At 67.8% G+C, this 115,343-nt stretch carries 93 protein-coding genes, 2 tRNA genes and 1 riboswitch (2 of these 96 only partly in view); of the genes, 25 read left to right on the forward strand and 70 right to left on the reverse strand.

Annotation, left to right across the window (positions count from 1 at the left end; genetic code table 11):
• The 6 genes from BLS52_RS06755 to rpsB all read right to left on the reverse strand — a co-directional run.
• Positions 1–281 carry the start of a DivIVA domain-containing protein gene (locus tag BLS52_RS06755; RefSeq protein ID WP_090585370.1) on the reverse strand. It extends 298 nt beyond the left edge of the window, so only the first 281 of its 579 coding nucleotides appear in the window; the start codon lies at positions 279–281; its stop codon lies off the left edge, out of view.
• 19 nt (positions 282–300) lie between these two features.
• On the reverse strand, positions 301–1,287 hold the full coding sequence (locus BLS52_RS06760; RefSeq protein ID WP_090585372.1) for a phosphatidate cytidylyltransferase: 987 nt from the start codon (positions 1,285–1,287) through the stop codon (positions 301–303).
• Entirely contained in the window at positions 1,287–1,844 is a 558-nt protein-coding gene (gene frr / locus BLS52_RS06765; RefSeq protein WP_026545421.1) for a ribosome recycling factor, read from the reverse strand. The genes BLS52_RS06760 and frr overlap by 1 nt, the downstream gene beginning before the upstream one ends.
• A gap of 109 nt (positions 1,845–1,953) precedes the next feature.
• Positions 1,954–2,691 carry a UMP kinase gene (pyrH, locus tag BLS52_RS06770; protein WP_051470737.1) on the reverse strand — a complete coding sequence of 246 codons (738 nt, stop codon included), beginning with the start codon at positions 2,689–2,691 and terminating at the stop codon, positions 1,954–1,956.
• A 269-nt stretch (positions 2,692–2,960) separates the two neighbouring features.
• Positions 2,961–3,797, reverse strand: a complete 837-nt coding sequence (gene tsf, locus BLS52_RS06775; protein ID WP_026545419.1) for a translation elongation factor Ts — start codon at positions 3,795–3,797, stop codon at positions 2,961–2,963.
• A gap of 118 nt (positions 3,798–3,915) precedes the next feature.
• Complete coding sequence (gene rpsB, locus BLS52_RS06780; RefSeq protein WP_026545418.1) at positions 3,916–4,845, reverse strand: 30S ribosomal protein S2; 930 nt, start codon at positions 4,843–4,845, stop codon at positions 3,916–3,918.
• Positions 4,846–5,270: 425 nt separating this feature from the next.
• Between rpsB and BLS52_RS06785 the strand changes: the two genes are divergently transcribed.
• The gene (locus tag BLS52_RS06785; RefSeq protein ID WP_090585374.1) at positions 5,271–5,819 is read left to right on the forward strand and encodes a M23 family metallopeptidase; all 549 of its coding nucleotides are present in this window, start codon (positions 5,271–5,273) and stop codon (positions 5,817–5,819) included.
• On the opposite strand, the gene BLS52_RS06790 is transcribed toward BLS52_RS06785, so the two are convergent.
• The 7 genes from BLS52_RS06790 to BLS52_RS06820 all read right to left on the reverse strand — a co-directional run bounded on the left by BLS52_RS06790 (position 5,812) and on the right by BLS52_RS06820 (position 12,510).
• Entirely contained in the window at positions 5,812–7,002 is a 1,191-nt protein-coding gene (locus tag BLS52_RS06790) for an acyl-CoA dehydrogenase family protein (protein ID WP_090585375.1), read from the reverse strand. The genes BLS52_RS06785 and BLS52_RS06790 overlap by 8 nt on opposite strands.
• A 174-nt stretch (positions 7,003–7,176) precedes the next feature.
• Positions 7,177–7,250: transfer RNA gene (locus BLS52_RS06795), tRNA-Ile, on the reverse strand.
• A gap of 67 nt (positions 7,251–7,317) precedes the next feature.
• Complete coding sequence (locus tag BLS52_RS06800) at positions 7,318–8,514, reverse strand: glycosyltransferase (protein WP_090585518.1); 1,197 nt, start codon at positions 8,512–8,514, stop codon at positions 7,318–7,320.
• A gap of 43 nt (positions 8,515–8,557) precedes the next feature.
• Positions 8,558–9,448, reverse strand: a complete 891-nt coding sequence (locus BLS52_RS06805; RefSeq protein WP_026545416.1) for a DMT family transporter — start codon at positions 9,446–9,448, stop codon at positions 8,558–8,560.
• A gap of 13 nt (positions 9,449–9,461) precedes the next feature.
• Positions 9,462–10,070 carry a CDP-alcohol phosphatidyltransferase family protein gene (locus BLS52_RS06810; protein WP_084033728.1) on the reverse strand — a complete coding sequence of 203 codons (609 nt, stop codon included), beginning with the start codon at positions 10,068–10,070 and terminating at the stop codon, positions 9,462–9,464.
• 75 nt (positions 10,071–10,145) lie between these two features.
• On the reverse strand, positions 10,146–11,000 hold the full coding sequence (locus BLS52_RS06815) for a phage holin family protein (protein WP_245702733.1): 855 nt from the start codon (positions 10,998–11,000) through the stop codon (positions 10,146–10,148).
• A gap of 67 nt (positions 11,001–11,067) precedes the next feature.
• Positions 11,068–12,510: a sugar porter family MFS transporter gene (locus BLS52_RS06820; RefSeq protein WP_245702734.1), complete on the reverse strand. Its 1,443-nt coding sequence runs from the start codon at positions 12,508–12,510 to the stop codon at positions 11,068–11,070.
• 275 nt (positions 12,511–12,785) lie between these two features.
• Here BLS52_RS06820 and BLS52_RS06825 point away from each other — a divergent pair, with 275 nt between their 5' ends.
• Positions 12,786–14,009 (forward strand): multidrug effflux MFS transporter, encoded by a 1,224-nt coding sequence (locus BLS52_RS06825; protein WP_026545413.1) that lies wholly within the window; start codon positions 12,786–12,788, stop codon positions 14,007–14,009.
• A 26-nt stretch (positions 14,010–14,035) separates the two neighbouring features.
• Here BLS52_RS06825 and BLS52_RS06830 read toward each other — a convergent pair whose 3' ends face one another.
• From BLS52_RS06830 to BLS52_RS06855, 6 genes are all read right to left on the reverse strand, one after another.
• A complete protein-coding gene (locus BLS52_RS06830) occupies positions 14,036–15,514 on the reverse strand; it encodes an SDR family oxidoreductase (RefSeq protein ID WP_090585379.1) in 1,479 nt (492 codons plus the stop codon).
• A 93-nt stretch (positions 15,515–15,607) separates the two neighbouring features.
• A tRNA-Asn gene (locus tag BLS52_RS06835) sits at positions 15,608–15,680 on the reverse strand.
• A 55-nt stretch (positions 15,681–15,735) separates the two neighbouring features.
• Complete coding sequence (dnaG, locus tag BLS52_RS06840) at positions 15,736–17,739, reverse strand: DNA primase (RefSeq protein ID WP_090585382.1); 2,004 nt, start codon at positions 17,737–17,739, stop codon at positions 15,736–15,738.
• A 64-nt stretch (positions 17,740–17,803) separates the two neighbouring features.
• Positions 17,804–19,099: a deoxyguanosinetriphosphate triphosphohydrolase gene (locus BLS52_RS06845; RefSeq protein WP_026545410.1), complete on the reverse strand. Its 1,296-nt coding sequence runs from the start codon at positions 19,097–19,099 to the stop codon at positions 17,804–17,806.
• 13 nt (positions 19,100–19,112) lie between these two features.
• Positions 19,113–20,291: a tRNA dihydrouridine synthase DusB gene (gene dusB / locus BLS52_RS06850; RefSeq protein ID WP_090585384.1), complete on the reverse strand. Its 1,179-nt coding sequence runs from the start codon at positions 20,289–20,291 to the stop codon at positions 19,113–19,115.
• 44 nt (positions 20,292–20,335) lie between these two features.
• A complete protein-coding gene (locus tag BLS52_RS06855) occupies positions 20,336–21,652 on the reverse strand; it encodes a YibE/F family protein (RefSeq protein ID WP_084033724.1) in 1,317 nt (438 codons plus the stop codon).
• Positions 21,653–21,873: 221 nt separating this feature from the next.
• Between BLS52_RS06855 and BLS52_RS06860 the strand changes: the two genes are divergently transcribed.
• A complete protein-coding gene (locus BLS52_RS06860) occupies positions 21,874–22,629 on the forward strand; it encodes an alpha/beta fold hydrolase (RefSeq protein WP_090585386.1) in 756 nt (251 codons plus the stop codon).
• Positions 22,626–23,450 carry a DUF1295 domain-containing protein gene (locus BLS52_RS06865; RefSeq protein ID WP_342707429.1) on the forward strand — a complete coding sequence of 275 codons (825 nt, stop codon included), beginning with the start codon at positions 22,626–22,628 and terminating at the stop codon, positions 23,448–23,450. Before BLS52_RS06860 ends, BLS52_RS06865 begins: the two co-directional genes overlap by 4 nt.
• 11 nt (positions 23,451–23,461) lie before the next feature.
• Here the strand turns inward: BLS52_RS06865 and BLS52_RS06870 are convergent, their stop codons facing one another.
• Together BLS52_RS06870 and BLS52_RS06875 are read right to left on the reverse strand one after the other, a co-directional pair.
• Positions 23,462–24,379, reverse strand: coding sequence for a GNAT family N-acetyltransferase (locus tag BLS52_RS06870; protein ID WP_090585389.1), 918 nt, complete (start codon positions 24,377–24,379; stop codon positions 23,462–23,464).
• Complete coding sequence (locus BLS52_RS06875; protein ID WP_090585391.1) at positions 24,380–25,771, reverse strand: glycine--tRNA ligase; 1,392 nt, start codon at positions 25,769–25,771, stop codon at positions 24,380–24,382.
• Between the two features lie 261 nt (positions 25,772–26,032).
• Here BLS52_RS06875 and BLS52_RS06880 point away from each other — a divergent pair, with 261 nt between their 5' ends.
• Complete coding sequence (locus tag BLS52_RS06880; protein WP_090585393.1) at positions 26,033–26,464, forward strand: universal stress protein; 432 nt, start codon at positions 26,033–26,035, stop codon at positions 26,462–26,464.
• 81 nt (positions 26,465–26,545) lie between these two features.
• On the opposite strand, the gene BLS52_RS18460 is transcribed toward BLS52_RS06880, so the two are convergent.
• Positions 26,546–26,719, reverse strand: a complete 174-nt coding sequence (locus BLS52_RS18460) for a hypothetical protein (RefSeq protein WP_175460104.1) — start codon at positions 26,717–26,719, stop codon at positions 26,546–26,548.
• A 219-nt stretch (positions 26,720–26,938) separates the two neighbouring features.
• Here BLS52_RS18460 and BLS52_RS06885 point away from each other — a divergent pair, with 219 nt between their 5' ends.
• Entirely contained in the window at positions 26,939–28,564 is a 1,626-nt protein-coding gene (locus BLS52_RS06885) for a M28 family peptidase (protein WP_245702735.1), read from the forward strand.
• Between the two features lie 76 nt (positions 28,565–28,640).
• Here BLS52_RS06885 and BLS52_RS06890 read toward each other — a convergent pair whose 3' ends face one another.
• Complete coding sequence (locus BLS52_RS06890; protein ID WP_090585395.1) at positions 28,641–29,609, reverse strand: DMT family transporter; 969 nt, start codon at positions 29,607–29,609, stop codon at positions 28,641–28,643.
• Positions 29,610–29,670: 61 nt separating this feature from the next.
• Between BLS52_RS06890 and BLS52_RS06895 the strand changes: the two genes are divergently transcribed.
• Positions 29,671–29,892 (forward strand): RNA-binding S4 domain-containing protein, encoded by a 222-nt coding sequence (locus BLS52_RS06895; protein ID WP_026545401.1) that lies wholly within the window; start codon positions 29,671–29,673, stop codon positions 29,890–29,892.
• Between the two features lie 16 nt (positions 29,893–29,908).
• Here the strand turns inward: BLS52_RS06895 and BLS52_RS06900 are convergent, their stop codons facing one another.
• The 5 genes from BLS52_RS06900 to metX form a co-directional block, all read right to left on the reverse strand.
• Entirely contained in the window at positions 29,909–30,553 is a 645-nt protein-coding gene (locus BLS52_RS06900) for a class I SAM-dependent methyltransferase (RefSeq protein ID WP_035778933.1), read from the reverse strand.
• A gap of 54 nt (positions 30,554–30,607) precedes the next feature.
• Complete coding sequence (locus BLS52_RS06905) at positions 30,608–31,309, reverse strand: alpha/beta hydrolase (protein WP_090585398.1); 702 nt, start codon at positions 31,307–31,309, stop codon at positions 30,608–30,610.
• 190 nt (positions 31,310–31,499) lie between these two features.
• Positions 31,500–33,170 (reverse strand): HNH endonuclease signature motif containing protein, encoded by a 1,671-nt coding sequence (locus tag BLS52_RS06910; RefSeq protein WP_139186231.1) that lies wholly within the window; start codon positions 33,168–33,170, stop codon positions 31,500–31,502.
• 196 nt (positions 33,171–33,366) lie between these two features.
• Entirely contained in the window at positions 33,367–34,083 is a 717-nt protein-coding gene (locus tag BLS52_RS06915; protein ID WP_090585402.1) for a VOC family protein, read from the reverse strand.
• A 62-nt stretch (positions 34,084–34,145) separates the two neighbouring features.
• Positions 34,146–35,276 (reverse strand): homoserine O-acetyltransferase MetX, encoded by a 1,131-nt coding sequence (metX, locus tag BLS52_RS06920; RefSeq protein ID WP_245702745.1) that lies wholly within the window; start codon positions 35,274–35,276, stop codon positions 34,146–34,148.
• 24 nt (positions 35,277–35,300) lie between these two features.
• Positions 35,301–35,434: riboswitch (SAM riboswitch) on the reverse strand.
• A gap of 460 nt (positions 35,435–35,894) precedes the next feature.
• Here metX and BLS52_RS06925 point away from each other — a divergent pair.
• Both BLS52_RS06925 and BLS52_RS06930 read left to right on the forward strand, forming a co-directional pair.
• A complete protein-coding gene (locus BLS52_RS06925) occupies positions 35,895–36,269 on the forward strand; it encodes a cupin domain-containing protein (RefSeq protein ID WP_090585405.1) in 375 nt (124 codons plus the stop codon).
• A gap of 93 nt (positions 36,270–36,362) precedes the next feature.
• Complete coding sequence (locus tag BLS52_RS06930) at positions 36,363–37,004, forward strand: VOC family protein (RefSeq protein ID WP_090585407.1); 642 nt, start codon at positions 36,363–36,365, stop codon at positions 37,002–37,004.
• A gap of 37 nt (positions 37,005–37,041) precedes the next feature.
• Here BLS52_RS06930 and BLS52_RS06935 read toward each other — a convergent pair whose 3' ends face one another.
• From BLS52_RS06935 to BLS52_RS06950, 4 genes are all read right to left on the reverse strand, one after another.
• Positions 37,042–37,830 (reverse strand): CPBP family intramembrane glutamic endopeptidase, encoded by a 789-nt coding sequence (locus tag BLS52_RS06935; protein ID WP_090585409.1) that lies wholly within the window; start codon positions 37,828–37,830, stop codon positions 37,042–37,044.
• Positions 37,831–37,951: 121 nt separating this feature from the next.
• Positions 37,952–39,286 carry an amidohydrolase family protein gene (locus BLS52_RS06940; RefSeq protein ID WP_090585411.1) on the reverse strand — a complete coding sequence of 445 codons (1,335 nt, stop codon included), beginning with the start codon at positions 39,284–39,286 and terminating at the stop codon, positions 37,952–37,954.
• Positions 39,283–40,644: a formimidoylglutamate deiminase gene (locus tag BLS52_RS06945; RefSeq protein ID WP_245702736.1), complete on the reverse strand. Its 1,362-nt coding sequence runs from the start codon at positions 40,642–40,644 to the stop codon at positions 39,283–39,285. Before BLS52_RS06945 ends, BLS52_RS06940 begins: the two co-directional genes overlap by 4 nt.
• Entirely contained in the window at positions 40,641–41,873 is a 1,233-nt protein-coding gene (locus BLS52_RS06950; RefSeq protein WP_090585413.1) for an allantoate amidohydrolase, read from the reverse strand. The genes BLS52_RS06945 and BLS52_RS06950 overlap by 4 nt, the downstream gene beginning before the upstream one ends.
• 122 nt (positions 41,874–41,995) lie before the next feature.
• Between BLS52_RS06950 and BLS52_RS06955 the strand changes: the two genes are divergently transcribed.
• Entirely contained in the window at positions 41,996–42,373 is a 378-nt protein-coding gene (locus tag BLS52_RS06955; protein ID WP_026545392.1) for a VOC family protein, read from the forward strand.
• 10 nt (positions 42,374–42,383) lie between these two features.
• Here BLS52_RS06955 and hutU read toward each other — a convergent pair whose 3' ends face one another.
• On the reverse strand, positions 42,384–44,066 hold the full coding sequence (hutU, locus tag BLS52_RS06960) for a urocanate hydratase (RefSeq protein ID WP_090585414.1): 1,683 nt from the start codon (positions 44,064–44,066) through the stop codon (positions 42,384–42,386).
• On the reverse strand, positions 44,063–44,752 hold the full coding sequence (locus BLS52_RS06965; protein ID WP_090585416.1) for an IclR family transcriptional regulator: 690 nt from the start codon (positions 44,750–44,752) through the stop codon (positions 44,063–44,065). Before BLS52_RS06965 ends, hutU begins: the two co-directional genes overlap by 4 nt.
• Positions 44,753–44,868: 116 nt before the next feature.
• Here BLS52_RS06965 and hutH point away from each other — a divergent pair, with 116 nt between their 5' ends.
• Positions 44,869–46,446 (forward strand): histidine ammonia-lyase, encoded by a 1,578-nt coding sequence (hutH, locus tag BLS52_RS06970; protein WP_090585418.1) that lies wholly within the window; start codon positions 44,869–44,871, stop codon positions 46,444–46,446.
• Between the two features lie 105 nt (positions 46,447–46,551).
• Here hutH and BLS52_RS06975 read toward each other — a convergent pair whose 3' ends face one another.
• The 30 genes from BLS52_RS06975 to BLS52_RS07120 form a co-directional block, all read right to left on the reverse strand.
• Entirely contained in the window at positions 46,552–47,094 is a 543-nt protein-coding gene (locus BLS52_RS06975) for an AMIN-like domain-containing (lipo)protein (RefSeq protein ID WP_090585420.1), read from the reverse strand.
• A gap of 186 nt (positions 47,095–47,280) precedes the next feature.
• A complete protein-coding gene (locus BLS52_RS06980) occupies positions 47,281–48,459 on the reverse strand; it encodes a cation:proton antiporter (protein ID WP_090585422.1) in 1,179 nt (392 codons plus the stop codon).
• A gap of 7 nt (positions 48,460–48,466) precedes the next feature.
• The gene (locus tag BLS52_RS06985; protein WP_090585424.1) at positions 48,467–48,949 is read right to left on the reverse strand and encodes a cation:proton antiporter regulatory subunit; all 483 of its coding nucleotides are present in this window, start codon (positions 48,947–48,949) and stop codon (positions 48,467–48,469) included.
• Positions 48,950–49,018: 69 nt separating this feature from the next.
• The gene (locus BLS52_RS06990) at positions 49,019–50,134 is read right to left on the reverse strand and encodes an NAD(P)/FAD-dependent oxidoreductase (protein ID WP_090585426.1); all 1,116 of its coding nucleotides are present in this window, start codon (positions 50,132–50,134) and stop codon (positions 49,019–49,021) included.
• Between the two features lie 40 nt (positions 50,135–50,174).
• Positions 50,175–50,921, reverse strand: coding sequence for an NUDIX hydrolase (locus BLS52_RS06995; protein ID WP_090585428.1), 747 nt, complete (start codon positions 50,919–50,921; stop codon positions 50,175–50,177).
• Positions 50,921–51,811 (reverse strand): aminoglycoside phosphotransferase family protein, encoded by an 891-nt coding sequence (locus BLS52_RS07000; RefSeq protein ID WP_090585525.1) that lies wholly within the window; start codon positions 51,809–51,811, stop codon positions 50,921–50,923. The genes BLS52_RS06995 and BLS52_RS07000 overlap by 1 nt, the downstream gene beginning before the upstream one ends.
• Positions 51,812–51,909: 98 nt before the next feature.
• Positions 51,910–53,424, reverse strand: a complete 1,515-nt coding sequence (gene gatB, locus BLS52_RS07005; protein WP_090585430.1) for an Asp-tRNA(Asn)/Glu-tRNA(Gln) amidotransferase subunit GatB — start codon at positions 53,422–53,424, stop codon at positions 51,910–51,912.
• Complete coding sequence (gene gatA, locus BLS52_RS07010; RefSeq protein ID WP_090585432.1) at positions 53,425–54,924, reverse strand: Asp-tRNA(Asn)/Glu-tRNA(Gln) amidotransferase subunit GatA; 1,500 nt, start codon at positions 54,922–54,924, stop codon at positions 53,425–53,427.
• Positions 54,925–54,927: 3 nt separating this feature from the next.
• Positions 54,928–55,224 carry an Asp-tRNA(Asn)/Glu-tRNA(Gln) amidotransferase subunit GatC gene (gene gatC / locus BLS52_RS07015; protein ID WP_026544702.1) on the reverse strand — a complete coding sequence of 99 codons (297 nt, stop codon included), beginning with the start codon at positions 55,222–55,224 and terminating at the stop codon, positions 54,928–54,930.
• Positions 55,225–55,267: 43 nt separating this feature from the next.
• The gene (locus BLS52_RS07020) at positions 55,268–55,816 is read right to left on the reverse strand and encodes a GNAT family N-acetyltransferase (protein ID WP_090585434.1); all 549 of its coding nucleotides are present in this window, start codon (positions 55,814–55,816) and stop codon (positions 55,268–55,270) included.
• Positions 55,817–55,860: 44 nt separating this feature from the next.
• Positions 55,861–56,757, reverse strand: a complete 897-nt coding sequence (locus BLS52_RS07025; protein WP_090585436.1) for an alpha/beta fold hydrolase — start codon at positions 56,755–56,757, stop codon at positions 55,861–55,863.
• 54 nt (positions 56,758–56,811) lie between these two features.
• On the reverse strand, positions 56,812–57,303 hold the full coding sequence (locus BLS52_RS07030) for a GNAT family N-acetyltransferase (protein ID WP_090585438.1): 492 nt from the start codon (positions 57,301–57,303) through the stop codon (positions 56,812–56,814).
• A 113-nt stretch (positions 57,304–57,416) separates the two neighbouring features.
• Entirely contained in the window at positions 57,417–58,253 is an 837-nt protein-coding gene (locus tag BLS52_RS07035; protein WP_090585440.1) for an inositol monophosphatase family protein, read from the reverse strand.
• Complete coding sequence (gene ligA / locus BLS52_RS07040; RefSeq protein WP_245702746.1) at positions 58,250–60,412, reverse strand: NAD-dependent DNA ligase LigA; 2,163 nt, start codon at positions 60,410–60,412, stop codon at positions 58,250–58,252. The genes BLS52_RS07035 and ligA overlap by 4 nt, the downstream gene beginning before the upstream one ends.
• A gap of 223 nt (positions 60,413–60,635) precedes the next feature.
• Positions 60,636–60,905 carry a WXG100 family type VII secretion target gene (locus BLS52_RS07045; protein WP_026544706.1) on the reverse strand — a complete coding sequence of 90 codons (270 nt, stop codon included), beginning with the start codon at positions 60,903–60,905 and terminating at the stop codon, positions 60,636–60,638.
• A 185-nt stretch (positions 60,906–61,090) separates the two neighbouring features.
• The gene (locus BLS52_RS07050; protein ID WP_090585442.1) at positions 61,091–65,530 is read right to left on the reverse strand and encodes a type VII secretion EssC family protein; all 4,440 of its coding nucleotides are present in this window, start codon (positions 65,528–65,530) and stop codon (positions 61,091–61,093) included.
• 59 nt (positions 65,531–65,589) lie between these two features.
• Positions 65,590–66,297 (reverse strand): flagellar basal body rod protein FlgC, encoded by a 708-nt coding sequence (locus BLS52_RS07055; protein WP_026544708.1) that lies wholly within the window; start codon positions 66,295–66,297, stop codon positions 65,590–65,592.
• A gap of 16 nt (positions 66,298–66,313) precedes the next feature.
• Entirely contained in the window at positions 66,314–67,966 is a 1,653-nt protein-coding gene (locus BLS52_RS07060; protein WP_090585443.1) for a serine/threonine protein kinase, read from the reverse strand.
• Positions 67,963–69,576: an FHA domain-containing protein gene (locus BLS52_RS07065; protein WP_090585445.1), complete on the reverse strand. Its 1,614-nt coding sequence runs from the start codon at positions 69,574–69,576 to the stop codon at positions 67,963–67,965. Before BLS52_RS07065 ends, BLS52_RS07060 begins: the two co-directional genes overlap by 4 nt.
• The gene (locus BLS52_RS07070; RefSeq protein ID WP_090585447.1) at positions 69,573–70,415 is read right to left on the reverse strand and encodes a PP2C family protein-serine/threonine phosphatase; all 843 of its coding nucleotides are present in this window, start codon (positions 70,413–70,415) and stop codon (positions 69,573–69,575) included. Before BLS52_RS07070 ends, BLS52_RS07065 begins: the two co-directional genes overlap by 4 nt.
• Complete coding sequence (locus tag BLS52_RS07075; RefSeq protein WP_090585449.1) at positions 70,412–71,494, reverse strand: RDD family protein; 1,083 nt, start codon at positions 71,492–71,494, stop codon at positions 70,412–70,414. Before BLS52_RS07075 ends, BLS52_RS07070 begins: the two co-directional genes overlap by 4 nt.
• 182 nt (positions 71,495–71,676) lie before the next feature.
• Positions 71,677–74,076 (reverse strand): transglutaminase-like domain-containing protein, encoded by a 2,400-nt coding sequence (locus BLS52_RS07080; protein ID WP_245702737.1) that lies wholly within the window; start codon positions 74,074–74,076, stop codon positions 71,677–71,679.
• Complete coding sequence (locus BLS52_RS07085; RefSeq protein WP_090585451.1) at positions 74,073–75,461, reverse strand: DUF58 domain-containing protein; 1,389 nt, start codon at positions 75,459–75,461, stop codon at positions 74,073–74,075. Before BLS52_RS07085 ends, BLS52_RS07080 begins: the two co-directional genes overlap by 4 nt.
• Before the next feature lie 15 nt (positions 75,462–75,476).
• Positions 75,477–76,448: an AAA family ATPase gene (locus BLS52_RS07090; RefSeq protein WP_026544711.1), complete on the reverse strand. Its 972-nt coding sequence runs from the start codon at positions 76,446–76,448 to the stop codon at positions 75,477–75,479.
• A 55-nt stretch (positions 76,449–76,503) separates the two neighbouring features.
• Positions 76,504–82,575: an Ig-like domain-containing protein gene (locus BLS52_RS07095; RefSeq protein WP_090585453.1), complete on the reverse strand. Its 6,072-nt coding sequence runs from the start codon at positions 82,573–82,575 to the stop codon at positions 76,504–76,506.
• Between the two features lie 135 nt (positions 82,576–82,710).
• Complete coding sequence (locus BLS52_RS07100) at positions 82,711–88,836, reverse strand: Ig-like domain-containing protein (protein ID WP_139186232.1); 6,126 nt, start codon at positions 88,834–88,836, stop codon at positions 82,711–82,713.
• A 154-nt stretch (positions 88,837–88,990) separates the two neighbouring features.
• Positions 88,991–90,073, reverse strand: coding sequence for an adenylate/guanylate cyclase domain-containing protein (locus BLS52_RS07105; protein WP_051470584.1), 1,083 nt, complete (start codon positions 90,071–90,073; stop codon positions 88,991–88,993).
• 55 nt (positions 90,074–90,128) lie between these two features.
• Positions 90,129–90,737: a PH domain-containing protein gene (locus tag BLS52_RS07110; RefSeq protein ID WP_090585456.1), complete on the reverse strand. Its 609-nt coding sequence runs from the start codon at positions 90,735–90,737 to the stop codon at positions 90,129–90,131.
• A 41-nt stretch (positions 90,738–90,778) separates the two neighbouring features.
• Positions 90,779–91,663, reverse strand: coding sequence for a biotin--[acetyl-CoA-carboxylase] ligase (locus tag BLS52_RS07115; protein WP_090585458.1), 885 nt, complete (start codon positions 91,661–91,663; stop codon positions 90,779–90,781).
• A 139-nt stretch (positions 91,664–91,802) separates the two neighbouring features.
• Positions 91,803–92,651, reverse strand: coding sequence for an SDR family oxidoreductase (locus BLS52_RS07120; RefSeq protein WP_090585460.1), 849 nt, complete (start codon positions 92,649–92,651; stop codon positions 91,803–91,805).
• Between the two features lie 220 nt (positions 92,652–92,871).
• On the opposite strand from BLS52_RS07120, the gene BLS52_RS07125 reads away from it, so the two are divergent.
• The 9 genes from BLS52_RS07125 to BLS52_RS07160 all read left to right on the forward strand — a co-directional run bounded on the left by BLS52_RS07125 (position 92,872) and on the right by BLS52_RS07160 (position 101,314).
• Positions 92,872–94,506 carry an acyl-CoA carboxylase subunit beta gene (locus BLS52_RS07125; RefSeq protein ID WP_090585462.1) on the forward strand — a complete coding sequence of 545 codons (1,635 nt, stop codon included), beginning with the start codon at positions 92,872–92,874 and terminating at the stop codon, positions 94,504–94,506.
• Positions 94,503–94,733 (forward strand): acyl-CoA carboxylase subunit epsilon, encoded by a 231-nt coding sequence (locus BLS52_RS07130; RefSeq protein WP_245702738.1) that lies wholly within the window; start codon positions 94,503–94,505, stop codon positions 94,731–94,733. Before BLS52_RS07125 ends, BLS52_RS07130 begins: the two co-directional genes overlap by 4 nt.
• A 122-nt stretch (positions 94,734–94,855) precedes the next feature.
• Positions 94,856–95,986, forward strand: a complete 1,131-nt coding sequence (locus BLS52_RS07135) for a GGDEF domain-containing protein (RefSeq protein WP_139186233.1) — start codon at positions 94,856–94,858, stop codon at positions 95,984–95,986.
• Positions 95,987–96,020: 34 nt separating this feature from the next.
• Positions 96,021–96,464, forward strand: coding sequence for a pyridoxamine 5'-phosphate oxidase family protein (locus BLS52_RS07140; RefSeq protein WP_035778268.1), 444 nt, complete (start codon positions 96,021–96,023; stop codon positions 96,462–96,464).
• Positions 96,465–96,477: 13 nt separating this feature from the next.
• A complete protein-coding gene (locus BLS52_RS19035) occupies positions 96,478–96,681 on the forward strand; it encodes a hypothetical protein (protein ID WP_342707430.1) in 204 nt (67 codons plus the stop codon).
• On the forward strand, positions 96,678–96,809 hold the full coding sequence (locus BLS52_RS19040; RefSeq protein WP_342707431.1) for a cupin domain-containing protein: 132 nt from the start codon (positions 96,678–96,680) through the stop codon (positions 96,807–96,809). The genes BLS52_RS19035 and BLS52_RS19040 overlap by 4 nt, the downstream gene beginning before the upstream one ends.
• Positions 96,810–96,927: 118 nt before the next feature.
• A complete protein-coding gene (locus BLS52_RS07150) occupies positions 96,928–98,643 on the forward strand; it encodes a DUF885 domain-containing protein (protein ID WP_245702739.1) in 1,716 nt (571 codons plus the stop codon).
• Positions 98,644–98,755: 112 nt separating this feature from the next.
• Positions 98,756–99,391, forward strand: coding sequence for a Maf family protein (locus BLS52_RS07155; protein ID WP_090585466.1), 636 nt, complete (start codon positions 98,756–98,758; stop codon positions 99,389–99,391).
• Positions 99,392–99,499: 108 nt separating this feature from the next.
• Positions 99,500–101,314: an acetyl/propionyl/methylcrotonyl-CoA carboxylase subunit alpha gene (locus BLS52_RS07160; RefSeq protein WP_245702740.1), complete on the forward strand. Its 1,815-nt coding sequence runs from the start codon at positions 99,500–99,502 to the stop codon at positions 101,312–101,314.
• Here BLS52_RS07160 and BLS52_RS07165 read toward each other — a convergent pair.
• The 4 genes from BLS52_RS07165 to BLS52_RS07180 form a co-directional block, all read right to left on the reverse strand.
• Complete coding sequence (locus tag BLS52_RS07165; RefSeq protein WP_090585468.1) at positions 101,311–102,288, reverse strand: squalene cyclase; 978 nt, start codon at positions 102,286–102,288, stop codon at positions 101,311–101,313. The genes BLS52_RS07160 and BLS52_RS07165 overlap by 4 nt on opposite strands.
• A gap of 81 nt (positions 102,289–102,369) precedes the next feature.
• Positions 102,370–103,107, reverse strand: a complete 738-nt coding sequence (locus tag BLS52_RS07170; RefSeq protein ID WP_090585470.1) for a hypothetical protein — start codon at positions 103,105–103,107, stop codon at positions 102,370–102,372.
• On the reverse strand, positions 103,104–104,405 hold the full coding sequence (locus BLS52_RS07175; protein ID WP_175460105.1) for a serine/threonine-protein kinase: 1,302 nt from the start codon (positions 104,403–104,405) through the stop codon (positions 103,104–103,106). The genes BLS52_RS07170 and BLS52_RS07175 overlap by 4 nt, the downstream gene beginning before the upstream one ends.
• 147 nt (positions 104,406–104,552) lie before the next feature.
• Positions 104,553–105,965 carry an MFS transporter gene (locus BLS52_RS07180; RefSeq protein WP_026544728.1) on the reverse strand — a complete coding sequence of 471 codons (1,413 nt, stop codon included), beginning with the start codon at positions 105,963–105,965 and terminating at the stop codon, positions 104,553–104,555.
• Between the two features lie 318 nt (positions 105,966–106,283).
• Between BLS52_RS07180 and BLS52_RS07185 the strand changes: the two genes are divergently transcribed.
• From BLS52_RS07185 to BLS52_RS07195, 3 genes are read left to right on the forward strand one after another with little or no spacing between them, the layout of a single operon-like run.
• A complete protein-coding gene (locus BLS52_RS07185; protein ID WP_090585474.1) occupies positions 106,284–107,678 on the forward strand; it encodes an MFS transporter in 1,395 nt (464 codons plus the stop codon).
• A gap of 1 nt (position 107,679) precedes the next feature.
• The gene (locus BLS52_RS07190) at positions 107,680–109,821 is read left to right on the forward strand and encodes a molybdopterin oxidoreductase family protein (RefSeq protein WP_090585476.1); all 2,142 of its coding nucleotides are present in this window, start codon (positions 107,680–107,682) and stop codon (positions 109,819–109,821) included.
• The gene (locus BLS52_RS07195) at positions 109,818–111,404 is read left to right on the forward strand and encodes an FAD-dependent oxidoreductase (RefSeq protein ID WP_090585478.1); all 1,587 of its coding nucleotides are present in this window, start codon (positions 109,818–109,820) and stop codon (positions 111,402–111,404) included. The genes BLS52_RS07190 and BLS52_RS07195 overlap by 4 nt, the downstream gene beginning before the upstream one ends.
• Positions 111,405–111,553: 149 nt before the next feature.
• Here the strand turns inward: BLS52_RS07195 and BLS52_RS07200 are convergent, their stop codons facing one another.
• Both BLS52_RS07200 and BLS52_RS07205 read right to left on the reverse strand, forming a co-directional pair.
• The gene (locus tag BLS52_RS07200) at positions 111,554–112,342 is read right to left on the reverse strand and encodes an endonuclease domain-containing protein (RefSeq protein ID WP_175460106.1); all 789 of its coding nucleotides are present in this window, start codon (positions 112,340–112,342) and stop codon (positions 111,554–111,556) included.
• A gap of 260 nt (positions 112,343–112,602) precedes the next feature.
• Positions 112,603–114,000, reverse strand: coding sequence for an NAD(P)H-quinone dehydrogenase (locus tag BLS52_RS07205; RefSeq protein ID WP_090585535.1), 1,398 nt, complete (start codon positions 113,998–114,000; stop codon positions 112,603–112,605).
• A gap of 84 nt (positions 114,001–114,084) precedes the next feature.
• Here BLS52_RS07205 and BLS52_RS07210 point away from each other — a divergent pair, with 84 nt between their 5' ends.
• Both BLS52_RS07210 and BLS52_RS07215 read left to right on the forward strand, forming a co-directional pair.
• Entirely contained in the window at positions 114,085–114,897 is an 813-nt protein-coding gene (locus BLS52_RS07210; protein ID WP_090585482.1) for a purine-nucleoside phosphorylase, read from the forward strand.
• A 2-nt stretch (positions 114,898–114,899) separates the two neighbouring features.
• Positions 114,900–115,343 carry the beginning of a phospho-sugar mutase gene (locus tag BLS52_RS07215; RefSeq protein ID WP_090585484.1) on the forward strand. Its footprint extends 1,260 nt past the window's final position, so 444 of the gene's 1,704 nt are visible here — the first part of the coding sequence; it begins with the start codon at positions 114,900–114,902; its stop codon lies beyond the right edge, outside the window.

The raw sequence follows: 115,343 nt of genomic DNA on the forward strand, positions 1-115,343 counted from the left end.
TCGCCGTTGGACTCGATCAGCGCGTCCCGCTCCCGCTGGGCAAAGACATCCTCCAGACGGTCGAGGGCGGCGTCGACCGCACGCGGCTCGTAACCGCCCCGGGCCGGGTCGAAGGCCATGGTGCGCACGTCGGTGCTGGTGACGGCTTCGCCGTCGGTGCCGTCGGAGTTGTAGAAAGTGCGGGCCCGGGTCAGGAACCGGTCAACCTGCTTCGCGTTGTAGCCGTACTCCCGCCGGCCTACGCGGGCAAACGGCGAGCTGCCGTTGCGTGCTCCATCCATGGGTGTGCGTTTCTCTTTTCTACAGGGTTCCGGGTACCAATGTAACCGACAGCAGGAAAGCAACCGGAGAAGCGAAAACAATCGAATCGAGCCGGTCCATGACGCCGCCGTGGCCGGGCAGGAGGCTGCTCATATCCTTCACGCCGAGCTCGCGCTTGATCATGGATTCTGCAAGGTCTCCGGCGGTGGCCGCCGCAACCACGGCAACGGCCAGGCAGATTCCCACCCACCACGGCCGGTCCAGCAGGAACACCACCGCGAGGACTCCCACCAGCATGGCTCCCCCGATCGAACCGGCGAACCCTTCCCACGACTTCTTGGGGCTGATGCGGGGCGCCATGGCGTGCTTGCCGAAGAAGGCTCCGATCAGGTACCCGAAGGTGTCATTGGAAACCACGAGGAGGAGCAGGGTGGCCACCTTGAGCGCACCGGAGGGTTCCTGCAGGAGCAGCATGGCGAAGCTGAGGAGGAACGGAACCCAGAGCAGCACGAAGGTGCCGGCCATGATGCTCCGTGCCGCATCCGGCGCGGGATCGAGGCTCCGCCAGAGCGCCAGCGCGGTCACCGAGACCACCGTCGCGAAGGCCAGCGCCTCGGGCCCGCCCAGATAGGCGGCGAACGGAAGTGCGACGCCGGCCGCCAGGGCGGGCACGGTGGGCACCTTGATCTGGCGTACTTCGAGCGCCCTGCCGACTTCCCAGACCCCGACGACGCCGATCACGGTGGTCAGCGCGACGAAGGCCAGCGGCAAGAACAGCATTCCCACGAGCAGGGACACGAGCAGCGCCAGCCCGACCACGATGGCAGCCGGAAGGTTGCGCCCTGCCCGCGAGGTTTCGCCGGTCTTCGGGGACCGGGGACGACGCCTGAACAGGATCCCCGGGCCCTGCTTCGCTGCCTCGCGCAAAGCACGCCTGCCCGTAACGACGACGCCGGCCGGCGCCTCGTGTGCAGCGTCAGCAGCAGGCGTGCGGCCAGCCTCTGAAGAAGGCTGGGTTTCGCTCATCAGACCTCGAGCAGCTCGGTTTCCTTGCGCTTGAGCATGTCATCGATGGTGTCCGTATGGGACTTGGTCCGGGCGTCGAGGTCCTTTTCGGCGCGCGCACCTTCGTCCTCGCCGGCGTCTCCGTCCTTCACGGCCTTGTCGATGCCGTCCTTGGCCTTGCGGCGGATGTTCCGGATCTGGATCTTGGCGTCCTCAGCCTTGCCGCGGACCAGCTTGACGTATTCCTTGCGCCGTTCCTCGGTCAGTTCGGGGAGCACCACGCGGATCACGTTGCCGTCATTGGACGGGTTGGCGCCGAGATCGGAATCACGGAGCGCCTTCTCGATCTCGCTCAGTGCGGAGCGGTCAAACGGGGTGATCAGGAGGGTCCGTGCTTCCGGGTTCTGGAAGGACGCCAGCTGCTGCAGCGGCGTGGGCGAGCCGTAGTAGTTGACGATGACCTTCGAGAACAGGGACGGGTTGGCGCGGCCGGTGCGTACGGTCGCGAAGTCTTCCTTTGCTGCCTCGACTGCCTTGTCCATGCGGGCTGTGGCGTCTGACATGGTCTCTTCGATCACGATTTCTCCTTTGGTTCGAAATCCGCTGCTTTCAAGCGTCCGATTCAGTTGATAATCCTAGTTCACAGCCGGGGTTCCGCTGGGACCGTCCAGCCGTTGCGCGCCGCGCTCAGGGGCTGACGATGGTACCGATCCGCTCACCCATGATGGCGCTGGTGACGTTGCCCTCGCCCTCCATGCCGAACACCACCATCGAGAGATTGTTGTCCTTGCACATGGTCATGGCGGTCTGGTCCATCACCCGGATGTCCTGGCGCAGGGCGTCGTCGTAGGACAGCGAGTCAAGCTTGCGCGCGGTCGCGTCCTTGTGCGGATCCGCCGTGTACACCCCGTCCACACCGCTCTTGGCCATCAGCACGACGTCGGCCCGGACTTCCAGCGCACGCTGGGCGGCGACGGTGTCGGTGGAGAAGTAGGGCAGGCCTGCTCCTGCACCGAAGATGACCACCCGGCCCTTTTCCAGGTGCCGGATGGCCCGCCGGGGAATGTAGGCCTCGGCGACCTGCCCCATGGTGATGGCGCTCTGGACACGGGTTTCGACGCCGGCCTGTTCCAGGAAGTCCTGCAGGGCCAGGCAGTTCATCACCGTGCCGAGCATCCCCATGTAGTCCGCACGTGAGCGGTCCATCCCGCTCTGGGACAGTTCGGCGCCGCGGAAGAAGTTCCCGCCGCCGACGACGATGGCGACCTCCACTTCGCCGACCGTCGCGGCGATCTGCTTCGCGATACCCCGCACCATTTCCGGGTCGACTCCGAGCTTGCCGCCGCCGAAGACCTCTCCGGAAAGCTTCAACAGCACCCGCCGGCGCGGGGATCCGCTGTTGCCTGCGTTGATGTGGTTGTCCATGATGCCTCCCGGGCTGTTCTTGCATGAGTGTCGGTTGCGTCCCTGCGCTGATGAGTCAACGCAGCTGGAGTTGCTGTCTGTCCTGCCCCGGCCGCATTGCCGTCCGGCGGGCAGGACCGTGGTCTGGTGGGTCGATCCTGGGTCTGATGGGGTCAGTCTTGCAGGTTTCCGGCGGCTTCCCCACGCCGGACATGGCGGAGGGGCGGCCACCGTGGCGACCGCCCCTCCATCATCTCAAACAATCAGCGACCCGTGAGGATCACGTGTGCTCAGGCACCCACCCGGAAGCGGGCGAACTGCTTGGGCTCAACGCCGGCTTCCTTGAGGACCTGTGCAACGGACTTCTTGGCGTCCTTGGCGAACGCCTGGTCAACCAGCACGCCCTCCTTGAAGAAGCCGGTCAGGCGACCTTCGACGATCTTGGTGAGAGCGGCTTCGGGCTTGCCCTCGGCGCGTGCGGTTTCGTCAGCAATGCGGCGTTCGGTTTCGACAAGCTCTGCCGGGACATCCTCGCGGGTGAGGTAGGTCGGCGAGTAGGCGGCGATGTGAACGGCGACGTCGTGCGCAGCCTCGGCTGCAGCCTCTCCGCTGCCTTCAACGGCGAAGAGGACGCCGACCTGCGCGGGCAGGTCCTTGGAGGTCTTGTGCAGGTACGCGTCAACGATTGCACCCTCGACGCGTGCAACGCGGCGGATGTCCACCTTTTCACCGAGCAGCGCACCGGCTTCGATGACGTGCTCCGAGACAGGCTTGCCGTCAACGGAGTGCGCGAGCAGCGACTCCACGTCGGAGGCACCGGACTCGATGGCCGCAGCGAGTACCTTGTTGGCGAACTCGATGAACGGCCCGGCCTTGGCGACGAAGTCGGTTTCACAGTTGACCTCAACCATGACGCCGACGTTGCCATCGACCCGGGCTGCCACGAGACCTTCAGCGGTTGAACGGCCTTCACGCTTGGTGGCGCCCTTCAGACCCTTGATGCGGATGAGCTCCATGGCCTTGTCGGCATCGCCGTTGGCCTCGTCGAGAGCCTTCTTCACGTCCATCATTCCGGCGCCGGTCCGCTCGCGGAGAGCCTTGATGTCAGCGGCAGTGTAGTTTGCCATTTGAACTCCTCAGATGTGGTTTTCTCGTCAAGCTAATGTGAGTAAAAGTTCTCCGGACCAGATGTCCGGCACAAGCGAAAGGGTGCGGGCTTTGGAGTCCCGCACCCTTTCGATGAAACTACTTGCTCTCGCCGTTCGCGGCTTCCCCGGCAGGTGCTTCCTCAGCAGCAGGTGCTTCGGCAGCGGGAGCCTCTTCGGCTGCCGGTGCTTCCTCGGCTGCAGGTGCCTCTTCAGCAGGTGCGGCGTCGGCTGCCGGGGCCTCTTCGGCTGCAGGAGCGGCGCTGCCTTCAAGCAGTTCGCGCTCCCACTCGGCGAGGGGCTCCTCGGCTGCGGCAGCGTCGTTGCCCGAAGCACGGTTGTTGCGGGCGATGAGGCCTTCAGCAACGGCGTCGGCGACCACGCGGGTCAGCAGGTTGACGGCGCGGATGGCGTCGTCGTTGCCCGGGATCGGGAAGTCGACCTCGTCGGGATCGCAGTTCGTGTCCAGGATGGCAACGACCGGGATGTTGAGCTTCTTGGCCTCGTCGATTGCGAGGTGCTCTTTCTTGGTGTCGACAACCCACACGATGGAGGGAGCCTTGGTGAGGTTGCGGATGCCGCCCAGGTTGTTCTGGAGTTTGGTCAGCTCGCGCTGCAGCAGGAGGAGTTCCTTCTTGGTGTGGCCGGAACCGGCGACATCCTCGAAGTTGATTTCCTCAAGCTCCTTCATGCGCTGGATGCGCTTGGAGACGGTCTGGAAGTTGGTGAGCATGCCACCGAGCCAGCGCTGGTTCACGTACGGCTGGCCTACACGGGTGGCCTGCTCGGCGATTGCTTCCTGGGCCTGCTTCTTGGTGCCGACGAACAGTACGGTTCCGCCGTGGGCAACGGTGGCCTTGATGAACTCGTAGGCGCGGTCGATGTAGGACAGCGACTGCTGGAGGTCAATGATGTAGATTCCGTTGCGCTCCGTGAAAATGAAGCGCTTCATCTTCGGGTTCCAGCGACGGGTCTGGTGGCCGAAGTGGACGCCGCTGTCGAGCAGCTGGCGCATGGTAACGACTGGCATGTCGTTCCTTTCGTTGGGCAGCGCAGGTATTCCTGCAACTCTGCCGGTTTGACGGTTGATGTCCCGCTAGTAACGCGGGGGTCCTGGTGTCCTTCAGCCTGGCGGCCACTGCTCCAACCGGATTCCTCCGGACCGCTGGAGCAGTGTTCCCAGACGTGCGCTCTCTCAATGAAAATCTCCGGAGAACTGCCTGCGAATCGGGACACGCGTAGTCAGTAACCGTTGCCGGGCACGCCAGTGCGAAAGCTTTTATGGCATGACGGCATACGGATAACTGCTTTCCCCAGTGTACTACAGCCCCGCGCCGCTCCTGACGGCCGCCGCAGGGTCCATTCCGTCCTCCACAGCCTGCGGGATCCGCTGGTTTTTTCCACATCAGCGCTCGACGCCGGCCGCCGGGACCGTGGAGCCGGCACTCTCAGGAGATGGCATCCCTGAAGAAACTGCTCCGCCCGCTCACCATTGCGGTGACCGCCTCCGGTGTGCTGCTCTCACAGGGTCCGCCGGTGCCGGCATCCCCGATGCCCGAGTCTCCGGCACCCGCACCAGCCTGGGAGCGGCCGCTTAGCGGCACTCCGCCGGTCCTGCGGCACTTCGACCGGCCGCCGCAACGGTGGATGGCCGGGCACCGGGGAGTCGACCTTGGTGCCGTCGACGGCACAGTCCGCAGCCCGGCTGACGGTGTGGTGGTGTTTGCCGGCACGGTGGTGGACCGCCCCGTGCTGACCATCGACCACGGCGACGGTCTCCTGTCCAGCTTCGAGCCGGTGACGGCCTCGCTCGGGAAGGGCGAGGCCGTCAGGGCCGGGCAGGCCGTCGGGCACATCAGCACCGAACCGCACTGCCCCGGCCTCTGCGTGCACTGGGGAGTCAGAAGAAACGGCGAGTACGTCAACCCGCTCCCCTTCGTCTCTGACCGGCGGCCCTCCGTCCTGCTGCCGCCGGCCACTTCCAGTGAGGGACCCGCTAGATGAAGGCGGCGATTCCCGTGATGGCGCGGCCGGCAACCAGCGAGTTGATCTCATACGTGCCCTCATAGGAGTACACGGCTTCAGCGTCAGCGAAGATCTTGGCCATCTCGTAGTCGGTGACAATGCCGTTGCCGCCCAGAATGCTGCGGCCGAGGGCGACGGTCTCCCGCATCCGGGCAGTAGTGAACGCCTTGGCGAGCGCCGACTGCTCGTCGCGTGCGCCGCCGTCGTCGGCCAGCTGGGCAAGACGGACCATCATGCCCAGCGAACTGACGGTGTTCCCCAGCATCTCCACCAGCTGCTGCTGGATGAGCTGGAAGGAGGCCAGCGGACGGCCGAACTGCTGCCGCTCCACCGCGTACCGGCGGGCAACGTCGAAGGCCGCGAGCTGCTGACCGACAGCCTGCCATGCCACGGAGAGCCGCGTGATGCGCAGCACCTTGTTGGTGTCCTTGAAGCTGTTGGCGCCGGCGAGCCGATAGTCGTCGCTGATCTGCAGTCCCTCAAGCAGGATGTCCGCGTTCTCGACCGTGCGCAGCGCCGTCTTGTTTTCGATCTTCGTGGCCTTATAGCCGGGCAGCGAGGTGTCCACCAGGAAACCCTTGACCTGGTTGTCCGCAACGTCGCGGGCAAAGATGACCACCCAGTCGGAGAAGGTTGCATTCCCGATCCAGCGCTTGGCGCCGTTCAGTACCCATCCGTCCCCGTTGCGCTCTGCGGTTGTCCGGGTGCCGCCCGCGACGTCGGATCCGCCGAGTGGCTCGGTGAGGCCGAAGGCGCCGATCTTCTTCATGGCATAGATGTCCGGGAGCCACTCCGCCTGCTGTTCGGGTGAGGCGAGGGTCTCGATGGAGCCGGTGAACAGACCGTCGTGGACGCCCATGAAGGTGGCGATTGACGTGTCCGCCCGCGTGAACTCCGCGTGCAGCAGACCCGCGAAGAGGTTCGAGTGGCCCAGGCGCTTGACCGGAGAGACGATGTCCAGCTCGGCGATGCGCGGAATGAGCTCCGTGGGGAAGACCCCCGCGTTCCACCAGCGGGCGGCTGAAGGCCGGACTTCCGCCGCCAGCCACTCCCGGACCTCGTGGAGGCGGTTCCGCTCCTGGGGCGTGAGCAGCTGCTCGAAGAAGTAGAAGTCGCCGTCCGCGTAGGGGAGATTATCGGCGTCGAAAGCGGGTGCACCCATGAACGTTCCTCACCATCAGTCAGCCCGCACTCACCGGCACAGGCAGGTCCGCACCCCTGCGGCGCGGATCACCTCGACCTATGTTACCCGCCAGTAACTTTGTGCACCACCCGGCATGGCGGACAGAGAAAACCCCGGTCCAGCCGGACCGGGGTTTTTCTGCGCACCTTCTTGTAGGGCTGGTGGGGCTTGAACCCACGACAAACGGATTATGAGTCCGCTGCTCTAACCAGCTGAGCTACAGCCCCTCGACGCCGACAACTCATCGGCGCACCCCATTCTAGCCAGAACCGGAGGGCGAAGAATCGCGCGTGGCTAGACCGTCTCCTCGGTGTGCAGCCTGCCCACGTAGAGATCCTCGAAGGTAGCCAGCGTAGCGTCGATGCTGTGCTTCTCCACCATGGAACGGCTCATCTTTCCCATCCGCTCGCGTTCAGCCTCGGGCATCGAGATGATCTCCGTGAGGCGCATGGCCAGCTCGTCGCTGTCATGGGGCGTGAAGAGGTAGCCGTTGGCGCCGTCCTCCACGAGGTGCGGCAGCGCCATCGCGTTGGCGAGCAGCACGGGCGTGGAGGCGGACATCGCTTCGAGGGTGACCAGCGACTGCAGCTCTGCGGTGCCGGGCTGGCAGAAGACCGTGGCCCGCAGGTAGGCCAGGCGCAGCTGTTCGTCGTCGATCAGTCCGTGGAAGATCACCCGGTCTCCCAATCCCAGACGCCGGGCCTGGGCCTGCAGGGCGGGTTTGACCTCTCCCCCGCCGACGATCTCCAGGTGCAGGTTCAGCTCGCGCGGGGTCTTTGCGACTGCGTCAATGAGGACGTCCACATGCTTTTCCTCGGCGAGCCGCCCCACGAACAGCACAATGGGATAGTCGGGGCGCTCGATCCGCTCGCCCGGCTTCGGCTCGTACGCCGTTGCGTCGATGCCGTTCGACAGTGGGAGCACCTTGCGCAGGAACGCGTGCTCGTGCATGGCCTTGGCCGCCAGCGGAGTGGGCGTGGTGACGACGTCGGCCTTCCCCATGACGCGGCCCATGTCCCGCCAGGAGTTCTTCGCGACGATGTTCTTGAACCACTGAGGAAAGGGCAGGAACGGGTTCAGGTTTTCGGGCATGAAGTGGTTGGTTGCCACCACGCGGATGCCGCGCTTCACAGCCTCATAGAGCGCGTACTCGCCGACCATGTAGTGGCACTGGACGTGGACGACATCGGGCTGGACCCGGTCGAAGAGCATGCTGATTTCACGCTTGATTTCCCACGGCAGGCAGATACGCCAGTACTCATGGGTCGGAACCGAGTGCGAGCGGAGCCGGTGGACGGACCACTCCCCACCCGGCTCGGTGAAGCTCTTGCCCGAGGTGCTGTTTGCGGCCAGAACGTGGACATCGTGGCCGCGGGCGGTCATTCCCTTGGCGAGCCGGTAGCCGAACTGGGCCGCCCCGTTGACATGCGGCGGGTAGGTGTCTGCGGCGATGAGGATGGTCAGCGGCGCGTCTGCTGCCGGATGGGTCACGAAGTAGTCCTCGGGTTGGCAACGGTGGGCGAAGTCACCGGCGTTACCGCCGTCGTGCTTCTTTCTGGCGCCTGACCACATCGGGGTGGTGGCGCGAGAGTGCTATTACTCCAACAATAGCAACGATGGCGGCCGCACCCATGGCAAGCGCGACGACCGATTCGACATTCGGCTGAAGCTCACCCAGCACCGAGATCCCGACGGCGATTCCCACGATCGGATCCACGACCGTGAGTCCTGCGATCACCAGGTCGGGCGGACCGGTGGCATAGGCGCTCTGGACAAACCAGGAGCCAAGTCCGGCAGCAGCAATGATGGCGATGACACTGTAGACCGGCACGTTGAGCAGGAACCTGCCGTTCGGATCCAGCAGGTGGGTGGCGATGATCTTGGTCAGCACGGCAACGAATCCGAAGAGCACACCGGCACCGAGAATGTAGGTGAAGGCGTTGAGCCGTCGCTTGAAGACCGCGGCGAGGGTCCCGAAGATGGCGACAGCGATGCAGAGCAGCAGGACGGCCGTCAGTTCCTGGTCGGGCAGGACAACGTGGTTCTTCCGGGTGACGTTCAGGGCCAGCAGCACAAACAGTGCGCTTCCGCTCACGCAGGCGGAGATTGCAACGACCGTGGCCCGGTTGATCCGCACGCCCTGGTCCCGGGAGTTGACGATTGTCGTGATCACCAGGGCAATCGCCCCGATGGGCTGGACAACGGTCAGGCTTGCGAGGCTGAGTGCGATGACGTTGCAGATGATCCCGGCAATGAGCAGGATCAGGCCGAGTATCCAGCGGGGGTTGCGCAGAAGCCGCACAAAGCCGGTGGAGTTCAGCGCGAGGCCACCGGTGTTGGAGCGTACGGCGCTACCCTGACGCTGGGCGCCGACAGCGAGGAAACATGCGCCCAGCAGGGCCAGGAAAACCGCTACCCAGGCCATGCGCCCGCTTTCGTCATGCGGAGCGCTCCAGGCGGTACACACGGTGTGCCGCCGTGAAGTAGCCGTAGAACGCGATGAGGTGTCCGATACAGCCGAGAACCAGCAGGGTGGTGGCGGTGATCTCGAGCCAGGGCTGGTCGAACCCCTCGACGCGCTGCAGCAGCAGCAGCGGTGATCCGACCAGCAGCAGCGCGGTGCGGATCTTGCCGATGTTGGTCACCGGCAGGGAAATCGGTCCGTGGAAGAGGATCAGGGCGTTGATGATCAGGATGGCGTCGGGAATCACGATGGTCCACACCAGCCACGCGGGCGCCACGCCGTCGACCACGAAGGTCACGGCAATGACGATCAGCGCCGTCCTGTCGGCAACCGGGTCCAGCCATTTGCCGACCGAGGAAACCTGCCCGAACCTCCGCGCAACGTAGCCGTCCACCCAGTCGGTTGAACCGAGGAGCACAAGGGTGATGACCGCAGCGGCATACTCGCGCTGGACGATGAACATGACGAACAGCGGGACGCCAAGGAACCGGACCACCGTGATGATGTTCGGCACGGTCCAGAAGGTGTCCAATTCGGCAGGGGTCTCCCCCGGCTTTCCCCCTGCGCCAATAAGTCTGATCACTGTCCCTCCGCTCCCATTATCACAGCAGGCCTGCGCGGCAGCGGACAGGCGGGGGGAATGAGCCCTTGCCCCGGCTTATTTGGCGACGAGCCGGCGCACCATCACCGCGATCGCGGCAGCGGAGGCGGCGACCACGCTGAGCGGCTTCCAGCGGTCAGCGAGTGTCTGGGTGTGCCGGGCCGGAGCGTGCGCGGCGTGAGCGTGCGTGGCCGAAGCCGTACCGCTCCGGGTACGCCGGGCATCGCGGGCGTGCACCGCTGAGGACTTCGCCTGGGCAGCGGCCTGACGTGCCCTTGCCGTGGTGCCGCCGAACCGGGACTTGAAATCCAGTCCCCGGCCGAGGTCCTCGCGGGTCTCGGCGATGTGGTCGCGGCGGCGGCCCGACCGGCTGCGGAGCTCAGCGTAGGACGGCGCAGGCGGCTTGGGCTCTCCGGTGTCCTTCTGTTTGGGCTTCTTCTCCTCTTTGGGCTTCTGCACATCGAGGGTTGCCGGATTGAACTTGCGGCCTTCCTTGAGCACTCCGATGTCGTACTTTACTCCGCGGATGGCGTCCTCGGGCAGGAGGGGCAGCGCCTTCTTGAACCGGGACAGGCCCATCAGCCCGGCGATGGCTGCGATGATGAGGAACAGGGCGGCAAAACACAACGCAGCGAGCCAGGGCGGCATGATGGTGCCCAGGCCCATGATGGCCGCGACAATGAGCGCGACCACGAGGAAGGCGACGAAAACCAGCGCCACGGCGAAGAACGCGGCTGCGACGCCTGCGGTGATGCCCTTCTGCTTCAGCTGTTCGCGGGCAAGCGAGACTTCGTCGTTCAGCTGGCGTGGCGTCAGCCGCAGCAGCAATCTGATCAGGCCGATGACCGACGGCGTTCCGCCGGACCGATTCACCCGCGTGCTGGTCGAGCTTTCCATGTGCCGTGCTCCCATTCGTTCATCCTGCGCGTCTGTCCCAAAATTACCACCGACGCATATTTCTCGCGCGCGGGCCACCGGCTCACCTGACGGGAATGAGATCCTCCCTGTCCTCCAGTTCACGGCCTGCGTATTCCTGCAGCCTCGTCTTCACGAACCAGAAGGAGACGACGGCGAATCCGGTAAACACCGCGTACATGATCCAGACACCGAGGTTCTCGCTGACCCAGGGGAAAGCGAGCGTGACGATGAAGTTGAAGATCCAGTTCACCATGGTTGCCACTCCGAGGGCGATGGAACGGATCTTGTTGGGGAACATCTCTCCGAGCGTCACCCACATGACCGGCCCCCAGGTCGCGGCAAAGAAGACCACGAACAGGTTTGCACCGACGAGGGCAACCGGACCCCAGATTCCCGGCAGGGACACGTCGGCGCCGCTGCCTGTTGCCTGCGCGAAGGAGACGGTCGCAGCGAGCAGACCGGCAAACATGCCTGCCGAGCCGACCAGCAGCAGCTTGCGCCGGCCGATCCTGTCGACAAAAAAGATGGCCACGAAGGTCATTGCCACGTTGATGATCGAGGTGATCACCGACGTCGTGAATGAGTCGCTCTCGCTGAAGCCGACCGACTGCCACAGCGTGGTGGAGTAGTAGAAGATTGCGTTGATTCCGACCAGCTGCTGCAGCGCGGCGACGGCCATGCCGACCCAGAGGATGGGCTGCAGCCCCAGCACGGACCCGCGCAGGTCCCGGAGGCTGGTCCTGTCCTCCATCCGGAGGGTGGAGCGGATTTCCGCCAGCTTGGTGGAGGTGTCCCGGATGCCCGTGACCCGGGACAGAACGTGCGCAGCCTCGGCATCCCGGCCGCCGCGGATCAGGTAATGCGGTGATTCGGGAATGGTCAGGGAGAGCACACCGTAGATGATGGCGGGCACGACGCCGACCAGCAGCATCCAGCGCCAGGCTGACAGTCCCCACCACAGCTCGCCGGCAGCTCCGCCGGCGAGATCGGCAAGCCAGGCGTCCGACAGCAGCGCGGCGAAAATTCCGACCGTGATGGCGAGCTGCTGGATGGAGGCGAGACCGCCGCGCCATTTGGCGGGCGCGATCTCTGCGATGTAGCCCGGCGCGATCACCGAGGCCACACCGATTGCCACGCCGCCCACCAACCGCCAGAGCATCAGGTCCCACTCGCTGATGGCAAACCCGGAGCCGACGGAGTTGACCAGGAAGAGCACTGCCGCGCCGAACATCACCCGCTTCCGGCCGAGGCGGTCCGCCAGCTCACCGGCGAACCATGCACCGGCTGCGCACCCGAGGAGGGTAATGGCAACCGTGAAGCCGAGAACCGCCTCACCCAGCCCGAAATCCTCCTGGATGGCGTCCACCGCACCATTGACCACGGCGGTATCGAACCCGAACAGGAGTCCGCCGACGGCGGCAGCAACGCTGACTCCGATGACCTTCCCGAGGTGTGGTTGTACTTCCGGCGACGGCTGGCCGCTCTTCGGATTATTGACGGGCACGTCTGGCGCTCCTGGATCTCGTGACTTCGCTTGCTGCCTGAACCGCATTTCAACCTACCTCAGGGCAAAGCCCGCCGGACAACCGGGGAGTGCCCGTGCCCGGACCGGGTTTCGGTGGGCTGCGGGAGGCCTCTAAGATAGTTATTGATTCGTTGTGGCAACCACCGTTTCCCGTCGCCGGAGGCTACCGGCTGACCGGCTCTCCACCTTTTCTCCGTCTGCAGCGTCGCAGTGCGCCCTCCCCGCGCCCGAACATACGCCCAGTTAGGTATCCGTTGAGCACCATCACTCACCCCGGTGACGCCCTCACCCGTCGGCAGAAGCTGATCTACGTCATCATTCTTGGCACCCTGACGGCGCTCGGTCCGTTCACCATCGATCTGTACCTGCCTGCCTTCCCGGCCCTGCAGGATGATCTCGGCGTCACCGAGGCGGCGGTCCAGCTCACCCTGACCGGGACGATCATCGGTTTTGCAACCGGCCAGCTGCTCGTGGGCCCGCTCAGCGACAAGGTGGGCCGGCGGCTTCCGTTGATCGCCGCCACCACCGTGCATGTGGTGGCTTCTCTCGGCGCGGCGCTGTCGACCGACATCGGCATGCTCATGGTTTTCCGCGTTCTGCAGGGTGTCGGCGCGGCCGGCGGCGGTGTTGTAGCCATGGCAATGATCCGGGATCTTTTCAGCGGGTACCCGCTGGTGCGGATGCTCTCCTATATGGCGCTGGTAAACGGTATGGCGCCCATCTTTGCGCCTGTCATCGGGTCACAGCTGCTGGTGGTCATGCCGTGGCCGGGCATCTTCTGGTTCCTCGCCGCCTACGGCTTCCTGGTGATTCTTGCTGTCTCGGTCTTCATCATCGAGACCCTGCCGGCGGAGCGGAGGAAGGCGTCGTCGTCGACCGCTTTACAGCGGTACCGGGCCGTGCTGACTGACCGTGTCTTCATCGGTGTCCTTCTGGTGGGAGGAATGAACTTCTCCGGACTGTTCTCCTACCTTTCGGCTTCGCCCTTCCTGTTCCAGGATGTCTACGGCCTCGACCCGCAACAGTATGGGCTGCTTTTCGCCGTGAATTCCCTGGGCATCGTCGCGGCGGTCCAGATCAGTGCGCGGGTGGTCCGCAGGGTGGGGCCGCAGTGGATCATCGCCGCTTCCACTGCCGCGATGCTGGTGATGGCGCTCTTGATGATCCTCTTCGACTACCTGGAGTTCGGTTTCTGGGGCACAGCGGTTCCGCTCTGGTTCTACATCTCGGCCGCGGGTTTTACCTTCCCGTGCGTCCAGGTGCTGGCCCTGGCCAACCACGGCGCGCAGGCCGGCACCGCGGCTTCGCTGCTCGGCGCGACCACCTTCGGGCTGGCCGGCGTGATCTCTCCGATTGTCGGGGTGCTCGGGATCGGTTCGGCGACGCCGATGGCAGGCGTGATGGCCGTGTGCATCGCCTTCGGGATTCTTTTCCTGTGGACCATCGTGCGGCCGCGGAGCGTCCCCTCCATTTCCTGAGGGCAGACGTCCTCCCGTGCCGCGCGTCAGCCCTTGGTGACGGCCCTTTCCGCCGTACGGGTGATATTGCGCGCCATCGAGGAGAAGACCACGCCATGGAAGGGCAGGACGCTCAGCCAGTAGAGCCGGCCGGCGAGTCCGCGGGGAAAGAACACCGCGCGCTGGCGGTATTCGCTCGCGCCGCCGTCGGGCACTACCGACAGCTCCAGCCACGCGCGCCCCGGAAGCTTCATTTCGGCCCGCAGCCGCAGCTTTTCACCGCGCACCAGTTCTTCCACGCGCCAGAAGTCGAGCGCCTCGCCCGCCATCAGGTCCGAGGAATGCCGGCGCCCGCGACGCAGGCCCACCCCGCCCGCCAGCTTGTCCAGCCACCCGCGGGCCGCCCAGGCCACCGGCCAGGAATACCAGCCGTTCTCCCCGCCGATGCCCTCGATCACTTTCCAGACTTCGGGCGCCGGTGCGCTTGAGCGGAAGATGCGCTCGTCCTTGTAGACAGTGTGTCCGGCCCACTGCGGGTCGGAGGGCAGCGGGTCCGCGACCGCTTCCCGCAGGGAAGCCCCGGCCCAGCTCGTTTCGACCTCACCGGCACTCATCTTGTTGAGGGCGAGGTCGACGGCGGCGCGGTAGTCGGTCAGGCCGCCCTCCGGCTGTGGCAGGTAGTCATGGATATCCGATTCGGCGGTGACGGCGTCGTGCTGGAGGGATTCGATCAGCGGCATGGCCATGGCGCGCGGGATGGGAGTCACCAGGTTTACCCAGTGTCCGGCCAGGCGCGGGGTGAGGACCGGCAGGGCAAGGACGGTCCGCCGGGGCAGGCCTGCGGCTTCCGCGTAGCGCTTCATCATGTCCGCATAGGTCAGGACGTCACCCGAACCGATGTCGAAGGTGCGGTTGAGCCCCTCGGGGAGGTTCAGGGCGCCGAGCAGGTAGGAGATCACGTCCCGGACGGCGATGGGTTCGATGCGGTTCAGCACCCACTTTGGTGCCGGCATGACGGGGAGGACATCAGCCAGATGCCGGATCATCTCGAACGAGGCGGAGCCGGAACCGATCACAACGCCGGCCTGGAACGCGACGGTGGGCACTCCGGAGGCCAGCAGCGCCTCCCCGACCGCCACGCGGGAGCGCATGTGGGTGGACAGCCTGACTCCCTCCGGGTGGAGGCCTCCGAGGTAGACGATGCGCTTCACCCCGGCGCGGGCCGCGGCGCCGGCAACCGTCTCGACAATCCCGGCCTCGCGCTCCTCGAAGCCGCGCCCTGATCCCATCGAATGGACCAGGTAGTAGAGCGTGGAGACGCCCTCGCAGGCGCGGTCCATGGTGTCGGCGTCCTGGAGGTCGCCCTCGATCACCTCGACCTGTGCCGCCCACGGAACGTCACGCAGCTTCTGCGGAGACCGCACCACCACGCGCACACGGCGGCCGTCCTCCACGAGCCGGGAGACAAGGCGGCCGCCGATGTAACCGGTGGCACCCGTGACGAGGACAAGATCATCTTTCAGCATGGGGCAACAGTAGCGGCACATGCTGGACGCCCGATGGGAGCGATGAAAAGAAAGGCTCCTGACCGGCGTTGATGCAGGTCAGGAGCCTATTTGCTCCCCCGACTGGACTTGAACCAGTAACCCTTCGATTAACAGTCGAATGCTCTGCCAATTGAGCTACGGGGGAAAGCAGCGAGATCAACTTTACATAGGAAAAGCGGTGAAGTGAAATTGATCGGCAGCTAGTCGGAGCGCAGCGCGCGGCGTTCCATTTCGAGCTGCATCAGCTCCCGGTTCAGCTGCTGGAACAGGGACGGATCAGCCGACGGGTCCAGGCGTTGAAGGGCGCCCAGCTTCTCGGCCTTGAGCCGGGTGATACGCAGTTCGGAGAGCCCGTTGAGGATGTCGCGGCAATACATTGCCAGCGCATCCGCGTCCTTTGCGGGCAACGGGGTCACCGCCAGTTCGCTGACGAAGCCCCGCAGCATCTCGGGGACCTCCTGACGCACCCGTTCCACCCAGTTCGACGCCGCCCCCGGCCCGTCAGTGCCGCCCGCTCCGGCTGCCCGGACGGCATCATGCAGGGCGGCATACGCAGGCACCGAGAAACGTGAATCGGCGAACCGTTCCCACTGGCTCTGATCCAGCAGCTGCGGGTACTGCAGGACCACCTCGAGCGCCTCCCGCTCCATCCGTGCCACCGGATCACGCGGGTCGGGACGGCTGAACTGCGGTGACTCGACAGCGGTTCCGTCCTGTTGCCGTCCGTTCTGCTGCCGCCCGTCCTGTTGCCTGCCGTCCTGCTGCCTGCCGTCCTGCTGTCTGCCGAATTCCCCGGGACGACGGCGGTTGTCCGCCGGGGCGCCCTGCCCGCCCCGTGCTTCCTGCGCCGGCTGCGCTGCCCGCTTGGCCGCTGACGCCACGGCTTGCGCCACCTGGTCCTCGCCCACAAACTGCATGCCGAGCCACCGGGACAGTTCCCGGGTGTAGACGGACCTGAGCGACACATCCCGGATGTTTGCGACAATCGGCGCCGCATGACGAAGAGCTTTCATCTGGCCCTCTCCGGTGGAGAGGTCAAACTGGTCGAAGGAAGCCTTGATGGCGAACTCGAACAGCGGGCGCCGTGTGCTGATGAGATCCTGGACGGCCTGGTCTCCCGCGGTCTGCCGGAGCTCGCACGGGTCTGCACCGCCGACGCCGACCGCCACGTAGGTCTGGGCGTTGAACCGCTGGTCTTCCTCGAAGGCCCGCAGTGCGGCCTTCTGCCCTGCCGCATCGCCGTCGAAGGTGAAAATGACTTCTCCCCCGGTGCCGTCGTCGGACAGCAGCCGGCGCGCAATCTTGATGTGATCCGCACCGAAGGCGGTACCGCAGGTCGCGACGGCGGTGCCCACACCGGCCAGATGGCAGGCCATGACGTCGGTGTAGCCCTCCACCACCACGAGCTGCCGGCTCTTGGCGATCTCCCGCTTGGCGAGGTCGATGCCGTACAGCACCTGTGACTTCTTGTAGAGCGTGGTTTCCGGGGTGTTGAGGTATTTGGGACCCTGGTCATCCTCGTACAGCTTGCGCGCGCCGAATCCCACCGTGTCTCCGGTGATGTCCCGGATGGGCCACATGAGGCGTCCGCGGAAACGGTCATAGAACCGGCCGGCGTTGGTGGACGAGGTGCTGAACATCCCGGTCAGTTTCAGCTCATCCAGGGTGAAGCCGCGGCTGGTCAGGTGTTTGAGCAGGCCGTCCCACCCCTGCGGCGCGTAACCTACCCCGAAGTGCTCGGCTGCCGCGCGGTCAAAGCCGCGCTCCTGGAGGAAAGCGCGCGCCGTGGCGGCTTCCTGGGTCAGCAGCTGGTCCCGGTAGAACTCAGCGGCGATCTTGTGCGCATCCAGCAGCCGCTGCCGCCTGCCGGTGTCCTCCCGGCGCGGTCCGGTGCCGCCGTCCTCGTAGCGCAACTCGAACCCGATGCGTGCCGCGAGCTTCTCCACGGTCTCCGCGAAGGAGGTGTGGTCCATCTTCTGGACAAAGGAGATGACGTCGCCGCCCTCACCGCAGCCGAAGCAGTGGTAGGACCCCATCTGGGGGCGCACATGGAACGACGGCGAGCGCTCGTCGTGGAACGGACACAGCCCCTTCCAGGAGCCCACTCCTGCGGATTTGAGGGTGACGTAGCCGTCGACGACTTCCTTGATGTCGGTGCGCTGGCGAACCTCATCGATGTCTTCGCGCTTGATGAGTCCGGCCATGCTCTCCAGTCTAGGCGTGCGGGGTTCCGGCTCACGCCGTGGGTTGAATGCCTGTGGGCAATTCCTACCAGAGCGCGGGAACGGGCCCGACAACCCTCTCGTGCAGGGCAAGCGCTGAAGCATCCGTAAGGGATGCGACCTGGTCGATGACCACGCGGAGGCGGGCGTCGTCGTCGTCGGCTTCGCGCCAGTCAGAGGCGAACATGGGCTCGAGGTAGCGGTCCCCGGACGCGGCCATCTGCTGCACCAGCGAGGTGAGGACCTCGCGTTGCCGCTCATAGACGGGCTGGCGGTGGACGCTGGTCATGACGTAGGTGGTGGCCAGGCCCTTCATGACGGCGATCTCCGTGACGGTGTCCTCGGGAACCACCATTTCGGCCGCGTACCGGGTGAGCGGGTCGGTGCCGTAGATGCCCCGGGTGGTTTCCAGCGCGCTCAGGCAGAAACGCCCGATGAGCTGGCTGGTCATGTTCTTCAGGGCTGCCATGGCCCTGCGGCTGCCGTCAGCCTCGCGCACCCAGACGTCCGTCGCTTCAAGCCGCGCCAGGGCGGCGTCGACGGCGGCGGGATCCGAGTGTGGCAGGTACCACTGCTGGGTGTACCCGACCACCCGTGCGCGCTGGTCCGGATTGTCCATCCACTTGAGCTGGAAGTGACCGGCGACAATGGCGTCCTCGACGTCGTGGACCGAGTAGGAGATGTCATCGGCGAGGTCCATCACCTGGGCCTCAAGGCAGGACCTGCCGGCGGGCGCCCCCTGCCGGAGCCACGTGAAGACCGGGAGATCATCCTCGTAGGCGCCGAACTTGGACGTTCGGTGCCCATGGATGACCGGCGCGTCCGAAGCGGTCCAGGGGTACTTGCAGGCGGCGTCGAGGCTGGCGCGGGTCAGGTTCAGCCCTGCGGGCTCGCCGTCCGCACGGATGACCTTCGGCTCCAGCCGGGTCAGGAGCCGGAGGGTCTGGGCGTTGCCCTCGAACCCGCCGATGGAGTGCGCCAGGTCATTCAGCGTGGCCTCCCCGTTGTGGCCGAACGGCGGATGGCCGAGGTCATGGGACAGGCAGGCGGCGTCGACGATATCGGGATCGCAGCCAAGGGACCGGCCGAGTTCGCGTCCCACCTGAGCCACTTCGAGGCTGTGCGTCAGCCGGGTCCGGACAAAGTCATCAGTGTCCGGTGCGACAACCTGGGTCTTCGCCCCCAGCCTTCGCAGGGCCGAAGAGTGAAGCACTCGGGCGCGGTCCCGCTCGAAGTGGGTGCGGTGGAGGCTTTTGGGCGGCTCGTCCACCCAGCGCTGCATGTCCGCGTCCGTGTAGCCCGGCGTGACCGGCGACTGGTTGGCCGCGGCGGAATCCCGCATGTACTCCCCTGTCCTATCCACCGGATACGTCGACTTCCGCTGCGGCGATGTCCGCCTGCTGGTCGGCGTTGAGCTGGCGTGCCTCGAGCCACCGTTCCGGCAGCGCGGTGCGTTTCGGTGAGCCCGCCCGCCCGCGTGGGCCCTCGGCGTCGGCTCCCGGGTACGGCGAGGTGCGGTCCAGTTGGTCCAGCAGGCCGCGCAGCACCTCAAGGGTGGGAACCGTGGCGAGCGCGGCGCGCAGGTCGCCGCCCACCACGTAACCCTTGAAGTACCAGGCCATGTGCTTGCGGATGTCGCGCAGCGCCATCATCTCGTTGCCGAACGTGTCGACCAGCAGTTCCGCATGCCGGTAGACGGTGTCGGCGACCTGGCCGAGGCCCGGCCGGTGCCGTTCGTCGCTGCCCTCGAAGGCGTTCATCAGGTCTCCGAACAGCCACGGCCGGCCCTGGCACCCGCGGCCGATGACGACGCCGTCGACGCCGGTCTCGCGCACCATCGAGATGGCGTCTTCCGCACTCCAGATATCGCCGTTGCCCAGCACGGGGATGTCCGGGAGGGACTCACGCAACTCCGCGATCGCATTCCAGTCGGCCTTGCCGGAGTAGAACTGGGACGCGGTGCGTCCATGCAGCGCGACGGCGGCCACACCGGCGTCGCGCGCTATCTTTCCGGCCTCACGGAAGGTCAGGTGATCTTCGTCGATACCCTTGCGCATCTTGATGGTCAGCGGGATGTTTCCGCGGGAGGCTTCCCGGACCGCCGTCTGCACGATGGAGGTGAAGAGGTCGATCTTCCACGGCAGCGCCGCTCCCCCGCCCTTCCGTGTGACCTTCGGAACGGGGCAGCCGAAGTTGAGGTCGATGTGGTCGGCGCGGTCTTCCTCCACGAGGATGCGGACCGCGGCACCGACGGTCCTGGGGTCCACACCGTACAGCTGGACGGAACGCACCAATTCATCCTCGTCATGGGAGATGATGCGCAGGGACTCCGGGTTGCGCTCAACCAGGGCGCGGGACGTCACCATCTCGGAGACGTACAGCCCGCCCCCGTACTCGCGGCAGAGCCGCCGGAATGCCGTGTTGGTGATGCCGGCCATGGGAGCAAGAACCACCGGGGTGTTCACGGTGATGCCGCCCAGGCGCAGGGGCGGCAGGTCAAGCCGCGTGGCGGTAGTTGTCGGTGCAGTGCTCACCCGTCCATTGTCGCAAGACGGGGCAAATCGGGGGCGGGTGCGGTTCAGCGCTCCCTCTGTCCGCGCAGCTCCCTGCGGCTGGGCAGCGGATCGGCCGGAACACCGCCGGCGTGCGTGTGGACCGATTCCTCGGCTGCCAGCACGGCGGGAGTGGGTTCATCCGCTGCGTGGCCCGCAGGAGGGTGGTGCACCGCCCTGGCGCCCACGGCCTTGACCACTAGAACGGCGATCAGCGTGGTGACGGGGATGGCGAGCACCAGCCCGATCGACCCGACCAGCGTGCGCACCACCTCCTCGACAAGTTCGCCGCTGGTCAGGGTGCTCACCAGTGAACTGTCCTGCAGGGATACCAGGATCAGCAGGGGCAGGGCAGCGCCGGCGTAGGCGAAGGCAATGGTGTAGACGGTTGAGGCGATGTGGTCGCGGCCGATCCGCATGGCCCCCGCGAACAGGCGGCGCGTGGAGGTCCCCGGCGCCAGTTCGTACAGTTCCCACACGGCCGATGACTGCGTGATGGTCACGTCGTTCAGCACGCCGAGCCCGGAGATGATCAGCCCGCAGAGGATGATTCCGGACAGTGAGACTTCCGGTGCGGCGTTGATCAGTGCGCTGGAGCTGTCGCTGCCGACGCCGGTGAGGTTTGCCGTGTCGGTTGCCCACGCTGCGAGCAGCGCCGTGATCGCCAGCCCGAAGATTGTGCCCAGCAGAGCCGTCGAGGTCCGGGCGGAGAAGCCGTGAGCGAAATACAGCACTCCGAACATGATCACCACCGAGCCCACGAGGCCCACCAGCAGCGGTGGTTTTCCCTCCACCAGTCCGGGCAGCATGAACTGCGCCAGCACGATCAGCGCACCGACCAGCCCGATGATGGCCCGCAGCCCGCGCCAGCGGGCCACGGATACGACGACGACGGCGTACAGCACCGCGAGCGCCGCCACCGGGAGGGTGCGGACGAAGTCCACGAAGATATAGGGCGCGCCGGCCCCGCTGATCACCCCGTCCAGGTTGAGGTAGCGGATTGAATCACCCGCCTCCACCTGCCCGGAGCGGGCAATCTCCGGATTGAGCTCAACCGGCACGAGTGAGCCGCCGGCGTCGGGCTGGGTGTGGGCCACCAGGCACTGCTGGGCCTCGCCGCCCGCGTCCACCGTCGGCTGGGAGGACGGGCAGTCCTCCAGGACCACCCGCTGGACCGTTCCCACGTCCATGGACGTGCCCGGTGCCGTTGCGAGCGGGTCTGCTACCTGGATGCCGGAAGCGTCGCTGCCGGGCCACAGCAGGATCATTCCGAGAAGCGTGATGACGCCGAGCGGAACGAGGATCGCGGACAGGAGGAAATTTGCGCGTCTGCGCGTTCCCATCAGCGCGGCCTTCTGCTCCGAACTGGGAGGAGAAGCGGCCCCGTCCGACGGATGGATATGGCTGTGGCCCACAACTCGCCCTTCAGTGTTGTTGTACCGGTGGCAGGATGGAAACCTTCCCTCCGCCTGCGTAGTCCCCTGAGGATTCTACGCAGGGGGACGGACGGCTCCGGGGAAGCGGCGGGTCGCGGGCCGGGGTGCTGGTGAGAGACGGAGGATGCATGGCGAAGGAACGGTTCAGCGAGGCCGACGAAAAGACGGCCGGCGCGATGGTGCATGCGCCGGAGGTGATGATCCGGCCGGCGTCGGCTGCTGTGCGCGGGGTTGCGCTGGTACTCCATGGCGGGCGCGCCAACAGCTTTGAGCCCGTGCGGTCACGCCATCTGAGCCCGGCGCGGATGATCCCCTTCGCGCGGCTGCTCTCCGTGTGGGGTTCTCCTGCCGGCCTTGAGACCTGGAACCTGCGGAACCGGGTGCGCGGCTGGAACGGCGAGGAGATGTCGCCGCTGCATGACGCGCGGTGGGCGCTGGAGCGGATCCATGACCGGCATCCGGACGTTCCCGTCTACCTGTTGGGCCATTCGATGGGCGGGCTGACTGCTCTGTGTACTGCCGACGATCCGCAGGTGCGCGCCGTCGTCGCCCTCGCTCCATGGGTGGACAGCACTACCCCCGTGCAGCAGGTTGCGGGTCGCCGGGTGCTCATTGTGCACGGTGACCGTGACCGCTGGACCTCCCCGAGACAGTCCCAGCGGTACGCGCAGCGGATCCAGCACATCGCCGACGACGTACGCTACGTGACCATGACCGGTGCGGGGCACTTCATGCTCAGCAAGCTCCCCCTCTGGCATGAGCTCAGTGCGTCCTACCTGCTCGACAGTTTCGCCCGTGACACCGGCGCCCCGGTGAATCCGCGGCACCTGCGCCGCGCCGCCGATGTGCTGGCGCAGCCTTCACCGCTCGGAGGGACGCTGTGACGGGCTTCCCGCTGCCCGCGTTCCCGCTGCCCGCGTTTCTAGCGGGCTTCGGACTGTCGGTGGTGGCCGTCGTCGTACTGCTGGCGGTTGTGTTTGCCGTGGCGGTGGCGCAGAAGCGACACTCCGTGATCGATACGGCCTGGGGGCTCGGCTTCGTGGTGGTTGCGGCGGTGACCTTCCTCGCGTCAGCGAACGACGGCGACGACGGCCGCCGCTGGCTCATGCTCACCCTCACTGCCGCCTGGGGCCTCAGGCTGGCCGTCCACATCGGCTGGCGTGCACGCGACGGCAAGGAGGACCCCCGCTACGAGGACATGCTCGGCGACGCGCCCGGTTCCCGCAACGTGTACGCGATCCGGAGGGTTTACCTGCCCCAGGGTGCCGTGATGCTCTTCGTATCACTCCCCGTCCAGGTGGCCATGTATGCGCAGGGTGCGGTGGGCTGGCTGGGGTGGCTGGGCGCGGCGGTATGGCTGGTGGGCTTCGCGTTCGAAACGATCGGCGACGCCCAACTCACCGCGTTCAAGAGGAATCCGGCCAACCGCGGAACCGTCCTGGACACCGGGCTCTGGCGGTACACCCGGCACCCCAATTATTTCGGGGACGCGGTGGTGTGGACCGGGCTGTTCCTCGTGGCTGCGGATTCGTGGCCGGGCGTGCTGACAATCCTCTCGCCGGCGCTGATGTACTGGGCGCTGGCCAACAAGACCGGCAAGCCGCTGACCGAGGAGCGCATGGGGGCGCGGCCCGGATACCGGGAGTATGTCGCGAATACCAGCGGCTTCTTCCCGCTGCCCCCCAAACCGGGCCGCGGCGCCTGAGTTTTGCGGGGTCAGTCGCTGACGACCCGCGTTTCGGCGACCACCCTGGCGGACCCGGCGGCGATCAGGGGCTCCAGCACCTCGACCAAAGCGGCCATGGAGTCATCCACCTCGACCTGCACGGGGTACTGGTACACGAGCATCGCCAGCAGGGAGGCCACGGCGGCGGACTGTTCACTGGCCCGCAGTGCGGTGTCGTAGCCGATCAGCACGTCGGCCGGTGCGTCCGTGCGGCTCTGCGTATAGCTCAGCGCAAACGCGGCGATTGTCCCGCCGTCCGCCTTCGGCCTGTCCCGCAGCACCACGGCCCCGCCCGCGCCGGCGGTGTCGCCGAGCAGGAACTGCTGCGCCTGCCCGAGCGTCATGTCCGCGGGGTCCCAGGCGTGGACCGCGTTGTACCACCCGGTCACCGCCGTGGTGAGTTCAACGGAACCTGTGGCAGCCTCATCAAGCTGCGGGCCGGCGTCGTCCGCGAAGTTCGGTACAGCGAGCGCGCCGGGAGCCACCTCGATAATCCGGGAGCGCTGGATCTCGCGGAAGCCGGCGGCCTCCGCGAAGGCGGCTCCGGTGGTGCCCGGTACTACCTTTGCCCGCAGCGTGGACACGCCCGACGGCGACTGGCCGGCTTCGTGCCGCAGCATGCCGAGGAGCGTGGCACCGATCCCGGCGCGGCGGTGGTCGCCGGCGACCTCCACGTAAGCCCAGAGCCGCTGGTTGTGCAGCTTCGGTTCGAAGACGTAGCCCGCGGCGACGGGCACGGCGACCCCGCCAACTGCGTCCTCCGCCACGATGCAGCGGAGCCACGGTGAATCCGAGGACGGCCGGAAGAGCCCGCGCGACTGTTCAGCCTGAGGGGTTTCCGGGCCTCCCCACACCTGCAGGAGTTCGAGGTCGTCACCCTCACGCCAGGGCCGGTACCGGACCGCCACTTAGGCGCCCACCAGACGCTGTGCGAGGTAGCCCTCGACCTTGTCGAGGGAGACGCGTTCCTGTGCCATGCTGTCCCGCTCCCGGATGGTCACTGCCTGGTCCTCGAGGGTGTCGAAGTCCACGGTGATGCAGAAGGGTGTGCCGATCTCGTCCTGGCGGCGGTAGCGGCGGCCAATGGCTCCGGCGTCGTCGAAGTCGATGTTCCAGTTCCTGCGCAGCTGCGCGCCGAGGTCCTTCGCCTTGGGTGAGAGGTCCTCGTTGCGGCTGAGCGGAAGCACCGCGGCCTTCACCGGGGCGAGCCGCGGATCGAGCTTGAGTACGGTGCGCTTGTCCACGCCGCCCTTTGCGTTGGGGGCCTCATCTTCGGCGTAGGAGTCCACGAGGAACGCCATGAAGGAACGGGTCAGGCCCGCGGCAGGCTCAATGACGTACGGGGTGTACCGCTCATTGGTGGCCTGGTTGAAGTAGCTCAGTTCCGTGCCCGAGTGCTTCGAGTGGGTGGAGAGGTCAAAGTCGGTGCGGTTGGCGATGCCCTCCAGTTCGCCCCACTCCGAACCGGAGAAGCCGAAGCGGTATTCGATGTCCGTGGTGCCCTTGGAGTAGTGGCTCAGCTTCTCCTGCGGGTGGACGAAGAGGCGCAGGTTGTCCGGGTTGATGCCGAGGCCGGTGTACCAGTCGAAGCGCTCCTTGATCCAGTACTCATGCCATTCGTCGTCGGTTCCGGGCTCAACGAAGAACTCCATCTCCATCTGCTCGAATTCGCGGGTGCGGAAGATGAAGTTTCCGGGCGTGATCTCGTTGCGGAAACTCTTGCCGATCTGGCCGATGCCGAACGGCGGCTTCTTGCGGGAGGTGGTGAGCACGTTGTTGAAGTTCACGAAGATGCCCTGCGCCGTTTCCGGGCGCAGGTAGTGCAGGCCCTCCTCGTTGGCCACCGGCCCGAGGAAGGTCTTGAGGAGGCCGGAGAACTCCTGCGGCTCGGTCCACTCCCCGCGGGTTCCGCAGTTGGCGCAGGCGATGTCCTTCAGCCCGTTTTCCGGTGCGCGGCCCTTCTTTTCCTCGTACTCTTCCTCGAGGTGGTCCGCGCGGTAGCGCTTGTGGCAGGACAGGCATTCCACCAGCGGGTCGGAGAACACCTCGACGTGGCCCGATGCTTCCCAGACCTGACGGGGCAGAATCACCGAGGAATCAAGGCCGACGACGTCCTCCCGCCCGCGGACCATCGACTGCCACCACTGGCGCTTGATGTTTTCCTTCAGCTCGGCGCCGAGGGGCCCATAGTCCCAGGCCGACCGGGATCCGCCGTAGATTTCACCGGCCTGGAAGACGAAGCCGCGCCGCTTGGCGAGGGAGATGATTGGGTCCAGGGCGGAAACCTGCTTGGCCACGATAATGCCATCCTCTGCATGTTTGGACAGGCCGCTGGGTGCGGTCGTCGATGTGCCGCCGGGCGCGCCTGAGCCTACGAGGGCTGGCGCGGGGCCGGACGGGCGAAGCTACCACCCTAGCCTACCGAAACGGCGACGGCGGCGAGCCCGTCCGGACGCGCAGTTCCTGCCTTTGGCGGCAGGGATGGAACATCTGGGGCTAAGGTCAACCTTGCGGGTCCGGCAGCGTAGCCGACCCGCGGTTCTACGATCGAGAGGAACAGCATGGCAGGGAATGTGGTTGTTGGAGTCGATGGAAGCGACACCGCGTATAAGGCCGCGTCACGGGCCGCGACTCTTGCCGGGCAGCTCGGAGCCGAGCTGGTGGTACTGAGCGCGCACATCACGGGCAACACGGAAATCGTCAAGATCGGAAGCGAGACCTGGATCCTTGACGATGCTGAGCGGGCGCTGGAGCTTGCCGAAGATGTTGCGGCCAAGCTGCGGGTGGACCACCCCACGGTGACGGTCCGTCCCGCCGCCGGACGGGGCAAGCCGCAGGATGTCCTGATGGAGGAGGCCGAGCGGACGGGTGCGGAACTCCTGGTGGTCGGCAACGTGGGCGTCAAGGGGCTGGGGCGCGTTCTGGGCAGCGTTGCCTGGAGCGTGGTCCATAACGCACCGTGTGACGTGCTGGTGGTGAAGACCGCCTCATGAAGCCAGCCTGCTGAAGCCCGCGTCCTGGCTCCGGGCATGGAGGCAGGACGCGGGCTTCATGCACTGCAGGGTGTGGCTCCGCTACCGCCGCCTGAGGATTCCGCGGAGGATTCCGCCCACGCCGCCTGATCCGCCACGGCTGACTCCGCCGCGTCCGGTACCCATTCCGCCGGTCCGCGGTGTGCGTCCCGTGGTTCCGCCTGACCTGCCTGTGAAGCGGCCCGCGGCACCCCTGATGGCGTTGCTCAGTCCCATGAGAATCTCCTTAGTCCGGAACGGCCTGCCCACTTGGGACTCCGAACCTTACCCCCCTTCGCGTGGGTTTTCTACCGTTTGCTACTGACTGGTAGCGGCCCCTTGACGGGCCCGGAGAACTGTCCATACATTGAGCAAACCCCCTGTGGCGTGATCCGCGTCACAGGGGGTTCCAGTGCCTGCAACCGCAGGCGCGCCTTTGCGACAGAAGGAACAACGGTGATCCCTCACGCTCTACCTCAGCGCGCCCATTTTGGGCGAGCATCACTCGCATTTCTCGGTGGACTGGCACTCGTTGCCACCGGCGGCCTGGCGGCAACTGCCGGACCGACGTACTCCAACAGCAGCAACAACACCTCTGAAAAGTTGCGTACCGCCGTCTCGGTTGACCGCGTGGCCGCCCACCTCGACGCGCTGGACACCATCGCGCTGGCACACGGCGGGACGAGGGTGTCCGGCACCCAGGGTTACAACGACTCAGTGGACTACGTCGTCGGGAAACTGCAGGCCGCCGGGTACAAACCCGTGGTGCAGCCGTTCACGTTTCCGTTCTTCCAGGAGTTGAGTCCCTCGGTTCTGGCGCAGACCAGCCCCGAGCCGCAGGTGTACCCGGCCGGATCCTTCGCAACGATGACCTATTCGGGGGCTGGGGACGCGACCGGGCCAATCATCACGGTCGACACCACCGGCGCCGTCGGTTCCACCGGTACCAGCGGTTGTGAGGCGGCGGATTTCGCCGGTTTCACTCCCGGATCGATAGCACTGATGCAGCGCGGCAGCTGCTCCTTTGCGCAGAAGGCCAGCAACGCTGAAGCAGCCGGGGCCACTGCCGCTGTCATTTTCAACACCGGGCTGCCGGGCAGCACGGGACCGATCGCGGGCACGCTGAGCGCTCCGGGCATCGGGATTCCCATGCTGGGCGCAAGCTACGAGGTAGGCACCGGCCTGATGGGCGACAACGTCACCGGGCACGTCACCACGGACACCATCTCCGAAAACCGTGAGACCTTCAACGTGCTCGCGGAGACCGCGACCGGCAACGCCGACAATGTGGTGATGGTGGGCGCCCACCTCGACAGCGTCGTCGCCGGCCCCGGCATCAACGACAACGGAACCGGCAGTGCGGCCATCCTTGCCGTCGCCGAGGCAATGCGGAAAGTTGAGACCGTCAACAAGGTCCGCTTCGCCTGGTGGGGTGCGGAAGAGCATGGGCTCCTCGGCGCCCACCACTACGTCAATGACCTTGCGGCGTCGGGAGAACTGGCCAGGGTGGGCCTTTACCTGAACTTCGACATGATCGGTTCAGCGAACTTCGGCCGCTTTGTGTACGACGGCGATAATTCCGCTTTCCCGGTGGGCCCCGGCGCGGCTGCCGGCCCAGCTGGTTCCGGCCAGATCGAGCAGGATTTCCACAACTACTTCGCGGCGGAGGGCCTGCCCTCGGGCGAGACAGCCTTCAGCGGGCGGAGCGACTACGGACCGTTCATTGCCCGGGGAATCCCGGCCGGCGGTCTGTTCACGGGCGCCGAGGGAATCAAGACCGAGGAGCAGGCCAATTTGTTCGGCGGGGTTGCGGGGCAGCCCTATGATTCCTGCTACCACGCGGCCTGTGACGACACCGGCAACGTCAGCGTCGAGTCGCTGGACCAGATGAGCGACGCGATCGCGCACCTGACGCTGACCTACGCGATGAATACCTCAGCGGTGAACGGCGTCGGCGGCAATGAGAAGGGCAACTTCAAGCAGGGTGGCCCCTATGAGGGCAATCCTCTCGGCGGCGGCACGGAAAGCGGCGGCGGACTCCATCCGGAGCACGACCACGACGCCGAACTGGCAGACCACTAACAGTCCGGAATGACAGGCGGGACGGGACCACCACTGCGGTCCCGTCCCGTCCTGCTGTTGCTGGAGCCCAATGGAGTCAGGAGCGCCGCTGCAGGCCCCGGTTCCACGGCAGCGTGGTGAGAATGATTGCCCCCAGGGCCAGAATGGGCCCCGCCACCGTGGCGAAGACGACGACGGTACCCGGCGTGGGAATCACAAGGTCCAGTGCGAGTGAACCCAGCAGCTGGCCTGCGATCATTCCGAGGCCGGTGAGCAGCACGCCGAGGGATCGCACCAGGAGGGCGCCGATACCGATGTAAATGCACCCCATCGGTCCGCCCAGGTAGTACCACCATTGTTCCGGCAGTGGTTCGGGCGGGCCGGCTACCAGCAGCTTCACGAGCCAGGCCAGGAGCAGCACGGAAGATCCGGCAATGAAGTGCATCAGCGTCGCCGTGATGGGGGTGCCGTAGTGCACTGCGGCTGTCCCGTTCATGGCCTGCTGGAAGCTCACCAGAATGCCCGCAGTGATGGGGAGCAGGAGCGGGAGGATGAGCGCCGCCGTCGTACCTGTTCCTTCGAGCCGCGGTGAGACTGCCCAGACCACAGCGGCCACGGTGAGCAGGACGCCGATGACACGCATGGGAGTGATTACACGCCTGCCTCCCGGCCCGATGCCTGCGCGGTCCACCGCAAGTCCGCTGAGCGTCTGGCCCATCACCGCAGCAACGGTGAACAGCGCCACTCCGAGCAGCGAGATGGTGAGCGCCTGGGAAAAGACGAACAGTGCGCCGATGGTTCCGGCAGCAAGGTAGATGCGTGGGAAGCGCCGCTCGCGGACTGCAGGGACCAGTTGCGCCAGGCCGGCACGTCCCCGTGGGAAGAGGAGTGAAATCAGGATCATCAGCACCAGTCCGGTGCCGAAGCTGATCAACGCGGCCGCCAGTCCGTCTCCGAGTGTCTGGCCGAGCGCACCGTTGATCCTGCTCTGGAGCGGGATGGCCACTCCGGAGACCACCGCCAGCGGGAGACCGATTACGGCAGGAAGGTGGCGGGCGTGGGGCACCCGTTAACCCTAGGGCACCGATCTGTGCGATCAGCCCGTTCCCGGCAGGCATGATGTAACTATGAGCAACAACACTGAAGTGGCGATCCGCGATTCGATGATCCGGCTGGGGCAGCTGGTCAAGCTGGCGAACCTTGCCGAGGATGGCGTGGAAGCCAAGGAGCTGATCGAGAACGGCCTGGTCAAGGTCAACGGTGAGATCGAGGACCGCCGCGGACGCCAAATCCACCCCGGCGATACGGTGACCGTCAACGGCGTTACCGTGACGGTGACCGCCGGGTAAACCTGGACCCGGAGGGCTATTCCGCCTGCGGGTTGCCCAGCGGCCGTGTCTCGCTCGGGTCCAGCTCGCACACTGCCACGAGAAAGTCCGACGACGGTGTCCAGACGCGCAGATCCCACGTCGCCAGCCGTACGGCCACGGAGAAACCTGCGGCGGCGGCATCGGTGAAGAACTCGTCTGCGGTGTAGCGGCGTTCCGCGCCGAATCCTACGACCAGGCGCCCGTCGGGACGCAGATGGCGGGACAGTCGGTTAAGTACCTGCGGCGCCGTGCCCGGAGCTACGAACGCCAGGACATTGCCGGTGCACACGATCACGTCGAAGGGCTCCGCGATGCCGTGGGCCGGCAGGTCCAGGACGGTCAGGTCATCCACGAGCCACTCGGAGCCGGGGTGTGCTGCGCGGGCGGCGTCCACGAGCTCCGCGTCAGCATCAACCCCGACGACGGCATGTCCACGCCGGGCGAGTTCACCGCCAACGCGGCCCTGCCCGCACCCGGCGTCCAGGATCCGCGCGTTGCGGGGAGCCAGTGCGTCGATGAAGCGTGCTTCGCCGTGCAGGTCTGCGCCCTGCGCCGCCAACCGCTCGAAATGCCGGATGTAGGCGGCAGACCGGCTGGGGTTGCCGCGCTTTTCCGCTTCCCAGAGGGTTTCCTTTGTCACTGGCTCTTTGCTTTCTGGCCGGTTCTCACTGGCCCGTTGTGCCTGGAAGGCGGGTCAGCGGGATAGTGGGGTCCGGCTGACGCCTGGTACGCAGATCTGCAGGAATTCGCGTACGTGTCCGAGTTCCTGGGCGTTGATGCTGTGGTACATCCCCGCGTAGAGCACTTTGGTCAGCTTGGTGTGGCGGTTCAGCCAGGCGTGGGTGAATTCGATGCGATCTGCGGAGATGACGGGGTCTTCCTGGTCGCGGCCCCAGAAGAACGGCACCCGGTTCTTCTCCAGTTCTTCATCCCGGAAGAACTCGTTGCCTTCTGCGGGGACCACAAAGCCGGAAAGACCGACGACGGCGGCATAGTCGTTCGGTCGGGCACGGAGCATGGAGCTTGCCACTGCCATTCCCATGGAGAAGCCGAGCAGGGTCACGCTCGAGTGTCCGTCCTTGATGGAGTCCACCCAGTCGATGATCTCCTGAACAGCGGAAGTAACTTTGTCGATGGAATAGGCGGCGTCCTGCATCAGCGGAAACCAGGTGAATCCCGGCCCCTGTGCGACCGGGGCGCGGACCGACGCGACCGTGAACTCGTCCGGCAGGAAGTCGAGGATCCCCATCAGGTCTTCCTCGTTGGCCATGTGCCCGTGGAGCAGAACCAGGAGCGGGGTGCCCGAACGCTTCTCTTCGGTATTGGACCAGACAACAACGGGGGCAGTCCCGGAGGCAGACGTGGAGGAGCCAACAGGTGCGGAGAAATTCGTCATTGCTCCATAGTGGCATGTTCAGCGCAGCCGCAATCAGAGGCGGCGTGATGGGGGGCGCGACGGGAGGCAGCCGGGAGGCGGCGCGATCGGGGCGGTGCGACGGAAGGCAGCGCGACGGAAGGCAGCGCGACGGGAGGCAGCGCGACGGGAAGCAGCCTGCGCCTTGCTAGCGCGGCCTCAACCAACCCTGTTAGAAGGGTGGTGGTGGTTCGGGGAGGGTGGTGTAGGTTTTCCCGCCGAGTGAGGTGGTGTGTGGGGTGCCGTGTTGGTCTGTGCCGGCGGGCCAGATTCCTTCGGTTTTCATCATGTGGTGGAGTTTGCATTTGGGTCCGAGGTTTCCCAGGGCGGTGTGTCCGCCGTGGGCCCAGGGGGTGAGGTGGTCGATTTCGCAGGTCCAGGACGACCGGTTACACCCCGGATGCATACAGGTGGGGTGGGTGATCCTGACCCAGTCCTGGAGGTGTTTGGGTGGCCGGTACCGGTCCCGGCCGACGCTGAGCACCGCCCCGGTTTCCGGGTGGACCAGGATCCGGGTGAAGCTCGGGGCATGCGCGGCAAGGCTGCGCGCGGTGTCCGGGTCGATCGGACCGTACCCGTCCAGCAACCCGTTCGCACACCCGGACACGTCCTGAACCCCAGGGCCAGCGTCTGCGGCGGCGCCATCGGCGCCGGTTCCTGCAGCGCCTCTGACGTCCGCCGCTTTCCCGCCGTGACGGTTTCCAGGGCGGCCGGCAACGCTAACGGTGCAGACGCCAGCCCCAGCCCGGCCGTCCAGACCGGCTCCGGTGCCGTGTTCTGTGGTGTCGGTGGTGTCTGTGGTGTCGGTGGTGTCCGTGGGGAGGTTTTGCCAGTCGCTTCGCTTATGTCCCAGGAGGGTCATGACGGGGACGGTGACGAACACGCTGGCACCGATCCCGCGGAACCCGGTGCCTTTCTTCGGGTCTCCTTGACAGGTGTGGGTCAGGACATCGGCGAAGACGTCGGCCCGTAACTGGGACAGCGTCCGGGCCTCTTCCGGGCCTTGGAGGGAGCGGGCGGCGGCGTCGACCCGGTTGAAAATCCCGTGCGCCTGCTCCGCCGGCAGGTACGCACCCAGCCATGCCATCCCGTCCTGCTCCGGCTGAACACTCACGCAACGCTCCTGCACCGCCCGCACCCTCCGGGCGGTGATGGTCTCGGGGTGGAGCTCTTCGCGGACCCGCCGGCACCGGCGTGCCAGTTTCGGGCGGGTCAACCCACCGGCCGTTTCCAGGACGGCCTCTTCAAACCTGGGTAGGGCTTCGACGGGGAGGGAACCGGATTCCTCCACCAGGACCTGCGCCTGCACCGGACTGACCCGGCCCTCCTCCAACGCCTTCCACGTCCCCGGCAACTCCTCCGTCAGACGCACCGCGTCACCGAGCATCCTTTGGGCGGTCCGGCCAGGCACCCGCAACAACGGGGCGATCTCCTGCGCCGCCAGCGTGACAATCAGCTGCGGATCGACGGCTCCGTTTCCCGGCTCGCCCCGACGGGTTCCGCCAAGTGAACGAATCTGGTCAAAGACCTCGGCGAGAAGGAACGCTTGCCGGGAGGCGGCCCAGGAGGACAGCCGGTCCACGGCCCGCAGGAGGTTCAGCGCGTCAGTAATGGTTCGCGACTGCCGGGACTCCGGGGACGGAACGTCCTGCAACCGGGCCACCAGTTCGTAGGCCGATGCTGAGTCCATCGCAGCACGGTCACGTTCGTCGGGGCCCCGGCCGTCGTCGAACTCATCATCCCAGTCCAGGCCCAACGCCTGTCCAAGCGGCATCTCCAGCCACGGCCGGTCGGCCTCAGCGTACGCCTGCTCCAGCTCGGCGTCCGAAACCGACCACGGCACCCCCAACCGCTCACCACCACCACCACTACCAGGAGCACGAGCAGCAGCACCAGCACGACCAGCAGCACCGGGATCAGTTTCAAGACCAGCACCGCCGCCCCTCCCAGGACCGGCACCCCAAACCACGTTCTCCATACAAACCACTCAATCACCCGGGTCCGACATTTTCGGATCCGACCAGAAGCAGCGCCGAAATTTATGACCGCGCGGGCAGCACACACAGCTCGTTGCCGGATGGGTCCGCATAGATTCGCCACGGCAACTCGCCCCAGCCGGGCTGGATTTCATGTCCGCCCCGCTCAGCTATGCCCGCTCCGACTGCATCCGGACGATCCCCCGACTCAAGCCGGATATCGAGGTGAATCCGGTTTTTCGCGGTTCGCTTCGGAGCCGGCTCGGGACACAGCTCAAGAATGGGCCCCCTACGCGATGGGTGGCTCAGGGAACGAAACTCTCCTTGCACTGGAGTCCATCCGGTCAGCCAGGACCAGAACTCCGCGTCACGGTCCGGGTCTGCGGAATCGAGCGGTAGGGCTGCTATCGGGCCGACATCGCCATAGGCTCCCCGATCCTTCAGCACACAGAAGGGGTTGCCCTCCGGATCGGCAAGTACAACCCAGGGGACATCACCCTGGCCGATGTCGAGATGGGACGCTCCCAGTCCGAGCAGCCGGGCAGTCTCCGCGGCCTGATCGGCGCCTCCGCGAAGGTCAAGGTGGAGCCTGGGCTCGGACGAGGAAAGATCGGGGACACGCTGGAAGCACAAATCAAGCACCGGGCCGCCTTCAACGGTCAGCCGGGTCTCATACCCGTCAACTGAATCGGTCAGCCGCTCGCAGCCGAGCGCGGCCTCCCAGAACCGGCCCAACCGTCGCGGCTCGACCGCGTCAAAGACAATGTTCTCCAGATACATGGCACACACGGTAACCAGCGGCCGGTTCCATCTCAAGGACTCCGGGCAACATGGAAAGCAGGCTACCTGCCGTCGTCGTCGTTATAGAAAGCAGCTACCAGCGCCGGCTCCAGCTGTGCGATTTCGGTCAGGAAGGCATCGTGGCCGATCGGTGAGGTGATCGTATGCACCGGGACGTTTCCCGGCAGCGCGGAGGCGAGCTCATGGGACTGGGCAGGCCAGTAGAGCCGGTCGGAGTCGACGGCGGCAATGAAGAAGCGGGCGGTGGTGTCAGCCAGCGCATCGGCAAGGCCGCCCCTGTCGCGGGCGACGTCGTGGCTCATCAGCGCCTCGGTGAGGATCACGTAGCTATTGGCGTCGAACCGGCGAACCAGTTTGTCCGCCTGATGATCAAGGTAGCTTTCCACCTGGTACCGCCCGCGCCCGTCAGGCACTGCAGATCCGAAGGGCTCCTCGATGCCCTGCGCCGCGCGTCCGAACCGGTGGGACAACTCGGCTTCGGAGCGGTAGGTGATGTGTGCGATGCGCCGTGCCAGTCCGAGACCGGCTTCCGGGCCCGGGCTTCCGTAGTAATCGCCCCCCGCGAACTGCGGATCCAGCCGGATGGCCTGCACCTGGGCCTGCGCAAACGCGATCTGCTCGGCGGTGCTCGCAGCACCGCAGGCAATGACCGCACACCGCTGAACGCGCTCCGGGTACGTCACCGCCCACTCGAGCGCGCGGGCGCCGCCCATCGAACCGCCGATGACCGAGTGCCAGGCGGCGATACCGAGCTGGTCTGCGAGCAGTGCCTCGGTCCGGACCGAATCGCGGATGGTGACAAAGGGGAAACGGGATCCCCAGGGACGGCCCTCAGGATCAAGCGAAGCGGGCCCCGTGGAGCCGTAGCAACCGCCGAGCATATTGATGGAGACGACATAGAAGCGGTCCGTGTCGATGGTCTTGCCCGGGCCTACCAGGCTGTCCCACCATCCGTCTTCGCCTGACTCTCCCCGGGCGACGTGGGAACTGCCCGTCAGCGCATGCTCCACGAGCACAGCGTTGGACGCGTCTTCATTGAGCGTGCCCCAGGTCTCGTACGCAAGCACGACGTCGGACAGGTGCCCGCCCGCCTCCAGCGTCACCGGGCCGATCGCACGCCGCTGCACGACGACGCCGTCAACAGACTCCGTCTCGGGTTCCACTGTGGTGATGCCTGCCAAACCTGCCGCCTCCATGATTCGCGCTTGCTCCCGCACGCGACGTGCGGGGCCGGGTCGTCACCCGGGGCACCCCACCGCGGTAGGAGGGTTGCCGGACAGTAAGCCGGGGCTGAAGGCGGGCAAAACCCGCCGCACTGTCACTCGTGACCTCATACAAGAAAACCCGACCGATGCGCCAAACGGCAACTATTGTGACTCGCGGTGAAACATCCGACGCTGAGCGGGGCCGGGTCCGGGAATGCTTGAGTGGGGCCGCTCTGGCGCCTATGGGTGACGCGCGGCCCCACTCAAGGGGGACAGCCCGTGGGCGTCCCGGGCAGGAAGTCCGGCGGTCTCGGAACCGGGCTCCCTGTCCGCCAACTATCCGATGCTGACCTTGGGTTTTACTTGGGTGCTGATGTCTCGCCGTAATGCCGGGGACGGCTGCCGAAGTCACTGACAGCGGCGCATTGACAGCACCTCGGAAGAAGAGCATTCTGACACTCTCGGCCGCTGGTTCAGTCAGCCCTCCATTGCACGTTGTCGCAAGCTTCCAAGCCTGCATTCCCGGAGCACCGGTCATGCTTTCGGAGGAACAGCTTTAACCGCTCCTTGCTGAGGAGACCCGAAATGCCTGCAGTAACCGTCACAACCCTTGAGTCAAAGTCCTTTGATGAACCGGACGAGCAGCGCCGTCCGCCCAGAACAAAAGTCGACGTCATAAAAATTGGCGGAACCGAGCTCGGCAGGTTCACCTTCGAGTCCGGCTGGCGCTGGTCCGAGACCGTCAAAACCGTAGTCCACACCGATAGTTGCCAGAACAACCACCTGGGCTTCTGCACCGCCGGCATCCTCACAGTTCAGTTGGATGACGGAACCCGCCACACAATCCACGCCGGTGAGGCCTACGCCATCCCTCCGGGCCACGATGCCTGGGTTGAGAATGACGAAACGTTTGTGGGGTACGAGATCATGAGTGCGGCGACGTATGCCAAACCCGAGTAGATGACTGCGCTGCGCCTCGACGTTCAAGCCAACCAAGTGTGACTTAGGCAACCCTAAGTCGAGGCGCCGATCACAAAGTGCCAAGATGGGGCCATGCGCTTGGATCATGTGTCATATGCCTGCGAACCCGACGGTCTGATTGCCACTGCGGAACGAATTTCTGACGCTCTGGGAGTCGAATTTGTGAAGGGTGGAGTACACCCACGATTCGGTACCCGGAACATGATTTTCCCTCTGGTCAACGGCCAGTACCTCGAGGTGGTTGAGGTGCTGGACCACCCCGCGTCGGACAAGGCCCCGTTCGGCCAGGCCGTGCGCGCCCGGTCCGAGGCCGGCGGCGGCTGGATGGGCTGGTGTGTCGCTGTTGACGACCTCGCACCGTTCGAGGAACGCCTGGGACGCAGCGCCGTTCCCGGGAACCGCAAGTTCCCGGACGGCCAGGAACTGACCTGGCAGCAGATCGGCATCAAGGGCCTGATCGCAGACCCCCAGGTGCCCTACATGATCCGCTGGGATGACGGCACGGAGTCCCTCCACCCGTCACAGGCACGGCCCGCGTCAGTGCGGCTCAGCGCCCTCACCATCGCAGGCTCCGCCGAGCGCGTCACCGAATGGCTCGGCACCCCGGTCAGCCACCCACTGGACGACGTCGATGTGGAGTGGATTGCGCCGAACGGCACCCCCGGGATCATGTCCGTCACGTTCGAGACCCCGCAGGGCTCAGTCCGCATCTAGTGCTCTGCCCCTCGGTGCGGAGCCTTCGCAGACCCTGCTAGTTCCCGATCCCGATCGCGGGCCCGAAGAGGGCAAAGCCCACAAAGCCGGCAATGTCGAGCAGTGCGTGCGCCACCACCAGCGGCATGACCCGCCTGGTACGCGTGTAGGCATAGCCGAAAATCAGGCCCATGATCACGTTCCCTACGAACGGACCGATGCCCTGATACAGGTGATAGCTCCCCCGCAGCAGCGCTGAGGCCACAATGATGGCGGGCACCGACCAGCCCAGCTCGCGCAGACGCTCGAAAAGGTAGCCCACCACAATCACCTCTTCGAGCACGGCATGGCGGAGCGCCGAGAGCACCAGCACCGGAACGGTCCACCAGTAGGAATCGAGCGCCGTCGGAATGATCGCCGTCGTCACCCCCAGCGCGCGGCCGGCCGCGTAGACACCGAGCGTTCCCACGCCAATGAGCGCCGCCAGCCCGACTCCCAGGCCGAAATCCACCTTGGGATTGCTGAAGGTGAACCCGATCCGCCGGAACGCCGATCTTCCCGGCTCGGTCAGCAGGAAGATCACCAGCACCACCGGGACCAGTGCAAAAAAGATCCCCAGCAGCTGGTACGTGAGATCAAAGTACTGGCGATCATCCAGCACAGGGTTCAGCCGGGTGGTCTGCGCGGACAGCGGCGCGCGGGTCAGCTTGTCGATCAGCTCGACCACCGCGTAGACCCCCGCCTGACCCAGGGACAGGCCGAGGACTATGAGGATTTCTGCTTTGATCCTCTTCCGGCCCGCGGTGGGAGACAACGACGACGACTGGCTGGTTTCCGCGGTTGGCATGCCTTCATGGTGCCGTACCGGCGCCGCCCCCGCCAAAGCCCGCACTCCCCTTCCACCGGAAGTATTTGTCGCCGTTCTGCGCCTAAGACGCAGTCTTAGCAGCAGAACGGCGACAAAAACTTCAACGGAGGCGGCGCCCGCGACGCCACACGGCGTGGGTCAGCTCCATCCCCGGACGGTACGCGAGGTGGGTTGCGGAGGGCGCGTCGAGCAGCTGCAGGTCGGCCCGGTGTCCCACCACAAGGGAACCCACGGCGAGGGCACCCGCAGCAAGCGGACCGCTGGGAGACGCGCCCGCGGCGAGGGCACCCACCGCAGGCGAACCGCCGTCGTCGGTCGACTGCTCCCGGTGGAGGGCAAGTGCTCCACCGTAGGTGGCAGCACGGACTGCCTCGTGAACGGTCAGGCCCATCTGCAGCACGGCCGTCGCCACGCAGAACGCCATCGACGTGGTGTAGGAGGTTCCGGGATTGCAGTTCGAGGCGATCGCAACCGGAACACCCGCGTCCAGCAGCTGCCGCGCCGGTGCGAGGGGCTGCCGGGTCGAGAGGTCGCACGCGGGCAGGCACGTCGCGACGGTGCCACGAAGACCGGTGCCGCGAAGACCGGTGCCACGAGGACCGGTGCCTCGGCTGCCGGAGCCCACGGTTCCGGACCCTCCAGCCCACCCGGACCAGGAACCTGCGAGCGCATCGATGTCAGCGGAGGTGAGGTGGTTGACGTGGTCCACGCTGGCGGCGCCCTCTTCCACGGCGAGCCGCACCCCCTCCCCCGGTCCGAGCTGGTTGCCGTGCACCCGCAGGCCCAGGCCGGCATCCCGACACGCCCGGAGCACCTCGCGGCTCTGGTCGGGAGTGAACGCGCCCGTTTCGCAGAAGACGTCGGCCCAGCCCACCCAGGGGCGGACGGCCTCGAGCATGGGGCCGGTGACCAGCCGCACGTAGTCGTCAGCGGCCCAGCCCTGCGGCACGAGGTGCGCACCCAGGAACGTCACCTCGTCAGCCGTCGCGGCCGCGATCCGGGCATGCCGGGCTTCCTCCGCCACATCGAGCCCGTAGCCCGTCTTCGTTTCGAGGCAGGTGGTGCCCGACGCCGCTGCCTCCGCCGCACGCGCCGCCACCAGCTCACCCAATTCCTCATCAGACGCCCGCCGGGTGGCCTCCACGGTGACGGAGATCCCGCCGGCAGCATAGGACTCCCCCGCCATCCGTGCCTCGAACTCGGCCGTCCGGTCACCGGCGAAAACCAGATGCGTATGGCTGTCCACCCAGCCCGGCAGGCAGGCGCGGCCGCCGGCGTCGTACCGGGAATCGGCGGCAGGGGCGTTCCGGGCCGTGCCGATCCAGGTGATCCGCTCGCCCTCCAGGACAATGGCGGCGTCACGAAGCACCCGGTGCTCGGCGTCCTGCGTCATCAGCTCACCGATGTTGGTGATCAGCGTTGCTGGATCGGTCATGACTCCGCCCTTCGCAGATGTGCTGCCTCATCCAGCCGGGCGATGGCCGCGGCCAGCAGCGTGCCCGGATCCCCCAGCCGCGTATGCCGCCCATTGCGGGCGAGGACTTCCCGGCCGACGACGACGGCGGTGACATCCTGCGCCGTGGCCGTCAGTGGGAGCTGGCCGGGATCCGACCCGGCGGTGCGCGCAGTGGCCGGGTCCAGCGCCACCAGGTCGCAGACCAGGCCCGGCTGCAGCCCCGCTGCTGCGCGGCCCTGCGCCCGGGATCCGCCGGCCGACGCTGCCTGCACCAGGGCAGCGGGCGAAAAACGACCGCGTTCTCCACTGCCGAGCCGCTCGCCGTGTTCCAGTGCCCGCATCTCAAGCCAGGGGTCGACGACGGCGTGCTGGTCGGTGCCCAGCGCCACCACGGCGCCGGCATCCCGGAGCGCGCGGGCCGGGCCGATCCCGTCCGCGAGGTCCGCTTCCGTGGTGGGGCACATGGCGACGGTGACGCCGGCCTGTCCGAGGAGTTCGATGTCCTTCCCGGACAGGTGCGTGGCATGGACTACGGTCAACCGTTCGGAGAGCAGGTTGTGGCGGGCCAGCAGGCCGGTGGGGGTAAGCCCCGTCGCGGCGAGGCAGTCCTGGTTCTCCGCGGGCTGCTCGGAGAGGTGGATGTGCAGCGGAACCTCAGCCGGAAGGTTCTGCGCAATACACGCGAGCCCGGGTTCATCGACCGCGCGCACGGAGTGCACTGCTGCGCCGACCGTGACCTGGGCGGCGCTGAAGTGGGCGCCAACCGCATCGCGCAGGGACTTCCACCGGGTCAGCCAGGCGCCGGCGCCGCCGTCGCTGAAGCGGGCCTGTTCAGGCTGGACGGGCGCGCCGAACCCGGACGAGAGGTAGCAGGTGTCGAGCAGCGTCAGCCGGATGCCGGCGGCCACCGCGGCACGGGCCAGCGCCAGTTCCATGCCATGCGGGGCGTACGGGCCACCCCCCGGCCGGTGGTGGACGTAGTGGAATTCGGCGACGCTGGTCCAGCCTGCCGTCACCATCTCGGTGTAGACCGCGGTGGCGAGCTCCTCATACAGCTCAGGGGTCAGTGTTCCCGCCGCCTGGTACATCGCCTCCCGCCAGGTCCAGAAGGTGCCGGTGCCGGAGTGGGTCCGCCCGCGCAGCGCCCGGTGGAAGGCATGCGAGTGCGCGTTGGCTGCCGCAGGAAACACAACGCCGGGCAGCCGCAGGTCCAGCGGCTCCGCCTGAGTGCCGGGCATCACCGAGCGGACGATGCCGCCGTCGTCGACCTCGGCACGGACGCCGGCGGCAATGGTGCCCGGCTCGAGCCACGCCTGCTCGCACCACAGAGCCTTCACAGCAGCCGCTCCAGGACGTCGGCGAGCGCAGCCGCACCGAGGTCGGCGTCGTCCGGTTCCACGTGCTCCTCCGGAGAGTGGCTGATACCGGTGGGGTTGCGCACGTACAGCATGGCGGAGGGTCCGTGCGCGGCGAGGATGCCGGCGTCGTGCCCTGCTCCGGTGGGCAGTGCGGGGGCGCCGGGGAGGGCGAGCTGCAGCTGGCGCTGGAGTTCGGCGTCGAATGTGACGGTGCCGCTCACGGATTCCTGCGTGAGGGCAGCGGTGCACCCTTCAAAGGCGGCCGCCTTCTGGGCCTGCCCGTGGATGCTTTCCACGAGGGCGGCGGTGGTGGCATCGTCGGGGTGGCGGACGTCAATCCAGAGGTCGACCCGGGAGGCGATGACGTTGGTGCCCCCGGGAACCGGCTGGATACGGCCGACCGTGGCGCGGGCCTCCGGCGTGGCCGCGGCGGTTTTGCGGATGGCCAGGACAACCTGGGCGGCGGCGACCATGGGGTCCGCGCGGTCCTCCATGAGGGTGGTTCCGGCGTGGTTGCCCTGCCCGGTGATGGTCAGCTTCCAGCGACCGTGGCCGATGATCGAGGTCCCGACGGCGATGGGCGCCTTTAGGTCGATCAGGCCGCGGCCCTGCTCGACGTGAAGCTCCACGAAGTCACCGATCCGGCCGAGTGCCTCGTCATCCCTGCCCAGATGCGCCGGGTCCAGCCCGTGCGCGCGGGCCGCTTCGGCGAATGTGACGCCGTCAGCGTCCTTCAGGTTGCGCGCGGCGTCAGCGTCAATGCCGCCGGTCAGCAGCCGCGAGCCCAGGCAGGCCACACCGAAGCGTGAACCTTCCTCTTCGGGGAACACCGCGACGGCGAGCGCCCGGTGCGGTGTCACGCCGCGGGCTTTCAGGAGGTCGACGGCGGCCAGTGCGGAGGCGACGCCGAGCGGACCGTCAAACGCGCCTCCCCCGGGAACGGAGTCGAGGTGGCTGCCGGTGACCAGCGCGCCCCGGCGGCTGTCGCCGTCGTGCGCCTCGTTGCCGCTCCGGGCAGGGTCCCACCAGGCCCAGAGGATCCCGTTCCGGTCAGTTTCCACCTCGAGGCCGCGCCGGCCGGCTTCCTGCTGGAACCAGGAGCGCAGGTCGAGCTCCGCAGTGGAGAAGACCGGGCGGGAGTAGCCTCCCCGGGATGGGTCCCGTCCGACGTCCTCGATCGATCCAAGCAGGCTGCTGACGCTGTCCAAGGGATTTCCTTCCGCTGGCCGGACGTTCTGTGGAGGATGCACTTCTACCCCTATCAACTTCTGGCCGCCGGGCCTAGACTCGCCAGCACACGGCTGAAGACATCAACCTGGAGGAGTTCATTGTGAGCGGACGTGTTGTACATTTCGAGATTCCCTTTGACGACGGCGACCGCGCCCGGGCGTTCTACCGCGAAGCCTTCGGCTGGGAGGTGTCGCAGATGCCCGAGTTCGACTACACCGCCGCGGCCACCGGCCCGGCCGGCGAACAGGGTCCCACCGAACCCGGCTACATCAACGGCGGTATGTTCCGGCGGGACGGCGGTCCATTGTCCGGCCCGATCATCACCCTGGATGTCGAGAACATCGAGGACACTCTGGCGAAGATCGAGTCGCTCGGCGGCTCTGGTGTCGGTGAGAAGCTGCCGGTCGGCGACATGGGGTTCGCCGCGTACTTCCGCGACCCGGAGGGCAACGTGATGGGACTCTGGCAGAACGCCTGAGCCCGGCCGGTCAGCCCTGCATCGGAGTCCGGACCCCGCGTTCACGGGCCACCTCCTGCGCGCGCTCGTACCCGGCGTCGACGTGGCGCATGACGCCGGTCCCCGGATCATTGGTCAGGAGCCGCTCGAGCTTCTCGGCGGCGAGGGCCGTGCCGTCGGCCACTGAAACCTGGCCGGCATGGATGGACCGGCCGATGCCCACTCCGCCGCCGTGGTGGATGGAGACCCAGGTGGCGCCGGAGGCCGTGTTGAGCATGGCGTTCAGGAGCGGCCAGTCGGCGATGGCGTCGGACCCGTCGGCCATGGCCTCGGTTTCCCGGTAGGGCGAGGCCACCGAGCCCGAGTCGAGGTGGTCCCGGCCGATCACGATCGGGGCGGAGACCTTGCCCTCCGCGACGAGGCGGTTGAAGAGCAGGCCGGCCTTCGCGCGGTCGCCGTAACCGAGCCAGCAGATGCGTGCCGGGAGGCCCTCGAACTCCACGAGGTCTCCGGCGGCGTCGAGCCAGCGGTGCAGGTGGTCGTTCTCCGGGAAGAGTTCCTTGAGCGCTGCGTCGGTGACGGCGATGTCTGCCGGATCACCGGAGAGCGCAACCCACCGGAACGGCCCCAGCCCTTCGCAGAAGAGCGGCCGGATGTAGGCGGGAACAAAGCCCGGGAAGTCGAAGGCGCGCCCGTAGCCGCCCTTGCGTGCCTCGTCCCGGATGGAGTTGCCGTAGTCGAAGACCTCGGCTCCTGCGTCCTGGAAGCCCACCATCGCTTCAACGTGCCGCGCCATGGACGTCTGGGCCTTCTTGGTGAATCCGTCCGGGTCTCCGGAGGCCTCCCGCTCCCATTCGTCGACGTCGATCCCCTCGGGGAGGTAACTCAGTGGATCATGGGCGGACGTCTGATCCGTGACGATGTCGATGCTGAACTCGCCGTTCCGCTGCCGTTCCAGCAGCGCCGGCAGGATCTCGGCCGCGTTTCCGACGACGCCGACGGACAGGGCCCGCTTCTCGCGCTTCGCCTCGAGCACCTGCGCGAGGCCGTCCTCCAGGTCCGCGGCGACGACGTCGAGGTAGCGCTTGGCTGCACGCCTGCGCAGGCGGGTCTCATCGACGTCGATGATCAGCACGGCGCCGCCGTTCAGCGTCACGGCGAGCGGCTGGGCGCCCCCCATTCCGCCGCACCCGGCCGTGAGTGTCAGCGTGCCGGCCAGCGTCCCGCCGAAACGGGCGTTGGCCACGGCGGCGAACGTCTCGAAAGTTCCCTGCAGGATGCCCTGGGTGCCGATGTAGATCCAGGACCCGGCGGTCATCTGGCCGTACATCATGAGCCCCTCGGCCTCCAGCCGGCGGAACTCCGGCCAGGTGGCCCAGTCCCCCACCAGGTTGGAGTTCGCGAGGAGCACCCGCGGCGCCCACGGGTTGGTGCGGAAGACGCCCACCGGCTTGCCGGACTGGACCAGCAGCGTCTCATCCTCCTCGAGATCCTGCAGTGTGGCGACGATGGCGTCGTAGGCCTCCCAGCTGCGGGCAGCCCGGCCGGTGCCGCCGTAGACCACGAGGTCCTCCGGCCGCTCCGCCACCTCGGGGTCGAGGTTGTTCATGAGCATGCGCAGCGGTGCTTCCGTCTGCCAGCTTTTCGCTGACAATTCGGTGCCGCGGGGTGCGCGAACGGATCGTGAGGGGTCGTGCTGGGTGAAGGAGGTCATGCCTGTGCTCCTGGGCTCGTGGACTCGTTGGTAGGGGGTGTGTTCGTGGGCGGCGGGGTGAGGATGCCGGCTGCCTCGGCGGCGACCTGGCGGCCGATCCGGCGCGCGCCGTCGTCGGTGATCCGGTAGCTCGGCACCACCACGCTCAGCGCGGCCACCACATGGCCGCCGGAGATCACGGGCGCCGCGATAGCGGTGACGTCCGGTTCGATGCCGTTGCTGACCACCACAAAGCCGTCTTCGGCCGTCCGGCCGCGCAGGACGGCCCCCGCGGCGGAACCCTCCAGCGGGATGCTCCGGCCCACCCAGCTGGTGTGCCGGACGGAGTGGGTACCCTCGCGGACGGATAGGTAGATTCCGTGCCCGTCATGCGAGGGGACGTTGAGGTAGGCGGACTCACCGGTCGAGTCGACCAGCCGTTCCAGCGCCTCCTCCGCGAGTGAGACCAGCGATTCATGTGAGAGGGCCTGTGCACCGAGCTGGACCACGCGCATGCCCGGCCGGTAGCCGTTGTCGTCCCGGCGGACAAAGCCGGTGCCCTCCAGCGTGCGCAGCAGACGCAGCGCGGTGGAGGCCGAGAGACCGGCGTCCCTGGCGGCGTCGGCGAGGGTCACCGACCCGCGGTCGCACACCGTGCCGAGGAGCAGCAGCGCCCGCTCGACGGTGCGGGTAGAGGTATCCGCCACGGTTTCTTCCTTGCGTTCGGGGGAAATTTGTATTTCACTTATTGAAACGCTCATTTCACTGATTGGCAAGGCCGGTTGGGAAGAACGAAGTTGGACATAACGAAAGAGGACAGGTCATGCGAGACGAACCGACCGTGACGATCGGGCTCGGCGCACTCGCGCCGGCGGACGTGGTTGCCGTGGCGCGCTACGGTGCCCGGGTACAGCTCGGCGCGGAGTCCCTGGCCGCGATGAAGGCTAGCCGTGCGGTCATTGACGCCCTCATCGATGACCCCATTCCCCACTACGGCGTCTCCACCGGGTTCGGCGCGCTGGCCACCAAGCACATTCCCGTCCAGGAGCGTACCCACCTCCAGCGCAGCCTCATCCGCAGCCATGCGGCGTCTTCCGGCGCTGAAGTGGACCGCGAGGTGGTGCGCGGACTCATGCTCGGCCGGCTCTCCACCATGGCAACCGGGCGGACAGGCGTGCGTCCCGTCGTCGCGCAGACCTACGCCGACATGCTCAATGCCGGAATCACGCCCGTGATCGGCGAGTACGGTTCGCTGGGCTGCTCCGGGGACCTTGCCCCGCTCTCCCACGTGGCGCTGGCGCTGATGGGCGAGGGCGAGGTAAGGAACGACGACGGCGCGCTGCTGCCTGCCGCCGCGGCGCTGGCTGCCGCCGGCATCCCCCCGGTGGAACTGCGGGAAAAGGAAGGACTTGCCCTCATCAACGGCACCGACGGGATGCTCGGCATGCTGGTCCTGGCCTCCGCGGACCTGCACCGGCTGCTGCGGACCGCGGACCTCGCCGCCGCGATGAGCGTGGAGGGACTGCTGGGCACCGAGAGCGTCTTCGCCGAGGACCTGCACCGGCTCCGGCCGCATCCGGGCCAGCTGGCATCCGCAGCGAACATCCGCCGGATCCTGGCCGGGTCCCGCCTCATCGGCGAGCATGCCTCGGAGGAGCGCAGGGCGCACCGGTTCACCCGGGTGCAGGACGCCTACTCGCTGCGGTGCGCCCCGCAGGTCCACGGTGCGGCGCGGGCCACGCTGGCGCACGTGGAATCGGTCGCAGCGATCGAGCTGGGCTCCGCCATCGACAATCCGGTGGTCACTCCGGACGGTCGGGTGGAATCGAACGGCAATTTCCACGGCGCTCCGATCGGTTACGCGCTGGACTTCCTGGCGATCGCCGTGGCGGACCTCGCCTCCATGAGCGAGCGCCGCACCGACCGCTTCCTCGACAAGAGCCGCAGCCACGGCCTCAACCCGTTCCTGGCGCACGATCCGGGCGTCGACTCAGGGCACATGATCGCCCAGTACACGCAGGCCGGAATCGTCTCCGAGCTCAAGCGTCTGGCCGCTCCGGCGTCCGTCGATTCCATTCCGTCTTCGGCCATGCAGGAAGACCACGTGTCCATGGGCTGGGCCGCCGGGCTGAAGCTGCGGCGTGCGCTGGACGGGCTCACCCGCGTTGTCGCGATCGAGCTGCTGACCGCGGCCCGTGCGCTGGACATGCGCGACGGCGGATTGGCCACCTCCCACAGCTCACCGGCTCTTTCCGCCGCGCGCGCAGTGATCCGCGAGGTGGTCGAAGGTCCGGGAACGGACCGCTACCTCGCACCGGAAATCGAGGCCGTGCGGAAGCTGGTGGAGGCTGGTCTGGTGACTGACGCCGTCGACCGTGTCCTGGAGGAGCCGCTGGAGTAGAGCGTCCGGCGCTGGGTGTACAAGTGCCCGGCGCGTAATAATGGCGCTCCGATCAACTCAGAGCGCCATTATGTGACCACTCACGCTGGAGCGTTGGGACGGAAGTTACCAGCGATGGGCCACGTCGATGACGAGCCGGGATGAGGTTCCCGGACCGTCGAGGGTGAAGACCCGGAACGGGAGACGGGCGCGGACACCGAGGCCGAAGGTTGTGCGGCCCTCGAAACTGTCCACGTAGGCCACCTGGCGGAAGGTTGTGAAGCCCGCCACGTTGACCGCTTCAGACCGGACGGCCGGGCTGTAGGTTGCGTTGTACCGCGAGTCGTGGGCTGGCGCGTTGACGGTCACCTGGATATCGGCACCGCCGCGCAGCGGTGTTGCCAGGCCGGAGGTCCCGACGACGGCGCTGACGTACCGGATGGTGTAGCCGGCGCCCTTGCCCCGCACGTCAACCACGAGCCGGTCGAAGCAGGCATGGCGTCCGGCCCGCGCGTTCACCACGGGAGCGCTGGTGTAGGCCGTGCTGGTCTTCGCCAGCGAGCCCCAGGTGATCCCGCAGTAGGGAGCAGCCGAGGCCGGAGTCGGCGCCACCAGGCCGAATCCGACTATGAGAAGCAGACTCGCCAGCAGCGCACGAAGTGTGTGCATGATGCACCACCTTTCAAGGAAGTAGGTGGGATCATCGTAGGACCGCGCGGGGGAAGAAGATCCGCCCCGGAAGCCATCGGCGCCCAACCGTTACGGGCAGCCTGAAATCGCGGATTTTCCCGGAAGTATGGCGCACGAAACGCAACCATTCAGATGCCGCTTTGTCATCCTGTGCTTCTCGCGGGGTCAGACCGTCTGCGGCGTTTTGCCCTGGATCAGCCGCATGGCGGGCTCGGCAAGCCGGGCGGCAACCGGCCCGAAGATGGCCATCAGAAGCACGTAGGCGGTGGCGAGCGCGGCGAGCTCGTCGGTGACCGCTCCGGAGGCCACCGCCAGGCCCGCGATGACTATCGAGAACTCCCCGCGGGCGATGAGCGCAGCTCCGGCCCGTGCACGGCCCAGGCGTCCCACGCCCTGCCGCTTCGCCGCCCACCATCCGGTAGCCACCTTGGTGATGGAGGTGATCACGGCCAGCAGCAGCGCGTAGCCGAGCACGGGCGGGATGGTCGAGGGGTCGGTGTTGAGCCCGAACACCACAAAGAAGACCGCCGCGAACAGATCCCGCAGGGGTTCGAGGATGCGCGTGGCGTTGGTGGCGGTGGCCCCGGAAATTGCGATCCCGAGCAGGAACGCGCCCACGGCAGCCGAGACCTGCATGGCCGAGGCCACTCCCGCGACCAGCAGCGCCCCGCCGATCAGGGTCAACAGGAACACCTCGCGGTCCTTGGAATCGACGATGGCGGACACCGTTCTCCCGAACCGCAGCGCGATCACCAGCACCACGGTCACCACCATCAGCGAGATCCCGACGGCCCGGAGCCCGCCGGCGAAGCTCACTCCGGCCAGGACTGTGGTCAGGATGGGCAGGTAAATGGCCATTGCGAGGTCTTCGAAGACCAGCAGGGACAGGACCACCGGCGTCTCCCGGTTGCCGAGGCGGCGCAGGTCCGTCAGCACCTTCGCGATAATGCCCGACGACGAAATGTACGTCACTCCCCCGAGAACCAGCGCCCCGACTCCTCCCCATCCCAGCACCAGCGCAATCAGCGCCCCGGGCAGGAAGTTGAGCACGATGTCGAGCACCCCTGCCATCCAGGACTGCTTCAGGCCCGTCACCAGCTCCCCGGCGGTGTACTCCAGGCCGAGCAGCAGGAGCAGGAGGATGACCCCGATTTCACTGGCGATGGCGCTGAATTCCTCGAGCCCCTGCAGTTCCACGAACCCGCCCTGCCCGAAGAACAGCCCACCGATCAGGTAGAGCGGGATGGGCGACAGGCCGATCCGGCCGGCGAGCCGCCCCAGGACGCCGAGGCCGAGGAAGACGGCGCCCAGTTCAATGAGTACCAGCGCGCTGTGACTGCCCACCTGCGGCTCAGCCGCCGCGCAGAATCTCTGCGGCGGCGTCGAGTCCGTCAGCGGTTCCGACGGCGACCAGCAGGTCTCCTGCGGCCAACGTGAAGTCAGGGCCCGGGGAAGCCTGCACCTGGCCGCGCCTCAACAGGGCGACGATGGAGACACTGGTGCGGCTTCGCATCCTGGTGTCACCGAGCTCGCGGCCGTCGAAGGGCGAACCCGCCTCAATGAGAATCTGGCGGGTGCTTACTCCGGCCAGGTCCCGATGCTCCTCCGCCAGCTGGGCCACCAGCGGGTGCGCTCCCAGCAGGTTGCCCAGGGCGAAGGCTTCCTCCGCGGTCAACGGAATCGAGGCGATGCAGGCATCCGGATCATCGGCCCGGGACACAATCAGCTCGGTCTCGCCGTCGCGCTGGATCACCGTCCCGATCCGGCGGCCCGACGCCGTCACAATGTCCTTGCGCACGCCGATCCCGGGGAGAGGCGTTTCTTCAACCTTCATACCTGTAACTCTAGACCCGCCGGAATCGCCCGGTTGTCGCGCTTGCGACGCTTGTCGCGGTTGTCGCGCTCAGGAACGTCCGGCGGCCAGTGCGGCGGCAACCGGGTGACCCGCTCCGTTTCCTGCCCCTGTCCCTGTCCCGGTGATCAGCCCGGCCGCCAGTTCAGCAATGGCCGAGGACGTCTGGAACCCGTAACCGCCCTGGCCTGCCAGCCAGAAAAATCCCTCGGCCTCCGGGTCGAATCCCACCACCGGCAGTCCGTCCGCCGCCTGGGTCCGCAGCCCGGTCCACGCCCGCAGCACCGTTCCGATGTCCAGCGTGGTCAGGCCGTTCAGCCGGGAGATCAGCGACTCAAGATCCTCCGGACGCGGCTGCGCGTCTTCCGGCACACTTGGAACTGATTCGGCCGGGGAAATCAGCAGGCCGTCGTCGTCCCGGCGGAAATAGAAACTGTCATCCGCGGCGGCCACCATGGGCGAGTCCGGGGCGGGGGCCCGGCCCGCTGCCGTGACGGCGGCCGTCCGCCGGTAGGGCCGCAGGCCCTGGGTGGCGACCCCGGACAGGACGGCCAGTTCATCTGCCCACGCACCCGCCGCATTGACGACGACGGCGGCATGCACCGCCTGCGCACCGGCACCGACTTCCCACGCCGTGCGCAGCCGCTGAACCGAGTGGACGCGGGCGCCGGTCAGGATTTGGGTGCCACCCGCCTCCGCCCTTGAGCGGTGGTGGTCCAGCAGCAGGTCGGTGTTGCAGCCGACGGCGGTGGTGTCGAGTCCTGCGGCGTCGTAACCTGCCGCACCCGCTGCCGGCCCGATCTGCGGGCACAGCCGGACCGCGTCATCCCAGGAGATCCGCTCCATGGCTCCGCTCGCCCGGGCGGCGACGTTCTCCTCGGAGCCGACCAGCAGAAAACTGCGGGGCGTCAGCACCGGCGCTGGCAGGTCCTGTTCGGCTTCCCGGATGAGCCGGAGCGTCCGGTCGGTCAGCCGCTGGACCACCTCCGGCCCGTAGCTCGGGATGAGCTGCCTGGCCGAGCGGGAGGAGGTGTGGTAGGCCAGCGAATGTTCGGCCTCGACGAGGATGACCCGCAGTTTCGCCCGGTCATCGGCGGTGAGCGCCGACGCGAGTGAAAGCCCCGCGATGCCGCCGCCCACAATGATCACGTCTGCTGTCTCAGCCATCTGCGTTCCGTCCCCTCACGTTCCGCTGGTGCTCTCTCAGCTAGTGCTCTTCCAGCGCGACACACAGCACGGAGGCGTCATCAGCCGACTCGCCGATCTCCTCCTGCGTGGTCCGCAGGATCAGCATAAGCTCCTGCGCCCCCAACGGCGTCTGCACCGCCTCAAGAAACTCCTCCGGTCCGCTCACCAGCCCGAGGTCGACCGCGCGCCAGGCACCGTCCGAGGCGAGCGCGACCGTGTGCGCCGGCTCGAGGACGGCAAGCCGGGCGTGGTGGGCTGCGGCCGGTTCGCGGCGCGCCACCCACACCCCCTCGGGGGTGTTCCGCGCCAGTCGCGCCTCGCGCAGCCGGTCCGCCGACCACGACGATCCGGCGAGCGCCTCCCCGACGTGCACCACCTCCCCGCTATTGAGGGCCGCAACCACGTGGCAGTCGGCGAGGCTGAGGACGGACAGGGCGCCGCCGTCGCCGGCTGTGACCAGAGAGACCGCGGCGCTTGGGAAACGCTGGGACTCCGGGCCCACCAGCTGGTGTCCCAGCTCGTCCACCGCGGCGAGCGCCGCTGCCAGGACCGCGCGGGGGTCCTCCGGCCCGGCGCTTTCGGCGAGCGCCAGGCCGAGGACCTGGGCGTACCACGAGGGGTTCGACTCGCCGGGGAGATCCAGTTCGTCGAGGAGGGAGGTGGCGCCGTCGATCATCCAGGCAGCGTTGGCCCGGTAACCGCAGGCGTCCTCCATGACGTGATTGTCGCCTTCGGTCGTCACGCGTGAGATGTGCCTGAAGTTCATCAGCGGGGCCCTTCGTCGGTCAGTACGTCGTCCAGGATCCGGAGGCCCATGGACCGGTTGCCGGGGTGATCGTCGGAGGTGGCGGCCATGGCGGCGGCGATGCACAGTGCCCAGCCGCGTGCCCGCTGCCAGGTCGCGGCGTCGGTGGGACATCCGGCCGTCACGGTGTCGATGAAGGTGCGCCGGCCGGCCCGGTCGAAGACCAGCCAGGCGGCGGCGAGGTCGGTGGCCGGGTCTCCCGCGGTCAGGTCGCCGAAGTCGAGCACTGCGGCCAGTCTGCCGCGCGCGTCCAGGAGGAGGTTCGCCGCATGCAGGTCCCCGTGCAGCCAGAGCGGCGGGCCGGTCCACCCGGGCTGGTCCCGCAGCCTCCGCCACAGTCCGAGGAGTTCGGGTGAGAGTCCGGCTGAGGTGATTCGCCGTTCCACGGCCGCGCTCCGGCCGGACAGGAGGACCCCCCGGACCGGATTGTGCGGAGCGTCGGCCGGGGCGGGGCGCTGGAACGCGGTCACGAAGTGCGCGAGGTCAGCCGCCGCGCGGCCACGGTCGCCCGGTTCAATGCCTGCCGCGGGCGTCCCCTCCACCCAGCGCGTGATGGTCCAGTACCAGGGAAAGGACGGCGACGGCGCGCCCGTCCGCAGCGGAACCGGCACCGGCACCGACACCGCAAGCCCGTTCGCCAGCTCGGGCAGCCACCGCTGTTCGTTGCGGATCAGGCCGGCCGCGGCCCGGCGGCGCGGCAGACGGACGGCGAACCCGTTGCCGAGGCGGAAGATGGCGTTGTCCCAGCCGTTGGCGACCGGCGTCAGCGGCAGGTGCGCGAGGTCCGGGTGCTGTTCGGCGAGCAGCCGCCGGACCAGCCCGGCGGTGATGTGCACCTCGGCTGCCGGCATGTTTGCCACGTCTACTCCGCCCGTCAAGGGAGCAACCTGGACTGGCGTGAGCGGAATACTGCCCACCTGTGTCCAGGTTGCTCCCACTCCTGTCCGGTCTAGCCTTCGACTCCGAGGCGTTCCAGGATCAGCTGGCGCACCCGGCCGGCGTCTGCCTGCCCGCGGGTGGCCTTCATGACGCCGCCCACAATCGCGCCGACCGCCTGCAGCTTCCCGCCGCGAATCTTGTCGGCGACATCCGGCTGCGCGGCGAGGGCGCCGTCGATCGCTTCCAGCAGGGCGCCGTCGTCGGAGACGACCTCCAGCCCGCGCTGCGCCACCACTTCGGTGGGCGTGCCTTCCCCGGCGAGGACGCCGTCGAGCACCTCGCGGGAGAGCTTGTCGTTGATCCTGCCCGAGTCGATGAGGCCCTGCAGCTCCACGATCAGCGCCGGGGTGACACCCAGCTCTGCAGGTTCGACGTCGGCGACCTTGGCCCGGCGGGAGATCTCGCCCATCCACCACTTGCGCGCGGTGGCCGGCTTGACGCCCGCGGCGATGGTCTCCTCGATCGAGTCCATGACTCCGGCGTTGACCACGTCGCGGAACTCCGCGTCAGAATAGCCCCAGTCGGCCTGCAGGCGCTTGCGGCGGGCGGCAGGAGGTTCGGGAAGTTCGCTGCGGAGCTTCTCGATCCAGGCGTCATCCGTGACCACAGGCACCAGGTCCGGTTCCGGGAAGTACCGGTAGTCATCGGCGTCGGACTTGGGGCGCCCCGCCGTCGTCGACCGGGTGTCCTCGTGCCAGTGGCGGGTTTCCTGGGTGATGGTGCCGCCGCCGTCGAGCACTGCGGCGTGGCGCTGGATCTCGTAGCGGACCGCGTGTTCGACGGCGCGCAGCGAGTTCACGTTCTTGGTTTCCGTGCGGGTGCCGAACTTCTCCTGGCCCTTGGGCTTCAGGGAGACGTTGGCGTCGCAGCGGACGTTGCCGCGTTCCATGCGGGCATCGGACACCCCGAGGTTCTTCACGATCTCGCGGATGGCCGCGACGTACGCCTTGGCCAGTTCCGGTGCGCGCTCCCCCGCTCCGACGATCGGCTTGGTGACGATCTCCACGAGCGGAACGCCGGCACGGTTGTAGTCCACCAGTGAGAACTCGGCGCCCTGGATCCGGCCGGTGGCCCCGCCCATGTGGGTGAGCTTGCCGGCGTCCTCCTCCATGTGCGCCCGTTCGATCTCCACGGTGAACACGGTGCCGTCGGCGAGCTCGATGTCGATGGAGCCGTCGTAGGCGATCGGCTCGTCATACTGCGAGGTCTGGAAGTTCTTCGGCGTGTCCGGGTAGAAGTAGTTCTTCCGGGCGAAGTGACACCGTTCGGCAATCTTGCAGTTCAGCGCCAGGCCGATCTTGATCGATGACTCCACGGCCACCCGGTTGATCACCGGGAGGACGCCGGGCAGGCCGAGGTCCACGGGGGTCACGTTGGTGTTCGGGGTGTCACCGAAGGCGTTCGGTGCGCTGGAGAACATCTTGGTCCGGGTGTTCAGTTCCACGTGGACCTCGAACCCGAGTACCGGATCGAACTTCTCCATGGCCTCTTCGAAGGACAGGATGTCAGCGGTTGCAGTACTCATTTACTTTCCTCCACCAATCTCGGGTGCCTGTGCCAGCAGCGGGCCGCCCCAGGTGTCTTCGAGCAGCGCTTCCAGTGCGGCGCCGGCCCGGTAAAGCCGTGCGTCCTGGCGTGCGGGGGCCAGGAACTGGATGCCCACCGGCAGGCCGTCGGCCAGGCCGCCCGGCACAGAGATACCCGGGACACCGGCCATGTTCGCCGGGATGGTGGCGACGTCGTTCAGGTACATGGCGAGCGGATCGTCCAGCTTCTCCCCCAGCTTGAAGGCCGTGGTGGGTGCGGTGGGCGAAATCAGGACGTCTGCCTGGGTGAACGCGGCGTCGAAATCACGCTGGATCAGGGTCCGGACCTTCTGCGCGGAACCGTAGTAGGCGTCGTAGTAGCCGGCGCTCAGCGCATAGGTGCCGAGGATGATGCGGCGCTTCACTTCGTCTCCGAAGCCGGCGGCGCGCGTGGCTCCCATGACGCGTTCAATGGTGGGAGCGCCGTCGGGTACCACCCGCAAACCGAACCGGACGCCGTCGTACTTGGCGAGGTTGCTCGACGCCTCGGAAGGCATGATCAGGTAGTAGGCGCCGAGGGCGTACCTGAAGTTGGGGCAGGAAACCTCGACGACGTCGGCACCCGCCTGACGCAGCAGATCCAGCGCTTCCGTGAAGCGCGCCTGGACGCCGTCCTGGTAGCCCTCGCCCTGCAGCTCCTTGATGACGCCGATGCGCAGGCCCTTCACATCGGCATTGCGGGCGGCTTCCACCAGGGCGCCGACCGGGTCGGTCAGGGAGGTGGAATCGTGGGGATCGTGTCCGCCGATGACCTCGTGCAGCAGCGCGGAGTCGAGGACCGTACGCGTGACGGGACCGATCTGGTCCAGGGAGGACGCCATGGCGATGGCGCCGTAACGGGATACCCCGCCATAGGTGGGCTTCACGCCGACGGTGCCGGTGACGGCGCCGGGCTGGCGGATGGATCCGCCGGTGTCCGTGCCGAGGGCCAGCGGCGCCTCGAAGGCGGCGACGGCGGCCGCCGACCCGCCGCCGGAGCCTCCCGGAATCCGGTCAAGGTCCCAGGGGTTCCGGGTGGGACCGTAGGCCGAGTGTTCCGTGGAGGAACCCATGGCGAACTCGTCGAGGTTGGTCTTGCCGAGGATCGGCATCTTCGCGTCGCGCAGGCGCCTGACCACGGTGGCGTCGTACGGGCTGTGCCACCCCTCGAGGATCTTCGAGCCCGCCGTGGTGGGCTGGCCCTTGGTGACGATCAGGTCCTTGACGGCGATGGGTACGCCGGCGAGCGGATGCATGGCGTCGCCGAGCGAACGCTCCTTGTCCACCTCGGACGCGACGAGCAGCGCCTCGTCCGTGTTGACGTGGAGGAAGGCGTTGATGGCCCGGTCCACCTCGCCGATGCGGTCAAGGTGGGCCTGGACGGCTTCGACGGCGGAAACCTCGCGGGAGGTGAGCTTCTCGGCGAGCTGGGCAGCGCTGAGCCTGGTCAGATCTGTCATGGTCTACTCCCCGTCCAGGATGGCGGGGACCTTGAAGCGGCCGTCCGCGTTGTCGGGGGCGCCGCTGAGGGCCTCCTCGTTGGACAGGGTCTCCCCGATGACGTCATCCCGGTACACGTTGCTGAGCGGGATCGGGTGGCTGGTTGCCGGGACGTCGTCTCCGGCCACTTCGCTGACGGTCTTGATGGAGTCGACAATGACGGAGAGCTCGCCGGTCATCCGGTCCAGCTCCTCGGCGCTCATGTCGATGTGGGCGAGCCGGGCAAGATGCGCGACGTCCTCACGGGTGATCTCGGGCATGTTTCTCCAGGATCTTGAAATGGTCTGGGTTTCGGGTTCTAGTCTAAGCGCGGCGTGGAACAGCGCTGTCCGTTCCGGCGCCGGCCCGATCCCGTTCCAGCACCAGCCGGAAGACCCACAGCTCGATGTCCGTGCCGGGTACCCACCAGTCCCGGCTGGGCACCCGTTCGAAGCCGAGCGACTCATAGAGCCGGTGGGCGCGGACCATATCGGTTCCGCTGGTCAGGCTGACAGCGGAAATCCCCTCGAGGCTCCGTGCGTAGTCAATGATCCATTCGACCATCCGCCGTCCGAAGCCGCCCCGCTGAACCGCCGGGTCCACCGCGAGCATCCGGAACTCGAGTTCTCCGGCAATCGCGATGTCCGTATACCGCTGGCCCTCGAACGTGACGGCGAAGGAGCCGACAACGGTTCCGTTTTCCTCCGCGACCCATACCTCCGCGTGCTCGGCCCGGTGTTCCACGTCGGTGAGGATGCGGACGTACGGATGGAGCGGGTCGCTGAAGTAACCGGCATGGAGGTAGGCATCGCGCGTGATGCGGCGGACGTCGTCGTAATCGGCAGCCGTTACCCGGCGGATGGTGAAGCTCATGGCACAGGCCCTACCCTCGAAAAGGAACCCGGGAGGATGTCTCCCTACAGAAAGTTCAGGATCTCATCAAACACGTCGTCGGGCACTTCCTCGGGGAGGTAGTGGCCGGCGTCGAGCGCTTGGCCGGAAACGTTCTTGGCCACTGCGCCCCAGAGGGCCAGCGGATCAAACTGCCTGCCCACCACGCCGTGCCGGCCCCACAGGATGCGCAGCGGGGTTTCGGCCAGCAGCCCAAGGTCCCTGTCCTCGCGGTCATGATCCAGGTCCACGGTGGCCGACGCCCGGTAGTCCTCGCACATGGCGTGCACGGCGCCGGGGCGGGACAGGGCGGCCACGTAGCGGTCGAGGATCTCCGGTGGGAAGGGGGCCAGGCCGGCGTACCGGCTGCCCATCAGGTTCTCGACATAGGCGCGCGGATTCGCCTCGATCAGCGACTCGGGCAGCGGGTGCGGCTGGATCAGGAAGAACCAGTGGAAGTAGGCCTCGGCGAAGGCCCGGTTGGTTGAGGCATACATGTCCAGGGTCGGGGCGATGTCCAGGAGCATTGCGGCCGAGACCAGGGACGGATGATCGGCAATCAGCCGGTGCGCCACGCGGGCGCCCCGGTCGTGGGCGCACACGGCGAACTTCTCAAAACCCCGCTGGGCTCCGAAGTGTTGCATCAGCAGCACCTGATCGCGCGCCATGGTGCGCTTGCTGTAGGCGTGGTGGTCCGGGTCAGCGGCCGGGATCCCCGAGGAGCCGTAACCGCGCAGGTCCGGGATGATCACGGTGTAATGCTCCGCCAGCCGGTCCGCGATCCGGTGCCACATGAGGTGCGATTCCGGGTGCCCGTGGAGGAGCAGGAGCGGCGGCCGGGACTCCCCGGTGTCACGGGAGATCCGGCCTGCGATCCCGACGTCCCCGAGGGGCACGGAGAACTCGTCGAAAGTCTCGAACATGCAGCACTACCCGCGCTTCCTCAATCGTGGTGGATGCCACCACAATATCGGCGTCTAGACCGAAAGCTTGTAGACGTGCAGGGCGAAGGAGTCGGTGAGCATGAAATCCCGGGCAGGGATACGGGTGAAGTTGAGCGACTCGTACAGGGCATGCTGCCCGTTCATCTGCGGTGCGATCGTCAGGACCACTCCGGACAGGTCCGGATCCCGGCGTGCACGCTCGATGACTTCCTCGACCAGCCGGTGCGCGATCCCCTTGTGCTGTTCGCCCGGTTCGACCGCGAGCATCCGGAACTCAAGTTCACCGTCATGGGCCACATCGCTGAAGTCACCGCCCGGGCGGGTCACGAAAACCGAACCCACAATCTTCCCGCCCGATTCAGCGACCAGCAGGGATGAGCCCGCGTGCCCCTCCTCGATTGCCGCCAGGATGTGGTTGAAGGCGTACTCGTCGTCAATGTATCCCGCGTTGGAATAGGCCTCGACGGTGATCCGCCGGATCTCCCCGAAGTCATTCCTGTCCGCAGACCTGACCGTAATGTCCATGAACGCCTCCTCATGCGTCGGGACTGATGATCCGAGTGTGGCAGACCAATGGCACTTTGGCCCCCGGCGAATGCAACGATCAGATTAATTCGCCCGGCTGCTGGTAAACCCGGTCAGGCCCTGGATTCCAGCTGCTTCGCCAGATCGAGGACCGGCTGCGGGCCGGCGGCCGTGAAAGCGGAGAAACGCTCGGCTTCGTCGGGCCCCGCATCCAGCACCGAGGACAGGTCCGGGCGCAGGACGGCAACTCCCGCCTCTTCGGCGATCAGCGCGCCCGCCGCCCAGTCGTGCTCATTCAGGGCCCGCTCCACGTAGGCATCCAGCGTGCCGTCAGCCACCATGCACAGGTCAAGCGCGGCCGAGCCGATCCGCCGCAGGTCGCCGTGACCGGCCAGCAGTTCGCCCAGCTCGCCCAGCTGCTGGGAGCGCTGCGCCGGGTTATAGGTGAATCCGCTGCCCACGATGGTGCCCGCCCGGCCGGCGACCGGACCGTGGAGCTGCCGCACCGTGCCCCGTTCACGGACCCACGCCCCCTGGCCGCGCGATGCCCAGTACACCCGGTCCAGCGCAGGTGCGTGGACGACGCCGGCCAGCCAGTCGCCGTCGTGATCCACCGCTGCCACGGAGGTGCAGTAGTAGACGATGTTCCGGATGAAGTTGGTGGTTCCGTCCAGCGGGTCGATGGACCAGCGGATGCCGGAGGGCTGCCCCTCGGGCACCGTGGTGCCGTATTCCTCGCCGGTGATCGCGTCGTGGGGGCGGGAACGCCAGATGACGTCCCGGACGGCGCGTTCGGCAGCGGTGTCGAAGGCGGTCACCCAGTCGCTGTCCGAGCTTTTGTTTTCGGCCTGGAGCTCGCCCTCGCTGCGGGCCTCGAGCACTGCGGCGCCCGCGGCCGCGGCCTGCAGGGCAACGTGCAGCAGCTCGGCCGGGCTGGCGCTGGGAGTCATACGTTTCCTTCCTCAAGCAGTGTGCGGAATCCGTCCTCATCGAGGATGGTCAGGCCCAGCTGCTCGGCCTTGTCCAGTTTGGTGCCGGCGTTCTCTCCGGCGACCACGTAACTGGTGTTCTTCGACACCGATCCGGAGGCCTTTCCCCCGCGCCGGATGATTGCTTCCTTGGCCTCGTCGCGGCTGAACCCCTCGAGGGATCCGGTGACGACGACGGTGAGTCCCTCGAGCGTGCGCGGCACGGATTCGTCAACCTCGTCTGCCATGCGGACCCCGTCCTCGGCCCACCGGTCGACAATCTCGCAGTGCCAGTCCTCCGCGAACCATTCCTTCAGCGCCGCCGCGATGGTGGGCCCGACGCCGTCAACGTTGGCCAGTTCCTCCTCGCCGGCGCTGCGGATCCGGTCCATGGAGCCGAACGCGGTGGCCAGCGCCCGCGACGCCGTCGGTCCGACGTGCCTGATGGACAGTGCAACGAGCACCCGCCACAGCGGCTGGGACTTCGCCTTCTCCAGTTCGGCGAACAGTTTCCGGGTGTTGGCGGTGGGCTCGGAGGGCTTTTTGGCGGTGCCGCGGGTGTAGAAGTACGGGACCAGTTCCTGGCCGGTGACCACGCCCTTGACCTTCTTGTCGCGAAGGATGCGCACGTCCGCGAGTTTTTCCGGGGTGAGCCTGAACAGGTCCGCTTCCGTGGTCAGCGGCGGCACTGCGGGCTCGGCGGGCTGGGTGAGCGCAATCGCCGCTTCCCAGCCCAGCGCCTCGATGTCGAAGGCGCCGCGCCCGGCGACGTGGAAGACCCGCTCGCGCAGCTGCGACGGACAGGATTTCGCGTTGGGGCAGCGGATATCGACGTCGCCCTCCTTGGCCGGAGCCAGCGGTGTTCCGCAGGACGGACACTCGGTGGGCATGACGAACTCGTAGGGCGGCGGGTCCTGCTGCGAACGGAGCGCAACCACCGGGCCCACGATCTCGGGGATGACGTCTCCGGCCTTGCGGAGCACCACGATGTCGCCGATCAGCACACCCTTGGCCTTCACGACTTCCTGGTTATGCAGGGTGGCCATCTCCACGGTTGAGCCGGCCACCTTGACGGGGACCATCATCCCGTAGGGCGTGACACGGCCGGTGCGGCCCACGTTGACCCGGATGTCGAGGAGCTTGGTGTTCACTTCCTCCGGCGGATACTTGTAGGCCACCGCCCACCGGGGTACCCGGGAGGTGTGTCCGAGGGAGCGCTGCAGGGCGAAACTGTCCACCTTGATAACGATCCCGTCGATTTCATGCAGCAGGTCATGGCGGTGCTCGCCGTAGTGCCGGATGAAACCGAGGACCTCCTCATACGTTTCGAGGACCTTGAAGTAGGGCGAGACGGGCAGCCCCCACTGCCTGAGCAGCCCGTACGTCTCGGACTGGCTTTCCGCCTCCAGGCCCTCGCGCGCGCCGATGCCGTGCACGTACATGTCCAGCGGCCGCTGGGCCGTGAGTGCCGGGTCCTTCTGCCGGAGGGAACCCGCCGCTGCGTTGCGCGGGTTGGCGAAAGGGGCCTTGCCGGCCTCGACCATGGTCTCGTTGAACTGTGCGAACTCCTTCGAGGGGAAGAACACCTCACCCCGGATTTCCACCTCGGCGGGATGGTTGGAGCCGCTGAGCTTCCGCGGGATGGTCTTGATGGTGAGGACGTTGTGCGTGATGTCTTCACCGGTTGTGCCGTCACCGCGGGTTGCGGCGCGGACCAGCTCACCGTTGCGGTATAGCAGGTTGACCGCGAGGCCGTCGATCTTCAGTTCGGTCAGCCAGGACACCGTACTTCCCGGGCGCTGCGACTCGATGCTCGCCTCGGCGCGCCGGACCCAGGCCTCAAGCTCGGCGGTGGAGAAGACATCCTCCAGGCTGTACATGCGCTGCAGGTGCTGTACCGGTGCGAAGGCGGCCGACACATCACCGCCGACCTCCTGGGTGGGTGAATCATTGGAGATCAGCTCCGGGTGCTCCGCTTCGATCTGCTCCAGCAGGCGGAACAGCGCGTCGAACTCGGCGTCCGAGACGATGGGCGCGTTCTCGTTGTAGTAGGCGAAGCGGTGCCGCCGGACCTCTTCGACGAGACGGCCGTACTCCTCCTTCAGCCCGGCATCGGGCTCTGCACCGGCGGGCAGTTCCACCTCGGGACGTGCTCCGGATTGCGTATCGGCATGCTGGTTCACTGTGGCCACGCTTCCTATCTTGCCCCAGACCCCCGACACTTGCCCCGCGCCGGAGTTTTTGTCGCCGTTCTGCGCCCAAGACGCAGTCTTGGCAGCAGAACGGCGACAAAAACTCTCCCTGCACGGTTAACGGAAACGGCCCGCAGCCGAAAGCTGCGGGCCGTTGCCGTAAAAAGGGCGCCTACGCGTTGGAGGTGGCTTCCTGGTCCTGGCGGTTGCGCTGGACGGTGGCGCTGACTTCCTGCAGCTGCGCTGCGATCTGGGTCAGCTGCGCACGGTGGGTTTCCCACTCGCCGCGGAACCGCTCGGAGTCCGGGCCAACCCAGGCGGTGTTGCCGAGCTGCTGGGTCAGCTGGTTGGCGGTCTGGTTCAGTTCTTCGGACTTCTGGGTCAGCAGCTGTGCCAGCTGCCCCATCTGCTCCGGGTTGTTACCGTGCGTAACGTTGCTCATTGTCCCCACCTTTCGTCTGTGGCGGTCCGGCATTTCCGGAACCTCCCTGCCCTGCCGGTGCTCCCGTCTCCGGGGCCCCCGACCGGGCGACTGCTTACAACCTATCCAAGCCCTTCGCCAGGTGTCGATGGGGACCGCTCCCCAAGGAGCGCTACCCATCCCTGCCGCGCCCCGCGCGCCGCAACTCAGTCCAGCCCGCCCATCGTGGTGGCGACCTGGACCCGGTAGGCCTTGCCCCTGCCGATGACGTATCCGCGCCCCGGGATGAAGCGGTTGCCCGCCGTCCTGCCGAGGGAGGTGTTCAGGAGGGTGTCGCCGTCGAGCTCGTTGGGGTTGAGCAGCAGGCCCCGCCTGCCGGCCTTGAACGGCCCGGACAGGTTCCAGGCGCTGGACCACGTTGAGGTCTCGGCCTCGCCGACCACCCACTGCCCGGCCTTCACGGCAGCCTTCACCAGCGTGGACAATCCGAGTTCCGCCGGCGAGTCGGTGAACTCGGTGAGACCCTCGATGAAGAACGCCACGGAGCTTTCCGGCCCGTCCACCAGGGAAGTGAGCCGCGACAGCTCGGGCTGGACCAGTGCCGCGGTGGCATACGCCTCGTCCCACAGCCCGAGGGACGCCACCGTTGAGCGGCGCGAGCCGAGATAGATCCGCCGGACGTGCGGCGAGGACTTCTGCAGCGCCGCCGCCAGCGTCACCAGGGCGACCGTGCGCCCGGACCCGGGCGGCCCGGACACCATGAACGCTCCCGTGGCGGCCACCGCCGCCGGTTCGAGGTTGAAGTCGTCAACCCCGATGACGGCAGAACCGGTTTCACCGGCGGGCAGCACGTCGAGGTCGATTGATTCCGGGAGGCTGAGGACCCCCGGTGCCTGCCGGACCCCCTGGCGCAGCATCGCCTCCCGCATGCGCTCCACCTCGCGGGCCTGCAGCTCGAGGTTGGCGTTCCCGCCGAACACGGCAAGCTGCACTTCCTGCCCGTCCAGCAGGCCGCGCCCAGGCGGTGAGGTGCTCGAGAGCACATCGCGTGGCACCCCGAGGGTCGAGTAGTCGTCCTTTCCCGCCATCCGCAGGATGATCCGCCGGCTGATGGAGGACGCCAACGACGGCGGCAGCGAGTTGGTGCGCTCACCGGTCACGACAATGTGGATGCCCATGGGACGGCCGTCGGTGGCGATCTGCTGGAACAGTTCGAAGTGGCGTTCGCGCCCCTTGAACTCGTAGGTTTCGCGGAAGGTGGTGATGCCGTCCACCAGGAGCAGGATCCGCGGTTCGTCCGGTTTACCGGCGAGCCGCCGGTACTCGGTGATGGTGCCGGCACGCACTTCGGCGAAGCGGTCCGCCCGCTCGTTGATGATCCCGCGCAGGTACCTGAGCAGCCGGCCGATCCGCTCGGAATCCTCACCGTCGAGGACAGCACCGACGTGCGGCAGCTGCGCCAGCATCTGCAGGCCGTTGGACGCACAGTCGATGCCGTAGACCTGCACGGGACCGCCGCGCACCGTCACCGCCGACCCGATCGCCAGCGTCCGCAGCGCCGTCGATTTGCCGGACCCGCCGGAGCCCAGGATAGCGAGGTTCCCGTCGATGTCGGGCTGGTAGGACACGGTGGGCTGCGCCTGGTGTTCCGGGTCATCCACCACGCCCAGCAGCAGCGACTCGTCGGTGCGGGGGTTCGGCAGCTTCGAGAAGTCATAGGCCTCCGCGAGTTCGGCCAGCCATGGTTTACGGGGCGGCCTGATGCCCAGTTCCACCGCCGCCTGCGAGACGTTGGCGACGATGCGGGCGATATCGTTCGCGCCGCCCGGCTCGGCAACGGACTCCCCCGCGGCGGATTCCCACCGTGCCCCGGACCCGAAGTTCATCTCCACCACGTCGATCCGCGGGCGCGCCGGTTCCCGGGTGGTCCAGCCGCCGGCATAACCGGTCTGGAAGCTCTGGATGCGGCCCGGCCCCGTCTTCGCCGCTCCGCGTCCGGGGATGGAGGGGCTGAAGTATGCGGCCATGGGGGTGCCGAGGATGTCCTGCGAATCGTCGGTGTCCGCCATCCGCAGCGCGATCCGCAGGTTGGTGTTGGCCCGCAGGTTGTCCTTGATGACGCCGGAGGGACGCTGAGTGGCGAGGATGAGGTGCAGCCCGAGTGAGCGCCCGCGGGCGGCGATGTCCACCACCCCGTCCACAAACTCGGGAACCTCACGCGCCAGCGCCGCGAACTCGTCCACCACGATGACCAGCGACGGCGGAGTGTCCGGATCCGCCTCCCGCTCCATCGCCAGCAGGTCCTTGGCTTTCTTGCGGTTGAAAAGGTGCTCGCGGTGGTGCAGTTCGGCCCGCAGCGAGGTCAGCGCCCGGCGCACCAGGTGCGGTGAGAGGTCCGTGACCAGTCCGACGGTGTGGGGCAGGTTCACGCAGTCGGCAAACGCCGCGCCGCCCTTGTAGTCGACAAACAGGAAAGTCAGCCGGTCGGGGCTGTAGGCGGCCGCCATCCCGAGTACCCACGACTGCAGGAACTCTGACTTGCCGGCACCGGTGGTCCCGCCGACCAGCGCGTGCGGACCCTCCGTCTTGAGGTCCAGGTACATGGGTTCGACGCCCTTGGACCCGACCAGCGCACGCAGCGATCCCTGGTGCTTCCGGTTGGGCACCGCCCGCGAGGCCACCGAGTTGTTTTCCGTCCAGCGGTCCGCGACCGCCGTCGTCTCCTCCATCAGTTCGTGGCCGGCAAGCGTCACATAGGACACCGCGCGCGGAAGGTCCGAATCATCCTCCACCGGTTTTCCGACGTCGACGACGGGAGTCAGCATCCGTGCCAGCTGGCCGGCCAGCTCAAGGTCCACGCTTTCGCAGCTCACCGGCGTGGAAAGCTCACCCAGGCGCACCTGCCCGCTGACGTTCGCCGCGTCGCCGTCGACGAACAGGAAGTCGCGGCAGGCGGCGGGCAGCGCCGCCACTGTCCCGGCCACCCACAGGACATGGACCCCGACGTCGGCTCCCGCCTCAGCGACGCGGGTCAGCCGGGCGCGGTCCACGGTCACGTCATCCTCGACGATCACCAGGACCGACGGCGTCACGGGCGCCGGCAGATCCAGCTCCCTGGCGGGATCGAGGCGTCCGCGAAGCGCCGCGGAGGTCCGCTCGGCCGAGCGCACCGACACCAGGTCTTCCAGCCGGGACAGCAGCAGCCCGGCCGCGGCGGGACCGGCCGCCAGGTGGTCGCCGCCCAGCGGGCTATGGACGGATCCGGTGTGCGGGAGCCATTGCAGCCACCCCCACCGCTCCTTCGACTGGACGCTGGTCAGCGCGACGACGGCCAGTTCCGCCGGCGAGTGGAGCCCGATGGCCTGGATCACGAGGCCTCGGGCGACGCTGTCCACCACCCCGCGGGCACCCGCGACGCCGAGCGCACCGGACAGGCGCAGGTTCGCGACGATCGGCACATCGTCGATGTAGGCGTACTCCTCGGCCGCGTCGCGGATCTCCTCCGAGTACTCGGGCAGGGTGTCGGACCCCGCGGGTTCCGAGAGCTCTATCCGGGAGTGCGCACGGCCGGTACCGAAGCGCACGGTGAGGAAGAAGTCGTGTTCGGGGCGGTGCGTCCACAGCAGCGGACCGAGTTTGTAGATGGCATCGACCGTGTCCGCGACGGAGGGTGCCTCGGCGTGCCGGACTGCCCGCTCCACCTTGCGGGTCCGGTCGATGTCGCTGCGGAAGAACGCCATGGATGAGTGGAACTGCGCCACTGCTTCGCGGAACGTCCGCTTCGCCGTGATCCGCTGGTCAAGGTAACTGCCCACCAGGATCATCGGCATCATCAGGATGAAGATGAGGCTGAACGGGCTGCGGGTGATGGAGAACATGATGGCGCCCAGCAGGATCGGCGCGATCAGCAGCAGGTAGGGGAACCGCTGGGGGTTCGGCCGCCGCGGGCCCGCCGGAAGCTGCTTCGGTTTCTCCCTGAACGCCGGCACCACCCGGGGCGAGCGGTTGAACTCGACCACCGGATTGGTGGGGTCCGCCGAGTAGGCGCGGGTCAACGGCACCACGGCCACGGTGGTATCGCCCAGGGTGATCTCATCCGCGCTGGTCAGCGACGTGCGCTCTACCCGCGTGCCACCCATCAGCAGCCCGTTGGCCGAGTTGGTGTCGATGATTTCGATGCCGTCCGCGACGTTGATGCGGGCGTGGCGTTTGGACATCATGGGATCGGAAAACCGGATGTCGCAGTTGCGGTCCCGGCCGAGGTAGCTGGCTCCGGCGGGCAGGGAGAATTCCTTGCCGGCGTCGGGTCCGGACAGCACGCGGAGGGTGGCGACGGCGGGGCCGCGGTCCTGGCCCGGCACGTTGAACTGGTCGCTGACGCGGCTGATAGTCACGGTGGAACCGGGACGCAGGCCGGATTCGAAGAGGCTCACCGTGGGATTCAGTGTCCGGCCGCGCATGCCGCCGGCCACGTAGGACTCCTCGACGGTCAGCGAGAGCTCCCCCGGCGGTTCTGCTCCCGCACGTCCCGGGTCGGCGACGTACAGTTCGCGGGCAACGTCGCTGACGGTTGCCAGCCCGTCCACGGTGACGGCGAGATCCTTCGCGGGGTCGGGGTCACGTCGCAGGGTGAGGCGCAGCAACATGTCAGGAACACTCCGGGTGGTTGGGAAGGACGGTCGGGTTGGGACAGCACGCAGACGCGTCAGTCCTCATCCGCTTTGCCCTTCATGGTTTCGAGCAGGTGCAGGTCTTCGGGGGTGACGATGTGGGAGGTCACCGCATGCTCAACCAGCCGCGCCCGCCGGTTGGTGGCAAGCTTGCCGCCGCCGCCGCGCAGGCCCACCACACCGACCCGGTCCAGCTTGTCGCAGACGTTGTCGAGCTTGCGGTTGAACTTGGTCAGCGCCCAGCCCAGGCGCTGCGCCGCCGCGGCCGAGGACGGAATGGAGCTGAAGCCCGTGCCCTCGCGTCGGAGCATCGGTTCGGCGAGGGCCACGATGAGCGCGCGCTGGGAATCGGTGAAGCGCACCGGGCCTATGGTGGTTGTCCCCGAGCCGTCGTCCACCTGGCGCTCCTGGCGGAACGCGGGGGTCTTGAGGTGCACATCGAACTCGTAGGTGGTGGGCCCGGCCGTGAAGACCACGCGGGTCTGCCCGAACACCAGCGGAATCCGCGCCCCCGGGGCCACCCAGGCCTGCATCCCGCCGGTGGTGTCCGCCACGGTCGCCGACAGCATGGTGCCCACGTTGTTCAGCCACCAGATGCCGTTCTGGCGGGCAATCTGGAGGAACTTCCGGTGCAGGTACGGGTTGTCATCAACCTCGAGGTCACCCTCGCGCCCGATGTTGAACGGCCCATCGTCCTTCGGCTCATGCCACTCGCCGCAGAAATCTATTGCCAGTTCCCCCACAGATGTTCCCTTCGACTCACTCAGGCCAGCAGGCACGTTCAGGCTCCGATGCAGTTCCGTTTGCCCGCACTATCTGTATATCAGCGCAGGTGGGTCCGTCCGGGTTGGCCACGACGGGGGCTTCGGTCTGGACTGTCCGGTCCCAGTCACCTTCCTCCTGCACGGTGACCGTCCGGAACCGGTACACGTCCCCGTCCTGCGGATCGGGGTTGGTCCAGGTGAAGACCACAGCGTTGCCGGACTCCTCCGCGGTGATGTCCGTCGGCGTCGGGACAACTCCCTCGACACCGGCGAGCGCATCGGCCGGCGGCTGGGTGGGCGGCGCCACGGCGGGCTCCTCCTCCGGCTGTCCGTTGAGGACCGCGAACGCGCCGAGCACGACGGCGGCAAGCACCACCAGTCCCAGGAGGATCCCTGCCAGCGGCCCCCGCTTCCGGCGCACCGGGTCGGGTTCCTCCGTTTCCGTTTCCGCGCCCGGCCCCGCGGGGCGGTGGACGGTGGTGTCCAGCCGCACCGAGTCGGCGTGCGGATCCCTGCCGCGCAGCACCGTGCGGTCCCGCCAGCCCTGGTCATCGGTTGCGTCGGTCTCGGCATCCGGCTGCGCTGTACCGGAGGAGGACCACGACGACGACGGCGACGGGTAGGTGGGCACGCCCGGCTGCGCCTCCCGGGCCGGTGCCGTCCGCGCGGCCGGCGAGAAGGTGGGCGAGAAGGTGGGCGATTCCGGGTCGATGGAGACCACCTTGCGCACCCGGGTGGCCTCGGCGCCGTCGTCGTCCTCGCGGACGTGTTCGGTGTCATCGAGCACTTCGAAGGGGGTGACCGAGATGCCCAGCTCCGTCTGGATGCGCTGCAGCGTCAGCGCGAATGAGTGCGCGGAGTCGTAGCGTGCGGCCGGGTTCTTCGCCATGGCGGTGGCAAGGGCGAGCTCGAGGGACTGCGGCAGATCGTCCCGGCCGATCGGGGCGAGCGGCATGGAGCCGATGCGGTCCATGAGCTGACGCTGCGAATTGTCCATTCCGGGGAAAACAAACGGCGAGCGCCCCGCAAGCAGGGTGTACAGGGTGGCGCCGAGGGACCAGACGTCCATCCGGACGCCGTCCACGGCGCCGCCGTCGAACGCTTCCGGCGGCGACCACGGGATGGACATGCCGAGGTCCTCGTCGGCGCCGCCGTCGGTGGTGCCGGAGATTCCGAAGTCCGTGAGCGCGGGACGGTTGTAGTCGGTCACCAGGATGTTGGCGGGCTTGATATCCCGGTGCACAATCCCGGCGCGGTGCGCGGACTCGACGGCGGAGGAGACCTGGACTCCGATCGCGAGAGTCTCCGCGAGGGACAGCCGGCCCTTGCGGTACCGCACGTCCAGGCTGGGCCGGGAGCAGTATTCCATTGCGAGGTAGGAGTGGCCGTCATCGGTGATGTTGGCTTCGTAGATGGTGACGATGTATGGGTGCGTGGAGAGCTGGGCCATGAGGTTGGCCTCGGACTCGAATGCCTTCCGGGCACCCTCGGTGAGCAGCCCGGAGACCAGGACCTTGACGGCCACGCGCCGGCGGGGGCGGTCCTGCTCATACAGGTAGACGTCGGAGAAGCCGCCGGATCCGAGCAGGCTGACGTAACGGTAGCCGGGGATGTGCGGCGGCGGCGCGGCGGCGCGGCGTGAACTCATCGCAGGCCCTCGAAGCGCAGGAAGACGTCGTCGCCGAGCTGGGCGACGTCACCGTCGAGCAGGAACGCGCTCTCGCCCTCCCCCAGCCGCCGGGGCGGCTGGCCGGCGCGGATGAGTACCGTGCCGTTCGTGGCCTTGAGGTCGCACAGCAGGACGTGCCAGCCGTCGAGCCGGACCTCGACGTGGGAGCGGGAGATGTCGCCTCCGGCGCTTGTCACCTGCACCAGCTTCGGCATTCCGCTGCCCTGTACCCGGGAGACGGAGGGCTGCCGCCCGATAATCAGCGACTGGTCCAGCTCCACCACCTCACCGGTCGAGATGCGCATGGTGCCGAGGCTGGGGCGCCGGACCCGGCGCGGCTCGCCGTCCAGCGGCTGCGAACAAAGACCGCAGTCGGGTGCTTCGGGCGGGTTGGCGTGGCCCTGACCGCACAGCCGTGCCAGGACCAGCGGTCCTGTCCCCGGGCGGACGTCGGATCCGGGCTGGGATGTGGCTTCGGGCTGGGCACTGGATCCGGGCTGGGACGGTGCGGCGGTGTGTAGGTCGCTGCGCATGATCGTGTGGCCGTCGTGGTCAGAATCCTGCCCGGTGGAGGGCGGGGTTGGCGCCGGCTCTCCGTGCGGGACCGGCAACGGCACCGCCGGGGAGTCGGGTTCGGGGCTCCTGCGGATCCAGGGTACGGAGTCGATCAACTCGCCGGGCGCGGACACCGGGATGGGCGTCGGAGCGGGTGTCGGACCGGGTTGGCTGGGCGCTGCCGGCTCGGGTCTGGGTTTGGGTTCGGATTCAGGAGCGGGCTCGGCAACAGGCGCCTCCGGTGAAGGAGCATCCGGAACCGCGGGGAGATCGTCCTCTTCCGGCGGGCGCACGGCAGCATCCTCCACACGCCGCACCACCGTCCGGTCCCACAGGTGGTCATAGCCGGTGGACTGCGACTCCGGGTCAGGGTCCTGCGAGTTCAGATCCTGCACGAGCTGGTCCTGCACGCGCGGGTCCCGCCCGCCGGGAAGCTGCAGGTCCGGATCCTGGCCGCCGGCAGTACTGGCGCCGGGAGCGCCGTCGCCGTCGCCGGAGCTGTCGACGGAGGTCAGGTACAGGCTCGGGTTGATGGTCGCTGATTCCTCGGCCTCCAGCGCACCGGTCATTGCCCGTTCGGGGTCAAGGTCATTCACGCTTACTCCGGACGCGCGGACAATGCCGGCCTCCAGCGGAAAGGCCGGAGCATCGTCGGCTCCGCGGGCAGGACCGGCACGCAGGGTGAACCCACCGCCGTCGATGATCCGCTCCGTCCAGGTGGTGACGTCCTCACCGGAGAGCTCGACCGGAGCGGCACTGCCGTCAGGGGCGACAGTCAGGCGCACCGCCCCGCGCAGCAGCACGTGCAGCCGGTCGGTGTAGGACACCACGCCGAAGGGAGGCATGGACTCGAGGCCCTGGCCGAAGCCGCCTGCGACGATCGGCAGGACCGCCTGCAGGTGCGGGTTCTCCCCGAGCTGGTTCCACAGCCGGTCCAAGACCTCCGGCGCCGTGCCCGCCGGCACCAGCACCACGACGCCACCGCGCACCACACTCAGCCAGTCCTCCCCGGGGAGGTAGCGGACACCACTCACGAACGCTCCGCTTCCGCCTCGGCAGCGGCGGCTGCTGTATCCGCACCGATGGTCCGCGGCGCCGTGGTGTGCAGGTCGGCATCGCCGTCGGCGCCGTGCGCGTCCACCACAACCACCGTCACGTTGTCCCGCGCTCCGCAGCGCAGCGTCTCCTCCACCAGGGCGTCCGCCGTCTGCTGGGGGTCGGTCAGCGAGCTGAGCAGGCTGTAGATGCGCTCCTCGGGCACCTCGGTGCTCAGTCCGTCCGAGCAGATGAGAATCCGGTCCCCCACTTCCACGGGCATCAGCCAGTAGTCGGCCTCGGAGTCGTCGCCGGTTCCCAGGGCGCGGGTGATGACATGCCGGCGGGGATGGCCCGCCGCCTGTTCCTGCGTGATGTGTCCTCGGTCCACCAGTTCCTGCACCTCGGAGTGGTCCACGGAGATCTGGCCGAAGCGGCCCTGGCTCAACCGGTAGGTCCGCGAATCACCGACGTTGAAGAACAGCCAGTACGGCATCCCCGATTCCTCGACGAGGACCACGCCGGACAGCGTGGTTCCGGCGCGGCCTCCCGTCTCGGCGCGGATGTGTTCATCGGCTTCCCGCAGCAGGTCCTCGAGGTCCGCGGCGGAAAAGACCGGGCTGTGCTCGCCGATGATGGAGCTCTCCCCGAGGGTCCGCACGCAGATGCCGGAGGCCACCTCCCCTGCCTCGTGGCCGCCCATGCCGTCCGCCACGGCGAAGATCGGCTCCGATGCGATCAGTGAGTCTTCATTCAGTTGACGCTTGAGGCCGCGGTCGGTCGCGTACCCAACGGTGAGTTTGATGTCCCAGTCCTTTGCCTGTTCCTGATGATTCATGCCTGTTCCACCCTGAAGCTGCGGTCCCCGAAGTGCACGGTGGAGCCCGGTGCCGCCCAGTGCTGCTGTCCGCCCGGGAGCGGGGTGCGCGCGCCGTCGGGGGCTGTCACCGCGCTTCCGTTGGTTGAGTGCCGGTCCGTGACCACCAGCCGGCCGGCCTCCACGCTCAGGTGGAGGTGGGTCTTCGAGACCGAGCGCCCCTCGTCCGGAACAGGGATGAGCTGCGCTGCTTCACCGGCCCTGGCGGCAGGATTGCGGCCGATGAGCGCTGCGGACTGCAGCACCAGGTCCTGTCCGTCGTCGAGCACTATCCGCACGGCCGGCGGGCCGGCAGCGGGAGCAGCGGAGCGTCGGGAGACAACCGTCTCCCCGGCGTCGTCATCCGGGTGGGTGATACCGAAATCGTGCAGCGGTGAGGTGGGGCCGGTAGGAACCTTCTCGGACTGGAAAACCACCGGCACCGGCCCGGACGCCGGTACGGGCGCTGCGGAAGCCTCCGGCCGGGAGACCACAGGGGAGGACACCGGCTGCAGCGCCGGGGGCGGCGGCTGCGGAGCGAACGACGACGGCCCGTTGATTCCGCCGGTCTCCAGCGGATTGCGTCCCCGCCGGACGTCGAACACGAACGTCCTTGCCGCCTTGTCATGCCAGCCCTGGCGCTTCCCGTTGGAATCGAACAGGTTGGAGACCATCACGACGACAAACCCGATGACCGGGATAATTCCGGAGAGCCCGATAATGAGGTTGCGCAGGAAGACGGCCATCCAGCCGGGGGCGAACCCCTCCTCGTTGGTGGTCCGCAGACCGAACATCAGGTTGCCGGGGGTTTTGCCGGTCTTCGCTTCCCAGCCCCACAGGAGAACCCAGTAGCCGAGCGACAGCAGGCTGCCCGCACCGACCACCACAAAGAACATGCTCAGATCCACGACGGCGGAACTCGCCGATACCTGCTCGTAGCCGATCAGCGGCATCCCGACGGCGGCCGCAACTCCCGTGATCAGCGCAGGCGGGATACCGTCAACCAGTTTTGCTCCCAGCCGCTTGCCGGCCGGACCGTTCTCAAGGTTGAGCTGAGCCATGGCGCCCTGCCGTCCTCCCTCACCGTCTCTCCGGGCATCAGGATGCGTCGGCGCACTGCCCGGTGGGTCCACTGTACGGACATGCGCGCTGCGATTGGGAATGGAAGCGCCGCAGCGCACGCAATACGCGGTGCCGGGAGCCACCGGCGAGGAACAGCGCGGGCACTGGATCTCGGCTGCCGTCACTGCTCCGGCCTCCGCACCGTGCCGCGGCGTGGAGCGGGAGCCATCCTGGAGCGGGTCTCGCGGATCAGGGACCGCGGCGAGAACTTTGCCCGCTGCCGCCGGAACCAGCCGACGGAGCCGCGCATGTCCTCCAGCGACGTTTCCACGGCATTCCAGTACTCCCCCACTTCCTGCTCGGTGGGCTCACCGGCGGCGAAGATGCTGGCATCCGCGCGTTCGGCGAGGAGTGTGGTGGACCCCGCGCTGGCCGGGAAGGCCTGCCCGAGCTCCCGCGCGCTCTCGCGGCGGGTGGCCTTTGCATTGGTGTCGGCTCCGAGGTCCGTTGCCAGGCTCAGCACCTCGCTCCAGCCGCCGCCGACCCGCTGGGAAGGCGCGCCGTCGTTCGCCCGCCGCTTCCGGCGTCGTACCTTCAGCAGGAGGATCAGCAGCAGCGGCAGCAGCAGGACGCCCAGCGGAATCAGGGCGAGCGCAATGGCCCGGATCAGCGGCCCCCAGTCGTCCCAGAAGTCCTTCTGGCGGTCTTCGGCATCCTGCGGTTCGGGGGCGGAGTCCGGCGGGAGCTCGGCCGGCTCCTGCGGCGGCGGCGGGGGCTGCAGGACCTGCGGTTTCGGCGAGGACCGGGGCTGCTGCTGGGGTGGTACCGGCTCGTTGTCCTCCGGCGGCGTGGGGTTCAGCGGGACCCAGCCGGCGTTGTCGAACGCGACTTCCACCCAGGCGTGCACGTCCTCGCCGGTCAGGGCGATCGGCGCGGACGGATCCTCCACCTCGTCCCAGTCCGGGTAGAAGCCCATCACCACCCGGGCGGGGATGTTGAGCTTGCGGGCCATCAGGGCCATCGCGACGGCGTACTGCTCGTCGTCGCCGACCATCTGCTCAGCGTCCAGGAGGGTGAGCATGCGCGCGGCGCCGTGGCCGGGCAGCGAGGGGGCTTCACCGTCCTTGCCGTTGCTGAAGAAGCCCTGTGAACTCAGCACCTGTTCGAGGCGGCGCACCCGCTCGATGGGGTCGGACACCTCCCCCACGTACTCGCTGGCTTTGGAGGCGATGACCGGAGGCTCGTTCCGGACCCGCGGGAGGGTGAGGTCGGCGAAGTCGTACTGCGTGAGCACCTCGTCGCTCGGGATGTCGGGGAAGACCACGTTGACGCTGTACGTGTCGCCGGACTGGACGCCGATCGTCGACAGGGCGGTGCGGGCGTCGTCGTTGTAGTACAGGGACCGGTTCAGGTCCTGGGACCGCGGCCCGCCCAGGTCCACCCCGAGCAGCTCGCCGCCGGAGGGCAGCCACACCCCGTTGTAGGCCCCGACGGTGATGTCCAGCGTTGCCACCGTGCCCTCGTCCTCGGCGAGGTCGGCGCTGCCCAGCTGCTGGGCGTCGCCCACCCTGGCGAAGTTCCCGGCAGCCTGCGGGTTCACGTTGTAGACCACGCCGTCGTAGGCGTCCATCGCGGCGAGGCGGATCCGCTGCCCTTCGGGGAGCCCAGCGACGGTGAGCAGGGTTTCGTCGGTCTGGTCCTTGACGTACTTGCGGAAGCTGGTGAGCGGGCTCGGGTAGTCGAACAGGTCCACGGGAGGCTCGACGACGTCGCGCAGGACATCCCGGTCGGTGCCGCCGGCGAGCACCGGGTTGATCAGGAGGGTGAGGACGGTTCCCACCGCCAGGACCGCGCCGCCCAGTCCGACGCGCCGGGCCGTATTGGACTGGAGACCGCCCGAAGCCGCGGAGGCGCTGCCGTCCGGCGGGAGCGCTGCGTTGGCGGACAGGGCCCCGCTGCGGTCCGTCCGCGCGATGTCGCGGCGGTACGCCAGCCACGCGGTGAGGGCGACCACCAGCAGCACGCCGCGGAGCTCCGGCAGGGAGGCCCGGTTGGTGCCGAAGGCGATGCTCGCCACAAACAATCCGAAGACCGGCAGGAGCACCCAGTAGGGTGTGCGGACGCGCCAGGCGAGCAGCCCTGCCGCCACCGAGAACAGGAGTGCGGAGAGGAAGGGGACCACGAGCATGCCGCGACTGATTCCCACCGGGTCCGCGACCGTCAGCAGGTCCTTCCAGGAGAACACGATGCCGACAATGAGGACGCGCAGCGACTCGAGGGTGGGCAGGAATCCCAGGAAGGATTCGACCGGCGCGGCGAGCGCGTGGCCGAGCAGGAGGTAGGCACCGAACAGGATCCCCGCCGTCGTCCAGAAACCCCACCGCTGGCGGGTGCTCAGCCAGGCGGTGAGCAGGCCGATGGCGATGCCGCCGAATCCTGCCGCCAGGTAGCGCAGGTCCCCGCCGAAGGTGGGCCCGAAGCCGAGGACGCCGAGCCCGAGGAGGATGGTCAGCGCTCCGACGTCGATTCCGGTCTGGAAGGTCCCGGGGAGCGAGCGGGTGCGTCCGGTGCGGCGGCTCATGCTGCTGCCTTCCGGAGGATCAGGGCGAGGTCGCTGAGGTCGCTGAGGGTGAGCACGGTGAGGTCGCCGATGGTGGCCCGTCCCGGTTCCTGGCCGCTGACGCAGCGTATGGCGATGCACCGGATCCCGGGCGGCACCGACGCCGCCGCGGACCGGAGCTGGGACGGGGTCACCTGCGGCCCCACCACGAAAAAGACCACTGACGCGTTCGGCACCGAATCCGCCGTCGTCCGCGCCAGGTCCACAGCGGTGAGGCGCTGGTTGCGGCCCTCGACCCGGGTCATGTCGTCCAGCAGGTTGCGGCCGGTTTCCGAGCGGACCGGGCCGTCCTGGGTCAGCACGCTCAGGTTCCGCTGCTCGCGGATCGCCTGGAGGCCGATGGAACCGGCCACGGAAACGCCGAGCTCGAATTCGGCGTCGGACCCGTATTCGGAGGTGTTGGTGGAGAGGGCCACAGCGAGGTGGGAGCGGCGGGTTTCCTCGAACTGGCGCACCATCAGCTTTCCGGTCCGCGCCGTGGTTTTCCAGTGGATGTGGCGGCGGTCATCGCCCGGCACATAGTCCCGCAGCGCGTGGAAGGAGACGTCGGCGCTGGAGAGGTCCTTGGTGGGCAGCCCCTCGAGGTCCTTGATGAACCCGGCAGCTGAACCGACCAGGGGTACGGTGCGCGGGTGGACATACAGGTCGGTGGGTTCGGTCCAGAACACCTGCCGGCGCAGCAGGCTCAGCGGGTCGGCGCGCACTGACCGGACGGGACCCACCACGATGACGGCGCGGCGGTGCGTGGGAATGGTGAAGAGGTCCTCGTGGAGCTGGTCCGGTTTCAGCCGCGGCAGGTGGAAGATCGCCGTCGCCGCACCCACCGGCAACTCCAGTGAGGCCGGCAGCAGCGGCTTCGACGAGGTGTTGGAGACGGCCACGCTTCCGACTGCGCGGTCACCCACGGCGACGCGCGTCCGGGACAGGTCCAGCTTCACGGCGTAGGACGATCGCCCCAGGATGAAACCGACCGCCAGGACAAAGAGGATGCTGCCCAGCAGGGCGGCCACCAGCGCTTCCCGCCAGTCGAAGACGGCGCCGAGCACCCAGAGGGCCAGCACCGTCCCGGCCATGATCCAGCCAAGGGGGCTGACCACTCCGACCACGGGGCCGCAGTACCGCCGGAGCGCCCCACCCACGCGCCGGGCGGCCGGCGTCCCGGCAGCGCGGAGCAGCTGCCACGCTTCCCGGGTCAGTGACCCTGGGTGAAAGCGCGACGACGGCGGCCTCCCTCCCCGTGGTCCCCTGCCGGGGGCGGGAGACGGTCTGGGAGCACGACGACGGTCGGGCGCGCCTGCGCGGCGACGCGAGGCGGCCTTCCGGGCGGTTTCGGTACCTGTTGCCATGGCGGATCAGCTGGGTCAGGCGGTTGCGCGCTGCTGCGGCGCTGAGACGTCGGCGAGGACCCGGCGCAGCACGGCCTCGGCGGTGGCGCCGGCGAACTCCGCTTCGGGGTCCATGACAAACCGGTGGGTCCACACGTAGGGCGCGAGCTCCTTCACGTCATCGGGCAGCACGTAGTGGCGGCCCTGACCGGCGGCCCAGACCTTCGCCGTCCGGACCATGGCCAGGGCGCCACGGACACTGACTCCCAGGCGGGTTTCCGGCGCGGTGCGGGTTTCCTCCGTCAGCCGGGAGATGTATTCGAGGACCGCCGGGTCCACGTGGGTTTCCATGGCGAGGTCCGCCATGTCCTTGACGGCATGGGTGGTGATGATCGGGTTCAGTGCAATCGAGCGGTCCCGGGTGGAGGCTCCGCTGAGCAGCTGCACGGTGGAGGCGTGGTCCGGATACCCGATCATCGTCTTGATCAGGAACCGGTCGAGCTGGGCCTCGGGCAGCCGGTAGGTTCCGGCCTGCTCAATCGGGTTCTGGGTTGCGATCACCATGAAGGGGCGCTCGTTGGTGTAGCTGACGCCGTCCACGGTGACCCGCGACTCTTCCATGACCTCCAGCAGCGCGGACTGGGTTTTCGGCGACGCCCGGTTGATCTCGTCAGCGAGGACGATGTTGGCGAAGATGGGGCCCTTGTGGAACTCGAATTCCTGCGTCTTCTGGTCATAGATGGTGATGCCGGTGACGTCGGAGGGCAGCAGGTCGGGAGTGAACTGGATCCGTGAATGGGTGCCCTGCACGGTGGCGGCGAGGGACCTGGCGAGCATGGTCTTGCCGGTGCCCGGCGCATCCTCGAGCAGCACGTGGCCCTCGGCGAGCATGGCTGTCAGGACAAGCCGCACCACGTGGGACTTGCCGAGCACGGCCTGCCCCACGTTGCCGACCAGCTTGTCGAACGTCCCGGCGAACCACGCGGCCTGTTCAGCGGTCATTGTCATGATGATGTCTTCCTTTTTCCATTGCGTGATCCGTGCTTGCTGTCTGTCCGGGCGGTCAACATGTCGGCGCTCCGCTTTCCACGGTGACGCTGGCTTCCTTGAACCAGGCGCCGCCCGCGCGCTTGACCCACTTGGTGGAGTAACCGGATTGGCCGGTGGTTTCAAAGACAGGGTACTGGCCGCCGTTTGGACGCGTACATTCGATTTCGAAGCGGTACCCGTTGCCGAACCAGGTTCCGCCCGCGTCCGCACAGTTTTTCCTGGTGGCGGCCTTCGTGTTTTCCGAGGCGGGGTACTCACAGGTTCCGTCGGTGAGGGTGTCATCCACGGTGCCGTATTTCTTCGGCGGTGGCGAGGTTCTTCCGGTGGCCGTCCGGGTGGCGCGCTGGCCCTCGGAATCCGTCACGGTGACCGTAATGGTCACGGACTGGTCGTAACCGTTGCCTGCCACCGCCTGCCCTCCGCCGGCCCCGACCGAGCCTGACTCCTGGCCCGCGGACCAGGTCACCGAGGTGACCGGCCGCCCGTTGGACGGCGTGGTGCCGATGGAGAAGACCACCTGCTCCCCCGACGGCGAGGAGCTGATGGACGGCGTGTGCGGCTGGCCGAAGGGCACCACCGCGTTGGACTGGGTTGCCGGTCCGGGATAGGAACTGCCGTTGGCGGTGTTGACCGCGCGGACGCCCACTGTGTAGGAGGACCCGTTGCTGAGGCCGCCGATGATGCCGTCGGCGGGCAGCGCCGCGAAGGCGCCGTTGTTCAGCTGGTACTCGTAGCGGGTCTGCTGTGCTGTGGCGCCGTTGGATTCCGGCCGGCCATGCGAGACGGTCAGCCGGCGGTCGCCCGGAGCTGCCTGGACGTTCGGCACCGCGCCCGGTGCACCCACCGCCTGCCGTGGTTCGGACGGCGCGCTGGGGGCAGAGGTCCCGGCCTTGTTGGAGGCCGTGAGTGTGAACGTATACGGATTCTGCGAATTCGGAACGGTCACCGTGGTGTTGAACACCGATCCCGAGAGCTCGGCGGAGCGCAGTGCCTTGCCGTCCTGGCTGGTGGTCAGGGTGTAGGTCTCGATTTCGGCGCCGTTCTTGTCCGCGGTGGCCGGCTGGGCCCAGGACACGGAGAGGACGGAGTTGGCGGAGCCTCCCTGCGAGGAGACCTGGGCGGTCGGCGCGGCAGGGGCGGCGGGCACGCCGGCCGGGATCTCGGAGGCGGAATAGGTACTCCAGTCCGAGGGATCCGGTGCCTGGTTGAACGCGCGCACACGAACCTTGTACGGGATGCCGTTCTCCAGGCCCGCCCATTCGGCGGTGGTGCCGGAGACACCGCTCTTCCGGAACTCTCCGCCCGGCGGCGCCGGCGAGATCTCCAGGTCATAGCTTTCCACCGGTGAGCCCTCGGTGGGCGGCACCTCCCACGCGACGGTGAGCGAGCTGTCGCCGAAAACGAGCCGCGGCGCGGCAGGGGTGGAGGGCTTTTCGTCCGGTCTCGCGGAGGCGGAGGTGCCCGACGACGGTGACTCACCGACGTCGTTCACTGCCACCACGGTGAAGGTGTACTCGGTGTTGTTGGTGAGCCCGGTGATGCTGCAGGTGGTGGCCGGGCAGTCCTGGCTGACACCGCCGCTGCCGGTGACCCGGTACCCGGTGATCCGGGAGCCGTTGTCCGCCGGCGGGTCCCAGGACAGGACGACGGTTTCGCTGCTGACCTCGCCGATCGACGGCGTGGCCGGAGCGTCAGGAGCGCCCTTGACGGTGAGCCGGATGCGTCCGTCGACCTCCCGCTCCGGGTCCCCCGTCCGGTCGCCGATGCGGTACTGCACCACGAGCGTTCCGACGAAGTCGTCGGCGGGTGTCACGGCAACGGAGTCGCCCTGGGCGCTCACTGAGCCGAGGCCTGTTTCCGTGCTGACCGAGAGCAGGGTAAGCGGAGAGTCGGGGAAGGGATTGGTGTCATTGGCGAGGGCATCGACGACAACGGTTCTGCCCTGCACCGCGTCGGGCTCGATGTCGTCGTTCGCCACGGCCAGCGGGCGGGTCGAGCTGACCACGGAAACGTTGATCGCGGCCTCCACCGGGTCGCTGCGCCCGTCGGTCACGGAGAACCGGACCGGGTGCACCTGGTTCTTCGCGGCAGAGCCCGCGGTCACGGACAGCACCGGGCCGTCGAGCGTCGCGGTGAGCCCGTCCGGAGCCCCGCCGACCTGCGAGAAGCTCAGGGTGTCCGCCTCGTCGATGTCGCGCACGAGTTTGGCGAGGTCGATCGAGGCGCTTTCCTGCTGGGCAACCTGCAGCTGGCCCGAGCGTGCTTCCGGCTCGTGGTTCCTGTCCGGGTCCGCCAGGACCATGATGCCCACGGTCAGCATCGATTTCAGTCCCTCGGGGTCATCGACGGAGGCGCCGTCGGTGACCTCGAAACTGACCGATGCCGCACCGGCGTAGTCTTCGGCGGAGGTGAAGACCAGGGTGCTCGCGTCGCGGACCAGCGGTGCGTTGTTGGAGGCCACGGCGGTGACCTTCGCGTCGTCGGTCAGCTGTACCTGCCGCCCTTCGCGGACCACCACCAGTTCGGTGAGGTCCAGCACGAGTTCCTCACCGCTTCTGACCTCCTGGGTAGCGGTGTCCCGCAGCGCCGGCGGCTGGTTCGCGGAGCCGGGGATGTGGATGAACGCCGTCGCCTGCAGTCCGTCGATGTCCGTGACCGTGTAGGGGATGGTCTGGGCCTCGGGCAGCAGCTGCACGTTGACCATGCTGGTGCCGCCTTCACCGGGGCGTATGGACGCGGTGGCGGTGCCTTCAGGGAAGGCGATCCGGAGTTCTTCGGGTGAGCCGTCCCGGTCAACGTCGTTCTCAAGCACCGGAACGTCCACGGCGGCCTGCCCGAGCGTTTCCGGGAAGGAGATCCGGTCGTCGTGGGCAATGGGCGCCAGGCGCGGTGCGTCCGGGCGGGTCTGCACGCGCACTGTTCCCATCGCGGTGCCGCCGCGGCCGTCGTCGACCGTGTACCGGAGTGCGGTGGTGCCGCTGCGCTGCGGCGAGGTGAAGCGCACCTTGCGGTCATGGACTTCCGTCTCGATCCCTCCGGCGGCTTCGAGGCCGTCCGGCAGCAGCGCCAGGGCGTCGCCGTCGGGGTCGGAATCATTGGACAACACATCCACGGTGACGTTGCGCCCGGGCAGGACGTCCACCGAATCATCCACCGGGACTGGAACCTGGTTGACGCTGCTCGGCAGGGCGATGCCCACGAGTACTGTCCCCGTGGAGCGTGCGCCGAAGCGGTCGCTCACCACATAGCTGAAGGAATCCTGGCCGGCGGTGTCGGTGGCCGCGGTGTATTCGATGTAGGTGGCGCCGACCCGCGCCGTGCCCTTCGACGGAGCCTGGTCGATGCCGATGAGGGAGACGGAATCGCCGTCGGGATCAATGCCCGTCAGCGGAATCGGGATGCGCGTGGTGTTGCCCGCGATGGCCCGCGCCTTGACGGTTTCCGGGAGCGGGCGGGAGTTGTTTTCCTCGTCGACGGCGCTCACCCGGAACAGGACCTGCGCCGAGTCTTCCTGTCCATCGGGGCCGCGGACCGCGTAGATGGCCCGGTAGGTGCCCGGCGTGCTGCCGGCCTTGAAGCGGAGGCTGTTGCCGGACACCGCGAGGAGTCCCTGGCCGGGGGCGACGGTCTCCACCAGTTCGGGGTCGAGGGTGAGTTCGCCGCCGTTGGGGTGGGTGTCGTTGGCGAGCACCTCCACCGTGGCGACATCGCCGGCGCGGACCGTGATCTCATCATCGGCCGCGCGCGGCGGCTGGAGTTTGGCGGGTGCCGGGATGGGGACCACGGACACCTGCCCGGTGGAGCTCTCACGGCCGTTGGACACGCTGTAGCTGAAGGTGATGCGCTCCTTCAGGCCGCGGGTGTCGCTGATGCGCAGGATGCTGTGGCTCAGCACCGCCACTGTCACGGGCGCATCGGCGGGCAGCGAAACGGACTGGACCACGAGGACGCCGCCGCCGGGATCGGTGTCATTGGCCAGCACATCGACCAGGGCCTGCCCGCCGGTGGGCAGCAGGGCGCTGTCGCGGACGGCAACGGGCGCGCCGGCTTCCCCGCCCTCGGGCAGGACGTCGATCCGGATGATTCCCGGCGCGCTGGCCGGGCCGTTGGCCACCACGTAGTCCAGGTAGACGGGCCCGGGCTTGCCGGAGCGGAAGGTGAAGGTGCCGACCTCATAGTTGGGCGTGACTTCCGCGGTTTCGCCGCCGTTGATACGGGTCAGCCGCAGCCCTTTCCCGGAGGGATCGAGGTCATTCTCCAGGGGCGCCACGAGCAGTTCCTCCCCCGCGTTGACGGTGAGGTGGTCGGGGTTGGCGATCGGTGGAACCTCACCGGGCGTCCGGACGTCCACGACGACGACGCCCTCGGCGGTCTGCCGGCCGTCGGAGACGGTGATGGCCACTTCCTTCTCGCCGATCTGCGCGCCGCCGTCAGTGAAGGTGAGGAGTCCGTCGTCGCGGTGCCTGGCGCTGTCACCCTCGGTGGCGACCGTGGCCGACTGCAGGTAGAGATCATCCCCGTCCGCATCCGTCCAGTCGGCGAGGATGTGCTGGCTGGCGCTCTGTCCCTGTTCCAGGACAATCCGGGTGGTGCGTTTCTGCAGCGGCGGCTCATTGGAATCGGCTGAACGCACGTTCAGCGTCACGGACGCGGTGTCCCGCCCGCCCCGGCCGTCATCGACCGTGTAGTCGAAGGTGTGCCTGCCCGGCGGGACGTCCGTGCCGAGCACCACCTGCAGCCCGGTGGCGTCATAGACCGGCTGCACCGCACCGACGTCGGGAAGGCCCTCCGCGACGGTCACGGTGAGCAGGTCGCCGTCGGGATCCGAATCGTTGTCCAGCACCGGAAGGAGCGTGGTGGAGCCCACCCGGGCACCCAGCTCGTCGTCCTCCGCGACGGGCGGCTGGTTCTCCCTGGTCCGGTCCGGAAGGGTGTTGACGGGATTTTCGCTGGCCGACTCCTCGTCTTCCTTCTCCTCCTCCTCCGGCGGCGGGATGATCTCGTCCCAGTTCTGCACCAGCTGCATGTCCTGCTGGACCAGCCAGACATTGCCGCCGCGGATGTCATTGAGTACGACGACGTCCCGGTTGGCCCGGAACACCAGTTCCGACTGCGCGGTGAGGGCGGGGATTTCCGCCGTGGTGTCGTTGGAGTCTTCGCTGCAATCCCGGACGTAGATGCCGGCGGCTGCCCAGGCAGCGTGTACGCACCCGTCCTGCTGCACCGGGGCGGAGGGTGCGGCCGAGGATGCAATGGCCTGTGTTGCGGGTTCGGAACCGTCCAGCGGCACGGAGACCAGGGCACCGGCCGTGGCCACCGCAACGGTGTCCGATTCCGGTCCGCTCTGCTGCAACCGGGCGCCGTCAGGCTCAGGGAGGATGCGGGAGCGCCCGTCCGGGAGGAAGACGGTGCCGGAGGCGGGATCGAGCGCAACGGGGTCGTTGCCCACCATGGTGACCTGGAGGTCTTCGACTCCGCGCAGCCCCTCGACGGTCTTCCGGGATTCCTCGGCGAACGCTCCCGTGCCGTCCGGTGCCCAGGTGATCAGTTCAGCGGAGGCCGGATCCGCGGTGGCGACGACGTCGAACGTGCTGATGGCGGCCGCTACGCCGGGGACGCCCTCCACGAGCGGTACGGCGTCTTCCGCCGCGAAGTTCCCGAGGCTGGTGACCGGGGCGGTGCGGACGGCGCCCTCGGCTGCGCTCACGGAGACAACGTAGTCGGTGCCCAATACCGGCAGGGCGTTGCCGGGCAGCTCCTGCTCATCCCCCGTGGTGACGGAGGTGACGCTGACCTGGCTGAGTGCACCCTGGTCCTGGTTGTGGGTGAGCACGGTGGCGTTCCGCTGCAGGACGTCGAAGGCGTTGCTGCCCGCGATGAAGCCGCCGTCCAGCGTCCGGGAGGGGTAGTTGAGGTGCCCCACCTTGCCCTGGGCCAGGTTGGTCACCCACACGCCGCCGTCGTTGAGGTCCACTTCGGCGGTGGTGACGCCGGGGTTGAGGACGGCGCCGACGACGGCGGCCGACACCGCGAGCGCCGTGCCGGACACGATGGCGCGCCTGCGGCGGTCAAGACCACGTTTCATGAGTGTTGCTGTCCCCCGGGAAAGGGCGCCTGGACCAGTAGCGGCGCCGTCGAAAGTCTATAGCCTGGCGGGGAGTCCGCCCATGGGCACCGGTACCCATGGGCGGACGGGTGTTTCAGGACCCTGCCCGGGGCTTCAGCATCGCGGCATGCCGGCCGGCGGGTTGGTTCCCCGGGTGGTGTGGATGCCCTTCAGGAACAATCCGTTGTTGTTGGCGTCTGTGTTGGGCCCGGACTGCTGGCGGTACCAGGTGCCGCTGGACCTGGTGATGTAGCAGTTGGACTGCATGGTCTCGCCTGCATAGAGCCAGTGGTTCCCGATGCAGCCGCTGCCGGTCCAGTTGGTTCCGTTGGCAGGGTCCATGCAGCTGCGCGAGCTCAGCTGCCCGCCGCCGGTGATGGGCCAGGGCCCGTTGTTTGCGGGCGGCGGAGGCGGCGGCGGAGGCGGCTGGGCACCGCTGCGGGCTGAGGCCTGCGCCACGTTGCCCGCCGTGCCACGCGAGTTCAGGGAACGCACCTTGATGGTGACCTGCTCGTTGTAGCCATTCGTGGCCACGTTCCGGTCACCCGAATTGGCCACGTTCTGCCAGCCGCCGCCGTTGATGTTGATCTGGATCTGGGCCACGTCGTTATTCGCCAGGTTGGGCGGGCCCCAGGACACGGTGACCCGCTTGACGCCTTCGGCGCCGCCGCGGGCGTTGGCGCTGGGAGTGCCCGGCCGGCCGTACGGATTCACCTGGTTGGAGCCGGCGGGCTGGCTTGAGTAGTTCGCGCCGTCGCTGTTCACGATCGCGGTGACCGTGGCGGTGACCGCGGGGCCGTTCGGGAACCCGCCGACTTCCTGGCCCGGCCGGATACCCATCTGGCGTCCGTCGCTGAAGTTCGCCCGGTAGCTGACCTCGGAGGCGCGGGCGCCGTTACGCTGTTCCGCGGTGAGCTCGCTGAAGCTGACCACCACGTGGCGGCCCTCGGCCCCGGTCCGGGACTCGGCAAGGGAGACGTTGCTCGGCGCGGCGGGAGATCCGACGGCGCGGCGCGGTGCCGACTGTGCGCCGTACTCCGTCCAGCCGGCCTTGTTGTAGGCGCGGACGGAGTAGCTGTAATCGGCCTCGGCGTTGGGCACCACGATGGTCTGCTCGGACGCCTGGACCTCGGGCAGGGTGCGCACCAGGGCGCCGCCGCGGAACTCCTGCACCTGGTATTTGGTCACCGGTGCACCGTTCGGGGCGACGTCCGCCCAGTCGACCACCAGCTGGCTCTCCGTGCCCAGTGACTGGGCACGCGTCGTCGTCGGCGCAGCGGGCGTCCCCGGCAGACCCGCCGGAGTTTCGGCGGCGGAATAGTCGCTCCAGTCGGACGGCTCCGGGGCGGCGTTGCGGGCCTGGACCCGGACCTTGTAAGCGGTGCCGTTCTCCAGGCCCTCCCAGGTCAGCGGGCTGCCCGAGGCGCTGCGCTGCACCGCGCCGTTGGGCGGGGCGGGTGAGATCTGCAGGTCGTACCCCTCGATCGGGGATCCCTCGTTCGCCGGCGGTGTCCAGTTCACCGTCAGGGAGCCGTCGCCGAATACCAGGGTCGGCGGGGCGGGCTGCGCCGGCTGCGTATCCGGGCGCGCCACCGCCGACTCCGGTGACGGATCGGACGTGCCGATCGCGTTTGTGGCGGTCACGGTGAACACGTACTCGACGTTGTTGGTCAGCCCGGTCAGCGTGCACGTGGTGGCCGGGCATTCCTGGCTGAAGCCGTTGTTGCTGGTCACCGTGTAGCCGGTGATCGGCGAGCCGTTGTCAGCCGGCGGATCCCACGACAGGACCACGGACTTGTTGCGGGTGCTCTCCACGACCGGCGTCGACGGCGCTCCCGGCTTTCCCTTGACGGTCAGCACGATCTGCGCGGTGGCGACGCGCGACAGGTCCCCGGTCTTGTCCTGCACCGTGTACTGGACGGTCATGTTTCCCACGAATGACCCGGCCGGGGTCACCAGGACCGATCCGCCCTGCTGGGACACGCTGCCGTTGCCGTCCGCCACCACGTCGATGATGCGCAGCGGCTCGTCGGGGAACGGATTCACGTCATTTGCCAGGACAGCCACGGTCACCGGTTCGCCCTGCACCGCATCGGGCACTTCGTCGTCGTTCGCCACCGGAAGCGGCCGGCTGGAGGCCAGCACGGTCAGCGCGACGGCGCTGGAGACGGTTTCCTCTCCGTCTGTCACCGAGATGCCGACCGAGCCGGTGGTCCCGACGTCGGTTCCGTCCGCGGCTGCGACGCTCAGCACCGATCCGTCGAAGGACACGTCAAAGCCTGCCGGCTGCTCGCCGGTGAGGGAGAACTCCAGGGTGTCATCCGGGTCCGGATCCGAAGCAAGACCGGCGATGTCCAGCGTGGCGGCCGGTTCCGCGACGGCGACCTCCAGCGATCCGGACTCCAACGCCGGCGGGACGTTGCGCTCCGCCGCGGGGATCACGTTGGTCAGGATGGTCAGGGTGGACCTCAGTCCCTCCGGATCATCCGGGCCGGTCCCGTCGGTCACCTCAAAGGTGATGGAGCCTTTTCCTGCATAGTTGATGTCCGCGGCGTAGCGGAGGTTGTTCGGATCGACAACCCACTCGTTCGGGTTGCCTGTCCCGATCGCGGTGACTTTTTCGCTGACCGTCAGGCGGGGTGTCCGCCCTTCGCGGACCTCCACCAGGTCCCGGAGGTCGAGTGCGAGTTCCTCCCCGGCGGTCACATCGATAGGGGCGTCGCTGACCAGCGTGGGGTACTGCTCGCTCAGGCCCGGTACCCAGATCACGGCGGTGGCCACCCCGCCGTCGATGTCCTCCACCGTGTAGGGGATGCTCTGCGCCTCCGCAGTCAGCTCCACACGGACCATGTTCTCCGCGCCGACCGCCGCGGTGGCGTACGAGGGATCAACGCTGACCACCAGGTCCTCGGCGACGCCGTCGGGATCTTCGTCATTCTTCAGGACCGGAACGTCCACGGCGGTTCGCCCGCGGGTTTCGGTCGGCTCAACGCGGTCGTCCCGGGCGATCGGCAGCAGCAGCGGGGCGTTCTGGTCCACCGTGACGTTGATGTTGCCGTTCGCTGTGCCGCCGCGGTCATCGCGGACCCCGTACCGGACGCTGAAGTCGCCCTCGATGTCCGGGGCGGTGAACAGCACCCGGCCCTCGACCACCTCGGGAGCCATCTCCTCCGGGGTGGCGGTGAACGCGTCCGGGTCCAGGGCGATGGGATCGCCGTCGGGATCAGAATCGTTGCGGAGCGCGTCCACGGCGATGGCCCGGCCGGGCCGGAGGAGGACGCCGTCGTTGATGGCGATCGGCAACTGGTTCGCCTCCGCGGCCGGGGCAATGCCCACCTGCACGGTGCCGGTGTTCTCCAGGCCCAGCCGGTCCCGCACGGTGTAGGTGAAGGTGTCGGTTCCCGCGCCGGTGGCGGAGGCGGTGAAGTCAATGTAGTTCGGTCCGGGAACCGCCGCGCCCATCGTGGGGGCGACGTCGATCCCTGCGAGGAAGGAGGAGTCGCCGTCCGCGTCGATCCCGTCGAGCGGGACGGGGATGCGGACGGTGGAGCCGGCGATCACCCGGGCATCCAGGTTCTTCGGCACCGGCGGAGTGTTCTGTTCATCCAGCGGTCGGATGTTGATCCTGACCTCAGCCGAGTCGGTCTGGCCGGTGCTGTCGAGGACCTCGTAGATTGCGTACACGGTCTTCGCGGTGGGGCCGGCGACAAAGCGCAGCGAGTTCTCCGAGGCGAAGATGCGCCCGTCGGCGAGGTCGATGCCCTGGGCCAGCACCGGGTTGAGGGTCAGTTCATCGCCGTTGGGATGGGTGTCATTGTCCAGCACCGGGATGTTGACCACGTCGCCGGCCCGGACCGTCACCTCGTCCGAGTTGGCCTGCGGCGGCAGCAGCGTCTCCGGTCCCTCCACGGACAGGACGCTCACCTCTCCGGTTGCGGTGGCCTTTCCGTTGGAGACCGTGTAGGTGATGGTGGTCTGCTGGTTCAGGCTTCGCACGTCGTGGATGCGCAGCACGTTGTGGTCCAGCACGGCCACGTCCAGCGGCGAATCCGCGGGTACGTCCACCGACTGCACCACGAGCACCCCGCCGGTGGGGTCGCTGTCATTGCCGAGGACATCGACCAGCACGTTGCCGTTGCGCGGCAGCAGCGCCACATCCCGCACCGCAATGGGGGCGCCCTCCGTCCCCTCGGCCTTGGCATCCACCCGGATCAGGCCGCTGGCACTCTGCGGCCCATTGGTCACGAGGTACTCGATGTAGTAGGTCCCGGCGGCCTCCGGGGTGAAGGCGACGGTGCCCGTGTCATAGTCCGGGGTCACCACGGCGTCGCTTCCGGTGATCTCCGCCTTGGCCAGGCTGAGCTGCCCGCCCGCCGGGTCGAGATCGTTCTGTAACGGACTCAGCTGCGATTCCTGCCCGACGACGGCGGTGAAGTGGTCAAAATTGACCACCGGAGCCAGCGTCCCCGACGCCCGCACATCGAAACTGACGACGCCGGATACCTCCTCGCGCCCGTCGGAGACCACGATCTTCACTTCCTTGACGCCCTGCCCCTTGCCGACGTCGCGGAACGTAAGCAGGCCGTCCGAGCGGGTCCGCACCTGGTCGCCGTCGGGAGTGGGTTCGGCGCTGACCAGGAAAAGGTCATCGCCGTCCGGGTCCGTCCAGTTGGACAGGATGTTCTGGCTGACCGATTTGCCTTCCTCCACGAGGATTTTCGTGGGGCGGAGGGCGTTCGGCGGCTCGTTGGAGTCGGCGCTGCGGACGTCCACGGTTACCTGGGCGGTATCGCTGCCGCCGCGGCCGTCGGAGACTTCGTAGCTGAAGGTGGAGTTACCCGCGGGCGCGTCGGAAGGCACCACGATCTGCAGGCCTGCGCCGTTGTAGATCGGCTGGACGCCGCCCGCGGCCGGCTGCTCCCCCGTCACGGCAGCCGTCAGCAAGTCGCCGTCCGGGTCGGTGTCATTGGTCAGGACGTTCAGGATGGTGGTCCGGCCTGCCCTGGCGCCATAGGAATCGTCCTCGGCTACCGGCGGCCGGTTCTCACCGCTGCGGTCGGGCAGCGTGTTGACCGGGTTTTCGCTCGCCGATTCCTGGTCCTCCTCGTCGGATTCCTGCTTCGGCGGGATGATGTCGCCCCAGTTATCGACCAGCTGCATGTTCTGCAGCACCAGCCATACATCGCCGGCGTTGACGTCGTTGAGGACCACCACGCTGCGGTTCACCCGGAACACGAGCTCCGCGTCCGCCCCGAGTTCGGGGATGTCCTCGCGCTGGTCGTCGGCGTCGTCAGCGCAGTCGCGCAGGTATACGGCTGCTCCGGCCCAGGCCGCGTGGACACAGCCGTCCAGCTGGACCGGCGCCGTGGGAACGCCGTTGGCCTCCAGCGGCGTCACCACCGGATCCCCGCCGCCCAGGGGCTGCTTGATGAGCGAGGTGGGCGTTGCCACCACGGCGAAACTTCCGGCCGGTCCGCTCTGCTGGAGGCGCCCGCCCGCAGCATCCGGGAGCGGAACCGTTTCTCCGCCGGGAAGCACGAGGCGGCCCGATTCGCCGTCGAATGCCACCGCCTGGTCTCCTACGGCGGCGAGCTGCACGTCACCGAAGTCCCGGAGCTCTTCGACCTCGACAACCTCGGGCTCCTCATAGGTGCCGTCCGCGGCGACCACGTAGGTGGAGATTGTCGCCGCACCAGGATCGGCCACGAGGACCCGGTTGTTGGAGGAGACGGCCGCCGTTACGCCGGGCGACCCGGTGACCACGGGTTCGGTTTCCTGGTCGCTGAAGGCCGTGAGGTTCTGCGCGGTGGTGATCCACACGGCGCCGCCGGCCCTGTCGGTCACCGCAGCGGTGGCGCCGCCCATTGCAATGGCTGCCGATCCGGGCAGCTGAACCTCGGTGCCGCGCACCACGTTCGCCACATCAACCGGGCTGACCTTCGACTGGTCCGTGTTGATATTGAAGACCGTTGCCTGGTCCTGGATGATGTCGAAGCCGTCGCTGTTCGCCGCGTAGCCGCCGTCGAGCAGCCTGGACTGGTAGTTCAGGTGTCCAACCATGCCGGTGTTGCGGTTGGTGACCCAGACCCCGCCGTCGTTCAGGTCAACCTCTGCGGTGGCAAATCCCGGGTACAGGAGGGCACCGCCCACCACGGCCACGCTGACTGCGGAGGCAGTGGTGACCGACAGTGCTCGTCTGTGTCTGGTGCTGAATCGTCGAAGGCGGTTCAGTAGCTTCACGTTGTTCCCCGGGTGAGACGCTTGGCGGTCGCGGCCCGGCGGACCGGGACGGCCAACCGAATACTTGACCGGTTAAAGTGTTGCACGTCATCGCAAGCCGGAGGGCAGGAGTTGATGGGGACTTGTGCCCATCAGGTCTTGCAGAGATTCGCCGTCAGTCCAGGACCAGGCCGGTACCGGTTCCCCGGGCCAGCGTCACCGGATGCACTTCACCGAAGCCGCGCACCGTCCGAGCCTTGTGCGGCATGAGGACAAAGCGGTCATTGTCGCGCAGCGTCGCCGCGGTGGTGGCATCGATCAGCACCGTTCCGGGTTCGGCAAGGGACGTCAGGCGGGACGCGAGGTTCACCGTGGGGCCGTAGATGTCGCCCAGCCTCGACAGGATCCGGCCCCAGACCATGGAAACCCGGGCCGAGGGCAGCAGCTCGTCCTCGGTGAAGGCCTTGGCGAGCGCCAGGGAAATCTCGGCTCCCGCTTCGGGGGTCTCGGCGATGTACAGCACTTCATCGCCGATGGTCTTGACCAGCCGCCCGCCGCCCACCGAGATGATCTCCGCGCACATGTTCTCGAACCGCTGCACCAGCTGGGCGAGGGTGCGCTCGTTCATCTGCCGCGACAGGCTGGTGTAGGAGACGAGGTCCGCAAAGCCGACGGCGCGTGCCAGCGGCAGCGGAGCGTCATCCTCGGTGCCTTCCCGCCCGGCCTCGCTGGAGGCGAGCCCGGATTCCGCCCGGACCGCAAGCCGCTGGACGGCGGCGTTCATCTGGCGGCGCCAGGCGTAGACCAGCGTCTCCTCCAGGGGCTCAATCAAATGCGGGAGTTCCGCGACCAGGTTCCGGCGGGCCGCGGCGTCGGAAATTCCGCGCTGCACCACCATCTCCTCGACCAGCGCCTCGATCTGCCACACCACCATGCGGTCGGTCATCTGGCCGATCGCCCGCGTGATGGAAATGGCGGCCGACTCGGTGAGCTGCTCCTTGCGCACCAGTTCGATGATGGTGGTCAGGGCAGCCATGTCCTTCTCGGTGAACGCGACGTCGTCATCACCGATATTGGGGAAGCCCATGGCCCGCCACAGTTTGCGCGCGGACAGCAGCGACACTCCGGCGCCGGAGGCAACCTCGCGGCGCCGCAGGGTGCGCTCCGCTCCGAGGAGTTCGATCTCGAGCGCCTTGATGGCGTCACGGTCCAGCTTGTCCGGCGGGGGCGGCAGATCGGCGCGGTTGAACGCGGGCATGGAGAGGGTCAGCGGGTTGTCGTCGTCGTCCGCGAAGGAGCCGGCGCCGCCGGTCTCAGTTCCATCCGTGCCGCTGCTGGCGTTCATCACCGCTCCTGTCCCATCCGTCGTTTTCCGCCCCATCCAGCGGCTCAGGTTCCATGTCTACACCATCGAACATGGCGGTCAATGGGAGTTCCCCGATTGCCTCCACCATGTACTGCTTGAACGTATACACCTGCGGAACCTCACCGAAGGACAGGAACCGGTCGCGGCCCAGGTCGATGATGAGGCTCCCCCCGCCGGTGAGCCGCTCGATGAGGGTCTGCTCGATGATGATCTGGAAGATCCCCGTGAGCCGGACCTCCCGTTCGCTGCGCCGGGTAAACCCTGCACGCCGGATCAGCCTGCGGCTGGTGAGGATGTAGCGGGTGCCCGCCCACTGGAGCAGCGGCCGGAGGAAGAACCGGAACAGCAGCAGCAATATCAGGAGAAGGAATCCCGTGACGAGCGCGGGCCCCCATTGCTCCCAGCCGATCGGCAACTGCGTCCTGGTGAACCAGCCCAGCCCGTACCCGCCGCCGGCCAGAAGAACGAGGAGGAAGCAGAAGGGGGCGAGCATCCGGCGCGGGTGCGGCCTGGTGCGCACTACCACGTGCTCGCCGGGTTCCAGCCTCAGCCGCATGACACGGCGTCCGGTGGGCGGCGCATGGTCCCGGTGCCCATCTACTGGGTCAGTGGCCGGAGGTGGACGACGTCGCCGGCGGACACCGTGTGCCTCTCGCCGTCGTTGTCCCGCACCACCAGGGCACCGTGCGCGTCGAGGGTCATGGCGCGGCCGGTCAGGACCGTGCCGTTGGGTAGGTCGGCCTGGACCTCCTGGCCCAGGGTGACCATGCGTCCGCTGACCCGTTCGATCAGCGAGGCACCGTCCTTCCAGGGCCGGGTGGCATCGCCGTCGACCGCGGTGAATTCGGCGTAGTGCGCCGCGAGCGTGCGCAGGTAGGCCTTCAGCAGGACGTTACGGTCCGTGGTGGCCGCGTATTCAAGGAGCAGGCTGGTGGCAGTCGGGACGGGCAGCTCCTGGTCGGTCAGGCTGACGTTGACACCGGTACCGACGACGACGGCGGGCGGCTCCGCGCCGGCGCCGGGCACCAGCTGGGCCAGGACGCCGGCGAGCTTGCGGCCGTCGACGTGGACGTCATTGGGCCACTTCAGCTGGGGCGCGATTTCGGTGCGCTCCTCGATGCTTTCCGAGAGGGCCAGTGCGGCCAGCAGGGACAGCCACGCGTAACTCTGGGTGGGCAGCGGGCGGCCCTCGGTGTTGCGCGGGCGCAGGAGCACGCTGACAATCAGCGAGGACCGCTCCGGCGCCGTCCAGGTGCGGTCCATGCGGCCCCGCCCGGCGGTCTGTTCCTCCGCGGTGAGCACGCTCAGGTCCGGCCATTGAGCGGGATCGTCCGTGGCGTGCCCCGCGAGGTCGGTGTTGGTTGACCCGGTTGCCTCCACCAGTTCCAGCCGGCCGAAGGGGCCGCGCGGTGCGCACAGCGTCTCGCGCAGGCCGGCCGCGTCCAGGCCTGGACGTTCAAGGTTGGAGTAGCGGGATGTCATGGGTTCAAGCCTACTGGCCGAGGGGCCCGCGCCGAGCGAAGCGAGACGTGGGAGGCCGGCAGGCGCTACTGGCCGAGGGACCCGCGCCGAGCGAAGCGAGACGTGGGAGGCCGGCAGGCGCTACTGGCGGCCCGGGAACCTAGAGGAAGATGTCCGGCACCAGCGCGTCCTCCGGCGCTCCGAGGCTGTACCGGCTGAAATCGGTGACGCCCTCCTGCCGCAGGACCTCCTCGTCGGTGAAGAAGTTTCCGGTGCACTCGCGGGCCGGCCGGACCAGCACCGCATGCGCCGCATCCGCCACGATGTCCGGGGTCCGGGCCGCCCTGACCAGCTCGCTTCCGCCGGGCATGGCGCGGATTGCCGCGGTATCGATCAGCGTGCGCGGCCAGAGCGAATTCACGGCGATCCCGTCCCCGCGAAGTTCCTCCGCCAGCCCGAGCGTTGTCAGGCTCATGCCGTACTTGGCCATGGTATACGCAAGGTGCCTGCCGGCCCACGCCGGGTCGAGGTTCAGCGGCGGGGAGAGGGTGAGGATGTGCGGGTTCGCCGCCCCGCGCAGCGCGGGGAGGGCGAACTTGCTCAGCATGAAAGTGCCGCGCACGTTGATGTCCGCCATGAGGTCATAGCGCTTCATCGACACGTCCGGAGTCTTCGACAGATCAATCGCGGACGCATTGTTGATGACGACGTCGATGCCCCCGAATTCGGCGAGGGTCGCCTCCACTGCCGCGGTGACGTCGTCGTCGTTCCGGACATCGCCGACGACGGCGAGCGCGCCGCCGCCCGCTGCCCGGATCTGGTCCGCGGCGGTGTGGACGGTGCCTTCGAGGCTGGGATGCGGCTCTGCCGTCTTGGCGAGGATGGCCACGTTGGCGCCGTCCCGGGCCGCCCGGAGGGCGATCGCGAGGCCGATGCCGCGGCTGCCGCCGGACATGAGGATGGTGCGCCCGGAAAGGGTGCGGGAGTTCGAAGCGCCGTTGCCTGTCATAGGGGACACCCTACGGCCCGGATGGGGCCAGAAACCTAATTGTTACCCGCTGGTAACTTCCGGGACGGCGCTAACTCTTTCGGGGACTTGTTGTAGGTGTTCTACAGCCATCCGGGCCGTTTGGCTCACTAGACTGGGCTGAAAGCCCGGTTCTTTGGAGGAAACCTACTTAACGCCCTCCAGGAACCGGCTACCCCAGCCACCAACCGGAAGAGACTCGATGCAGCCCGGAACGCTTCCCCTCGACCAGGACGCCAGCTCCACCGCAGACGCGGGCCCCGACCTCCACACCACCGCGGGCAAGCTCGCCGACTTCCGGCAGCGGCAGGAACGTGCGCTCGCTCCGTCGGGTCCGGAAGCGATCGAGAAGCAGCACGCCCGCGGCAAGGGCACCGCCCGCGAGCGCATCGACATGCTCGTGGATCCGGGATCCTTCGTGGAGTTCGACGCCCTCGCAGTACACCGCTCCACCGCGTTCGGCATGGAGAAGAAGAAGCCGCTCGGAGACGGCGTGGTGTCCGGGTACGCCACCGTGGACGGCCGGCAGATCGCCATCTACAGCCAGGACTTCACGGTCTACGGGGGTTCGCTGAGCCAGGTCAACGGCGAGAAGATCGTCAAGGTGCAGGAGTTCGCCCTCCGCAATGGCTGCCCGCTGGTGGGCATCAATGACGGCGGCGGAGCGCGCATCCAGGAGGGTGTCGCATCCCTGGCAATGTTCGCGGACATCTTCCGGAACAACGTCCATGCCTCCGGGGTGGTCCCGCAGATCTCGCTCATCATGGGCCCGTGCGCCGGCGGCGCAGCCTACTCCCCTGCCCTGACCGACTACGTGGTCATGGTGGACAAGAGCTCACACATGTTCATCACCGGCCCGGACGTCATCAAGACCGTCACCGGTGAGGACGTGGACATGGAAACCCTGGGAGGGGCGCGCCAGCACAACTCCACCACCGGAACCTCCACGTACCTGGCCTCCGATGAGCAGGACGCCATCGACTTTGTCCGCGAACTGCTCGACTTCCTGCCGTCCAACAATCTCGCCGAGGCGCCGCTGACCGAGTTCACGGAGGAGCTGGAGCCCAACGAGCTCGACGCGGAGCTGGACACGCTCATCCCGGATTCAGCCAACCAGCCCTACGACATGCACACCGTCATCTCCGCCGTCGTGGACGACGGCCACTTCCTGGAGATGCAGTCCCTGTATGCACCGAACGTGGTCATCGGGTACGCCCGCGTTGAGGGCCACACCGTGGGCATCGTGGCCAACCAGCCGATGCAGTTCGCCGGCACCCTGGACATCGCGGCATCCGAGAAGGCCGCCCGGTTCGTTCGGCACTGCGACGCCTTCAACATTCCCATCCTCACTCTTGTGGACGTTCCGGGCTTCCTGCCCGGCAAGGATCAGGAGTTCAACGGGATCATCCGCCGCGGCGCCAAGCTGCTTTACGCCTACGCGGAGGCCACGGTTCCCAAGATCACCGTGATCACCCGCAAGGCGTACGGCGGCGCCTACATTGTCATGGGCTCCAAGAAGCTGGGCGCGGACATCAACCTCGCCTGGCCCACGGCGCAGATCGGTGTCATGGGCGCCCAGGGCGCGGTCAACATCCTCTACCGCGGACATCTGAAAGCAGTGGCCGACGCCGGCGGAAACGTCGAGGAGGCACGTTCCGACGTGATCAGCCAGTATGAGGAGGAACTCCTGAACCCGTACCAGGCCGCCCAACTGGGTTACGTCGATGCGGTGATCGCCCCGTCGGAGACCCGCCTTCAGGTGGTCCGCGGGCTGCGGGCACTGCGCGACAAGCGCGCTGCCCTGCCCGCCAAGAAGCACGGAAACATCCCGCTGTGAGCATCGATTCCGTTTCCGCCCCCGAGGAAAGCCCCCTCTTCACTGTGGTGGCCGGCAACCCGACGCCGGAGGAACTGGCGGCGCTCGCCGTCGTCGTGCTTGGACTGCAGTCAAACGACGACGGCGCGCCCAGGCCGGCTGCGCACCGCTCCTGGGTCCGGCGGGACCAGCTGCGGCTGGGTCCGCGCCCTGGCCCGGGCTCGTGGCGCCGCAGCGCCCTGCGCTAACCCTGTATGTTTCCTGCCTGAAAGCCTCTCGGCATCCCAAGGTCCTCAGGATAGATTGAACCCAAACGTTTCCCCGCGCCCGTCGCCCAGAGGGCGGGCCGTCGAACAGCAAGGGTTCACGCGTGCCACCAGGTTCAGCACCACAACGCTCAGCGGCGGACATGGTACAGGCGTGGTTCCGCCGGTCCAGGCCGTTCCCCTATTCCCGGGAAGTGGCCGGGGCAGCCATGGCGCTCTTCTACGTAATGGGCGGGATCACCATCCTGCTTGTCCTGATTTTCCCCCATCCGTCTGCCCTCAATGAAGGCGTCCTCCTCGTCCTGGGTGCCCCCTCCATCCTGATCGGCGGTGGCGTGTACCTGCTGCGGCGCCGGTTACCGGTTGCTGCCCTGCCCTGGCTGCTGGCCGCGGGAACAGTCATCATCACGCTCTCCATTCTCCTCGGCGGCAGCGGACCGGCGACGCTCGCGTTCAGCTTCTTTTACCTCTGGGTGGTGATCTATGCGCTCCTGTTCCTTGCTCCCATGGTCGCCACGCTGCACATCGGCCTTGCCGCGGCCGCGTACGGCGCAGCCCTCATCTGGCTTGCACAGCCCGAGGGAGGAACAATCACGGCCTTCGAACCCACCGTCGTGGTCATTGTCATCGCCGTGACGGGCGGCGTGATCCTGTGGCTTTCCCGGGCGCGCGACCGCAGCGAAATCGACCCGCTGACGCTGGCCGCCAACCGGCGCGGGCTCGATCGGATCCTGGACGCGGCCCTGCAGGAGGCCGAAGCTGCGCGGGAGGTTCTCGTGGTGGGGATCATCGACGTCGATCACTTCAAGGAGGTCAATGACGTACTCGGCCACGCTGCCGGGGATCAGCTCCTCGAGGAACTCGCCCGGGGCTGGCGCGCCGCGCTCCGCGCCACCGACACGCTGGGCCGGATCGGCGGTGACGAGTTTGTGGTTGTCCTGCCGGGTTGCTCGCGCGGTGACGCTGCCCCCATTCTGGAACGGCTTCGGCTCGCTGCCCTGAACCTTGAGACGACCTGTTCCGTGGGCGGTGCGCTGCTGGAGCCCGAGGACAGCGCTTCGCTGCTGCTGGGCAGGGCCGATACGGCGCTCTACCGGGCCAAGAGTCAGGCCGCAACCGCGTGGTCTGGGCGGGGGCTTCCCCGAGTCCCTGATCCGGCTCCCGCCGGTAGGGCCAGAGGCCTCTGGGTTAGCGTTCCCGGTGCCCCTAGGATGGCACTACCAGACCGAACATGACTGCCCTCGCGGTGGTCCCGGCGGAAGGAAACTGATGGACCCCAGGGAAGACGAATACCGGGGACAGCCCGGCACGCTCCACATGTCGGAAGACCTCTCAGAGACAAAATGCTGGGCGCTGCTGAGCACCCAACAGACCGGCCGGTTCGGCTTCCTGCGGGACGGCGCGGTGCACATCTATCCCGTCAACTACCTGGTGCAGGACGGCGCCATCTACTTCCGGACCCGCGACGACGGCGATATCGGCAGCGCGCTGCCCCTTGAGGGCTGCGCCTTCCAGGTGGACCAGGTCCGGTCCGAGGCGATGGCCGGCTGGTCCGTGCTCGCCAACGGAACCGCAGACGTGGTGCGCGACGAGGCGCTGCTGACCGAGCTGTGGGGACGGTCGGCCGAGGAACCGTGGGCCGGCGGTTCGCGGACCACGTTCGTGGAGCTTCAGGCCGGAACCATCAGCGGCCGCAGTGTCCAGGCTGTCTGAGGCGGACGGGCCCGTGCAGAAAATGTCCCTGACCGCGCTCATCCGGCACCAGCGTGAGATCGCGCGCAGCGCCTCGAGCGGCCGGAGCGCCCGCACCGTCTACGGCGGCCATGAACAGACCCTGCGGCAGACGATGATCGCTCTCGCCGCCGGCTCGCTCATGGCCGAACATGAGAATCCCGGAGAACCACCGTGCAGGTGCTGGAGGGCCGGGTGACGCTGCGCGCGGGTGACGTGTCCTGGGAGGGCTCCCCGGGTGACCTGCTCATCGTCCCGCAGGCGCGCCATTCCCTGGAGGCGATCGAGGAATCGGTGGTCCTGCTGACGGTGGCGAAGCTGGCGTAGACACAGGCCCGGCGGGTGGCGGTGCTCCAGCACGGCCGGAACACAATCCGGTCACGATCCCGCCAAAGAGTGGACGCCTCTGTGGCCGGGGGCAACCATGGGCCGATAGGCTCGACGGGTGACCAACGACACTTCCACCGCAAACCTGACCGTTGAGGCTCCCACCCGCGCCCAGACGGCCATCGACGCCGTCGCCGAGGCCTACACAGAAACGCTGCTGCAACTCGATCCCGGATTCGCCACCCAACTGGGGCTGCCGGGACACGAGACCGAATACCGCGACTACTCCCCCGCCGGGCTGGAGGCTTTCGCAGAAGCCACGAGGGAAACCCTCGACCGGCTGGATGACCTGGAACCCACCGACGGCGTCGACGCCGTCACCCTGGATGCCATGCGCGAGCGCCTCGGCCTGGAACTGGAGATCCACGAGACCGGCCTGAACCTCGCGAACCTGAACAACCTGGCCTGCCCGGCCCAGGAAATCCGCATGATCTTCGACCTCATGCCCACCGACACCGCTGAACAGTGGGGGCACATTGCCGGCCGGCTCTGCAACGTACCGGACGCCGTCGGGGGTTACATCACCTCGCTGCGCGAGGGAAAGAACCGCGGCATCGTGCCGGCAGCGCGCCAGATCCGCATCGTGATGGAGCAGACCGCCGCCTATGCTGCGGACGGCGGCTACTTCGATGAGTTTGTGGGCGGTGCACAGTCCAGGGACGACGGCGGTCTTCCGGACTCCGTGCGCAGCGACCTCGCCGCCGGTGCCGAAGCCGCGCGCAACGCCTACCGCCACCTCAGCACCTTCCTCACGGAAGAACTGCTGCCCGACGCTCCCGAGAAGGACGCGGTGGGCCGGGAACGCTACTCGCTGATGTCCCGCCAGTTCCTCGGCGCCACGATCGACCTCGAGGAGACCTACCAGTGGGGCGTGGAGGAACTCGACCGGCTCATCAGTGAGCAGGAAGCCGTCGCCAACGAGATCAGGGAAGGCGCCACCATCGAGGAAGCCATGCGCATCCTCGACGAATCCCCCGAACGGCAACTGCACGGCACCGACGCCCTGCAGGCCTGGATGCAGAACCTGTCCGACCGCGCCGTCGACGAGCTCTCCGGCATGCACTTCGAAATCCCGGAGATCATGCAGGAGATCGAGTGCATGATCGCCCCCACCAAGGAAGGCGGCATCTACTACACCGGTCCCAGCGACGATTTCAGCCGGCCGGGCCGCATGTGGTGGTCGGTGCCGGAGGGTGAGGACACCTTCACCACCTGGAAGGAAACCACCACCGTCTACCACGAGGGCGTCCCGGGGCATCACCTCCAGATCGCCACGGCCACCTACCAGCGCGGGCTCCTGAACTCCTGGCGCCGCAACGCCGTCTGGGTCTCCGGGCACGGTGAGGGCTGGGCCCTGTACGCCGAGCGGCTCATGGAGGACCTGGGTTACCTGAGCGATCCCGGAGACCGGCTCGGCATGCTCGACGCCCAGCGGATGCGCGCCGCCCGCGTGGTCTTCGACATCGGCGTCCACCTGGAACTGGAGATTCCCGAGCGCTGGGGATCGGGCACCTGGACCCCGGAAGCGGGCTACGAGTTCCTGAAGAAGAACATCGCCATCAGCGAGGGCCAGCTCAACTTCGAGTTCAACCGGTACCTCGGCTGGCCGGGGCAGGCACCGTCCTACAAGATCGGCCAGCGCCTCTGGGAGCAGATCCGCGACGAGGTGAAGCAGCGCGAGGGCGAGACCTTCAACCTGCGGGACTTCCACAGCCGTGCCCTCAACCTCGGCTCCGTGGGGCTCGACACCCTCCGCCGCGCGCTCCTGAGCTAGCCTCCCTCCCCCGTGAGTTGGCAGGACACACCCCGTATGGGTCACCATTCGCGGCGTGTCCTGCCAACTCACGGGGGTGGCGGCGGGAGTACGCCACACTAGGCTGGATCGCATGACCCTCCGGCTGATCCTCGCTTCCGCATCCCCCGCCCGCACCAAGCTCCTCGCCGAGGCGGACATCGCGCACACCGTCACGGTGTCCGACGTCGACGAGGACGCCGTCACTGCCGCCCGCGGAACACCCGGCCCCTATGACACCGCACTGTTGCTGGCCCGCGCCAAGGCCGAATCCGTGGCAGCCCTTCCCGAGGCCGCCGGCGCGCTGGTCCTCGGCTGCGACTCGGTCTTCGAGTTCGAAGGCGAGGCGCACGGCAAACCCTATGAGGCCGACGTCGCACGGGCCCGGATCAAGCGCATGTCCGGCTCCCATGGCACCCTGCACACCGGTCACTGGCTGGTGGACACCCGCAACGGCACCGGCCTCGGCTCAGCGTCCGGTGCGGTGGCCTCCGCCGAGGTCCACTTTCTGCCGCTGTCGGATGCGGAAATCGATGCGTACATCGCCACCGGCGAACCGCTGCAGTGCGCCGGTTCCTTCACGATCGACGGGCGGGGTGGAGCGTTCATCCGGAAGGTCGACGGCGATCCGCACGCCATCATCGGTCTCAGCATTTCCACGCTGCGGGAGCTGCTGCTCGCCGCGGGGGTCAACATCACCGATTTCTGGCGGGCCGGCAACGCTTTGTAGCATCCCTACAAATAATCGCGCTCCAACACGGGGAATGGGCATGGTTTATGGGCGGTAGCAACAAAACCGCGCTAGGCTCCCAACAGACCAGAAGGAGCCCTATCACCCATGAGCGAGTCGATGATGCGCGAGTCGATGCCGGTATCCGCCGCACCCGTCACCAAAGTCCTGATCGCCAACCGCGGAGAGATCGCGGTCCGCGTCATCCGCGCGGCCAGGGATGAAGGCATCGCCTCGGTGGCCGTCTATGCCGATCCGGACCGGGACGCGCTGCACGTCCGCCTGGCCGATGAGGCCTTCGCGCTCGGCGGCAACACGGCGGCGGAGTCCTACCTCGTCATGGACAAGATCCTCGATGCTGCTGCACGCAGCGGCGCGGACGCCATCCACCCGGGCTACGGCTTCCTCTCCGAGAACGCCGGGTTTGCGCAGAAAGTGCTCGACGCCGGACTGACCTGGATTGGCCCCTCCCCTTCTGCCATTGCGCAGTTGGGCGACAAGGTGCAGGCCCGCCACATTGCCGAGAAGGTGGGCGCTCCCCTGGTTCCTGGCACCAAGGATCCGGTGTCCTCCGGACAGGAAGTACTCGATTTCGCCGACGAGTTCGGCCTGCCACTGGCTATCAAGGCCGCCTACGGGGGCGGCGGACGCGGCATCAAGGTGGTGCGTGAGCGTGCGGAGATTCCGGAGGCCTATGAGTCGGCGGTCCGTGAGGCGACGGCTGCGTTCGGCCGCGGCGAGTGTTTCGTTGAGCGTTTCCTCGATGCCCCCCGCCACGTGGAGACCCAGTGCCTCGCCGACGCGCACGGCAACGTGGTGGTGGTCTCCACCCGCGACTGCTCGCTCCAGCGCCGCAACCAGAAGCTGGTGGAGGAAGCTCCCGCACCGTTCCTGTCCGAAGACCAGAACCGCCGCCTGTATGAGGCGTCCAAGGCCATCCTGAAGGAAGCCGGCTACCAAGGCGCCGGGACGTGCGAGTTCCTCGTGGGCCAGGACGGCACCATCTCGTTCCTCGAGGTCAACACCCGCCTCCAGGTGGAGCACCCCGTCTCCGAGGAAGTCACCGGCATTGACCTGGTGCGTGAGCAGTTCCGCCTCGCGCGCGGTGAGGAACTGGGCTATTCGGATCCCGAGATCCGCGGGCACTCCTTCGAATTCCGAATCAACGGGGAGGACGCCGGCCGCAACTTCATGCCTGCCCCCGGCACCGTTCAGACCCTGAAACTGCCGACCGGCCCCGGCGTGCGGGTGGATTCCGGCATCGAAGCCGGCGAGGTCATCGGCGGCAACTTCGACTCGATGCTGGCGAAACTCATCGTCTCGGGCGCCACGCGCACCCAGGCGCTGCAGCGGTCCCGCCGTGCGCTCGCGGAAATGCAGATCGAGGGCATGCCAACCGTCCTGCCGTTCCACGCCGCCGTCGTGAGCGACCCGGCCTTCGCTCCGGAGTCCGGCAGCTTCTCGGTACACACCCGCTGGATCGAGACCGAGTTCACCAACACCATCGCGCCGTGGACCCCGGGCGGCGATGCCGCGGCGTCGGCAGAAGAGTCCGATGACCGGCAGCGGGTGACCGTCGAGGTCGGCGGCAAGCGCCTTGAAGTAGTGCTCCCTGCCTCGCTTGGCGTCGCCAACGGCAAGTCCGGCGGCAAGGCGGCCGCAAAGCCCAAGAAGGTTACCCGCGCACGCGGCGGGGCTGCCGCGGCCAGCGGCGATGACCTGACCTCGCCGATGCAGGGCACCATCGTCAAGGTGGCAGTCCAGGACGGCGACGAGGTGTCCGAAGGCGACCTCATTGTGGTGCTCGAAGCGATGAAGATGGAGCAGCCGCTGACCGCCCACAAGTCCGGCACCCTGTCCGGGCTGACCGCGACGCCGGGCGACACGGTGTCCGCCGGCGCCGTGATCGCAGCGATCAGCTAGCTTCCGGCGCTGTCCCACCAGGCAAGCGCCCTCGTACCGTAAAACGTCAGCCAGGGCGACCGCTCCCCCGCCGGTACGTCCACCTCGAACCACACGCGTCCCGGGTGGCGGCGCTCCTGGAGCCAGGTGCCGTCCGGTTGGCGGGCGGAACGGATGACGTCGATAGCGTCAGCCAGGCGCGGATCCGGGCTACCACCGTCGTGCAGGGTGGCAGCCCGGAAGTAGTCCACCGCGTTCAGTGCACTGTAGAACCAGCGGAACGGGTACGCGAACCGGGTGGCCCAGTGCGCCACGGGTTCCCCGGTGGAGAGCCGGTAAAGCAGGCGCCGCTCCAGCAGGTACTCCTCACCCTTCCGGCGGGCCGCGCGGAGTTCTTCGCCGTCACCGGTGGCCGCCTCGCGGTACAGCAGGCCCCTGAGGACGTTCAGGGTCGAATGGAACGAGGACCGCGTGGAGCCCTCTACCCACTCGCAGTTCCAGCCGCCGTCGTCCTGCTGGTGTTCCGGGAACCACCGGGCGAGTCCGCTCACGTCGGCGCCCAGCCAGGTTCCGTTGGCGAGCGTGAAGGCGTTGATGCAGCAGTCCACCTCGCCGTCCCAGTAGGGCAGGTTGTCATACTCCCAGCGGCTGTTCCGTGCCAGCAGCTCTGCCGTGCCGGCGAGCGCGTCAGCGTCCAGCCCCCAGTCCCGCAGCGCATTCAGCGACCAGGTGGTTGCGGTGTAGGGCTGCCCCGCGTCGGGTGCAGCTTCGGGGCCCTCGAAGTCGAAGCCGGCGGGGAAGTACGCGCCGCCCGCCCACTGGCCGTCCCGATCCTGCTGGCCGAGCAGCACGGACCCGAACCCCTCGGTGGCGACCCGCGCCCGGGTTTCCCGCCACTGCTCCTCGGGCGCTTCCGCAAGGTCCCGCTGCACCTGCCAGCGCAGCGCGGGGTCGGTGTCGAGCAGCCAGGTCGGTAGTGCAGGGTCAGTCCGCATGGTGGAAAGGGTACCGCGCGGAGGGTGGGCGGGGTGCCCGCCTGGTCAGTCAGCGCGGGCTGTTCAGTCATCGCCGCCTGTTCAGTCATCGCCGCCTCGTCCGCGGCCGCGGCCCTTGCCGCCGTCGTCATCGCCGTCGCCGTTGTTCGCTGCGTCGTTGCCGACCGCAGGAGCCGGGAGGATGGGTTCCTGCTGGCCCGTTCCCGTACCGCCTCCCGAGGTGCCGGAATTGCCCGACGTCCCGGAACCGCTGGAACCGCTGGAGCCGCTGTCCGTGGTCCCGGTGTCCAGGAGAGGTACGTCCGGGAGGGGTGCGTCTGCGACGGGCGCTGGTTCGGGGGCGGGGAGTTCCTCAGTGTCGTCGGTGTCGGTCTCCTCCGGATCGGGTTCTGTGTCCTTTTCCGGATCAGGCTCTTCCGGTTCCTCGGTCGGATCGGCCGGCGGCTCCTCCGGCTGGTCGACCGGTGGATCCGACGGCGTGGACGGGGGTCCTGCGAGGGGTTGCGGCAGGTCGGACGCCGCGGGACCCGCTCCCGACCGCACCAACCGCTCGATCAGCTGCTCCACCCGCTGGAGAATCACGACGGCGCGTTCACCGGTGATGCGCCCTTCCACCTGTGCCGTCCGGACGCGGGCGGCGAGGCCATGCGCCGCGGCGACGGCGTCCGCGGTGTCGCCCCGCGCAGCGAGGACTGCGATCCCCTGCACTTCGGACTGGAGTTCCCGCGCCACCTCCGGCTCGATCTGCGGCGCCGAGCACCCGCTGAACACCAGCCCCGCCGCCACGGCCGCTGCGCACAGGGCGGCACGCATGCTCATGGCTGCACGCTTTCATACAGGCTGTCGAGCAGGGCGCCGGTACTCCCCGGCACGGTGGGCAGCGGGTTCGGGCCCGGCCCCGCCTGCACATCAAAAATGATGAGCAGGACGGCAAGCGTCAACCCCACCAGCACGACGACGACGGCCAGCACCCTGCCGCGCAGCCCGGTTCCAGCGTCCCGGCTTTCCTGGAGGGGGACGTCCGGTTGCGCTCCGCCGGACGCGACCGCTCCTGACATGGGGTGCGCCGCTGACGAGGAGTTCGCGCCAAGCGGCGCGTCTGTCCCAAGCGGCGCATCCGCCCCAAGCGGCGCGCCCGCCCCAAGCGGCGCCTCCGTCCCACTCGGCACCGGCTGCGGGCAGGGAGCGCTGCTCTCGAACGACACCACAACCGGCGTCCGCGGAATGTCCAGCGGCTGCGCGGCGAGGGTCGGAGCGGGAGGTGCCGTCCTCGTCGTTGTTTCGGGTGTCAAGGCAACCGCAGGGAAGCCGGGCGCGTTCAGGCTGCGGACCACCTCGGCGGCGGTGGGCCGGTCCAGCGGGTTGTCCAGCGTCATGGCGGTCAGGAGCCGGTACCAGCCTTCGCCGAAGGAGTCCGGGATGACCGGCGGACGGCTCAGCCGGGCCAGCGCGCTTTCCAGCCCGGTGCCGGGGAACGCGGGTTCGCCGGTGAGGCACTCGATGAGGACCAGGCCGAGTGCGTAGACGTCCGTCGGGGTTCCCACGCGGTCGCCCCGGGCCTGTTCCGGGCTGAAATAGGTGGCGGTGCCGATGAGGCTGCCGGTCGCGGTGACCCTGCTGCTTTCGAAGAACCTGGCGATTCCGAAGTCGGTCAGGAGGAAGCTGAATGAGCCGTCGGTTGCGTCGCCGGCACGGGTGAGCACGTTGGAGGGCTTGATGTCGCGGTGAACTATTCCGCAGCCGTGGATGTACTCAAGGGTGCGGGCAATGTCGCGGGCCGCCGTCGTCGTTCTTTCCGGGGACAGTGCGCCCTCGCGGAGCAGGGATCCCAGGTCCGGGCCCTTGACGTATTCCATGACGAGGTAGGAGGGTTCAAGCCGGATGCACTCGGCGTCCATGTCCAGCACCCGGACCAGGCCGGGGTGGTGGAGGGCAGCCAGCATTCGGGCTTCCGCTGACCCGCGCGCCACGCCCTCGGCGGATCCGCGGCGGAACATCTTGACCGCCACGTCCCGGTGCAGGCGGGTGTCACGCGCGCGGTAGACGTCCGCCATGCCCCCCGCGCCGATGACGCGGTCGAGGACATACCGTCCGCTCGCGAGCGTTTCCTGATCCATGCCCATCCGCTCCCGCTGAAAAATGCTAAGCCTGACAATGATTCTGGCCGAGCGTCCCTGCGGAAAACTTGGGAAGAGGCATCATGCAAAAGGCCCCCGCCCAATCCCCACGGGGATGGACGGGAGCCCTTCAGTTCTGCTGCCTGATCAGGCGATGTTGTTCTCGTAATCGCGGTCGCGGGTCTCCCGGGACAGCCACAGCGCAATGAACGTCAGCACCGCGGCGGCGCTCAGGTAGAGGCCCACGAGGAACGTGCTTCCGTCGGCTGCCTGCCAGAGGGCAATCGCCACGAACGACGCCGGCGCCGCCCCGATCACGCTGGACAGGTTGTACGCCACGGCGGAGCCGGTGTACCGGACGTTCGCGGGGAACAGTTCCGGCAGGATCGCCGCCATGGGCCCGAAGGTCAGGCCCATGAGGATGAAGCCGATGATGAGCAGCGCCATGGCCCCGCTGGTTCCGGCACCGAAGAGCGGCACCCAGGTCAGGCCGAACACGGCGATGCCGGCGGTGACCGCCAGGAGCATCTTGCGGCGGCCGAACTTCTCGGCCAGCGGCCCGGAGACCACGGTGAAGATACCGAAGAAGACGACGCCGATAATCAGCATCCAGAGGAAGTCTCCACGGCTGATGCCCAGTCCCGGAACAAACGCGGCTGCCGCGGCATCGGAATACTCGCGGCCGGCCGCCTCGGCGGCGGTGCGGGCCTGCTCCACCGTGGCCGGGGAGGTTCCGAAGGTCAGGGTGAAGGAGGTCATCAGGTAGAACAGCACGTAGGTGGCGAACATGATGAACGTGCCCAGTGCCAGCGGACGCCACTGCTTGGTGAACACCGCGGCCAGGGGCAGCTTGACTACCTTGCCCTTCTCGATGACCTGCTGGAACGAGAAGCTCTCGATCAGCTTGAGCCGGACGTAGAGGCCTACGATCACCAGGATGGCGCTGGCGATGAACGGTACGCGCCAGCCCCAGGCGAGGAATGCCTCGGTGGGCAGCACAGCGTTGAGAAGGACAAACAGCAGGTTGGCGATGATGAAGCCGATCGGCGCACCGAGCTGCGGGAAGGTTCCGTAGACGGCCCGCTTGCCCTTGGGTGCGTTCTCGGTGGCCAGCAGCGCAGCGCCGCTCCACTCGCCGCCGAGGGCGAGGCCCTGCATGAAGCGCAGGAGGACCAGGATTGCCGGCGCCCAGAAGGACCACCCGGGTACCTGCGCCGTGGGAAGGACACCGATGAGGAAGGTGGCGATACCCATTGTCAGCAGGGAAGCGACCAGGGTGCCCTTGCGGCCGATCCGGTCACCGAAGTGGCCGAAGACGATCGACCCGAGCGGACGCGCGACGAACGCCACGCCGAAGACCGCGAAGGACTGCAGCAGCGCAGTGGCCGGGTCGGAGTTCGGGAAGAAGAGTGCGGGGAACACCAGCACCGACGCCGTGGCGTAGATGTAGAAGTCGTAGAACTCGATGGTGGTGCCGATGAGGCTGGCGAAGATAACGCGACCGCGCGAGTTCAGCGGCTTGGTTGCCTCTGGTTCCACAGTCGATGATGACGATGACATGGATTCTTGCTTTCTATGGACGGCGGTGGGGTGCGGAAATGGCGCCCGGCCGGAGGTGTTTTGTTGCTCTTAATCACAGCACTGTCGCCGAAGCGCGAGATAACCCGTCCACATTGTGGACACTTTCCTGACGAACTTTTGGGCACTTCCGGCGGCTTCCGACGTCGTGGGGTAACCAGAAGTGCCCGAAAGTTCCGGGATAACGGGTGCTCCCGACCGCGGATAGCCGGATGTCACACCGCGTTTACACAGCGACACCTGACTCGAAACGCGCCCTTCCTAGTGTGGCTGTACTGCCCCTCGAACGAAAGGTTAGCCATGAGCGTTGACCGCGCAGTTTCCCCGGAAACGCCCACAACAGCAACAGCACCCGCCGGCGCAGCACTCGTGCACCGGCCCGGCCGCTGGATCGACAACTGGAATCCGGAAGACCGCGGCCAGTGGGAATCAGGCGGTAGGGACATCGCCCGCCGCAACCTCCAGTGGTCCATCGCGTGCGAATTCCTCGGATTTGTTGTCTGGCAGCTCTGGTCCATTGTGGTGGTGTATCTCCCCGCCGCCGGCTTCAACTTCTCCACCGCCGAAATCTTCTGGCTCATCTCGATGCCCAGCCTGGTCGGAGCGACCCTGCGCATCCCCTACACGTTCATGGTGCCGAGGCTGGGCGGCCGGAACTGGACCATCATCTCCGCCCTGCTGCTGCTCATCCCGGCCATCGGGCTCGCGATCGCGGTGGGCAACCCCGAGACGCCGTTCGGGGTCCTCCTCGCCATCGCCGCGCTCGCCGGCTTCGGCGGCGGCAACTTTGCCAGCTCGATGGCGAACATCACCTTCTTCTACCCGGTCCGGGAAAAGGGCTGGGCGCTGGGCCTGAACGCAGCGGGCGGAAACCTGGGTGCCGCCGTCGCGCAGCTGGTGGTTCCGCTGGCCGTCGCGACTGCCGCAGCAGCCACCCTCAACCTGCCGCTGGCGGGCTGGATCTGGGTGCCGCTCATCCTGATCGCGGCATTCGGTGCCTGGAAGTACATGGACAACCTGTCCAGCGCCAGGTCCGACCTCGCCGGCTCCATCGCCGCCCTGCGCGAGCCGCACCTGTGGGTGATGGCGTTCCTGTACATCGGGACGTTCGGCTCGTTCATCGGGTTCTCCGGCGTCTTCCCGAAGCTGATTCTCGACTCCTTCCCGGAGTTCTCCACCTTTGCGCTGGGCCCTGCTGCACTCTCGCTCGCGTTCCTCGGCCCGCTGGTCGGCTCGCTTGCCCGGCCATACGGCGGCCGACTCGCAGACCGCTGGGGCGGCGCACGGATCACGGTCTGCGCGTTCGCCGTCATGGCGCTGGCCGCACTCACCGTGGTGTGGACGCTCCCGCTGGGCAACTTCTGGCTCTTCCTGGGCCTCTTCCTGGTGCTCTTCGCGGCCGCCGGGTCCGGCAACGGCTCCACCTACCGGATGATCCCGGTGATCTTCGCCCTCCGTGGACGGTCGATGAGCACCATGAGCACCGGCCGCAAGGCTGCCGCTGCGCTGGGGCTCATCTCCGCGATCGGCGCCTACGGCGGCTTCGTCATTCCGCAGGTGCTGAACGCGTCCAAGGGTGCCACCGGCTCGTACGACGCCGCGTTCTACGGATTCGTCGGCGCCTACGCCCTGATGCTGGTAGTGACCTGGTTCTTCTACCTCCGCCGCAGCACCTCAAGCGTGGGGCACGTCTGAGATGTGCGGTTCCGCTTCGGCTACAGCTACCCATTGCCCGTACTGCGCCCTGCAGTGCGCCATGACACTCACCTCCACCGGCCCAGAGTCCGTGGAGGTGAGCGGCCGGGACTTCCCCACCAACCGGGGTGGTCTCTGCCGCAAGGGGTGGACGTCCACGGAGCTGCTGAAGCACCCTGACCGCGTGCGTGAGCCGCTTCTGAAGGACGACGACGGTGTGCACCGCCCGATCTCCTGGGACCGTGCGCTGGAAATCATCCGGGACCGGGTCCTGGCGACCCGGTCCCGGTACGGGGCGGACGCGGTGGGAGTGTTCGGCGGCGGCGGTCTCACCAATGAGAAGGCCTACCTGCTGGGGAAATTCGCCCGCCTTGCCCTCGGCACGTCCCGGATCGACTACAACGGGCGGTTCTGCATGTCCTCGGCGGCGGCTGCAGGGAACCGCGCGTTCGGGGTGGACCGGGGCCTGCCGTTCCCGCTGGCGGACCTCGGCTCGGCGCGCACCATACTTCTGCTGGGCTCAAACACCGCGGACACCATGCCGCCGTTTGTCCACCACCTGCAGGGCGCGCGGGACGCCGGCGGCCTGATCGTCGTCGACCCGCGCCGCTCCGCCACCGCCGAGCTCACGTCCGAGGGCCGCGGCCGGCACCTGCAGCCTGCCCCGAAGACGGATCTGGCGCTGCTGCTCGGGATCACCCACGTGGTGATCATGGACGGCCTCGCGGACCGCGCCTACGTGGAGAATCGGACCCACGGGTATGACGCCGTTGCCCGGAGCGTGACCCCTTGGTGGCCGGAGCGTGTCCAGGCGATCACGGGCGTGCCCGCGCAGCTCATCCGCGAAACCGCACACCGCCTCGCCGAACCCGGTGGCACCTACATCCTCACCGGACGCGGCGTCGAGCAGCACGCCAACGGCACGGACACCGCGACCGCCGCCATCAACCTCGCGCTCCTGCTCGGGCTGCCCGGAACGCCGGGCAGCGGCTACGGCACCCTCACCGGCCAGGGCAACGGCCAGGGCGGGCGGGAACACGGGCAGAAGGCGGACCAGCTTCCCGGCTACCGCAAGATCACCGACCCCGCGGCCCGGGCGCACGTCGCCGGTGTCTGGGGAGTGCCTGAGTCTCTCATCCCCGGACCCGGTGTTCCCGCCGTCGAACTCCTGGCCTCGCTGGGCCGGCCCGGCGGCGTGCGCTGTCTCTTTGTGCACGGCGCCAACGTGGTGGTCTCCGCACCGAACGCGTCCACTGTGCTGGAGGGACTGCGCGCACTCGATTTCCTTGTTGTGTGCGACTTCTTCCTCTCCGAGACCGCCGCCGAAGCGGACCTCGTGCTGCCGGTGCTGCAGTGGGCGGAGGAGGAAGGCACCATGACCAACCTCGAGGGCCGCATCCTCCGCCGCCGCGCAGCGGTGACCCCTCCCCCGGGCGCGCGCAGTGAACTGTGGATCATGGCGCGGCTGGCGGAGCTGCTGGAGGCGCCGTCGTCGTTCTCTGACGACCCCGAAACCGTGTTCACCGAGCTTCGGGCGGCGAGCGCGGGCGGCCTCGCGGACTACTCCGGCGTGGATTACGCGATGCTCGATCGGGAACTGCTCGACGAGGGACTGCCCAACGGCGGTGCAGGCGCCTACTGGCCGTACCCGGCGGGCAGCAACGGGACGCCGCGGCTGTTCCTCGACCGCTTCGCCCATCCAGACGGGAGGGCGGTGCTGCATCCGGTGGCGCCGTCGTCGTCGGTTTCTGTTCCTTCCGATGGACGGCTGGCGCTGGCCACCGGCCGGTTGCTGGAGCATTACCAGTCCGGGACGCAGACTCGGCGGGTGGGCGACCTCCTGGCGACCAGCAACGCGCAGGTGCTGCAGATTCACCCGGTGACGGCAGCCGGTCTGGGCATCGCCGACGGCGCCGAGGTGGAGGTCAGCAACGAACGCGGAACGGTTTTTGCCCGCGCTGAGCTGTCGGGTGCCATCCGGCCCGACACGGTGTTCCTGTCCTTCCACTTCCCCGGGGCGGGCAACGCGAATGTGCTGACCTCGTCCGAGACGGATCCTGTGTCCGGGATGCCCGAATTCAAGACCACGCGGGTGTCGGTGCGCGTGCACCGGACCGCAGAGATCGAGGCGGTGGCTGTATGACTTCATCCGAACGTGTTGTGGTGGTGGGTTTCGGTCCGGTTGCGGCCCGGTTCATCGACGTGTTGGAGCCTTCGCTGGCCTACGGTGCGGTGCAGCTGACCGTTATCGGGTCCGAGCCGGAGGCCGCCTACAACCGTGTGCTGGTGGCCGACGTCGGAGTGGGGCGGACCTCGCCCTCGGCGATTGCGCTCAGCGACGCCGCGCGCCTCGCCTCCCTCGGCGCCGAGGTGCTGCTGGGTTCGGGGGTGCGGCGGATCGACCGTGCGCGGCGCCAGGTCCAGCTCGACGACGGCACGGTCCGCCCGTACGACAGGCTGGTCCTGTGCACCGGCGCGCGCCCCGTGATCCCTTACCTTGCGGGGCTGAACCCCGACCCGCTGCACCCCACGCTTCCTGCCGGCGTGACGGCGTTGCGTGACCTGGCGGATGCACGTTCGCTGCGTTCCGTCGTCGAGCGCCGCGGCGACGTGGTGATCCTGGGCGGCGGCATCCTCGGGCTGGAGGCGGCATCGGCCGCGGCCGAGGAGGGCGCGCGGGTGACCGTGGTTCACCATGGCGACTACCCGCTGGCCCGCAGCATCGACGATGGCGGCGGCCGGGTCCTGGCCTCGGCGCTCCGTTCGCAGGGCGTGCGGCTGGTGTCCGGGGCAAAGGCTGTGGCGCTTGAGCACTCCGACGGCGGTGCCTTCACGGCCCTGCGGCTCGACGACGGCCGGCTGGTCTCCGGAGACCTGCTAGTGCTCTCCTGCGGCGTGCGGCCGCGGGTTGAGCTGGCCGAGGGTGCGGGGCTGCCGGTGGATACCGGGATCCTCGTGGGCCACTCCCTGCAGGCGCACCACGACGAGCACATCTACGCGATCGGCGACTGCGCCGAGGTGCGCTGCACGTCCGTCGGGTGCGCCGACTGCCAAGGGAACACTGCTCCGTCCGGGTTGATCGGACCGGGGTGGAAGCAGGCCGAGTGGCTGGCGGAGGCTTTCGCGGGGGCGTTGGGGGCCGACGCTGCCGGGCCGTCCGGGTCTGTCGAGCCGCTGGGTTCTGACTTCTCCTCCACAGGTGCGCGCTATGTGGAGGCCGCCCTTCCGCCGGTTCTCATGCTGAAGGCGCGCGGGCTGGACGCGGTGGTGGCCGGCGACGTGTCCGCGGACCCATGGGCCGCGCAGGAGGACGGCACCGCCGTCGCGCTGTGGGCCGATCCGCAGCAGGGCAGCTACGCGAAGATGGTCACGCGCGGCGGGGTGCTGCAGGGCTTGGTGTGCGTGGGTCTCCCCCGGGCCGCTGCGGAACTGGTGCTTCTGTTCGAGAGCGGTGCGGTGCTGCCTGCGGACCGGTCGGCCCTGCTGCGACTGGATGGCGCGGAAGCGGCGGCGGCGCCGTCGTCGTTGGCTGCCGACCCGGCGGGCATTGTCTGCCGGTGCGCGGGGGTGAGCCGGGGCAGCATCGAGCAGGCCGCCGTCGTCGGCTGTTCGAGTGTGGCGGAGGTGTCTGCGTCCACGAGGGCGGGTACCGGCTGCGGCGGCTGCCATTCGGATATCCGCGCGATCATCGAGCAGCACTTCGAGCACCACCCCGCCTCGGTGTAGTGCCGGCTGCCTGGGCCTCGCGCAGGCGGACATGTACAGGCAAGCGGGCCACTTCCCCCGGGTACTGCGAGCCAAACGGCGTGTCGTCTGGCGACACGCCGGGGAATGAACAACGACGCCATAAGAACCCGGGGAATCCGGCCCACCTTTCATCGGATGACCCGCCCCGAAAGCACAGCGCTCACCTGCTCCAGGACGGCTTCCTGATTGAACATGATGTCCTCATAGCTGTACCGCAGCACGAGGTATCCCCCGATGATCGCCGCGTTGTTGCGCTGCAGGTCCCTGCGGAGTGCCCGACGGTCGGAGTGGTACGCGGCGCCGTCTACCTCAACGACCACAAAGCCTTCGAGCAGAAAGTCCACCCGGCCCACGCCGGGGATGGGGACCTGGGTCTCAACGTGGAAGCCGGCGCTCCTGAAGAGTATCCGGGCAACAACCTCGATGGCGGACTCGGCGCACCCTGTCACCAGGTTCAGAGCGGCACGTGCCCGCCCATTGCGGTCTCCGCGCAGGCGCTCGAGCAGGAATGGCCGCACAGTGTCTCCACGCCGGATGGAACACTCCACCAGGACGGCCGCTTCCACGGGAGGAAGGCACTGAAGCGCGTGAACCAGCACATCAGGAATCCCGACGAGCGGCAGGTACTCATGTGCGGGGACGGTGCGTTGGCGGTGATTCGCGTAATCCCGGCTGTGGCCATGCAGGCAACTGAGGTGCGGCCGCGCCGGCGGGTTCAGCAGCCAGAGCCCGTAGCGTCCTGCGGCGGAGGCGCAAGTCAGTAACCCGTTGTTCAACACGGCCGCGGAGAAATCTTCCGGCGCTCCCGGCAGCGCCAGAACACCCGCACGAAGACGAAGAACCTCTCCGCGGGCCACCGAGTTGGCGATCTGCCGCTTGCTAAGCCCTCGTTCCCGGAGCACCTGGGTACGTGCCACCGCACCCACTCCACGAAGTACCTCCACCACTTCCACCCGCCAAGTCCAACCGAGACTTGGCGGATGGAGCAGGGGCTATCGCGTTATGTGCACAACCCGAGGGTTTCTCACGGCTTGTGGAGGGGCGTTCGCCGTGCACCCGGACCATATTCCCCAGGTACTGGCCAGCAAAGTGCGTGTCGCGCCCCGACACGCCGAGGGATGGACAACGACGCCACAAGAACCTGGGGAATCTGGCCCGCGGGGTCGCAAACGAGAAGCTAGTGCACGTGCAGGCGCCGCGCCGCCTCCGAGATGGACCCGGTCAGCGACGGGTACACCGTGAACGTGTTGGCGACGTCGTCCACGTGAAGCTTCCTCGTGACGGCGAGCGCCAGCGGGAAGATGAGCTCGGACGCACGCGGGGCAACCACCACGCCGCCGATCACCGTACCCGAGCCCTTGCGCGCGATGATCTTCACGAAGCCGTCCTTGACGTTCATCATCTTGGCCCGGGCGTTGGTGCTGAGGGAGAGCTTGAAGACGTCGCCCTGGTACTTGCCGGACTCGACGTCGGCCTCTGACACACCCACCGACGCAATCTCCGGCGCCGTGAAGATGTTCGAGGCGACCTGCTTGAGTTTCAGCGGCGTCACGGTGTCCCCCAGCAGGTGCGCCATGGCGATGCGGCCCTGCATGGCGGCCACCGACGCGAGCGCAAGGACGCCCGTGCAATCGCCGGCCGCGTACACGTTCGGCGACGTGGTGCGGGAAACGCCGTCCACCTTGATGTGCCCGGACTCGGTGAGTGCCACGCCGGCTTCCTCCAGCCCGATGCCGGCCGTATTCGGAATGGCGCCGACCGCAACGAGGCAGTGGCTCCCGTCCACGGTCCGCCCGTCGGAAAGGGTCACCCGTACGCCGTCGCCGCGGCGCTCCACTCCTGCGGCCCGGGACTTCGACAGCACGGTCATGCCGCTGGACCGGAAGACGTTCTCCAGCACCTCGGCGGCATCGGCGTCCTCGCCGGGCAGCACGCGGTCACGGCTGGAAACCAGGGTCACGTCCGCACCGAGCCCGTGGTACGCCGACGCGAACTCCGCGCCTGTCACACCGGAGCCGATCACGATCAGGTGCTCGGGCACCTCCGTGAGGTTGTACACCTGCTTCCAGTTGAAGATCCGCTCACCGTCAGGGACGGCGCTCGGAAGTTCCCGCGGGTGCGCGCCGACGGCCAGGAGGATGGCGTCCGCCTCGATGATGCTGGTCCCGGAGTCCGTCTCGACCTCAAGCCGGTGATCGTCCAGCAACTTCCCCGAACCGATGATGATGGTGACTCCGGCCCGCTCCAGCGCCGATGAAATGTCCTTCGACTGGTCCACCGCGAGGTCCAGCAGCCGCTGGTTCACCTGCGTGAAGTCGGCGTATGCGGCCGAGGAGTCCGCGAACTTCACGCCGAGATTGTGGGCGTTCGCCACGCGCGCCATGGTGTCCGCGGTGGCGATCAGCGTCTTGGACGGCACGACGTCGGTGAGCACCGCGGAGCCGCCGAGCCCGTTCCGCTCGACAATGGTGACCGTGGCCCCCAGCGAGGCGGCCACCATGGCGGCCTCATAGCCGCCCGGACCTCCCCCGAGAATCGCGATGCGGAGGGCGCTGAAATCCAGTTGACTCGTCACACCTGCCATTCTGTCCTATCCGACACCACCCCTCAAACGCCGATCAGGTGGAACACAGGGCATACTGCCGGTAGGTTGGACCGGGTGATTGACGAATCCCCGACGGACCCGTTTGCCCTTGCCCGCGCCGCAGCGGACTACATTGCACAGAAGACGTCCGTGGCGTCCCACGACATCGCGCTGGTCCTGGGTTCCGGCTGGGGTGAAGCCGCTGAACTGATCGGCGAGACCACCGCCACCCTGCAGGCACCGGACATCCCGGGATTCGCGGCCCCCGCGGTCGAGGGCCATGTCGGCACCGTCCGGTCCATCCTCACCCCCTCCGGCAAACGCGCCCTCGTGCTCGGCGCGCGCACCCACTACTACGAGGGCCGCGGCGTCCGCGCAGTGGTCCACGGTGTCCGCACCGCCGCCGCCGCGGGCGCAAAGACACTGGTCCTCACCAACGGCTGCGGCGGTTCGCAGGAACAGTGGGCGCCCGGCACCCCGGTCCTCATCAGCGACCACATCAACCTCACGGCTGCGTCGCCGCTGGAGGGCGCCACCTTCGTGGACCTCACCGACCTCTACTCCGCGCGGCTCAGGAAGCTCGCCCGCGAGGTGGATCCCAGCCTCGACGAGGGCGTCTACGCCCAGTTCACCGGCCCGCACTATGAGACGCCGGCCGAGGTACAGTACGCAAAGCGGATCGGTGCGGACCTCGTCGGCATGTCCACCGCACTCGAGGCAATCGCCGCCCGCCACGCCGGCATGGAGGTCTTCGGCATGTCCCTTGTCACCAACCTGGCCGCGGGAATCAGCCCGGTTCCCCTCAGCCACGCCGAAGTCCTGGAAGCCGGACAGGCCGCAGGACCGCGCATCTCCCGGCTCCTCGCCGACATCATCGGCAGGCTCTGACCATGGACCTCTTCACCCGGGCCCGCGAATGGGCCGCCCAGGATCCGGATTCCGAGACCCGCGCGGAGCTGGAAGACCTCCTCACACGCGCAATGAACGACGACGACGCCGGCCAGGCCGCTGCCCTGCAGCAGCTTGAGGACGCCTTCAGCGGTCCGCTGGTTTTCGGGACGGCCGGCCTGCGTGCCGCGCTGGGCCCCGGCCCCAACCGCATGAACCGGGTGGTGGTGAGGAGTGCCGCGGCCGGCCTGGCTGCCCACGCGCTCAACCTGGCGGACGGCGCCTACGCGCCGCGCGCCGTCGTCGGCTTCGATGCGCGCCGCAATTCGCGTATCTTCGCGGAGGAAACCGCCGCCATCTTCACTGCGGCGGGCCTCCAGACCTTCCTGATGCCCAGTGAACTTCCGACGCCGGTGCTTGCCTATGCGGTCCGCGCACTGGAGTGC

Source organism: Arthrobacter subterraneus, assembly GCF_900099735.1.
Lineage (GTDB): Bacteria > Actinomycetota > Actinomycetes > Actinomycetales > Micrococcaceae > Arthrobacter_D > Arthrobacter_D subterraneus.

What these genes read in the sequence shown, in the direction of transcription:
- BLS52_RS06760 (WP_090585372.1), bottom strand. Translation starts at nt 1,287, where the DNA reads ATGAGCGAAACCCAGCCTTCTTCAGAGGCTGGCCGCACGCCTGCTGCT.
- pyrH (WP_051470737.1), bottom strand. Translation starts at nt 2,691, where the DNA reads ATGGACAACCACATCAACGCAGGCAACAGCGGATCCCCGCGCCGGCGG.
- tsf (WP_026545419.1), bottom strand. Translation starts at nt 3,797, where the DNA reads ATGGCAAACTACACTGCCGCTGACATCAAGGCTCTCCGCGAGCGGACC.
- rpsB (WP_026545418.1), bottom strand. Translation starts at nt 4,845, where the DNA reads ATGCCAGTCGTTACCATGCGCCAGCTGCTCGACAGCGGCGTCCACTTC.
- BLS52_RS06785 (WP_090585374.1), top strand. Translation starts at nt 5,271, where the DNA reads ATGGCATCCCTGAAGAAACTGCTCCGCCCGCTCACCATTGCGGTGACC.
- BLS52_RS06790 (WP_090585375.1), bottom strand. Translation starts at nt 7,002, where the DNA reads ATGGGTGCACCCGCTTTCGACGCCGATAATCTCCCCTACGCGGACGGC.
- BLS52_RS06805 (WP_026545416.1), bottom strand. Translation starts at nt 9,448, where the DNA reads ATGGCCTGGGTAGCGGTTTTCCTGGCCCTGCTGGGCGCATGTTTCCTC.
- BLS52_RS06815 (WP_245702733.1), bottom strand. Translation starts at nt 11,000, where the DNA reads ATGGGAGCACGGCACATGGAAAGCTCGACCAGCACGCGGGTGAATCGG.
- BLS52_RS06830 (WP_090585379.1), bottom strand. Translation starts at nt 15,514, where the DNA reads ATGCTGAAAGATGATCTTGTCCTCGTCACGGGTGCCACCGGTTACATC.
- dnaG (WP_090585382.1), bottom strand. Translation starts at nt 17,739, where the DNA reads ATGGCCGGACTCATCAAGCGCGAAGACATCGATGAGGTTCGCCAGCGC.
- BLS52_RS06845 (WP_026545410.1), bottom strand. Translation starts at nt 19,099, where the DNA reads ATGCGGGATTCCGCCGCGGCCAACCAGTCGCCGGTCACGCCGGGCTAC.
- BLS52_RS06855 (WP_084033724.1), bottom strand. Translation starts at nt 21,652, where the DNA reads ATGGGAACGCGCAGACGCGCAAATTTCCTCCTGTCCGCGATCCTCGTT.
- BLS52_RS06860 (WP_090585386.1), top strand. Translation starts at nt 21,874, where the DNA reads ATGGCGAAGGAACGGTTCAGCGAGGCCGACGAAAAGACGGCCGGCGCG.
- BLS52_RS06880 (WP_090585393.1), top strand. Translation starts at nt 26,033, where the DNA reads ATGGCAGGGAATGTGGTTGTTGGAGTCGATGGAAGCGACACCGCGTAT.
- BLS52_RS18460 (WP_175460104.1), bottom strand. Translation starts at nt 26,719, where the DNA reads ATGGGACTGAGCAACGCCATCAGGGGTGCCGCGGGCCGCTTCACAGGC.
- BLS52_RS06895 (WP_026545401.1), top strand. Translation starts at nt 29,671, where the DNA reads ATGAGCAACAACACTGAAGTGGCGATCCGCGATTCGATGATCCGGCTG.
- BLS52_RS06905 (WP_090585398.1), bottom strand. Translation starts at nt 31,309, where the DNA reads ATGACGAATTTCTCCGCACCTGTTGGCTCCTCCACGTCTGCCTCCGGG.
- BLS52_RS06915 (WP_090585402.1), bottom strand. Translation starts at nt 34,083, where the DNA reads ATGTATCTGGAGAACATTGTCTTTGACGCGGTCGAGCCGCGACGGTTG.
- BLS52_RS06925 (WP_090585405.1), top strand. Translation starts at nt 35,895, where the DNA reads ATGCCTGCAGTAACCGTCACAACCCTTGAGTCAAAGTCCTTTGATGAA.
- BLS52_RS06930 (WP_090585407.1), top strand. Translation starts at nt 36,363, where the DNA reads ATGCGCTTGGATCATGTGTCATATGCCTGCGAACCCGACGGTCTGATT.
- BLS52_RS06935 (WP_090585409.1), bottom strand. Translation starts at nt 37,830, where the DNA reads ATGCCAACCGCGGAAACCAGCCAGTCGTCGTCGTTGTCTCCCACCGCG.
- BLS52_RS06940 (WP_090585411.1), bottom strand. Translation starts at nt 39,286, where the DNA reads ATGACCGATCCAGCAACGCTGATCACCAACATCGGTGAGCTGATGACG.
- hutU (WP_090585414.1), bottom strand. Translation starts at nt 44,066, where the DNA reads ATGACCTCCTTCACCCAGCACGACCCCTCACGATCCGTTCGCGCACCC.
- hutH (WP_090585418.1), top strand. Translation starts at nt 44,869, where the DNA reads ATGCGAGACGAACCGACCGTGACGATCGGGCTCGGCGCACTCGCGCCG.
- BLS52_RS06975 (WP_090585420.1), bottom strand. Translation starts at nt 47,094, where the DNA reads ATGCACACACTTCGTGCGCTGCTGGCGAGTCTGCTTCTCATAGTCGGA.
- BLS52_RS06985 (WP_090585424.1), bottom strand. Translation starts at nt 48,949, where the DNA reads ATGAAGGTTGAAGAAACGCCTCTCCCCGGGATCGGCGTGCGCAAGGAC.
- BLS52_RS06990 (WP_090585426.1), bottom strand. Translation starts at nt 50,134, where the DNA reads ATGGCTGAGACAGCAGACGTGATCATTGTGGGCGGCGGCATCGCGGGG.
- BLS52_RS06995 (WP_090585428.1), bottom strand. Translation starts at nt 50,921, where the DNA reads ATGAACTTCAGGCACATCTCACGCGTGACGACCGAAGGCGACAATCAC.
- BLS52_RS07000 (WP_090585525.1), bottom strand. Translation starts at nt 51,811, where the DNA reads ATGCCGGCAGCCGAGGTGCACATCACCGCCGGGCTGGTCCGGCGGCTG.
- gatB (WP_090585430.1), bottom strand. Translation starts at nt 53,424, where the DNA reads ATGAGTACTGCAACCGCTGACATCCTGTCCTTCGAAGAGGCCATGGAG.
- gatA (WP_090585432.1), bottom strand. Translation starts at nt 54,924, where the DNA reads ATGACAGATCTGACCAGGCTCAGCGCTGCCCAGCTCGCCGAGAAGCTC.
- gatC (WP_026544702.1), bottom strand. Translation starts at nt 55,224, where the DNA reads ATGCCCGAGATCACCCGTGAGGACGTCGCGCATCTTGCCCGGCTCGCC.
- BLS52_RS07020 (WP_090585434.1), bottom strand. Translation starts at nt 55,816, where the DNA reads ATGAGCTTCACCATCCGCCGGGTAACGGCTGCCGATTACGACGACGTC.
- BLS52_RS07025 (WP_090585436.1), bottom strand. Translation starts at nt 56,757, where the DNA reads ATGTTCGAGACTTTCGACGAGTTCTCCGTGCCCCTCGGGGACGTCGGG.
- BLS52_RS07030 (WP_090585438.1), bottom strand. Translation starts at nt 57,303, where the DNA reads ATGGACATTACGGTCAGGTCTGCGGACAGGAATGACTTCGGGGAGATC.
- BLS52_RS07035 (WP_090585440.1), bottom strand. Translation starts at nt 58,253, where the DNA reads ATGACTCCCAGCGCCAGCCCGGCCGAGCTGCTGCACGTTGCCCTGCAG.
- BLS52_RS07045 (WP_026544706.1), bottom strand. Translation starts at nt 60,905, where the DNA reads ATGAGCAACGTTACGCACGGTAACAACCCGGAGCAGATGGGGCAGCTG.
- BLS52_RS07050 (WP_090585442.1), bottom strand. Translation starts at nt 65,530, where the DNA reads ATGTTGCTGCGCCTCACCCTGCGACGTGACCCCGACCCCGCGAAGGAT.
- BLS52_RS07060 (WP_090585443.1), bottom strand. Translation starts at nt 67,966, where the DNA reads ATGAGTTCACGCCGCGCCGCCGCGCCGCCGCCGCACATCCCCGGCTAC.
- BLS52_RS07070 (WP_090585447.1), bottom strand. Translation starts at nt 70,415, where the DNA reads ATGAATCATCAGGAACAGGCAAAGGACTGGGACATCAAACTCACCGTT.
- BLS52_RS07075 (WP_090585449.1), bottom strand. Translation starts at nt 71,494, where the DNA reads ATGGCTCAGCTCAACCTTGAGAACGGTCCGGCCGGCAAGCGGCTGGGA.
- BLS52_RS07080 (WP_245702737.1), bottom strand. Translation starts at nt 74,076, where the DNA reads ATGAGCCGCCGCACCGGACGCACCCGCTCGCTCCCCGGGACCTTCCAG.
- BLS52_RS07085 (WP_090585451.1), bottom strand. Translation starts at nt 75,461, where the DNA reads ATGGCAACAGGTACCGAAACCGCCCGGAAGGCCGCCTCGCGTCGCCGC.
- BLS52_RS07090 (WP_026544711.1), bottom strand. Translation starts at nt 76,448, where the DNA reads ATGACAATGACCGCTGAACAGGCCGCGTGGTTCGCCGGGACGTTCGAC.
- BLS52_RS07095 (WP_090585453.1), bottom strand. Translation starts at nt 82,575, where the DNA reads ATGAAACGTGGTCTTGACCGCCGCAGGCGCGCCATCGTGTCCGGCACG.
- BLS52_RS07105 (WP_051470584.1), bottom strand. Translation starts at nt 90,073, where the DNA reads ATGCCCGCGTTCAACCGCGCCGATCTGCCGCCCCCGCCGGACAAGCTG.
- BLS52_RS07110 (WP_090585456.1), bottom strand. Translation starts at nt 90,737, where the DNA reads ATGCGGCTGAGGCTGGAACCCGGCGAGCACGTGGTAGTGCGCACCAGG.
- BLS52_RS07115 (WP_090585458.1), bottom strand. Translation starts at nt 91,663, where the DNA reads ATGACATCCCGCTACTCCAACCTTGAACGTCCAGGCCTGGACGCGGCC.
- BLS52_RS07120 (WP_090585460.1), bottom strand. Translation starts at nt 92,651, where the DNA reads ATGACAGGCAACGGCGCTTCGAACTCCCGCACCCTTTCCGGGCGCACC.
- BLS52_RS07125 (WP_090585462.1), top strand. Translation starts at nt 92,872, where the DNA reads ATGCAGCCCGGAACGCTTCCCCTCGACCAGGACGCCAGCTCCACCGCA.
- BLS52_RS07140 (WP_035778268.1), top strand. Translation starts at nt 96,021, where the DNA reads ATGGACCCCAGGGAAGACGAATACCGGGGACAGCCCGGCACGCTCCAC.
- BLS52_RS07155 (WP_090585466.1), top strand. Translation starts at nt 98,756, where the DNA reads ATGACCCTCCGGCTGATCCTCGCTTCCGCATCCCCCGCCCGCACCAAG.
- BLS52_RS07160 (WP_245702740.1), top strand. Translation starts at nt 99,500, where the DNA reads ATGAGCGAGTCGATGATGCGCGAGTCGATGCCGGTATCCGCCGCACCC.
- BLS52_RS07165 (WP_090585468.1), bottom strand. Translation starts at nt 102,288, where the DNA reads ATGCGGACTGACCCTGCACTACCGACCTGGCTGCTCGACACCGACCCC.
- BLS52_RS07170 (WP_090585470.1), bottom strand. Translation starts at nt 103,107, where the DNA reads ATGAGCATGCGTGCCGCCCTGTGCGCAGCGGCCGTGGCGGCGGGGCTG.
- BLS52_RS07175 (WP_175460105.1), bottom strand. Translation starts at nt 104,405, where the DNA reads ATGGATCAGGAAACGCTCGCGAGCGGACGGTATGTCCTCGACCGCGTC.
- BLS52_RS07180 (WP_026544728.1), bottom strand. Translation starts at nt 105,965, where the DNA reads ATGTCATCGTCATCATCGACTGTGGAACCAGAGGCAACCAAGCCGCTG.
- BLS52_RS07185 (WP_090585474.1), top strand. Translation starts at nt 106,284, where the DNA reads ATGAGCGTTGACCGCGCAGTTTCCCCGGAAACGCCCACAACAGCAACA.
- BLS52_RS07190 (WP_090585476.1), top strand. Translation starts at nt 107,680, where the DNA reads ATGTGCGGTTCCGCTTCGGCTACAGCTACCCATTGCCCGTACTGCGCC.
- BLS52_RS07195 (WP_090585478.1), top strand. Translation starts at nt 109,818, where the DNA reads ATGACTTCATCCGAACGTGTTGTGGTGGTGGGTTTCGGTCCGGTTGCG.